The sequence below is a fragment of the Flexivirga sp. genome, from assembly GCF_035551235.1.
Taxonomy (GTDB): domain Bacteria; phylum Actinomycetota; class Actinomycetes; order Actinomycetales; family Dermatophilaceae; genus Flexivirga.
The window spans coordinates 228277-313313 of record NZ_DASZNO010000038.1; the positions used below are offsets into that span (position 1 = coordinate 228277).

Below are 85037 nucleotides of genomic sequence, written 5' to 3' on the forward strand. Positions count from 1 at the left end.
CGAGCGCCGTGAGCAGCGCGAGCCGGGTGCGGTAATAGACCGAGCAGGTGCCTTCCGGCATACCCGCCTCCCGATCGACTGCACGATGGGTCAGGCCGCGCATCCCGGTCCGGCCGACGACGGTGATCGCGCTGCGCAGCAGCAACTCCTGACGGGCGACGGTCCCCTCGGGGCCGCTGCCGGCCCGGCGTCTCGCAGCACGTCTCCTGGCGGTCACGCTTCACCTTCTCACGGTCGGCGCCGTGGCGTGACGAAGGCCACGTCATCCGGATTTGGCACCTACTCTCTACAGCTGTAGTGTCTTAGTTACTACAAACGTAGTGAATGACCTACAGGAGTAACCATGATCAACATCAACGCCTTCTTCATCGGCTTCGTGATCATCACCGCGATCGCGCTCGCGCTCCTTGTCGGCTTCGCCGCCGTGGAGCTGACCGGCTTCTTCGCCCGTAACCGCAAGCAGCGCATCGCTCGCCACGAGCCCTTCACCCGCTACTACACGCAGTTGGCCTTCAGCCACTGATGAAGACCGCGCGCACGGTCGCGCGGAAGCACACGCCGAGCGGCGCCCCCTCGTTCACCCCTTACGAGGCGGCGCCGCTTCGTCGTACCCGGACGGCCCCGTAGATTGGTGTCCTGTGACCGGGCTCGTGAAATTCGTCATCCTGACCATCGTCGTCATCGGCGTGATCGTCGGGCTGCGCACCCTTCGGCCGAAGCTGCGCGAGCAGCGCTACCGCCGCTGGGAGAAGGAGGGCCTGCTGCCGCACCAGGTCGATCCGTACGCTCCCCGGGAGCCGAACGACGACAACCACACCGAGAACGGTGAGACCCGGCGCTAACCAGCAACCGTTGTCACTTGTGCACGCGAATCCCGGCGGAACCCGACCCTAACCAGCAACCGTTGTCACTTGTGCACGCGGCGCGCGACACCGAGCCTGGGGGTTTCAGATCTCCGCTTCGTGCAGCCGGCGGGCGGCCTCGGCGATCGAACCGGTCATCGACGGGTAGACCGAGAACGTGCTGGCGACCTGGTCGACGGTGAGGCGGTTCTGGACGGCGAGACCGATCGGGTAGATGAGCTCCGACGCCTGCGGTGCGACGACGACGCCGCCGATGATGGTGGTGCTGCCCGGGCGGACGAAGAGCTTCACGAATCCGTCGGTGATGTTGCGCATCTTGGCCCGCGGGTTCGTCGACAGCGGCAACGTCACGACGCGCGCCTCGATCCGGCCCTCCTCGACGTCGGCCTGCGAGTAGCCCACCGTCGCGATCTCCGGGTCGGTGAAGATGTTCGCGCACACACCGCGCAGGTTGAGCGGTGCGACCGCGTCACCGAGCGAGTGCGCCATGGCGATCCGGCCCTGCATCGCGGCGACCGATGCCAGCGGCAGCACGCCAGTGCAGTCGCCGGCGGCATACACGCCCTGCGCCGAGGTGCGTGACACCCGGTCAACGGGGATGTGACCGGACCTGGTGACCTCGACGCCCGCCTTGTCCAGCCCGATGTCGTCGGTCAGCGGGACCGAACCGACGGCCAGCAGCACGTGCGACCCGCGCACCTCGCGGCCGTCCTCCAGCGTGACGACCACCTCGTCGCCCTCGCGGCGAGCCGCCGCCATACGGGAGCGGTTGAGCACCTTCATGCCGCGACGTCGGAAGACGTTCTCGATCACGGTGGCGGCGTCGGCGTCCTCACCCGGCAGCACCCGGTCACGGGACGACACGAGTGTCACGTCGCAGCCGAGCCCCAGGTAGGCGTGCGCGAGTTCGGCACCGGTGACACCGGACCCCACGACGATCAGCTTCTCGGGCAGCTCGGTGAGGTCGTAGATCTGCTGCCACGTCAGGATCCGCTCGCCGTCGGGTATGGCGGTGTCCATGACACGTGGCGTGCAGCCGACGGCCAGCAGGATGACGTCAGCGATCAGTTCCTCGGTGCCGCCGCCGGTGAGTTCGGCGGTGACACGGCCCGGTCCGGCGATGCGCCCGCGGCCGTTCTTGATCCGAACGCCGACGCTCTCCAGCTGTGCGCGGATGTCGCGGCTCTGCGCCTCGGCGAGCCCGAGGATGCGCTCGTTGACCTGCTTCGCGTGCGCCTGTGCGTGCTGGTCCTCGTCGGTGCCCTCGAAGCCGACTCCGAGGCGACCCGCGGACGCGAATCGGGACATGAAGTCCGAGGTGGCGATGAGCGTCTTGCTCGGCACGCAGTCGGTGAGCACGGCGGCCCCACCGAGGCCCGTCTGCTCGATGACGGTGACCTGGGCGCCGAGCTGTGCCGCGACCAGCGCGGACTCGTAACCGCCGGGACCGCCGCCGATGATGACCACGTTCTTCTGGCGTCCATTCACAAGGTGGCATCTTTCCATGTCGCCCGCCGGTTGCCGAATACGCGTGTGCGGTGTGCGCGCGGCCCGCACGTCATACGCTGGCGCCCGTGACTGCTTCGAACCCGCTGACCGACCCGGCGACCGACCCCTTCGAGATCGCCAAGGCGGCGGCCTCCACCATCGCCGAACGCACCGGCGCACCACGGCACGACATCGCCCTGGTGCTCGGCTCCGGCTGGGGCCAGGCCGCCGACCGGATCGGCGACACCCTCGCGACCGTCGACAACGCCGACGTGCCCGGGTTCGCCGCGGCCGCGGTCGCGGGCCACTCCAGCGCGATGCGCTCGATCGCCATCGGCGACACCGGTGCTCGCGCGCTGGTCTTCGGCACCCGAACACATTTCTACGAGGGCAAGGGCGTGCGGTCGGTGGTGCACGGGGTCCGTACCGCGGCCGCCGCGGGCTGTCACACGATCGTGCTCACCAACGGCTGCGGCGGGCTCAACCGCTCGTGGGGTCCGGGCACGCCGGTGCTGATCCGCGACCAGATCAACCTCACCGCCCACTCCCCCATCGAGGGCGCGAACTTCATCGACGTGACCGATCTCTACACGCCGCGGCTGCGCGACATCGCGCACTCGGTCGATCCGTCTCTGGACGAGGGCGTCTACGCGCAGTTCCGCGGACCGCAGTACGAAACGCCGGCCGAGGTGAAGATGGCCGGCATCCTCGGCGCCGATCTGGTCGGTATGTCGACCGCACTCGAAGCGATCGCCGCACGCCAGGCCGGCCTGGACGTCCTCGGCGTCAGCCTTGTGACCAACCTCGCGGCCGGGATCAGCGATCAGCCGCTGTCGCACCAGGAGGTCCTCGACGCGGGGCAGGCCGCGGCCGAGCGTTGCGGCAAGCTGCTGGCCGAGGTCGTGGGTCGGATCGCGAGCGAGGGGCGGCAGGCATGAGGGAACTCGTCGCAACGGCGCGCGACTGGATCGCGGACGACCCCGACCAGCAGACCCGCAAGGAGCTCGAATCCGTCGTCGCCGCAGCCGAATCCGGCGATGCGGCTGCGCTCGAGGACCTGCAGGACCGTTTCTCCGGACTCCTCGAGTTCGGCACCGCCGGGCTGCGCGGCGCACTGGGCGCCGGGCCGGCGCGAATGAACCGCGTGGTCGTCATCCGAGCGGCGGCGGGCTTGGCGGCATACCTGCAGGAGAAGCTCGGCAAGCGCGACGTCACCGTGGTGATCGGGTATGACGCCCGGCACAACTCCGACGTCTTCGCGCGCGACACCGCGGCGGTCTTCCTCGGTGTGGGCGGCCGGGCGATGGTCCTGCCGCATCCGTTGCCGACACCGGTGCTGGCGTTCCTGATCCGACGCCTCGGCGCCGACGCCGGCGTCATGGTCACGGCCAGTCACAACCCGCCACAGGACAACGGCTACAAGGTCTACCTCGGCGACGGCAGCCAGATCGTGGCGCCCGCGGACGCCGAGATAGCCGACGCGATCAGCCGGTTCCCCCGCGCTGCCGATGTGCCGCTGGCCGAGGACGGCTGGCAGACGCTGTCCGACGAGGTGGTCGACGACTACCTGGAGTCGGTGACGAAGGTCGTCCGCCCGGACGGCCCGCGGGACCTGAAGATCGTGCACACGGCACTGCACGGCGTCGGATCCGCAGTGTTCCGAGCGGCTTTCGACCGTGCCGGCTTCCCGGCACCCTCCTCGGTCGCGGACCAGGCCGAGCCCGACCCGGCGTTCCCGACCGTCGCCTTCCCGAACCCGGAGGAGCCGGGTGCGATCGACCACGCACTGGCCCTCGCCGCCGAGACCGGCGCCGATCTGGTGATCGCGAACGACCCGGACGCCGACCGGTGCGCCGTCGCCGTGCCCCGCGCCGACGGTTGGGCGATGCTGCGCGGTGACGAGGTCGGTGCGCTGCTCGGCGCCTACCTGCTGCAACGCGGTGTGGCACCGAACACGGTCTTCGCCAACTCGATCGTCTCGTCGCGCCTGTTGGCGGCCATGGCGAAGAAGGCGGGCGTGCCCCATGCGGAGACGCTGACCGGGTTCAAGTGGATCAGCCGGGTCCCGTCCCTCGCGTTCGGCTACGAGGAGGCGCTCGGTTATTGCGTCGACCCGGCCGCAGTCCGTGACAAGGACGGCATCAGTGCGGCGCTCCTGATCGCGGAGTTCGCTGCCCAGTGCAAGGCCGAGGGGACGTCGCTCGACGGGGTGCTGGCCGACCTTGCCGCCATACACGGAACGCATGCGACCGACAGCTTCGCGGTGCGCGTCGCCGACCTCGCGATCATCGACCGGATCATGGCCCGTCTTCGCGCGCAGCCTCCGGAAAGCGTTGCCGGACAGAAGGTTTCGAAGATCGACGATCTCGCGCGGGGCGCGGGCGGGCTGCCGCCCACCGAAGGCTTGCGCTACTTCCTGGCCGACGACACCCGGGTGATCGTCCGGCCGAGCGGCACCGAGCCGAAGCTGAAGATCTACCTGGAGACGGTCGACGCCGACCCGGCTGTGGCCGCCCGCAAGCTGGCCGACGTACGCACCGACTTCGAGCGGCTCACCGCCGCCGACTGACCAGTCAGCTGAGGACGGCCACCACGACGAAGATCACGGCGAGCGCGAGGGCGATGATCGCCGGCCACGCCGGCACGACGACGAACTCCTCCTTCGCCCGCACCGATGGGTCCCGCTGGACCGCGTTGGCGTAGTCGAGCTGCCCGGCACGAATCTGCTCGGCGACCCCGGCTGCAGAGCCGGGTCGCGCCTCCATGACGTCCGCGGGGTTCTCCGGCTCGATCCGGCCACGACCCAGCACGGCATCCATGCCGCTGCGCCGGTTGGTCCGGCGGGGCCGCTGGGCGGTGATCGCCCAGGATCCGAAGCTCTTGCCGGCTGCGTCGTAAACTCGCAGGTTCCAACGCTGTTCGATCAGATCGATCGACGGCCAACCGCAGCGCACGTCCCGCACGATGTTCTGCAACAGCACACCGGCCTGCGTCATCCGGACGCACGGACGCAGGAAGAGCACCCACACCACGAGCAGTCCCGCCAGCGGCCACAGCAGGTTGGCCAGGTGTCCGGAGCCGAGCAGGATCAGCACGATGAAGGCCACACATGCGACGGCGAGGACGGCCCCGGGCACCAGCATGGCGGGTTGCCGAAAGGTGCGGCTGGGACCGGACGCGGAGTTGCCGCGCGGGGGAAGATTCAGGGGCATGAAAGGTACGCTGCACCAGTGAGCCCCTCATCTGCAACGTCGCGGGCCCGGGACATGCTCGGCGTCGCCTCCTTGACCACCAAAGCCCTGCGCACCTGGCTGCACGGGCTGCCCGGAGTGGACCAGGTCGGCATCGAGGCCCGGGCCGCTGCGCTGGCCACCCGATCGATCAAAACCACCAGCAAGGCGTGGGCGATCGACACCGCGATCGGCATGATCGACCTGACCACTCTCGAGGGGGCGGACACCCCCGGCAAGGTCCGCAGCCTGTGCGCGAAGGCGCAACTGCCCGACCCCTCCGACCTCGACACCCCGCAGGTCGCCGCTGTCTGTGTGTATGGCGACATGGTCGGCATCGCCAAGGAGGCGCTCGGCGACAGCGGCATCCACGTAGCGGCCGTCGCGACGGCCTTCCCGTCCGGCCGCGCGAGCCTCGCGGTGAAGCTCGCCGACACCAAGGACGCGGTCCGGGCCGGCGCCGACGAGATCGACATGGTGATCGACCGCGGCGCGTTCCTCGCCGGCGACTACCGCCTGGTCTTCGACCAGATCGCGGCGGTCAAGGAGGCGTGCGCCCGCCCCGGCGATGCACCCGATGCGCACCTGAAGGTCATCCTGGAGACCGGCGAGCTCGCGACATACGACAACGTCCGTCGCGCCTCGTGGCTGGCCATGCTCGCCGGCGCCGACTTCATCAAGACGTCCACCGGCAAGGTCCAGCCGGCGGCGACGATGCCGGTGACGCTGCTGATGCTCGAAGCGGTGCGCGACTGGCGTGAGCTGACCGGCGAGATCGTCGGGGTCAAGCCCGCCGGCGGTATCCGCACCAGCAAGGACGCACTGCGTTACCTCGTCATGGTCAGTGAGATCGCCGGTGACGATTGGCTGTCGCCGGAGTGGTTCCGCTTCGGCGCTTCGAGCCTGCTGACCGACCTCCTGCTGCAACGCCAGAAGCTGCGCACCGGGGCCTACTCCGGCGCCGACTACGTCACGATCGACTGAGGTTTCGATACGGCTCCCCCGCTTCGCTCCTCCGCTACTCAACCCGCCTGTTCCGAAAGCTTAGAGATGACACCGAAATTCGAGTACGCACCCGCACCGGAGTCGCGTTCCGTCGTCGACATCGCCTCGTCATACGGCCTGTTCATCGGTGGCGAGTTCGTCGACCCGGTGGACGGCACCTCCTTCAAGACGGTCAACCCCGCCACCGAGGAGAAGCTCGCCGACGTCGCGGAGGCGGGCGCCGCCGATGTCGACAAGGCCGTGCGCGCCGCCCGGCGTGCCTACGACCGCACCTGGAGCCGGCTGTCCGGTGCCGAGCGCGGCAAGTACCTCTTCCGGATCGCCCGGATCATGGCCGAGCGAGCCCGTGAGTTCGCGGTGCTCGAGACGCTCGACAACGGCAAGCCGATCAAGGAGTCGCGCGACGTCGACGTGCCGACCGCGGCAGCGCATTTCTTCTATCACGCGGGCTGGGCCGACAAGCTGGATTACGCGGGCCTGGGGTCGGATCCGCGGCCGCTGGGCGTCGTCGGCCAGGTCATCCCCTGGAACTTCCCGCTGCTCATGCTGGCCTGGAAGATCGCGCCCGCTCTGGCGACCGGCAACACCGTGGTGCTCAAGCCGGCCGAGACCACGCCGCTGACCGCGCTGCTCTTCGCCGATGTATGCCGGCAGGCGGAGCTGCCCCCCGGCGTCGTCAACATCATCACCGGCGCCGGCGCCACCGGGCAGGCCCTGATCGAGCATCCCGACGTCGACAAGATCGCCTTCACCGGATCGACCGGCGTCGGCAAGTCGATCGCACGGACCATCGCGGGCACCCGCAAGCGGCTCTCCCTCGAGCTCGGCGGCAAGGCCGCCAACATCGTCTTCGACGACGCTCCCATCGACCAGGCCGTCGAGGGCATCGTCAACGGCATCTTCTTCAACCAGGGGCACGTCTGCTGTGCCGGCAGCCGGTTGCTGGTGCAGGAGTCGATCGCGGAGGACGTCATACACCGCTTGCAGCGTCGGTTGCAGACGCTGCGTGTCGGCGACCCGATGGACAAGAACACCGACGTGGGCGCCATCAACTCGGCCGCACAGCTGGCGCGCATCGTCGAGCTCGTGAATGCCGGTGAGGCCGAGGGCGCGCAGCGCTGGAGCCCGGAGTGCACGCTGCCGGAACGCGGATACTGGTTCCCACCAACGGTTTTCACCGGTGTCTCGCAGGCGCACCGCATCGCGCAGGAAGAGATCTTCGGCCCGGTGCTGTCAGTGCTGACCTTCCGGACACCCGACGAGGCGGTCGCGAAGGCCAACAACACGCCCTACGGGCTGTCGGCCGGCATCTGGACGGACAAGGGCTCGCGCATCCTGGCGATCGCCGACCGGCTGCGCGCCGGTGTGGTCTGGGCCAACACGTTCAATCGCTTCGACCCGACGTCACCGTTCGGTGGCTACAAGGAGAGCGGCTACGGCCGTGAGGGCGGCCGGCAGGGACTCGCCGCCTATCTGGACACGGAAGGAACGCACTGATGGCACGCCTCGAGGTGCGCAAGACCTACAAGCTCTACATCGGCGGGAAGTTCCCCCGCTCGGAGTCCGGCAGGTCCTACGAGGTCGTCTCGTCCGGCCGCTCGCCCAAGTTCCTCGCCAACGCCGCACACGGTTCGCGCAAGGACATCCGCGACGCCGTGGTCGCCGCGCGGGGCGCCGTGAAGGGCTGGTCGGCCGCCACGGCATACAACCGCGGTCAGGTGCTCTACCGCGTCGGCGAGATCCTCGAGGGCCGCCGTGAGCAGTTCATCGCGGAGGTCTCCGCGAGCGAGGGCGTGACCAAGCCGCAGGCGACCAAGATCGTCGACGCCGCCATTGACCGATGGGTCTGGTATGCCGGGTGGCCCGACAAGCTGCCGCAGGTGCTGGGCAACCTCAATCCGGTGGCCGGGCCGTACTTCGACATCTCCGCTCCGGAGCCGACCGGTGTCGTGGGCATCCTTGCGCCGCAAGCAAGTTCGCTGCTGGGGCTGGTGTCGGTGATCGCGCCGGCCATCGTCTCGGGCAACACCGTGGTCGTCGTCGCGAGTGAGGAGCGCCCGCTGCCGGCGATCTCGCTCGGCGAGGTGCTGGCGACCTCCGACGTCCCGGGTGGTGTGGTCAACATCGTGACGGGCCGCACCGCTGAGCTGGCACCGTGGCTCGCCTCGCACGCCGACGTCAACGCGATCGACCTGGCCGGTGCGACCGAGCTCGCCTGGGGTGAGCTCGAGGCGTCCGCGGCCGACACGGTCAAACGCGTCGTGCGTCCGGCAGGCGCCGGCGCGGACGCTGTCGAGCCGGATTGGCTGGAGGCACCGGACCTGTCGCGGATGACGGCGTTCCTGGAGACCAAGACCGTCTGGCACCCCAAGGGAATGTGAGCGCCCCGCAGAACCCGGCCCGCGTCCTCGTGCTCGGTGGCCCCAGCGGCTCCGGCAAGTCCCGCTGGGCCGCGCAGCTCTCCCGCGAACACGGCTGGCCGATCGTCCGGTTGGACGACTACTACAAGGACGCCGGTGACCCGACGTTGCCGATGTCCTCTCTGGGCATCGCTGACTGGGACGACGTGCAGTCCTGGCGGTGCGACGACGCCGTCGATGCGCTCGAATTGCTGTGCCGCACAGGCGAACTCGTTGCGCCGGTCTATGACATCTCGACGTCCGCAGCGACCGGCAGCCAGGAAATGCGCCTCGACGGGGCGGACATCGTGATCGCGGAGGGGATCTTCGCGCCATACATCATCGGGCCGTTGCGTGCCCGCGGGCTGCTCGCCGGCGCCTACTGCGTGCATCACAACCGGTGGGTGACCTTCGCGCGCCGCCTGGCACGGGACCTGTCAGAGCGACGCAAGCCGCCGCTGGTGCTCGTACGACGTGGCCTGCGGCTCGCCCGGGCCGAACCACACATCGTCCGCGAGCAGCTGCGGCTGGGTGCGGAACCGATCCGGCCGAAGGACCTTGCGCGGCGGCTGTCGCACCAGCCGTGAGAACACGCCACCGCCACGGTCGATCCTGAGCCGTCGCCGTTGCCGATGCTTCAGTGGGCTGACGCGTGTGGGATCAGTAGTGGACGCGTGCTTGCAGGACGACGATGTGCTCGTCGGTGACGTAGTACACGAGACGATTCGCGTCGTCGATGCGGCGAGACCATGCCCCGTTCAGGATGTGCTTGAGCGGCTCGGGCTTGCCGATACCAGCGAACGGGTCTCGCAGCACCTCGGCGATGAGCTGGTTGATCCGCTTGAGCGTTTTTGCGGTCCTGGGATTGCCAGTCGAGATAGTCCTCCCAACCGTTGCGGTCGAAAGGCCGCAACGGGATCCTGTTGTGGCACGCTCCGCGTGACGATCCCTATGCGGATGGGGTGCGCGTCCTTGGTTACCTGTGAGCAGCAGCAATGTTGATGGACAGCGCTGCGTCAACTCAGAAGCTACCGCCAATCACCTGGGGCGGCATCCTGTCGTAGCCATCGGGACCGTTCTTGCTGCTGCCCTCGAACTTTCCGCACCGTTTACATACCCGATACGGCCGCCGCGCATCCAACTGCACTGGTCCCCACTGGTGTCGACGCAACATGCAGAGAAGTCTCCCCATGACGATCCCCTTCCTCGCGCAAACCTCGGTGGCTCCGAGCGTAGACCGATCGATAGAACCTGGGGCGCGTCCTGCGGCACGCGCGTGCACCTGTCGGAAGCGTCCTCGACGTCTAACCAGAACAACCTTTGCCGGTCGGGCGCGCAGCAACAGCCAAGCAACCTGGAACGCACCGCACTAGGGTCGACCCATGAGCAATGGATGGACGAGCCCCGGGGGTGACTCGCCCGGCAGCGACAACGGATCGCCGCCGCAACAGCCGCGGTACGGCCAGTACGGTCCGCCACCGCAGTACGGCCAGCAGGCACCGCCGCCGCAGTACGGCCAGTACGGTCCGCCGCCTCCGCCATACGGGCAGCAACCGCAGTACGGCGCCGGTCCGCAGGGTTACGGACCGCCGCCGATGTTCCAGCTCGCGCCCAAGCCCGGCGTCATACCGCTGCGGCCGCTGAACCTCGGCGACATCTTCAGCGGCACGTTCGGCACTATCCGCGGCAACCCGGGCGCCAGCATCGGCCTGTCGGCGCTGGTCGCGCTGGTGGTCGCCATACCCGCCGTCCTCACCACGCTCGCACTCTCCGGCGCCGACCTCACCACCACCGACAGCTCCGGCTCGACGGTCAATCTCGGCGGTCAGCTGAGCACCAGCATCACCAGCATCTACACCGCGATCGCGGGTGTGTTCCTGGCCGGCATGCTGACGGCGGTCGTAGCGGAGGCCGTGCTGGGGCGGCGCATCTCGATAGGCCAGACCTGGACCAAGGTCCGCGGCCGGCTGCTGCCGCTGCTCGGTATGACGCTGCTGCTCGCCCTCGCGGTGATCGTCGCGGCCGGCATCTACATCGGTCTGATCGTGCTGCTGGCGCTGGGTGGCAACGAGGCGATCACCGTGATGATCGCGATCGTGCTCGGCATCATCCTGTTCGTCGCCATCGTCTGGGCTGCCATCAAGGTCTCCCTGGCGGCCCCTGCTGTCGTCCTCGAGCGGGCCGGCCCGGTGACCGCCATACGACGGTCCTGGGGGCTGTCGGGTGGGCAGTGGTGGCGCATCTTCGGCATCACCCTGCTCGCGCAGCTCATCGTCGGCACGATCAGCAATGTCGTGCAGCTACCCGGCGCCGCCGTGCTCATCGGCACCAGCGACGGCGCCGGCAACCCCAACGTCCTGGCGGTCATCGTCGTGCAACTCGTCGCGGTCGCGATCAGCGCGCTGACCACGCCGTTCACCGCCGGGGTCACGGCCCTGCTCTACCTGGACCAGCGGATCCGCAAGGAAGCCCTCGACGTCACCCTGATGGAGGCTGCCGCCAAGGACGGTGCCGGTGCCCGGTGACGATGCACCGCCGCTGGACCCGAGTGGCGGCGCCGCGCACGCCTGGTTGCAACGCGAGCTGGCCAAGCCGGCATACGCCGACCAGCGCAGCTGGCTGCAGCGGCTCTGGGACTGGGCCCGGGACAGACTCGACGACCTGCTGCAGGGAGTGGGCGGTGCGCTGCCGCTCTACGTGCTGATCCCGCTGCTGCTCGTCATCCTCGGCATCGTCGTGTTCGCGCTGTCCCGTCTCAGCGGCGGCTCCGCTCGCAAGCAGGACGCGGCGGAGGACGGTGTCCTGACCGAGGTCGACCTGACGGCCCGGCAACTGCGCGAACGGGCCGGCCGATCGTCCGCCGCGGGTGCCCATTCCGCGGCCTTCGTCGACTACTTCCGGGCGCTCGCCCGCCGTGCCGAGGAGCGCGCACTGCTGTTGCCGCAACCCGGCCGGACCGCGCACGAGGTGGGCACCGAGCTCGAGCCCTACTTCCCGGGCCACACCGCCGCAATCCGTTCAGCCGCAACGTTCTTCGATCAGGTCCGGTATGGCGGGACCGACGCGACCGCAGCCGACGTCAGCCGGATCGAAGCACTCGACCGCGAGCTGGACGACACCCGACCGCAGCACGCCGCACCCCAGCAGGTGACGGCATGATCACCCGCGGCCGGGTGATCATCACCGCCGTCGTCGTGAGCCTGCTCGCCCTCCTGATCGGAGCGGTCCTGCTGACCCCGCGCACCTCCAGCGAGCCGCTCGACCCGGCATCGGCGGCGCCCGACGGCAGCCGTGCCGTGGCGCAGGTGCTCGGCCAGCACGGCGTCGATGTGCAGATCGCGCACCGGGTCAGGGAGTTCGACACCAGCGACGTGCAGGGCGCGACCCTCGTGCTCACCCGGCCGCAGCTCCTGTCGCCGAACACCCTGCAGCGCACGATGGCGCTGGCTGCGAACGCCCGCCGCGTCGTGATCGTGGACGCCGACCCGTCAACCATCAAGGCACTCGGCCTGCCCGTGCCACAGGCGGATCCGCTGGAATCCCAGCCGGTTTCACGCTGCACGGTGCCCTGGCTCGACAGCCTGCGGTTGAGCTATGCCGACATCTCCTACCGGCCCTCCGACGCCGGCCGGACCTGCTTCGGCGAAGGCGGCGAAGGTGCCGTGGTCGTGCTTCCCGCGCAGGGACACGCACCGGAAACCGTGCTCCTCGGCAGCCACGCCGTCCTCTCGAACAAGAGCGTGGTCGACGCCGACAATGCTGCAATCATCCTGCGGACGCTCGGCGCCACCGACCGGCTCGTGTGGTTCGCGCCGTCGCTCGCGACGGGCGACAGCGACGTCGCGCAGGGGCCGAAGTGGCCGGCGTGGTTCCACCCGGCGATCTGGCTCGCCGGTGCCGTCATACTCATCGTGATCGTATGGCGCGGAAGGCGTTTCGGCCGCTTGGTGCCGGAGCCATTGCCGGTCGTGGTGCCCGCCGGTGAGACGACCCGCAGCCGCGGTCAGCTCTATCGCAAGGCGCACGACCACACGCGCGCATCGGCGGTGTTGCGGCTCGCGACCCGCACCCGATTGGCGCGTTATCTCGGTCTCGCGCCGAACGGCCGGCCGGAGACCCTCATCGAGCGCACCGCCCGCGCCGCCGAGCACGACCCGCACCAGGTGGCCGAGCTGCTCTACGGCGCCGACCCACCTGATGACGAGGCCATGACCGCGCTCGCACAACACTTGCAACAGCTGGAAAGGCAGGTACGACGATGACGACGCAGACATCGCTCTCCCCCGAAGAGGCCGAAGCGGCACAGCGCGCCCGGACCGCTCTGAGCGCGGTGCGCGGCGAGGTCGCGAAGGCCGTGGTGGGTCAGGATGCCGCCGTGACCGCCCTGGTGATCGCGCTGCTCGCCCGCGGTCACGTGCTGCTGGAAGGGGTGCCGGGGGTCGCCAAGACCTTGCTGGTGCGTTCCCTGGCCGCCGCGCTGTCCATCGAGACCAAGCGGGTGCAGTTCACGCCCGACCTGATGCCGGGTGACATCACCGGATCGCTCGTATTCGACTCGCGCACTTCGGAATTCACCTTTCGTCCCGGGCCCGTCTTCACCAACCTGCTGCTCGCGGACGAGATCAACCGCACTCCCCCGAAGACCCAGTCGTCGCTGCTCGAGGCGATGGAGGAACGTCAGGTCTCGGTAGACGGAGCGGCACGGCCGCTGCCGGCGCCGTTCATGGTCGCCGCCACCCAGAACCCGGTCGAGTACGAAGGCACCTATCCGCTGCCCGAGGCACAACTCGACCGCTTCCTGATGAAGGTCAGCATGCCGCTGCCCGATCGTGACGCCGAGCTCGAGGTGCTGCGCCGCCACGCGGCCGACTTCGACCCGCGGGACCTGGCCGCCGCGGGCATCCGACCGGTCGCGGGTCCGGACGACCTCGCCGCCGGTGCTGCGGCGGTCCGACGGGTCCAGGTCGGCGCGGACGTCGCGTCATACATCGTGGACCTGGTGCGCGGCACGCGGTCCGCGCCGTCACTCTCGCTCGGCGCGAGTCCGCGCGCAGCGACCGCGCTGCTGGCCACCAGCCGCGCGTGGGCGTGGCTCAGTGGCCGTGACTTCGTGACGCCGGACGACGTCAAGACGATGACCCGCACCACGCTGGCCCACCGCCTCCAGTTGCGCCCGGAGGCCGAGCTGGAGGGTGTCGGCACCACGGCGGTGCTCGACTCGGTGATCGGCGCGGTGCCGGTCCCACGATGAGGATGCTCGCATGTCGCTGACCGGCCGCACGGCGCTGCTCGCAGCCCTCGGCATTGTCGTCGTGCTGGTGCACCCGGGCATCGCGACGGTCTTCTGGTGGTTGCTCGTCGTCGCGGCGCTGGTGGGCGTTGACCTCTGGTTGGCCCCGTCGACGAATTCCCTTGCCACGGAACGACTTCCAATCCCGCCCGTGCGGCTGGGCGAGACCGTCACGAGCACGCTCACGCTGCGCAACACCGGGTCGCGCGCCATACGAGGTGCCGTGCGCGACGCGTGGCAGCCGTCCGCCGGAGCACGGGGCGAACGTATGCCGTTACGCCTGCGCGCCGGCGAGCAGATCCGGCTGGTCGTCGAGCTGACTCCGACCCGCCGCGGCGACCGGCGCGCCGATCGATTGACGACACGGGCCGCCGGGCCGCTCGGCCTGGCGCTGCGACAACGCTCGGTTGAGGTGCCGGGCGCGGTGCGAGCGCTGCCCGCCTTCCCCTCCCGCCGGCACCTGCCCAGCCGGCTGGCGCAGCTGCGCCAGATCGACGGACGCTCCGCAGTTCGGATCCGTGGCCAGGGCACCGAATTCGACTCCCTGCGCGACTACGTCGACGGCGACGACGTCCGCAGCATCGACTGGCGCGCCACCGCCCGCCGGCAGCACCCGGTGGTGCGCACCTGGCAGCCCGAGCGCGACCGTCGGGTGGCGATCGTGCTCGACACCTCGCGCACGTCGGCGGCTCGCATCGGCGACAGCACCCGGCTGGACGCCGGCATGGACGCCACCCTGCTGCTGACCGCCCTGGCCTCCCGCGCCGGCGACCGTGTGAGCTTCGTCGCCGGCGACCGCACGATCCGCAGCCGCGTCGCCGGGATCAGTGATCGCGCCGAGCTGATGCACACCGTCATCAACGCGATGGCCCCAGTGGAACCCGCACTGGTGGAAGCGAATTGGCGCACGCTGCTGGGTGCGGGCGGCGCTCTGCCCAAGCAGCGCTCGCTGCTGGTCCTGGTGACGCCGTTGGAGCCGGCCGCCATACAGGAGGGATTGCTGCCGGTGCTCGCCAACGTCGCGCTGCGGCACCGCGTGGTGGTCGCCTCGGTCGCCGACCCCGGCGTGCGTGCCATGGCGACCGAGCGCGCCACCGTCGAGCAGGTGTATGACGCCAGCGCAGCCGAGCGCACCGAGCTGCTGCGGACCGACACACGGGTCGCGCTGGAACGCCTCGGAGTGACCGTCCTGGACGAGGAGCCGGAGGCCCTGCCGCTGGCCCTCGTGGACCACTATCTGCTGCTGAAGAGCCGCGGCCTGCTCTGACGGGACAGCATCACGCACTGACCGGACGCGCCGCGCTCTGGTCCAGCTCGGCGACATCACCGGTGACGCCCGCGGCAACGGCGCGCCGACCGAGCACGAACACGTAGGCCAGGAAGGCGATCTCGGCGAGCACGCCGATCCCGAGCCGTGCCCACGTCGGCAACGGCGACGGCGTCACGAACGCCTCGATCGCCCCACTGACCAGCAGCACCCCCACCAGACCGATCGCGACGACCACGATGGACCGGCCCTCGTGCGCCATCGCGTCGGCGCGAGTCCGGGCACCCGGCTCGACCCAGGACCAGAAGAGTCGCATCCCACATCCGGCAGCGACGAAAACCGCTGTCAGCTCGAGAATCCCGTGCGGCAGGATCAGCCCGAAGAAGTCGCCGCCGTGGCCGTAGGACACCATGATCCCGCCCTGCACGCCGACATTGAGCACGTTGTTCCACAGCATCCAGATGATCGGGAACCCGAGCACGCCCAGCGCGATGCACATCGCGGCCACCCAGGCGTTGTTGGTCCACACGCGGGTCGCGAAGTCGGCACCGCCATACTCCGAGTAATAGTCCCGGAAGTCGTGATTGACCAGCTGTTGCGCGGCCTGCGGCGAGATGAACGACGCCTGGACATCGGGATTGCGTGCCACCCACACGCCGAGGACGACCGCGACCACGACATTCGCCAGCGCCGTGCCGATCCACCACCACCGGGTGCGATAGAGCACCGCCGGGAAGTCACGGATCACGAAGTCCGCCAACCGCGACCAGGTCATCGTGCGACGCCGCAGCGATGCGGTGCGCGCCCTGGCCAGCACGGTGGACAGGTATTGCACGACGGTCGGGTCCGGCGCCGCCGAGCGGATGAGCGACAGGTGCGTCGCCGCCCGCTGGTAGAGATCGAGCAACTCGTCGGCCTCGGCGCCGCTCAGCGTCCGGCGTCCGCTCAGCGCGCGCAGCTGCTCCCACTCGGGGTAGTGCGCGGTGACGAACGCATCGAGGTCCACGCGCAGCAACTATAGGCTGGTGACCATGCCGAGCGAAGGTGTCGCCACGCAGCCCGTGCGTCGCCTGCGCGGTGCGGACAGCGACCTGATGATCACGGGCGAGGCAGTGCTCATCGACGTCCCGTCGGCGCCGCTGCCCACCCGGCTGCTCGCCGCCCTGATCGACTGGGTCGGCTACATCCTGCTGCTCGTCGGCCTGGTGTTCCTGGTGACCTTCGCCTCCGTCGGCGGCAGCGACGCCACCGTCAACACGCTCCTGCTGCTCAGCCTGATCTGCTGCTTCCTGGTCGTGCCGGTCACCGTCGAGACGCTCACCCGTGGCCGGTCGCTCGGCAAGCTCATCGTCAAGCTGCGCGTCGTGCGCGACGACGGCGGACCGATCGTCTTCCGGCACGCCTTCGTGCGCGGACTGATCGGTGTCATCGAGTTGCCGTTCCTCAGCGGGGTCCCGGCGGTCATCGCGTCGGTCTCCAACTTCCGTGGCAAGCGCCTGGGTGACTTGGCCGCCGGCACGTATGTCGTGCGCGAGCAGACCGGGCTGAAGCTGAGCCCGCCGCCACCGCCCCCGCCATACCTGCGGGCCTGGGTGACCGGGGCGGACCTGGCACCCCTGCCGGACGGTCTGGCGCTGGCGATCCGGCAGTTCCTGATCCGTCGCGCGTCGCTGACGCCGGCGGCACGCAGCGCGCTGACCACCAACCTCCTGCAGCAGGTGATGCCGCTCGTCTCGCCGCCCCCGCCCGCGCATACCCATCCGGAGGATGTGCTGTCGGCGGTGCTGACCGCACGCAGCGACCGTGAGGCGGCCCGGCTGGCGCGCGAGCAGGCGACGCGCTCCCGCCTGCTCCCGCCTGACCTCATGAGACAGCAGCGTCCCTAACCAGCAACCGTTTTCACTTACGCACGGGTTTCCGCCCGATCAGCGTCCCCAACCAGCAACCGTTGTCACTTACTTACGCACGGGCTCAGGCGCCGAGGGCCCCGTCATACCCCGGTTTGATGACGTCGTCGATGATCGCCAGCCGCTCGTCGAAGGGCAGGAAGGCCGACTTCATCGCATTGATCGTCACCCAGCGCAGGTCGTCCACGGTCCAGCCGGCCTCGTCGACCAGCAACTGCATCTCGCGCGACATGGAGGTGCCGCTCATCAACCGGTTGTCGGTGTTGACGGTGACCCGGAAACGCAGGTCCTTCAACCGCGTGATCGGGTGTTCGGCGATCGAATCGGCCGCTCCCGTCTGCAGATTGGACGACGGGCACATCTCCAACGGGATCCGCCGGTCACGCACGTATGCCGCAAGCAGCCCCAGCTTCTCCGTCGGCTTCCCGAAGTCGGTGATGTCGTCGACGATGCGCACGCCGTGCCCCAGCCGCTCGGCGCCGCACCACTGGATCGCCTCCCAGATGCTCGGCAGGCCGAACGCTTCACCGGCGTGGATGGTGAAGTGCGCGCTCTCCCGCTGCAGGTATTCGAACGCGTCCAGATGCCGCGTCGGCGGGAAGCCGGCCTCGGCACCGGCGATGTCGAAACCGGCGACACCCTCGTCGCGATAGCGCACCGCGAGCTGGGCGATCTCGGTGGACTTCGCCGCGTGGCGCATCGCCGTCAGCAGCGCACGCACGACGATCCGGCCGCCACTGGCGCGCTCACCGTCGCGGAAGCCGGCGTTGACCGCCTCGACAACCTCCTCGAGCGTGAGCCCGGCCTCGAGGTGCTGCTCGGGCGCATACCGCACCTCCGCGTAGACCACACCGTCCTCGACAAGGTCCTGCGCACACTCGGACGCCACCCGTCGCAGCTGCTCAGCCGTCTGCATCACCGCGACCGAGTGCTCGAACGTCTCCAGGTAACGCTCGAGCGAGCCGGAGTCCGCGGCCTCCCGGAACCACCGGCCGAGCGACTCGGCGGCGGGCGCGGGCAGTGCGTCATACCCGCTCTGCTGCGCGAGCTCCACGATCGTCGCCGGGCGCAGGCCACCGTCGAGATGGTCGTGCAACAGCACCTTGGGCAACGCCTTGATGTCGGGGCGGATGTCGTCACTCATCACGGTGCACCGTGTCCGGTGAGAAGGCCGGCAGGCAGACGGCGATGTAGTCCGCGCCCTCCGGCCCCGTGGAATACCGAATGCGTTCTCCCGCAGTTGTTTTCAGCGACTCACCGGCATTGACCGTGGTGGTCTCCCCATCGCCATGCTCCACGATCACAGCGCCGCGCAACACGACGGTGAACTCGTCGAACTCGGGCGTCTGGAACGGCTCGGACCACTCGCCCGGCGCCTGCATGTGGGCGACGCTCACCTGCTGCTCACCGGTGCTCGCAGCGCCGATGTGCTCGTCGATGATCTTCCCTCCGGGCACCGGGATGCGCACGGGATCTACGTAATGATCAACCATCCCGACACTCTAGTGAGTACCGCGAGGGTCATGGGTCGAATATCGCGGTCACGCGATGCGGTCGATCACCAAAGGCGTTGTCCCTGCTTCGGATTCACCGATCGACCAGGCGCCCTGCAGCGCTTCGGCCGCCCGGGCGAACCGGTCGGGAGTGTCGGTGTGCAGCGTGAGCAGCGGCTGCCCGGCGGTGACGCGGTCCCCGGGCTTGGCATGTATGACGACACCGGCCCCTGCCTGCACCGGATCCTCCTTGCGTGCCCGGCCGGCACCGAGCCGCCAGGCAGCGACCCCGACCGCGAGCGCGTCGAGCCGTTGCAGCACCCCGCTGCTGTCGGCGGTCACGACCTCGGAATTCGTGGCGACCGGGAGCGTCGCGCCCGGGTCACCACCTTGGGCGGAGATCATCCGGCGCCATACGTCCATCGCCCGGCCGTCACGCAGCGCCTCGGCGGGGTCGACGTCGGATTTGCCTGCGGCCGTGAGCATTTCGCGCGCCAGCGCCACTGTCAGCTCGACCACGTCGGCCGGCCCGCCACCGGCGAGCACGTCGACCGACTCCTGCACCTCCAGCGCGTTGCCGGCGGTCAGCCCGAGCGGTGTCGACATGTCGGTCAGCAGCGCGACCGTCCTGACCCCCGCATCGGTGCCCAGGTCGACCATCGTGCGAGCGAGCTCGCGAGCCTGCTCGGCGGTCTTCATGAAGGCACCGCTGCCGACCTTGACGTCGAGCACCAGGGAACCGGTGCCCTCGGCGATCTTCTTGCTCATGATCGAGCTGGCGATCAGCGGGATCGCCTCGACGGTGCTGGTCACGTCGCGCAGTGCGTAGAGCTTCTTGTCCGCAGGTGCCAGTCCGGCGCCGGCCGCGCAGATGACGGCACCGATCTCGTCCAGCTGCCGCAGCATCGCGTCGTTGGACAGTTCCGCCTGCCAGCCGGGGATCGACTCCAGCTTGTCGAGCGTGCCGCCGGTGTGCCCGAGGCCGCGGCCGGACAGCTGCGGCACCGCCACGCCATACACGGCGACCAGCGGCGCCAGCGGCAGGGTGATCTTGTCCCCCACTCCCCCGGTCGAGTGCTTGTCGGAGGTCGGCCGCGACAGCGAGCCGAAGTCCATCCGCTCGCCCGACGCGATCATGGCCGCGGTCCAGTGCTTGATCTCCTCGCGACTCATGCCGTTGAGGAAGATCGCCATGGCCAGCGCCGACATCTGCTCGTCGGCGACGACGCCGCGCGTGTAGGCGTCGATGACCCAGTCGATCTGTTCCTTGCCCAGTGGCTGCTTGTCCCGCTTGCGGGCAATCACATCGACGGCATCAAAGTTCTCGGTCATACGCGCGATCCTGCCAGGCAACGCCCAATGCCCGAAACGGGCCACGAATAGGGCACAGTGGTGTCCGGTCCCGGCCGGGAGGACGCCGGGAACCATCACGCACATCGGTGCGTCCATGTACCGGTCATGAACGCACTTCACACCCTACGAACTCGTCACACGGAGGACCCCATGAAGCTCATTTCCCGCACCGCGGCCGCTGCCCTGGTGATCAGCCTGCCGATGGCGCTCGGCGCCTGCGGCGGCGACAGCAAGCCCGCCAAGGCCGACGTCAAGGCCGGCTACATCAAGGCCATCAAGAAGAACGTCGGCGCCTCGGGCACCAAGGTCCCCGACTCGCTCTACAAGAAGATGGCCGACTGCATCGTCGACAAGTCGTATGACGACCTGAGCTCGGACACGCTCAACAAGCTCAAGGACGGCAACGCCACCGCCGAGACCAAGGTCAAGTCCGACGACAAGGACACCCTGGACAAGGCCAGCAAGGAGTGCCAGACCAAGGTTGCCGCCGATATGAAGAACGTCGGCTGACGCTCCTCCTGACAATCCGCGAACGACGCCCCGGCCGGTGAAACCGACCGGGGCGTCGTTGCGTCATACCTTCGACAGTTGACCCTCCGGAGAGGACATCATGCGTTCGCTTCCCGCCAAGCAGGCTGCCGCTGCGGCGCTCCTGCTCACCCTTCCGTTGAGCCTGGCCGCATGCAGTTCGGGCTCGTCGGACAAGTCCGGCAAGGCGACCACTCCGGCGTCGCCGGCCGCCACGTCGAGCAACGCACCGGCGACGAGCGGCGACACCGATGGCGGTTCATCTGCCGATGCCGGCAAGCCCAGCAGGGCGCAGGTCGCGGACGGTATGACGAAGTACTTCGTCGGCAAGGGCGTTCCGCGCTCACTGGTCGACGATGTGGCCAATTGTGTGGCGGACAAAGGCTATTCGCAGTTCTCGGACGACACGCTGCGCGCGCTGAAGAGCGGCAAGGTCAACCAGCTGAACCCGCTCGACTCCGGCAAGCTCGCGAAGGTCACCACAACCTGCCTGGCCGCGGGTAAGGGCGGCGGCTCACTGCCCAGCAGCGTCGGCTGATCAGCCGACCGAACCCTTCGGGGCATCGGCGACGTGCTGCAGGTCCGCGAGCCCGAAGGCCTGCGGCAGCACCTGCTCCATCGACTGAACACCTTGCGGGGTGAGCAGCTCGCAGTCGGCGCCGCCGTGCTCCCAGAGCAACTGTCGGCACCGGCCGCACGGCATCAGCGGCTCGCCGAGCGCGTTGACACAGGAGACCGCGACCAGCCTGCCGCCCCCGGACCGCACCAATTCGCTGACCATGCCGCACTCCGCGCACAGCGTGACGCCGTACGCGGCGTTCTCGACGTTGCAGCCGGAGACGACCCGCCCGTCGTCGACCAGGCCGGCCACACCGACCGGGAACCTGCTGTAGGGCACGTAGGCGTGCCGGGCTGCCTCCACCGCCTCGGTGGTGAGGGCGTCCCAATCGACGTCCGGCATGGAGTCACTCGCCCTTGACATACGGCTCACCGTCGGCCGCGGGTGCGCGCACCCGGCCGACCAGACCGGCGACCGCGAAGATCGTCGCCAGGTACGGCAGCATCTGCAGGAGGTTGGAGTCGATCTTCACCGGCGTGGCCAGCAGCGACAGGGCGACCTGTAGCGCACTGGCGAAGCCGAAGAACAAGGACGCACCCAGCGCACCGCGCGGCGTCCAGCGACCGAAGATCAGCGCGGCCAGTGCGATGAAGCCCTGACCGGAGGTCATGTTCTTGTTGAACTGGCCGACCGAGCCGATGGTCAGCGCGGCACCGGCCAGGCCGGCGATGCCGCCGCCGATGATGACGTTCTGGTAGCGCAATCGCAGCACGTTGATGCCGACGGTGTCGGCCGCCTTCGGGTGCTCGCCGACGGCGCGGGTGCGCAGCCCCCAGCGGGATCGCAGCAGCATCACGTCGATGATGATGACGATCGCGTACATGAGGTAGGTGATGATCGTCTGGTTGAACAGCAGCGAACCCACCACGGGGATGTCGCCGAGCACCGGGATCTTGATCGGTGAGAAAACCGCCGGCTGGTTGGTGCCGTTGCCGTTGTTGGCCATCACGGCGTCATACAGGTAGCCGGTCAGACCCAGCGCGAAGGCGTTGATCACGACGCCGAGGATCACCTGGTTGACGGTGAACTTGATCGCGAACACTGCCAGCAGGGCACCGACCACGCCACCGATGAGAACGGCGGCCACCAGGCCGATCCAGCTGCTGGCGATCGTGCCGAACAGCGCACCCGCGAACGCGCCGAAGAGCATCTGGCCCTCGATCGCGACGTTGATGACGCCGGTCTTCTCGCACATCACGCCGGCCATCGAGCCGAGGATCAGCGGTGTGGCCAGGAACAGCGTCTGGTAGAGCAGCGAGCCGACCTGCACCGACTGCTTGCCCTCGGTGCCGGCCCAGGTGAGGAACGCGACCAGGAAGAGGACCCCTGCGCAGATGCCGACCCAGCGCAGCGTGCGCTTGCTGAAACCACGCACCAGCTGTGCCGCGCCGAGCAGCATGATGATCACGCCGCAGGCGACGATCACGCCCACACCGGGCACCGAGAACTTCGGCACCGAGATGCCGGGGTCGTTGCCGTTCAGGTCGAAGGTCGTGGAGGACGAGCCCGCGGACAGGCCGAGCACGACCGCGGCGACGAGGCCCAGGCCGACGATCGCGGCGCCGGTGCCGATCCGTCGCGCTGTGGTCTGCTTCAGCTCGACGACGTGTTGCTCGATGACCGTGCCGGGCGCGACCTCGACGGTCTCGACCGCAGAGTCCACCACCCCGGTGGAGTCCTTGTTCAGCTCGGGGCTCATCCGTTCCATCCCTTCGCCAGGACTGCCGACCCGGCGGACTTGCTGCGCCGCAGGCGGAAGACCAATCGGATCAGGCCGGGTGCGGCGATGAAGATCACCACGAGGGCCTGCAGGACCTGCACGAGGTCCGGTGGGGTGGGCGTGGACGCCTGCAACTGTCCGCTGCCCGCGGTCAGCGCGCCGAACAGCAGCCCGGCGGCGAACGTGCCCCATGCCGTGCCCCGTCCGAGCAGCGCGACGGTGATCGCGGTGAAGCCGACGCCGCCGTCGACGCTGGCGGTGATCTGGTAGTTGTTCGCGTCACCCAGCACCTGGGACGCTCCCGCCAGACCACACAGCGCGCCGACGACGACCATGACGCCGATGTAAGTGGCCGAGATGCTCATGCCGGCCGTGCGCGCGGCGTCCTGGTTGGCGCCGACCGCGCGGACGCGGAATCCGAACGTGCCGTACTTCAGCAGCCACCACACGAACGCGGTCGCGACGATCGCCAGGATGAACGAGAAGTTGACCCGCAGGTCCGAGCCGAACAGGTGCCAGAACTGCGCGTTCCCGTCGACGGTGCGCGACACCGCCTGGCTGTATGGCGGTGCCTGGAACCACGTCTGGGTGAGCAGCCAGTTGATGAAGAAGATCGCGATGTAGTTGAGCATGATCGTGGTGATCACCTCGTGGGCACCGGTCTTGGCCTTGAGCAGACCCGCAAGCGCGGCCCAGATCGCACCTCCGATGATGCCGCCGAGGATCGCCACGACGATGTGCACCACGGCCGGCAGATCCCACGCGAAACCGATGTAGCCGGCCAGTGCCGCCGACATCAGGATCTGGCCCTGCGCGCCGATGTTGAACAGACCGGCGCGGAAGGCGAGCGTGACCGACAGGCCCGCCAGGATCAGCGGTGTCGCGTAGACCAGCGTCTCGGAGATCGGCGACAGCGCCTGTCCGCCGTTCGGGTTGTAGATCGCGCCCTGGAAGAGCGCCACATAGGCGTTCTTGACGGCGCTCCAGCCGGCGCTGAGCGTGTCGCCGGGAGCCGCGGTGAAGTACTTCGCGGTGTTGCGGGTCGTCTCGTCCGAAGCGACGATCAGGATCGCGCCGACGATCATCGCGCAGATGACCGCGAGCACGGTGACCACCGCGGGATGGTCACTGCGCAGGATCTGCGAGATCGTCTCGTGGGTGTCGTCCTCGTCGGACCGGGCCGTCGCGACGTCGGGCGTCACCGGCTCCTTCCCGGGCTCGGGAGTGCTCTCCTCCCCCGCGTCCTTCTTCCCGAGGTCGGGCCCGTCCCCGTTCATGCTGTCTCCTTGGTTTCGGAGGTCTGGCCGGCCATCAGCAGGCCGAACTCCTCCGCTGTCGCGGTCGGCGGCAACTCGCCGATGATCTTTCCGGCATACATGACGCCGACCCGGTCGGCGAGGCCGATGACCTCGTCGAGCTCGGTGCTGACCAGCAGCACGGCGGTGCCGCGGTCGCGCTCCTCGACGATGCGCTTGTGCACGAATTCCTGGGATCCGACGTCGACGCCACGTGTCGGCTGCGAGACGACCAGCAGCCGCAGCGGGCGACTCATCTCGCGCGCCAGCACGACCTTCTGCTGGTTGCCGCCGGACAACGTCGACGCCGCGGCCTCGGCGCTCTGGGTGCGCACGTCGAACTCGTCGACCCGCTCGCGGGCGTTGCGCGAGATCGCGGCCAGGTTGAGCGACACGGAGTTGCCGAAGGGCGCCTCGTCATACGTGTCGAGCACGAGGTTCTCGGCGATGCTGAAGCTGCCCACCAGGCCGTCGTGCATACGGTCCTCGGGCACGTAGCCGACGCCGCGGCCGAGGATCTTGTCGGTCGACTCGTCGGTGACATCGGCCCCCTCCAACCGGATGCGGCCCGCGGTCGGCTCGATGAGCCCGACGATCGCCTCGGTGAGCTCGGACTGGCCGTTGCCCTGCACGCCGGCGATGGCGTAGATCTCCCCGCCGCGAACCTCCAGGGACACGTCGTCGACGAGCACCTGGCCGGTCGGGCCGGTCACGCTCAGGCCCTCGATGTCGAGGATGACGTCGCCCGCCTTGGCGGGCTCCTTGTCGACCTTCAGCTGCACCGGTCGGCCGACCATCATCGCGGCGAGCTCCGAGGGGCTGGCGCTCGGCTCGGCCTGGCCGACGACCTTGCCACGACGAATGACGGTGATCGTGTCGGCGATCGCGCGGACCTCGCGCAACTTGTGGCTGATGAAGACGATCGACGTGCCGTCGTCCTTCAGCGAGCGCATGACGTCCATCAGGTGGTCGGTCTCCTGCGGTGTCAGCACTGCCGTCGGCTCGTCGAGGATCAGCACCTTGGCGTGCCGTGCGAGGGCCTTGAGGATCTCGACACGTTGCTGGATGCCGACCGGCAGGTCGCCGACCAGCACGTCGGGGTTGACCTCGAGGTGGTAGTCCTTGGACAGGTTGCGCACGACCTCGCGCGCCTTCTTCTGGTCCAGGATGCCCGCCGAGCGGGTGTATTCGTCGCCCAGCATGACGTTCTCGGCGACGCTCAGCACCGGCACCAGCATGAAGTGCTGGTGGACCATGCCGATCCCGGCGCGCATCGCGTCGCCGGGACCGTTGAACTTCTGCGGCTCACCGTCGACGACGATCTCGCCGTCGGTGGGTTCGTAGAGCCCGTAGAGCACATTCATCAGCGTCGACTTGCCGGCGCCGTTCTCACCCAGCAGGGCGTGGATCTGCCCCGGCTCGACCACCAGGTCGATGTGATCGTTCGCCGTGAACGACCCGAACTTCTTGGTGATGCCACGCAGTTCGAGTTTCACTCGTGCTCCTTGTCCACTTCACTGGCGGGGCGCCGTGGATCGCACCGCTCCCCCGCCATACTCCCCACACGCAGGCCGTGGGTGGTCGGCAGCATAGTTGCCGACCACCCACGAACTGGTCATTCTTACTTCGGCTGGCTCGGCGAGGTGATCTTGATCTTGCCGGAGGTGATGTCCGCCTTGACCTGGGTGATCTGCTTCTTGAGGTCAGCGGGAACCTTGGAGTCGAACTGGTGGTACGGCGACAGGCCGACGCCGTTGTCCTTCAGTGTGCCGACGTAGTTGCCGGTCGGGAACGTGCCGTCAGCCGACTTCTTCAAGTAGGTCTCCACACCACCGGAGAGGTTCTTGGTCGCGCTGGAGATGAAGTACTTGCAGTAGTTGGCGGCGCTCTCGCAACCGTCGGTGTCGACCCAGATCAGGTTGAGCTTGCCGCCGGAGGCCTGCGCGGCCGCGCCGGCGCCGAGGCCCGACGCCCCGGCGACCGGGAAGACGATGTCGGCGCCCTGGCTGACCATCGCCTGGGTGATCGACTTGCCCTTGTTCTGGTCGGTGAACGAACCGGAGAAGGTGCCGCCCTTCTGGTTCTTCTCGTTCCAGCCGAGGACCTTGACCGACTTCTTCTTGGTCTTGTTGAAGTACTGGACGCCCTCCCAGTAGCCGTCCATGTAGATCGTCACCGGCGGGATGGACAGGCCGCCCCAGGTGCCGACGGTGCCGGTCTTCGTCATACCCGCTGCCAGGTAGCCGGCGAGGAAGCCGGCCTGCGCGGTGTTGTACTCGATGCCGTAGATGTTGGCGGCGCTCTGGTTGCCGTTGTCGATCTCGGCGAAGTGGACCTTCGGGAACTGCTTGGCGACCTTCTTCAGCGCATCGCCCATCAGACCGCCGACGGCGATCACCGAGTCACAGCCGCCCTGGGCGTACTTGGTGAGGTTCGGCGTGTAGTCGCTGCCGGAGTTCGAGGGGACGTACTTGACCTTGATGTTGGGGTTGGCCTTGGCGGCAGCCTGCATGCCCGCCCACGAGTTCTCGTTGAACGACTTGTCGTCCACACCACCGGTGTCCAGCACCATGCAGGCGCTGAGCTTGTTGCCGGAGGCGGTGCCGGGCGCGGCGGCCCCCGACCCCTTGGCGCCGCCGCTGGCGGAGTTGTTGTCTGCCGGTTTGCTGCCACAGCCGGCCAGGGCCATCGCGGCGATGGCCGAGACGGCCGCAATCTTCATCACCGAACGCACGGTGTCTCCTTTTGTTGGTGCACTTCTACTGAAGGTGGCTCCGCGGTTGCGGGTGCCGAAGGCGTGGACGTTTCCCCCAAGGTCAGTCACCCGCGGTGGGGCAAGTCGGCAGCCTAGCGGGCGGATCGTGACCGGGCCCACAGATCGGGCTTCTGCGACCGAACTGTTATCCGCCCGCGGCGTCATACCTCGCTGAGGGCTGCTACGGCGAGCAGGCGCGCGCCGACTCCGATCGCGGTCTCGTCGATGACCAGGTCGCCCTGGTGCAACTCGTAGGTCGGCCCGCCGGGCGCGCGGGTGCCGAGCCGGGCGAGCGCTCCGGGCGTCGCCTGCAGGAGCCAGGAGAAGTCCTCGCCGCCGAGCGACTGACGCGTCGGCACCACGCTGTGCTCCCCCTCGGTCGCCTGCGCCGCGGCTGCGAGCGCGGCAATCGCCTTGGTGTCGTTGACGACCGGCGGCACACCCCGGATGTGTTGCACCTGCGCGGCCACCTTGTATGGCGCAATGACCTCCTGCACCACCTGCGCGACGAGCCCGTCCACGCGCTTCCACTCGTCGGCGTCGAGCATCCGCAACGTGCCGACGATGCGTCCGGTGGCGGGTATGACGTTCGCGGCATTGCCGGCGTCGACCTGCCCCCAGACCAGCGCGACGCCGGACCTCGGGTCGAGGCGACGGCTCAGCACCGCGGGAACCTCGGTGAGGACCTTGCCGAGCGCGAAGGTGAGGTCTGCGGACAGGTGGGGCCGGGAGGTGTGGCCACCGGGTCCGGTCAGGGTGATGTCGATCGCGTCGCAGGCCGCGGTGATCGGTCCGGCGGTGAGGCCGATCGTGCCGACGTCGATGCTGGGGTCGCAGTGCACGGCCAGCGCGCGGTCCACGGTGTCCATCGCACCGGACGCGAGCACGTCGTGCGCCCCGCCGGGCATGACCTCTTCGGCGGGCTGGAAGATGCACCGGATCGCGAGACTTCGCGCGATCAGGGAGGACTCGATCGACTTCAGCGCCAGCGCAGCTCCGAGGACAACGGTGGTGTGCACGTCGTGCCCGCAGGCGTGGCACACGCCGTCGACCGTGGACCGGAACGGCAGACCGCTACGCTCGGGGACGGGGAGCGCATCGAGGTCCGCACGCAGCGCGACGCGGCGGGACGGGTCGGTCGCACCGAGGTCGGCGATGAGTCCGGTGCCCGGGAGCGCGGTGACCTCCATGCCGGCGGCGGTCAGGGTCTCGCGCAGGAACGTCGTGGTGCGGGTTTCGCGGCGGGCGACCTCCGGGTGGGCGTGCAGGTCGCGGCGCCAGGTGATCAACTGCGGGAGCAGCCGCTCGATCTCGACGACAGCGGCCGCAGCAGGGTCCACCGTCGTGCACGAAGAGGCAAGGTCACTCACAAGTCGTTCATGGTACGTCCGGTGTTCGCCTGACCTGCGACCAGCACCAGGAAAGCGCTCAGTCCGCGGCTCTGCGCCAGCCCCGCGCGCTCGGCGAAGATCTCCGCCGCCGTCTCGCGCACCGGCGCCTCGAGCGTGCCCGCTCCGCGCCACAGCACCAGGGTGCCCGGGGTGTCGTTGACGTCCGTCAGGCTGTCCGCGAGTGCGTCCCAGTTGTTGCCGAACCAGTCCGGCAGGTCGAAGGCCTTGCGGCATACATCGAGGAAGTGCGCCTTGTCGGTGCCTTGCGAAGTGTTGAGTTCGACCGTGCGCCAGCCCTTTTCGCTGGCAGCGGCACGCGCACCGTCGGTGTCGTCGGTCGGGTGCAGGCCGGACGCGCCCTGCTCGATGAGATCAGCTGGTGTGGTCACTCGCTACGCTCGCATTCTCTCTGTCGCGCCTCTGCCCTCGCCTGCGTGCTCGGCTCGGTCGGCGCTCATTGCACGATCCTCATGAAACTCTCGTAGTGGTCGGAGGTGTAGTAGAGCGTCCCGTCGCGGGCCTTGATGATCCGGCGCGCGCCACGGTCGGATGAGCCCGGGGTCTCGACCGTGTATTCGTGGTAGTAGCCGGAGGATTCGCGCGGCAGCAGGCGCTCGCGGTTCTGGAACACCACGCCGTCCTGGTGGTAGGGGAACGGCCCGCCCGACTTGATCAGCGCCAGCGTCGTGCGCGCCTCGTCGGGCAGCTGCGCGACGGCCACCGTCGGCATACCGTCATCGCGGTTGTTCTGCTGGGCGCCGCTCGTCGCACCCGGCGTCACGCCCGTGGCGGGGCTCGCTCCCGAGCTGGTCGCGCAACTCGCCAGCACGCAGATGAGTGCGATGAGCGCGAGCAGACCGAAGACACCGGGTATGAAGAGTTCCCGAATTCGCTTGACCCGATGCAGCATTCGGCCAGGTTACCGGTGACGCGCCCCGACTCGGCGCAACAAACCGCCTCCCCCACACACCGACAGGCGCACCCACCGACCGAGAGGAGTACGAAATCTCCCCAATTTCGTAGTCCCCTCGGTCGTTCGGCACTCCTCTCGGCCAGTGGCTGTGGACAACTTCTGCGCCGAATCCCGTCCCCGCGCCACGCTGTCACAGCATGAACGCCATTCAGCCCTTGATGTCGTCCCCCGAGCCGAGGTTCGATGCCGCGTCGCTCGCCGCACATGTCGCACAGCGGGCGGCCGACGTACGACGGCTGCGCGGGCTCTTTGCGCCCACTTCCTTTGGAAAGCTCGGCCTGATCACCAATATCGACCCGTATGCCGAGCCCGCCTCCGGGTCATGGTCCCGGTTGCGTCAGGGGGCGTTCATGGCAGGAGACCCTGCCGGCCTCAGTGCACAGGAACGCCTCATCATGATGGCGATCGCCATACGCCAGGCCGCGCAGCAACCGCCGATCTTCACCCACAGCACGGCCAGGGCGATCCTGGACCTGCCGTCCATCGGTCGGGATTCGCACCTGATCGAGCTTGCGAAGCCTCCTGGCAGAGCCGGTAGGTCGCCCCAGGCTCGTCGACGGCGGACGTCCATCGAGCCGACTTGTCTGAAGATCGACGAACTGCTGGTGACCACCATCGATCGGACGATCATCGACAGCGCTCGCGAACGAAGCCTCGAGTCCGCCATCACCACCGCCGATGCCGCGCTGCAGCGGGAGATCGCAGACACCGGGTCACTTCTTGCCCAGGCACGTGCGCTGCCGAAAGGATCACGCGGTTGCAAGATGGCGGAGCTGGCACTCTGTCTCGCCGACGGTCGGGCCGAATCTCCCTTGGAGTCGCTGAGCCGGACCCGGATGTTCCAACTCGGTCTGCCGAAACCTGAGCTCCAGGTCAACTTCTTCGACGCATCGGGATTCATCGGGCGAGTGGACTTCTTCTGGCGCCGGCTCGGCATCATCGGAGAGGCGGACGGCCGAATGAAGTTCCGCGTCGCCGAAGGTCTGACAGGCGCCGAAGCGGAGGAACGGGTATGGCGAGCAAAGCGCCGTGACGACCGGCTGCTCCGTCACCCCGATGTGGCGAAGATCGGTCACTGGGACTGGGGCGAAGCGCTCGACTCGCCCGTGTTCGCCCGGATGATGGCCGAGCTCGGTGTCCGCCCGGTGAGAGATGGCGGCTGGCCGGTGCCCGATGGCCCGCTGCCTCGCAAGTCTCGGGCGGTGTGTCTCTGACCGAGAGGCGTAGCAAGCGATCGAGAGGAGTACGAAATCACCCGGATTTCCTACTCCTCTCGGTCCTTCGGTGCGCCGCTCGATCAGGACGATGCCAGCGCGCGGTTCAGGTCGGCGACGAGCGCCGGGCCGTGGTAGATGAAGCCGCTGTAGACCTGCACCAGCGACGCGCCGGCGTCGATCAGCGCGCGACCGTCGTCGGCGGTCATCACTCCCCCGACCCCGATGACCGGCAGTTGCGAGCGGGAGGCGATGCGCTCCACGACATACCGGGCACGGCGCGTCAGGGGTGCGCCGCTCAGTCCGCCGGCCTCTTCCGCGAGCGGCAGGTCGGCCTGGGCCAGGCCCTCCCGCGACAACGTCGTGTTCGTCGCGATCACGCCACTGGCATCCGCCCGCTGCGCGACCTCGAGCACGTCGTCGATCGCGCCGTCGGTCAGGTCCGGGGCGATCTTGACGAAGATCGGAGTGCGCGAGCGCGCTGCTGTCGCGGTCACCAGCTCGGCCAGCAACTCCGCCAGCGGCTCCTTGTCCTGCAGCGACCGCAGCCCCGGGGTGTTGGGGCTGGAGACGTTGACCGCGAAGTAGTTGGCGTGCTCGTCGAGTGCGGCGAGGCTGGCCAGGTAGTCCTCGATGGCGTCCTCGACAGGGGTCACCTTGGTCTTGCCGATGCTCACACCGATGGGTATGCCGATCGGCCCCACCTCGGCAAGGCGGTCCGCGAGCGCCTGGGCGCCGTTGTTGTTGAAGCCCATCCGGTTGATGATCGCGTCGCTGCCGCGCAGTCGGAAGAGTCGCGGCTGCGGGTTGCCGGGCTGTGCGTGCGCGGTCACCGTACCGAGCTCGATGTGACCGAACCCCAAGTGTTTCCAGACCTTGACGCCGACACCGTCCTTGTCGACGCCGGCCGCGAGCCCGACTCGTCCGGGGAACCGCACACCCGCCACCTCGACAGGCGACGCTGGTTGCGGCATACCCAACCCCAATGCCCGTATGGCGGAAGGCTTCTCGCCGAGCTGCGCCATCCGACGCAGGGTGAGGTGGTGCGCGGCTTCGGCGTCGCCGCCCCCGACCCTGAACAGTGCGGGCCGCACGGCGGCGCGGTATCCGGCGCCGAGAGCCCAGGTCGGCAATGCCATCAGATGAGTTCTCCGCGACCGCCGGATTTCAGCCGTTGCACCACGCTCTTGACGTCCTGCGCCCGTTCCCGGGTGGTGACCAGCAAGGCGTCGGGGGTGTCGACGACGATGATGTCCTTGACCCCGAGCGTCACGACGACGCGCCCGGAGCGCGGTGCGATGACGCCAGTCGTGTCCTCGGCGACCACATCCTCGGCGTTGCCGAGCACCTTGACCCCGTCGATCGAGTCGCTCAGCAACGAGCCCAACGAGTCGAAGTCACCGACATCGTCCCAATCGAAATGCCCTGGGATCACTGCAACTCGACCATCGGCCGCCGCGGGCTCCGCGAGCGCCTTGTCGATCGCGATCTCGGTCAGCCGCGGCCACAGCTCGGTGAGTCGCAGCGGATTGTCCGCGATCGCACGCAGGTCGCCGGCCAGGCCGGGCTGGTAGTGGTCGAGCATGTCAAGGAGCATGCTCGCACGGAAGACGAACATGCCTGCGTTCCAACGGTATTCGCCGCTCGCGAGATAAGAACGCGCGGTCTCGACATCGGGCTTCTCAACGAATGAGTCGACCCCGTGCGCGCTCGGCGCACCCTCGACGTCGAGCGGCTTGCCGAGCTTGATGTAGCCGAAACCCGTTGCCGGGCCTTTGGGTTCGATGCCGATCGTCACCAGTCGGCCGGTGCGCGCGACGGCGATGGCCTCGCGAACGCTGACCCGGAACGACGCATCGTCACGGATGACGTGATCCGCAGCGAACGATCCGATGATCGCGTCCGGGTCACGCTGCTCGAGAATGGCCGCTGCGAGGCCGATGGCCGGCATCGATTCCCGCGGGGACGGCTCGACCAGCAGCGAGTCGATGCCGAGCTCGGGCAATTGCTGGCGCACCTCGGGGGCGTGCCGCAGACCGGTCGCGATCAGCAGCCGGTCCTCCGACAGCGGCGCCAGGCGGTCGACGGTGCCCTGCAACAGGGACCAACCCGACCCGGTGAGATCGTGCAGGAACTTCGGTGAACCCGAGCGCGAGAGCGGCCACAACCGGGTGCCCGAACCACCGGCGGGTATAACTGTCCAGAAGCCCTCGATGGGTCCGGTTTGCTCGGTCGACATGACCAACAAGCTAATGCACGTTCTTCACTCCTCGCTCACGGCATTCGCCTGCCCCGGCTTTGCCGGTCGCAAGCGCCCTGCAACGCCGGCGCAGCGTATGCCCGCGACCCTGTGTTGATCGGAACTTCACGGGCTCGGACACGGGCCATTCACCTGGCGGCCACCTTCGGCGCGCAATCTGAGCAGCGTGCGGATAGCAATCGTCACCGATTCCTTCATTCCGGCGTTCACCGGAGTGACCACCAGCGTGTGCCAGGTGCTGGACCGGCTGGCCACCACCGGGCACGAGGCGATCGTGCTGTGCCCCGGTCCCGCGCCCTCGTCATACCGCGGATTCCCGGTGCGGGCCGTGCGCGGCGTGACTGTCGGAGGCCTGCGGCTGCGCGGGCGGACCGCCGAATTGGAGCGCCACCTGGCCGATTTCGCCCCGGACGTCGTGCACGTCGCCTCCCTGCAGGGGCTGGGCACCCGCGGCCTGAACGCCGCCGACCACCTGGGCATCCCGAGCGTCGCGATCTTCCAGACCGACCTGCCCGGCCGCCTGGCGCACCCGGCGTCGAAGTCGTTGCGCCGCTCACTGTCCGTCGCCGGTATGACGCTGGCCCCCAGCACCGCTGCGATGCAACTGCTCTCCGACCACGACGTCCCCCGTGTCGGTCACTGGGCCCGCGGGGTCGACACGACCGTCTTCCACCCCAGCCGGCGTACCAGTGAACTGACGCGCGAGCTGCGCCAGTGCCTGGCACCGAACGGCCAGACGATCGTCGGGTATGTCGGCCGGCTCGCGCCGGAGAAGGAGTTGCACCGGCTCGCCGAACTGGCCGACCTGCCCGGCGTTTCGCTGGCGATCGTCGGCGACGGCCGCGAACGGGACCGGTTGGAGCAGCTGATGCCCCGCGCGTCGTTCCTCGGGCACCGTCAGGGCATGGAGCTGGCCGGGACCTACGCGGCGTTCGACCTCTTCGTCCACCCCGGCCGCCACGCGACCTTCGGGCAGACCCTGCAGGAGGCGATGGCCTCGGGGCTGCCCGTCGTCGCACCCGCTGCCGGTGGTCCGCTGGACATCGTCCGGCCGGGTGTCACCGGCCTGCTCTTCGACCCCGATCGCTGCGGTGCCTTGCGGGAGACCGTCGGTGGCCTGGTCGCCGACTCGGACATGCGGGCGCGGATGGGTCGCAGCTCCCGGACAAAGATCGAGCTGCGCAACTGGCCGGCCGCCGTCGACGAGCTGGTCGGCATCTACCAGCGGGTCACCACCCGACGGCGGCTCCGGGTCGCCTGAGCCGGCGCCCCATTCCTCACGGCAACACCACCGGGCGCCGAAGTTCGCTAGCGTCGGGCGTGTCAACTGGCCCGGGCGTCCCACCGGGCCGGCCTGAGGAAGGGACTCCCGGTGACCGCTCCCACGCCCCGTACCCGCCGTCGACCCGCTTCGCGTCATACCTCCGGCCGCAGCGCAGTCGCGCTCGGCACCGCCGTCACCGTCGCCTTCGGCCTCTCCGGCGCGAGCGTCGTTCCGGCCCGTGCGACAGGCGAAAACGCCGCAGCGACAACCACTTCCGCGCTGCCCACCGTCTTCCCCGTCCCGCAGCAGATGCACGCGGCAGGTGATCAGGTGCCGCTCAGCGGCAAGGTCCTCATCATCACCGGGGACGATCCGGACGCGGCCACCGTCGCCCTCGTGCGCCGCATCGTCACGGCGGCCGGCGGCGACCCCGTCGTCAGCAGGACCGCGACCGGCGGCGGCAAGCGCATCTATCTCGGCACGGTCGCGAACAACCCGGCCATCGCCGACGCCGTCGACGGTCTCGGTGCGAAGAACGCCACCGGTTTGGAGGCGGACGGCTACGTCCTGGCCAGCGGTGCGTATGACGGCCACCCGACCATCGCGCTCAATGGCGTCGACCAGCGCGGCACCTATTACGCCGCGCAGACGCTGCGGCAGCTGGTCACGAACAACAAGGTCCCCGGTGTCAGCATCCGCGACTGGCCGCTGATGCCGATCCGCGGCGCGATCGAAGGGTTCTACGGCATCCCGTGGTCACACCGGGCCCGCCTCGACCAGCTGAAGTTCTACGGCGAGCACAAGATGAACACCTACATCTACACGCCGAAGGACGACCAGCTGCTGCGCGCGAAATGGCGCACGCCATACAGCGGCTCGGACCTGGACCGGATGAAGGAACTGGTCAAGACGGCGAACGACAACCACGTCGACTTCACGTTCGCGCTGTCGCCGGGCAACGACATCTGCTACTCCTCCGATGCCGACCTGAAGGCGACCGAGGCGAAGTTCGATCAGTTGCGCGAGCTCGGCGTGCGCTCCTTCTACATCGCGCTGGATGACATCCCACTGAAGTTCCACTGCGATGCGGACAAGGCGAAGTACCCCGACAACGGTGACTGGCACTGGCTGGCCGACGCGCAGGCCGACTACCTCAACCGGATCAACCACGACTACATCAAGCCGAACGGCCTCGAGCCGCTGCAGACCGTGCCCACCAACTACAACGGATCCGGACCCGACCCCTACAAGGGCGAGTTCGGCAAGCGGCTGGACGACGACGTGCTGGTCCAGTGGACCGGCGAAGGTGTCTTCTCCGACACGATCACCGCCGAGTCGGTGCAGCGCGCGAGCACGTCATACAACACCGACCACCTCTACATCTGGGACAACTTCCCGGTGAACGACGGCAAGCGGGGGCGTCTCTTCCTCAACCCGCTGACCGGGCGCGCGCCCGACCTCTACAAGTACATCGACGGGTTCACCTCGAACCCGATGATCGAGCCGTACGCGTCGATGCCGGCACTGGCCAACTACGGCGACTACACCTGGAACGGCCCGAAGTATGACGCCACGGCGTCGATGTCGGCGGTGCTGGACGAGCTGGCCGGGCCCGATGCCGGCACGCGCGAAGCGCTGCGGACCTTCGCCGACCTCAATCAGGACTGGCCCTACCGGCCGACCACGCAGAAGGCGCCCGCGCTGAGCAAGGACATCGCGGCGTTCTGGAAGTCACGTTCGGACGGTCATGCGACCGGCGCCGCCGCGCTGACCAAGCGGCTCACCGCGATCGTCGCGTTGCCGGACAATCTCAGCGGTATGGCGCAGCCCGGCTTCACCGGTGACACCGGGCCGTGGATCAACGCTGCCGCGAAGTGGGCGACCGCGTTGCAGCACGAGATCGCGATGCTGCAGGCTCTCGACGCCGGGGACGGCTCGACGGCGGCACGCGAATACTTCGCCGCCCAGGACGCGATCACCGCTGCGAAGCAGCCCACGGTCCCCGACCAGGGTTCGGACGGCAAGCCCAACCCGAACTCCATCGTCCCCACGGTCGGCGACGGGGCGTTCGAGGCGTTCACTGCCATGGCGAACAAGGAGTTCATCAACTGGCTCGGCGCGAAACCTCTTGACACCAAAGGATATCCGAGCACTCCCAGCAGCTCGATGGGCACTTATTCCTCGTATGCCGTCAGCCGGATGACCGACGGCGATCTGTCGACTTACTACTGGTCGAACGCCGCACCGTCGGTCGGCAGCAACGTGAAGGTCGACCTCGGTTCGGTGCAGCAGGTGGGCAACGTCGTCGTGCGCCAGTCCGACAGCGACAGCGAGACCGGCGACATGATCTACCACGCGGCGCTGGACTACTCGAGCGACGGCGAGAACTGGACGACGGCCGCGGACTTCGAGACCCAGCCGGTGGTTCGTCATACCTTCGCCACCCCGGTCCAGGCCCGCTACGTCCGGCTGCGCGCGACGGCCCTGAACCCCGGTGGCAAGTGGGTGAAGATCCGCGATTTCGCAGTGTCCGCCACCTCCCCGGTCTCCTCGAACCTGCCGGCGGCGAACGGCAGCGGGCCCGCGGACGCGTTCGACGCCGACCTGGGCACGGCATACCGGGCGGGTTCGGAGCCGGTCGACGGGTCCTATCTCGCGCGCACGTATGACGAGCCGGTCTCGCTGCACGAGGTGGCTGTCGTCGGCACCGGCGCCGGCGCGTTGCAGGTGCAGCACGACGGCGAGTGGTCGACTGTCGGGCAGCTGTCGGCGTCCTCGTCATACGCACGAGGCGACGTGGACCCCGCGTGGCAGGTCACCGGCGTACGGATCCGCTTCACGGCGGGTTCGGCAGCGCCCGTGATCAGCGAGCTGGTCGCGCGGTAGGGCGTCATACAGCAGAAGGGCCGGTCGGGAAATCTCCCGACCGGCCCTTCTGCTGTCGTATGACGAACCTCAGCCCTTGGCCTTCATGAAGTCGTGGTTCAGCTGGCTGATGACGTCCAGCGGGATCTCCTTGGGGCACGCCGCCGAGCACTCGCCGAGGTTCTGGCAGCCGCCGAAGTCCTCCGCGTCGTGCTGGTTGAGCATCTTGACCACCCGCGAGTCGCGCTCGGCCTGGCCCTGCGGCAGCTCACCCAGGTGGGTGATCTTGGCGCCGAGGAACAGCATCCCCGACGCGTTCGGACACGCGGCCACGCACGCACCGCAACCGATGCAGGTCGCCGTGTCGAAGGCGCGGTCGGCCTTGTGCTTCTGCACCTGCAGGTTGTTGGCCTCGACGGCTGCCCCGGTGTTGACCGAGATGTAGCCGCCGGCCTGGATGATCCGGTCGAACGCCGAACGGTCGACGATCAGGTCGCGCACGAGCGGGAACGCCTGCGCGCGCCACGGCTCGATGGTGATCGTGTCGCCGTCGGAGAACGAGCGCATGTGCAGCTGGCAGGTCGTCGTGACCTCCGGACCGTGCGCCTCGCCGTTGATCATCAGCGAGCACATGCCGCAGATGCCTTCGCGACAGTCGGAGTCGAAGGCGACCGGCTCCTCGTCCTTCTCGGTCAGCTGCTCGTTGAGCACGTCGAGCATCTCCAGGAACGACATGTCCTGCGAGATGTCGGTGACCGGGTAGGTCACCAGCTCGCCCTGCGCATCGGGGCCGGCCTGGCGCCAGATCTTCAGTGTCAGATTCATTACTTGTAGCTCCGCTGCTTCAACGCGATGTTCTTGTAGACGAGGTCTTCCTTGTGCAACACGGGTGGCTCGAAGCCGCCCTGGTCACCTCCGGCGAACTCCCAGGCAGCGACGTAGGCGAACTTCTCGTCGTCGCGCAGCGCCTCGCCGTCCTCGGTCTGCGACTCGGATCGGAAGTGACAACCGCACGATTCGGTGCGGTGCAGCGCGTCGATGAACATCAGCTCGGCGAGCTCGAAGAAGTCGGCCACCCGGCCGGCCTTCTCCAGCGACTGGTTGAGCGTCGCGGCCGAACCGGGCACCTTCAGGTTGCGCCAGAACTCCTGCCGCAGCGACCGGACCAACTCGATGCCCTTGCGCAGCCCGGCATCGTTGCGCTCCATGCCGCAGTACTCCCAGACGATGTTGCCGAGCTCCTTGTGGAAGGAGTCGACCGTCCGGTCGCCGTTGATCGACAGGAACTTCTCGATCCGGTCCTCGACCGACTTGCGGGCTTCGAGCACCTCCGGCGCGTCCTCGGCCACCGGCTCGAACGGGCCGTTCGCGAGATAGTCGCGGATGGTGTTCGGCAACACGAAGTAACCGTCGGACAGGCACTGCATCAGCGACGACGCACCGAGGCGGTTGGCGCCGTGGTCGGAGAAGTTGGCCTCACCGGCGGCGAACAGGCCCGGGATGGTGGTCTCCAGGCTGTAGTCGACCCACAGGCCACCCATCGTGTAATGCACTGCGGGGTAGATGCGCATCGGCACCTTGTAGGGGTTCTCCCCGGTGATCCGCTGGTACATGTCGAAGAGGTTGCCGTACTTGGTCCGCACCGCGTCCTCGCCCATCCGCTCGATGGCGGCGGCGAAGTCGAGGTAGACACCGCGCCGGAAGTCGCCGACCTTGGGGCCGACACCGCGGCCCTCGTCGCAGACGACCTTCGCCTGCCGGCTACCGATGTCACGCGGCACCAGGTTGCCGAACGCGGGGTACTTGCGCTCGAGGTAGTAGTCGCGGTCCTCCTCGGGTATGTCGCGCGGGTCCTTCTCGCAGTCCTCGGCGCGCTTGGGCACCCAGATCCGACCGTCGTTGCGCAGCGACTCGCTCATCAGGGTCAGCTTCGACTGGTAGTCGCCGGCGACCGGGATGCAGGTCGGGTGAATCTGCGTGTAGCACGGGTTCGCGAAGTAGGCACCCTTGCGGTGCGCCCGCCAGGTGGCCGTGACGTTGCAGCCCATCGCGTTGGTCGACAGGTAGAAGACGTTGCCGTAGCCGCCGCTGGCCAGCACGACCACGTCGGCGAGGTGTGTCTCGATCTCGCCGGTGACCATGTCGCGGGCGATGATCCCGCGGGCCTTGCCGTCCACGATGACGAGTTCGAGCATCTCGTGGCGGGTGAACTGCTCCACCGTGCCGGCCGCGACCTGACGCTCCATCGCCTGGTAGGCGCCGATCAGCAGCTGCTGACCCGTTTGGCCACGCGCGTAGAAGGTGCGAGCCACCTGCACACCGCCGAAGGAACGGTTGTCGAGCAGACCGCCGTAGTCGCGGGCGAACGGCACACCCTGTGCGACACACTGGTCGATGATGTTCGCGCTGACCTCGGCCAGCCGGTAGGAGTTGGACTCCCGCGAGCGGTAGTCGCCGCCCTTCACGGTGTCGTAGAAGAGGCGGTAGACCGAGTCGCCGTCGTCGTTGTAGTTCTTGGCGGCGTTGATGCCACCCTGGGCGGCCACCGAGTGCGCCCGACGCGGGCTGTCCTGGTAGCAGAACGACTTCACGTGGTAGCCGGCCTCGCCGAGCGTCGCGGCGGCGGCGCCACCGGCCAGCCCGGTGCCGACGATGATCACCGACAGCTTGCGCCGGTTGGTCGGGTTGACGAGCTTGTTCTCGAACTTGGCCTTCGTCCACATCTGCTCGATGGGGGCCTCGGGAGCCTTGCTGTCCTCGATCTTGTCGCCGAGTTGGTAGAGGTCATCGATGAGTTCTGGCATCGGCAATTCCTTACTTGATTCCGCCGAAGGCGATGGCGAGCGGCGGGATGACGAAGCCGACGGCGACGATCAACGCGACCACGACGGCGACGATGTTGGCGGTGGTGCGGGCGCGGACGGTGGAGGTGAAGCCCAGCGTCTGCGCGGCACTCCAGATGCCGTGCCGCAGGTGCATGCCGAGCGCGATCATCGCCAGCACGTAGATCACGGTCAGCCACCACACGTTGAAGCTGTGCACGACCAGCATGTAGGGGTCGTTCTTGATGGCCGCGCTGTTGCCACCGTCACCGACGTTGATCTTCGGGTTGGTGAACTCCAGCAGGTGCCAGATCACGAAGAGCAGCAGGAAGGTGCCACCCCAGCGCATCCACCTGCTCGAGAACGTCTGCGCCACGGACTTCTTCACGACGTAGCGCTGCGGCCGGGCGGCCTTCGCCCTCGCCCACAGGGAATAGGCGGCGTAGGCGTGCAGCACGACGCTGACACCGAGCACGATTTCCATGATGGTCAGGAAGCCGTGCCGCGGCAGCATCGGCTCGCCGATGGTGCGCAGGTGCTCGGAGTATTCGTTGAAGGCCAGATGGCCGTCGAAAAGCTTGTAGAGATTGCCGTACATGTGGGCAATCACGAAAAGCACGAAGATGATGCCTGTCACTGCCATCAGCACCTTGAGGAAGACGGTGCTTCCTGTCTTACCGGTGCGGGCTCGAGGCGGCTTGGAGACGGTTGAGGTTGCCACGGGCTTCAGGTTACGCCGCAAAGTACCTTGACATCGAAATAAGGTTCACCTAAGCCGCAGCGAGCGGCCAGGTGCGCACCGAGCGCCATACCTGATCGTCTCCGTGCTCGTACAGATCGAAGCCGGTCACCACGAAACTGCGTTCGTATGACGCCAGCGCCGCGAACGCGCCGTCGAGCGCTTCCTCGGAGACGCTGTGGGCGATCGTGACGTGCGGGTGGTAGGGAAACTCCAGCTTCCGCTCGACCGGACCGCTGCGCACCGCGCGCTCCAACTGCTCGCAGCCGACAATGCCCTCGGCGACGGCGACGAACACGACCGGCGACGTGGGGCGGAACGTGCCGGTCCCCCGCAGCGTCATCCGGAACGGCTCCACCATGTCGGCGACGGCCGCCAGGTGGGAGCGCAACGCGTCCTCCCCGTCCGGCTCGACCGGCGTCGGGGGCATCAGCGTCACGTGCGGGGGTACGGCGTCGGCCAGCGGGTCACCGGCCTCCAGTCGCGCATGCTGCAACTCCTCCGCGAACGGAGTCGGGATCGGAATCGAAACGCCGATCGTCTTCATCAGCGAGTAGCCCCCGAGGGGATGAATCCGACTGCGGCATAAGCGCGTTCGAGCACCGCAGACGCAACGGAGCGAGCACGCTCCGCGCCACGTGCGAGGATGCGGTCCAGCTCGGCCGGGTCGGCCAGGAGTTCCTCGACACTCTTCTTGAACGGTGCCTGCACGTCGGCGACGAGGGCCGCGACATCGGTCTTGAGGGCGCCGTACTTGTTCTCGCCGGCGTAGCGCTCGACGAGCGCCTCGATCGAGTCGTTGGACAGTGCCGAGTGGATGCGCAACAGGTTGGCGATGCCGGGCTTGGCCTCGACGTCGTAGCGCACCTCGTTGTCGGTGTCGGTCACCGCGGACTTGATCTTCTTGGTGTTGACCTTCACCTCATCGAGCATCATCAGGTTGCCGTTCTGGTTGTCCGCCGACTTGCTCATCTTCGCGGTCGGCTCCTGCAGCGACATGATCTTCGCGGTGCCGGACGGGATGTGCCCGTTCGGCACGACGAACGTCTCGCCATAGCGGGAGTTGAAGCGCTGGGCCAGGTCCCGGGTGAGCTCCAGATGCTGGCGCTGGTCCTCGCCGACGGGGACGGAGGTGGCGTCATACAGGAGGATGTCGGCGGCCATCAGCATCGGGTAGGTGAACAGCCCGACGTTGGTGCCGTCGGAGCCGCGCTTGGCGGACTTGTCCTTGAACTGCGTCATACGCGCCGCTTCGCCATACCCGGTGATGCAGTTGAGGACCCACGCGAGCTGCGAGTGCTCGGGCACATGCGATTGGACGAACACCGTCGACACGTCCGGGTCGACGCCACCCGCGAGGTACTGCGCGGCCGTGACCCGGGTGCGACGTCGTAGCTCCTCCGGCTCCGGGTTGACCGTCAGCGCGTGCTGGTCGACGACGCAGAAGAACGCGTCGAAATCCTGTTGCATGCGCACCCAGTTGACCTGGGCTCCCAGGTAATTGCCCAGATGCAGCGAGTCGTGCGTGGGCTGCATACCGGACAGGATCCGCGGCGTGGGACGGCTGGGCGATGTGTCGCTCATGGAAGGTACGTGCTCGCTTTCAGTGCACTGGAACCGGATCGCGAGCAAGTCTCTCACTCCCGTACCAGCGAAACGGCGGTCGGCCACCCCCGACTGCACGCAGCACACATTGTTTGATCGTGTTTAGATGTGAACGAAACCGTGTTCGCCGAAGGGAGATCGTGATGTTGGCCCGTCAACGCCAGGAGCTCATCGCCCGCGCCGTCGACGAGCACGGCGGGATCCGCGTGTCGGAGTTGGTGGCCGAGCTGAACGTCAGCGACATGACGATCCGGCGCGACATCGAGACGCTCGCCCGCAAGGGTGTCGTGCGCAAGGTCCACGGCGGCGCCACCCGCGCCGACCGCAGCGCGGACGAGCCCGGCTTCACCGCGAAGTCGGACATGAACCCCCTGCAGAAGTCAGCGATCGCGCGGACCACGGCGAGCCTGATCTCCCCCGGCTCCTCGGTCGCCATCTCGGCGGGCACCACCGCGTATGCCGTGGCCCAGGAGTTGCGCGACATCAAGAGACTCACGGTCGTGACGAACTCCCCGCCGGTCGCCGAGTTGCTCTTCGACCCGGAGGAGAGCTCCCGCCTGGTCGTGCTGACCGGCGGCGTCCGCACACCGTCCGACGCCCTGGTCGGCCCGGTCGCGAACGAAATGCTGGCGACGGTGCACGTCGACACGCTGATCCTCGGCGTTCACGGCATCGACCTCAGCGCCGGACTGACGACGCCCAATCTGCAAGAGGCACAGACCAATCGAGCGCTGATCCGAACAGCCAAGCGTGTCATCGTGGTCGCCGACCACACCAAGTGGGGCATCGTCGGCCTCCTGACGATCGCCACCCTGGACATGGTCGACACCCTGGTGACCGACGCCGACCTCGACGAGGAGGCACGACGCGAGCTCAGCAAGCGCGACATCAACCTGGTGATCGCGTCGCGCGACGAGGCCTCGCCGACCGACGGCTGACGGATCGGGTCAGCGGTGGGCCGGGGTCTTCACCCGCCAGATCTCGAAGATGTGCTTGCTCTGCTGCTCTCCGGTGTAGGTCGCGTAGGTGACGTTGATCCGGGGATTACGTGCGGCCACCGCGCGCTGGGCCGCCGGATCGGTCACGAGCATCACGAACCCGACCTGATCGGGGCCCAGGTAGCTGTCCTCGAAGATCAGGTCGCCGGGTCGCTCATCGCCGGGGCGAACGCGTATGCCGTGCCCGGCCGCCAGCCAATCACGTTGCTGTCTCACGGATCTCGGGATATTGACACCGGCCTTGGCATAGGCCGACTGCACGAATGCCGAGCTGTCCCAGGCGTCGGGCCCATCGGCACCGAAGCGGAATCCGTGGCCGACCTTGCTCGCCGCCCAGGCGACGGCGTCCGCGGCCTGTGGTGAAGCGGCGCTCGCGGACCCGTCGGTGCATGCCACACCGCCGGTCCGCCCGCCATACTCGGTTGCGTAGTGGAGGACGTCGTTGACGTACCAGTCCGCGTGGTTGTAGGCGTAGAGCGCCTTTCGGACACCGGCGGCCCCGTCGGCCACGCCCCACGCACGCAGGGCGTTGGCCGCGGAGTAGACACTGTCGGCCGTGTTGAGGATGTCGACCCGGCCGTCGCGGTCGCCGTCGACGCCGTATCGCGCGAAGGTGCTGGGCAGGAACTGCATCACGCCCTTCGCCCCGGCGGTCGATGTGTGGTTGACACGCCCTTGTGCCGTCTCCTCCATGCCGACCCCGGCGAGGATCGGCCAGGGCACGCCATACTTCTGCGCGGCTCCGAGGTAGAGGTTCATCAGGTCGGCGGGCACGGGCAGCGCGCTCTGTGTGAGGGTCTGCTTCCGTGGCGAATCCGCAGCAGGCACAGCGAATCCCGACGAAGTGGCCGGCGCCGGAGCGGAGCCATTGAGCGGTGCGCCGTTCTGCTGCATGAACGGCACGGGGTTGATCGGCTTGCCGTTCAGGTGCACCTCGAAGTGCAGGTGGGGTCCTGTGCTCGCTCCTGTCGATCCCTCCTGACCGAGCACCTGGCCCGCCTGGACGCGGGTCCCGGGCCTGAGGTCGTCGGCGATGCGTGACATGTGGCCGTAGAGCGTCTGCACGCCGTTGCCGTGGTCGAGCGTGACCTCATTGCCGAGTCCGCCATACGGCCCCAGCCGCACCACGGTGCCGGCGGCGGCTGCGACGACCGGGCCCGGGCCGGGCAACATCGCAAGATCGACTCCGGCATGGAGTCGGTAGGCATGCGAGATCGGGTCGGTGCGGTCACCGAAGGGTGAGGTGATGACGTAACGCTGCTGGACCGGTGCACGCCAACCCGCCTGTCCCACAACGCAACTCCCGGTCGAGGAGCCGGTGGCCGCGTCCGCTGGTGCGGTGGGTAGAACGGCGATCATGGCGAGCGCGGGTAGCATCGCAATTCGCCGTAACCACCGATTCGTAATGACCGCCCCAGCATTCATGCGATGCCCCTTCTCTCCAGAGTCATGGTAGGAGGGGGCCTGGTAGGCGGGCTATATCTTGCACAGATTGGATGTTGTCCAAAACTGGCTGACCTAGCATCGATTCCGTGAACAATGAGTCGAGCACCCCGCCGTCGGAAAACGCTGGTTCCACGCCGATCCCGACCGACACCACGGTGCGCCGGTCACACACGTTGAGCACGCCGTCGGGTTCGATCAGTTACACCAGCGAGTCCGGCACCGTCGTCCTGCGCACCGACGAGGTGAAGGACGGAGTGTGGCAGGGCCGTAAAGCGGTGGCGGAGGTTGCGATCACTGCCTACACACTGGATGACGCGGACCCGCACGAGCGGCCGGTGACGTTCGCATTCAACGGCGGTCCGGGCAGCTCCAGCCTCTGGTTGCACATGGGCCTGCTCGGTCCACGGCGGGTGGAGATGGGGGATGCGGGCGCCCTGGTCCCGCCCCCGTATGGGCTGGTCGACAACCCCGAGACGCTGCTTCTGGTCAGCGACCTGGTCTTCATCGATCCGGTGTCCACCGGCCTGTCGCGTGTGCTGTCCGGGGAGAAGCCCAAGGACTTCCACGGCTTCACGGCCGATGTCGAGTCGGTCGCAGAGGTGATCCGCAACTGGGTCACCCGTGAAAATCGTTGGCTGTCACCGAAGTTCGTCGCGGGCGAGTCCTACGGCACCACTCGGTCTGCTGCCCTGGCACAGCATCTCCAGGAGAAGCTGGGCATGTATCTCAACGGGTTGATGATGATCAGTAGCGTGCTCGACTTCGGCACCGCCAATTTCGAGCACGGCAACGACAGGGCGCATGCGCTGTACCTGCCGTTCTATGCGGCGACCGCCCATTTCCACGGCAAGCACGGAGGCCGGCGACTGCGTGATGTGCTCGACGAGGCGGAGGACTACGCGTCACGGGACTACCCATGGGTGCTGTCACGTGGCAACCGCCTGATCGAAACCGAGCGAACAGAGGCAGTTTCGCGGCTCGCAAGCCTGACCGGCCTGACGGAGGACTACATCGACCGGGCGGACCTGCGGATCGAGCACTGGCGCTTCTTCGGCGAACTGCTCCGTGACCGAGGTATGACGGTGGGACGTCTCGACTCCCGCTTCACCGGCCTCGCCGCGAGCCGGATCGCCGAGAACATGGACGCGGACCCGGCGATGGACGCGATCACCGGGCCCTATTCGGCGGCCTTCCAGCACTACCTTGGCACCGAGCTCGGTGTCACCAGCGAGCAGGTCTACCACGCGATCAGCGAGGACGTCGGGCGCGACTGGAGCTACAAGGAATTCGAGAACTCCGCGGTCTACGTGATCGACCGCTTGGCGCGTGCGATGCGCCAGAACCCCCATCTGGCAGTGCATTTCGCCTACGGCTACTACGACGGCGCGACGCCGTACTTCTGCGCGATGGACGACGTCGCACGCCTCGCGCCGACGCTGCTCCCCCGGCTCGAACACCACTTCTACGAGTCCGGTCACATGACGTACGTGCACGAGCCGACCCGGACGCAGCAGAGCGCCGATCTGGCCGAGTTCGTGCGCCGGCACTCCGGGCGCTGAAGGGTTCGTCAGCCTTTCGGTCGGAGCATCGAATGGCGACGTGGCTCCTCTTGGTCGAGCAGCCCCCGCCATACCTGCCGCATCGCGTCGGCGGATCTGTCGATGGAGTACGTCGCGACGATCTCCGGCTGCACACGGGTCGCCAACTGCTGCGCCGACGCCGGATCGTCCAGCACACGCATCAGCGCGTCCCGCAGACCAGCGACATCGCCCGGGTCCACCAGTTGCCCGCGTCGTCGGTTAGTCGACGGCTCGACGATCTCGGTCGCGCCTCCCCCACGCGTGGCGATGATCGGCACGCACCTGGCCATCGCCTCGGTGATCACCTGACCGAAGGGTTCGGGCACCGTCGCGGCATGGACCGCCACCGTCATCGCGTCCAGCTCCGGTCGGGTGTCGCGCTGGAACTCGACCCAGCTGATCGCGTGATCGACACCGAGCCGCTGCGCCTCGGCCCGCGCCTTCAGCTCGTACTCCCCCTCGCCGAACATCGCCGCACCGATGATCCGGACGCGTGCCTCCGGGTGCCGCCGCAACACCTCCGGCAGCGCCCGAATCAGCACGACCTGCCCCTTGGTCGGGCTGATCCGGCCGATCATGCCGATGACCGGCGGACCCACCGGCAGCTCGGAGCGCAGCTGCACCTTCTCGGGGATGAGACCCGGATGGACGACAGCCGGCGTCGACCTGCAGCCCGCCGTGTCCGCCGTCGCCCGGGAGTTGGCGACGACGGCGTCCGGCACGCGCCGGAAGGCAGCACGCATGGGCCGCACGAGCCGGTGCGGGAGGTAGTCGTCCGCGACCCTGTCGTGCAGGTGCCACAGCACCGGTATGCCGAGCAGCTTGGCAGCGGGCGTGGCGATCGCCATGGCCTTGAAGGTGTTCGCCCACAGCAGGTCGACACGCTGCTGTCGCAACCACTGCAGCAGCGCGCCGGTGAACGCTGCCGTCGCCGGCCCGGCGAGTGTGGCTGCCCGCAGGCCCGCCGCCGCGTGCCGGTCGGTGTGCACGACCTCAGTCCGCAGTCGCCGGATGTGCACCTCGACACCGTGCTCGCGCAGCACTCGTCCCAGATCGCCATCCTCGAAAAGCAGTGCCTCGACGTCGAATTTGTCCATCAACAGCGGGATGAGACGCGCGACACCGAGCTCGTTGCCGCCGAGTCGCGCAGTGTGATTGACCAGCAGGACACGTGGCCGGGTGCCGTCAGCCATGGGCCACTCGGTCGTAGATCGCCAGGTATCGATCGGCAACGCCGGCCCATGACAAGGACTCGGCGTGTTGACGAACGCGACGCGGCTCCACCGGATGCCTGTCGGCCTCGATCAGCGCCGCGGCGAGCGCGCGCTCATCGCTGGGATCGACGCCCCAACCGATGCCGCCGGTCGCGTCCGCGAGCCCGCCGTGGGTGCTCCAGACCACCGACCGGCCGGCCGCCATCGCTTCCAGCGCCACGATGCCGAACGGCTCGAGCCGGCTCGGCACGACGGCGACTCGACTGCTGTGGAGCAGGCACTGCACACCGGATCGATCGAGCGACCCGGTGAATTCCACTCCCGCACCTGCCATTTCGTGCAGGCGCACAGTTTCCGGACCGTCGCCACCGATCCGCAGCACCGCGTTCGGCAGCTTCTCGCGGACCCTCGCGAACGCTGCGATGAGCAGGTCGAGGCCCTTCTGTGGGACGTGTCGGCCCCAGGCGGCATACACCGGTGCCTCGGGCAGGTCGGTCACGGTCCATTGGCTCGGGTCCACACCGTTGGGAACCACCTCGCAGCCGGCGAACCGGGGTGCGACCGTGGCAGCGTCGTCGCCGGCGCGGCGTGAGCATGCGGTCAGGGCGGCGGCACGCCGAGAGCCCGCGCGCAGGACGGTCCGCAGCTGCGCGCTGCGCTGATAGACCTGCGCGGCATCCATGGTGACCTCGCCCTGGGTCGTGATGACGAGCGGAACCCGGTGCAACGCCGTGTATGCCGCGAGCGGCGCTACCTGGTTCGCGGCGCACTGCACGTGCACCACGTCCGGCACGGGACCGAGCCGGCGCAGTGCCGCCAGCTGACGGCCGAGCTCGACCGGGTATGTCGCAAGGCGTTGCGGCCGACGACCGGGCAGTTCGAACGGGATTCGCGCGACGGGCACGCCCTCGATGTCGTCCCGCGCAGGCAGGTCAGCGGGGTGGCGGTGCACCACGACCAGCACGTCGTGTCCGCGCCGCTGATAGTCACGCGCGAGTTGCAGGGTGAGCTCTTCCACCCCGCCCTTGGCCGGGAAGAACGCGCTCGGCGCCAGCCAGATCCTCACTCGTCTACTAAACAGCATCCGCAGGGAGGACACGGGCACTCTTCGGATCTGGCGCCATCGCCGGCATGGCCAGCCGGGCGGCGACAAGCAGAAGCACGACTTGGGCAACCGCAGCCACGGAGGAAGCGAGCGAATCATCCGCAATCAGAGCCGAACCCGCCGGCAGGAACAGCAGGACCGCCGCAACGACACCAGCCGAGACGGTCACGAGTGTCCTACCCGTGGTCGCGAGTACGGCGCAGAGAATGACCGACACGAGGCCGTAGTGGGGCTCATCCACACGTGACACCAGGAAGAGACAAATTGTCGGGGCGATGGCGACGATGCCGGTCGCCACGAGATCGGTCCGCCGCCAGCACCACCACAGTGCGAGCAGCACGATCAGCACGATGCTTGCCTGCACGGCGAAAATGAGCGCGGGCGCGGCATGCAGACTCGTCCCGCGAGCCCACAACGAGGCGTTGGCCTGCAATGGCAACAGTGATCCTGCGGCCAGTTTCCGAGCGCTTTCCATCAGCAGCGACCAGTCGCTCACCAAGGCCAAGCCGACGATGTTGAGCACCGCGGGAATCAGGAGCGCACCGCAAACCGCTCGCCACCTGCGCGAAGCGACCAGGACGAGAAGAAGCAGAATCGCGAGCGGCTTGATGCTCAACGAGAGCCCTATCAAACACGCGGCCGTTGCCCACCGATGAGACTCGACACAGACCAGCGCCCACGCACTGAGAGCAGCCACCAGGACTGTCGCGTTGCCGAAGGTGATCGTTCCTCGTCCCAGTGGACTGAGCATCAGGGCGGCGGTGAGGAGCGTGGACATCCAGCGAGGAACTCTCATGAGCCGACCGCACGCCACACCGATTCCGACGAGCGCAAGGATGTTCACCACGAGCATGCCTGCGACGAAGGCCCTGTTCGTCATGAGCGCCGAGGGTGCGGCCAGTACCGCACATGACGGCGGGTAGACGAACGGATTGTGACCGGGGACAGGGTGGTAGGGATCTCGAAATTTCACCAGTCCCCGCGCGCCGTACCAGATGGACTCACTGTCCATTCCGTACGTCGCATGGGTCCTCGCAAGAACCGCCACGAACCCACCGACAAGTCCCAGCGAGACGATCTGTGCGAGTACAGGGCGGGTGCAGCGGCCGCGACTCCACTGGTAGGAACCCGCCCACATGGCGAAAGGATCGCATGCCGACCGGTACGGCGAACGCGAATGCCAAAAGATCCGGCGCGTGGTTCGATGAGGCGGGCTGCGGGAACAGCAGATCCATTGTCGGACGAAGGGTCAACGTGTCGTGACTGATCGACGGGTACTCGTGACCGGTGGCGCCGGTTTCATCGGATCGCACCTGGTGGAGCGACTGCTCGAGCGAGGCGACGAGGTGCTGGTCGCCGACAACTTCTACTCCGGCATGCGCTCGAACGTGCACCACCTGCTGGACAACCCTGCGTTCGAGCTGATCCGGCACGACGTGACGTTCCCGCTGTATGTCGAGGTGGACGAGATCTTCCACCTCGCGTGCCCCGCGAGTCCGGTTTATTACCAACGTGATCCGGTCCAGACCACCAAGACGAGCGTGCACGGGTCGATCAACATGCTCGGTCTGGCAAAGCGCACCGGCGCCAAGATCCTGCTGACCTCCACGTCCGAGGTGTATGGCGACCCGGAGGTGCACCCGCAGCGCGAGGACTACTGGGGTCACGTCAACCCGACCGGGATCCGTTCCTGTTATGACGAGGGCAAGCGGTGCGCGGAGACGCTCTTCTTCGACTACCGCCGTCAGCACGACCTGCCGATCAAGGTCGCTCGTCTCTTCAACACCTACGGCCCGCGGATGAGGCCCAATGACGGACGCGTCGTCTCCAACTTCATCGTGCTCGCGTTGCGCGGTGAACCGATCACGATCTACGGCGACGGCCTGCAGACTCGGTCGTTCTGCTTCGTCGACGACATGATCGCGGGTCTGCTGACCCTGATGGATTCCGATCCGTCGTTCACCGGCCCGGTCAACCTGGGCAACACCGGTGAATTCACCATGCTCGAGCTGGCGGAGCTGGTCGTGAAGCTCACCGGCAGCAGGTCACAGATCGTGCACCGGCCGCTGCCGCAGGACGACCCCACCCGCCGGCGGCCGGACATCGCACTGGCGAAGTCGGCGCTCGGCTGGGAGCCGCGGACCGCGCTGGAGGAAGGCCTCGCGCGCACGGTGGAGCACTTCCGAGCGACCATCGATACCTGAGAGAAGAGCCCTCAGCGGGCGCTTCGTCTCGCGAGGACGTCTTTGTAGGCAGCAAGAGTCTCGGTCGCAGTATCCGCCCACGTGTAGTGCTGGTGTATGCGTGTGGCCAATGCCGGCGACGGCCCTGCGTTCACCGCGTCGAGCACGGCCCGGCGGACCGATGCCGGGTCCGCCGGGTCGCAGAACCACGCATCGTCCTGCAGATACTCCCGGGCGTGCCCCCGTGAGGTGCTCACCACAGCGCAACCGCACAGGGCAGCTTCCAGCGACACCAACCCGGTCGTCTCGAACCAGGTCGGCAGCACATGGACCGCGGCCGCGCTGTAGTGGGCGGCGAGCTGATCGTGCGGCACCGACCCGACGAACTCGACCTGGCGGCCGCTCGCCGCGGCACGGCACGCGCGGACATATTCATCGTGATGCGGGTGCGGCGGGCCGACGATGGACAGACTGATGTCGGTGCCCGCCAGTGCCTTGATCAACCCGAGCTGGTTCTTGTGCGGCTCGATCCTGCCGACGAAGAGCGCCGAACGACGCACTCGCTCGACGCCCGGCACGGGCGCAAAGCTGCCCGGGTCCACCGCGTTCGGAACGACTCGGGTGTCGGTCTGCACCCCGAGATCGGCAATGAGCTCATCGCGCTCACCCCCTGCGTTGACCAGCAGCATGTCCGCGGCGGACCAGGCACGGATTCGGTCCAGCTCGCGATCGGTCTCAGCGAGCGCGCGCCGGATGAGCGGCTCTCGGCCGCGAAGGCCAGCCGCGCCGATCCGCACGGCGCGCGACAGCCGTCCCAATGCCTGGCGAGCGCCGATCCGTTCCTCGGGACCACGTGAGTCGTACCTGATGCCGACATACACCGGCGATATGACCACCGGAAGACCACGTCGTCTCCCCGACTCGACGTGTCGCGCGTGAACGCCCATGCCGAACCCGTGGACGAGGTCGAGCTCCTCGTCGGGCAGTTCCGGATCGGTCGTCTCCACAACCTCGACCCCGAGTAGCCGGAGCGCCGCAGCCGTACGTTGCATCTGTATGACGTGGCCGCCGGGGATCTCGCTCGCTCGCGGCATCCAGAGGGCGACCTTCACCGCGCCACCCGAACGGATTTCCTGACGCGTTTTCTGGCCCGCCAGACCCACGCCCGCACGTTCGAGGACCGAGCGCGCTCGAGCTGCTTCTCGACTCGGTCGGAATGGGACCACGCGCCCCACAGCAGCGCTTCGACGGTCGCAGGGTCGTTGTTGGCGACGATCCGTTCTCGGGTGACCCGCTCGGCATACGCGAGATCGCCGCCGTGGAACCTGGAGTCCGGGCGAATCCGGTAGTGCAGAACTGCGGTGGGCATCGGTTGGGCACGTCCGCCGCACCGGCCGAGCAGCCTGATCCACCATTCGTGGTCCTCGTGCCCGGAGCGCATGGCCGGGTCCTCGTCATACCCGCCGGCCTTCTCCCAGTCCGTCCGACGGAACGCTGACGCGACAGCAACCGGCGACCGATTGCCGAAGTCGGGCAGCGTGAACGACTTGCCGCTGTCGGCCCATCTGCCGGATCCCGCACCGAAGCGCTGGACGGCGGGGCTCGCGATCGTGACCTGCGGGTCGACCAAGACGTCCACGGCTTCAGCCGCGAAGTTGGCAGACAGCCGGTCGTCACCGTCGAGGCAGATGACGAACTCGCCTGTGCCGGAACGGATCCCGCTGTTCCTAGCTGCGGATACGCCGGCGTTCTGCTGTCGGATCACGCGAACCCCATCCACCTGGACCGGCACATCGGACCCGTCATCGACGACGATGAGCTCTACGTGCGGGTAGCTCTGCACATGCACCGATGCGATCGCCTCGGCCAGGTGGTGCGGGGCGTCGTTGTACGTCGGGATCACGATCGTCACCAGCGGTTCCGGCATGGCCGGACTGTAGCCCCATTGTGTGGTCGCTCAACCCCGAAACGGCAGAGTCCGATGGGGTTGCCGGATAGACTCGCCCAGGGCCGTGGCGCGCGGATCGGCGAGCGGATAAGGGGTGGGGGGACATGCCGAAACGTGTGACATGGCTGACGCTGGCGACGAAAGTACCGATGGGCCAGCAGACCTACGAGGTCGCCATCCAGGAGGCCGTTCGGGCAATCGCCGGCCCACAGTGGGCATTCGATGCGAACACCGTGGGTTCGTGGCGTACGGATGCAACGACGCGCATCCCGGCGAAGCTGCTCAAGCTGCCGGCAACCGCTGCCGCCGTGGGCCGCTGGGCGGGGCGCGGCGCCGATCTGGTGCACCGCTTCGACCTGCGCATCCCGGGGCCCGGGCGAGCGCACGTCGTGACCGCGCACGACCTCCCACCGATGCGCTTTCCGGACGAGGGCAGCATGCCGTCCTGGGCACAACGCCCGCTCGGCGACGTGAAAGTCATCTGCCCCTCCGAGTTCGCCGCGAGCGAACTCGCCGACCTCCTCGGCGCGCGAGACATCACGGTCGTCCCCTACGGGGTGCGAGCCTCCTTCCAGCACCCGGAAGCGCAAACCCCCGATGAACTGCGAACTCTCGGCATCCGGCAGCCGTTCTTCGTCCACGCCGCCGGTGCCACGCAGCGCAAGAACCTCACTGGACTCGCCGAGGCATGGCGCTCCGCCGTCGGCGCACTTCCCGATCACCAGTTGGTCCTGCTCGGCCCACCGCATCCGCGACGCGACGAACTCTTCGCCGGACTGCCGAACACCGTGCTGCCCGGCCGGATCCCGCTGGACTCGGTAGGTCGGGTGATGGCCGCCGCCGAAGCGGTCGTCGTCCCTTCCATCTACGAGGGTTTCGGGCTTCCGGCACTGGAAGGTATGGCGGTCGGCACCCCCGTGATCGCGGTCGACCGCGGCGCGCTGCCCGAGGTGTGTCTGGACGCCGCGCTGATGGTGGAGCCCGACGGAGCCGGCATCGCAGCCGCCATACTGGCCGTCGGCCGACACGAGGTCGATCGGGACGCGTTGATCGATGCCGGCCTGCGGCGCGCCGCGACCTTCAGCTGGGAGAAGGCGGCGCGAGAGCATTTACGGGTCTACGAGTCGGTCGTGAACGACTGACCGGGCGACTGACCGGGCGACGACCTCACGTGGCGTCGTGCGTCGTGACGAGCGCCAGCACGAGACGCGTTCGACGCTGCCCCACCGCGGGAACCACCCGCACCAACGCGGAGACATCACTGTCGGACAACCCCGCGCGCGTGACCCGGACCAACAGTGCCCAGGCGACCGTGGATGCGGCCGACGCCACGATCGCCGCGACCGGGGCCGGCAGGTCGAGCGCTTGCAGCACGAACCAGGCGAGGACAGACGTCCCGAACGCTATGAAGAGCGCTCGGGCGACCGCGAGAAGCTGTCGCCAGGACAGCCCCAACGCACGCACCTCGCTGTTGACCAACAGGCCCAGCAGCGTGAGCGCCCCGCTCATGTTCGCGACGACTGCGCCCCACCCGCCCATGACCGGGATCAGCGTCACGGCGAGCACCACGTCCACGACCAGCGCGATGAGGTCGACGACGAGAATGGTGCGCGCCGCGAGCCGGCCCAGGACGAACGCACCCACCGGAGCGCCGGCGACGAGGATTCCCGCAGAGATGCTCAGGGCGACGAACATGCCCGCGGACCTGCTGAAGGCCGAGCCGTAGAGCGCAGGGATCAACAGCGCCAGCGCGGGCACGCCGACAACGGAGAGCGCCCCGACCAGAATGACCGAGGTCCGCAGGGTGCGGAAGAACGCCGGCACGATCGCGGCCGTGTCGACCTCCCGCAGCCCGGAGATCGCCGGGATCAGCGGACCGACCAGTGCCTGCGCCGGCGAGAAGATGTGCGAGGCGAGCCCGAAAGCGAGTGCGAAGAGTCCGACGGCTGCGGTGTCCGAGAACCATTGCAGGAAGAACACCTCGGTGCGGGACAGGGCCAACGTGGAGATCAGGGTGGCGATCGCGGTCGGCACGACGAACTTCCAGAAACCGAGCGGCATGTGACGCGGCAACCGCGGCCGGAGGACCGCGGCACGGTATGAGTGGTCGACGACGAGCAACGCCAGCCCGATGCCGATACTGCCCAGGGCGAGACGGGCCGCCCAGACGACGTCAGCGGAGCCGCCCAACAGCAACGCGGTGACGACACCTACCTGACGCAGCAGGTTGACGATCATCGCGTTCTTGGCACCCGTCGCCGTCTTGTTCTCGATCGCCAGGCAGGTCGTCGCCCCATCGAAGAAGCCGGGCACCCAGACCCCGAAGACCAGGGCGAGGATGAGTATGGGCAGGTCGACATGTGCAACCAGGACGACGACGACCGTGAGTACCGGTGCGGCGAAGACCAGCCGGAAACCCTGTGCCTTGGAAAGCAGCTCACGGACTTGGTCACGATGGCCGGATGCGTGTGCCTTCGCACCGAACTGCAGCGTGCCGGTCGTCACGCCGAGAGCGACAATGCCGCTGACGATGTCCATCAAGGTCATCAAGAACGCCAGGCGGCCGTAGTCGGCGACGCCGAGGATGCGCGCGAGCAGGATGTTGACCACGAACGCGATGGGCACGCTGGTGACGGTGTGGATCATCGTCCAACCCGCACCGCGAATCGCCCGATCCTGCAACTCTCGTCGGTCGAGGGCGTTGGCTTCACCGGACCCGATCGTGGCCTTCGCCGGCGCCTGCCCGTCGTCGTCCGAATCGCTCAAGAGCCCACCTCCCGGCGACTGACGATGACACCCATCGATGATTGCGAACGGATGGCGCGCACCGGTCAGAACCTCCACAGGACCGGGTCGGCCGGCATACCCGCGACGGCGACGAGCAGCCAGGCGTCCAGGACACAGAACGCGGCGATCAGCGTCCCGAGCAGTGTCGTCAGCAGTGCTCGCACCGACGGGCTGCCGACGAGCCTGGCGAGGAACGCCATACCGATCGGCGCTGCAACGAACACCAACCGCGGCGCGATCGCCTGCATCGTCCACGCGGCGACCGCGTAGCCGACGACCGTGATGATCACCGTGGACACGGCGAAGACGACCGGCGGATCGGGGACACTCCACGTCACGCGGAGCCGGCGGATGAGCAGCAACGCCAGGACACCCACGGCATACAGGAAGACGACGACGGCGAGGAGACGAACAGCCGTGGGAGCGTGAAATGCGTTGCGGTAGTACTCCGTCGGCGCGAAACCGTACGAGATCAGCGACCGGATCCACGCGGTGACCGAGCCGAGACCGGTGAACGCCAGCGGCGGGAAACTCACGCCGGTGCGATGGACTGCGGAGCTCCCGGTCGGGTCGCCATACTCGATCACGTTCCGGACGAACCACCAGCCGCTGACGAGCACGGTGCCGAACACCGCAGCACCGGCACGAGCGCATCGCCTCCCCCACCCGCTCCGACGATCTGCCAGCGCCGCGACGACGAAGGCGATCAGCAGAGCCGCCGCGGTGACCTTGGTGAGCACGGCCAGGCCGACGAGTATGCCGGCAGCCGTGGCAATCTGCGTGCCGGCGGCCGGCCGCAACGCCCGGCAACCGACGAGACCGGCACAGCAGGCGAGGACGATGCACAGGTAGTCGTTCTGCACGCTGGCCGCGATCGCGAGCATCGTCGGGTTGAGCGCTACCGCACCGGCAGCCAGCGCCGCCGCCCAGGTCGGGGCACGCAGTTCCTGTGCCAGCCGAAAGGTGAGGAACCCCAGCAGTGGGACGAGCACGAGCCAGCCGAAACGCAGCGCGTAGAGGACGTGCAGGTGGCGATCGCCGTCGCCCACCAACTGCGCCGGAAGAGCAGAGACCGCGTAGTAGACCGGACCCATCTGCGCTTCGTATGTCACTCCCGGGTCGCCGAGCACCGGCAGCGGATGACCGTGCGCGTACTGCAGCACGGTGCCCAGGTGCGACGGTTCGTCATACGGCTGCCCCTGCGGGACGAGCCGGGCAAGGAGAGCACCCACCACGCATGCCAGCCCGACCAGCCCGGTCCCGAGCACCGCGGGTGCCCTCCCACCCCACGTCATGGCTCGCTCACTCCGTGACCGGTTGCTCGCTCGGGACAAGCCCCGCCTCGGCCAGCTGCTCGGAGATCTCCTCGAGCAGGTTGCTGATGTCGTCGAACCCGGTCTCCGGACCGCCGGCCAGCATCCCGTCGACGCCGAGCAGCACCGCGGCCGGATAGGTCACCCCGAACGTGCGGGCCAGCGTCGTGCGCGGATCGTCCATCCAGGTGACCGCGGCACCCAGATCCGGCACCTCCTCGATGCCGCTGCCGGGCGGAACCGCGACGGTGCGCACGACCGGATGGCGCTCCGCCCACGCCGGCAGAATCTCCATCGTGCGGGCACACGCACCGCAACTCGTCTTCAGGAAGACCAGCAGCAGGGGCTGCTGACCGCCGATCGCGGCCAGTTCCCGCGGCTCACCGGTCGCCCGGTCGACCAGTGCGCCATACGGGATCGGTTGCCGTTGGTAGTCCCTCGGCTCATCGTCGAAAATTGTTGCCCTTGTTGCTGATTCGCCGGCCCTACCGACGACCAACCAGGTCAGGAAGACCGCCACGGCAACCCCGAGCAGCCACGTCCACTCAGCGGCACCGAACGACGTCAGGCGCTGTATGACGCTCCGACCGGCCACCGCATCGCCGACCGCGACCAGCGCCAGCACCACCAGCAGGCCGTTGCGCACCGCCGTCCGCCGATCGACCTCACCCAGCCCGAGCCGTCCGAAACACCCGCACTCCACCCGTTCCGCGAAGCCGAGCGCGCGCACGATCACGACGAGATAAGCGACGAAGAGCAGCGCCACGACAACCGTCACCGCCACGTATGCCGGCGCGGGTATGACGACAAGCGCGACCGCCAGCACCAGCTCGGCATACGGCAGCAGGACCGGGCCGTTCATCGTGCGGAGCCACGTCGGCAGCCGCAGGGAGGCGAAAGCGTCCGCCGTCGTTGACGGTTCGCGCAATTTGAACACCGCACTGACGATCAGCACGAGCGCCAGCAGCACCGCCGGAAGGATGAAAGGAGCAGCCACTGCCACAGGTTACGGACGCCGGAACGACCCTGGTGCCGGAACCGATCAAAGTGCCCCCGGCCGCGCGGGCGGTTCTGCGAGAATCAGCCCCGATGGAGGAGTCAGAGGTCGCCGAGCACGAGGTGGCGCAGGTGCGCATCGAGCTCGCGCACGGCGTGGTGCAACTCCTGTGCAACAGCAGCGGTGTCGACGCTCTGCACCTCAAGGGGCTGGCCCTCGATCCCGAGCTGCGTTATCCCGACCGGACCGGCCGGGATGTCGACCTGCTGGTGCGTCCGTCCCACATCGACGCGTTGCGCGCGGCGCTGCGCTCGCACGGCTGGCTGCAGCTCGGGCGCTTCGCGACCGGCTCCCCTTTCGAGCACGCGGAGAACTGGCACCACGAGACGCTCGGCTACCTCGACCTGCACCGGCTGATCCCCGGCATCGGGCTGACACCCGACGACGCGTTCGCGTCCCTGTGGGCGAATCGCACGAGCACCCTGCTCGCCGACGTCGAGTGCGCCGTGCCCGACCGGGACGCGCAGGCGCTGGTCGTGCTGCTGCACGCGGCGCGTTCCCGCGGCGATCACAGGGGCGCACTCGACGTCGATCATGTATGGCGCAACGCCGACGCCACCAGCCGGCAGCGCATCGTCGACCTGGTCGACGACCTGCGCGCCGAGGTGGCTTTCGCCGCTGCGGTCGGCGGGTTGGAAAAGTTCCGCGATCGACCGGATTACCTTCTCTGGAAAGTCAATTCGAGCCCTAATGCTCCGCGGACGACCGAGTGGTGGGCACGCATTCGGGCCGCTTCGGGTCCCCGCCGCAAGGCGTCCCTGGCCGTGCGCTCATTGCTGGTCAACCGGGATCACCTGCGGACCATGGGCGCCCGGGAACCATCCCGGGCCGACCTGGCCCGGGAGTTCGTGCGCCGGGCGAGGCTGGCCGCCCGGGAGCTCCTGGACGGGCGGCACTCGCGATGATCCGTTGTCGCCGCGCTGCCCGGGTCGCGGTCGTCCGCCGGGACGACCGCACCTTCGTCGCGTCACTGCACGGTGAGGTCCTCTTGCTGCGTGACAACGCCGTCGTGATCTGGGAGTGCGTCGACACCGGCTATTGCGAGATCACGGACATCGTCGACCGGGTGGCGGCGCGCGCCGGACTGCCGGCGACCGATGTCGCTGCGGAGACACGCGCGTTCCTGGACTCATTGCGCGAGTCCGGGCTGATCATCGCCGAGTGAGCTGCCGGCTCGCCTTCTTGTGGCTCTTCTGGGCCGCTACGGTCCGGCGCGTGGCCGGAGCGCCGGCCGAATGCTGCGAGGCGACCGTGCCCTTCTCCGGGCGGTAGGAGTAGCGGTAGTAGCTCGGGCCGGAGCGGCGGCGGCCAGACAGGTTGAGCACGAAACCGCTGATCTCGACCTCGGAGTTCTGGAAGAACTTCGCTGCCTGGTGCAGGTCCCGCTTGCGGGTGCGACCCGCGGCCACGACGAGCACGAGGCCGGACGCCAGCTTGTTCAACAGCATCGCATCGACCACCGGCAGCACCGGCGGGCTGTCGATCAGCACGAAGTCGTAGCGGTCCTGCAGCGTCGCCATCAGCCCGGCCATCCGCTCCGAACCGATGAGCTCGCTCGGGTTGGGCGGAATCTCACCGGCCGTCAGCACATCGAGCTCGGTGTTGCCGAACGGCTGAATGGCGTCCTGCACGTCGGCGCCGCCGAGCAGCACCGTCGTCAGTCCGACGCTGCCCTCCAGCCCCAGCATCTTCGCCACCGTCGGCCGACGCAGGTCGCCGTCGATGAGCAGCGTGCGCGAGCCCGACTCTGCCAGCGCCCGCGCGAGGTTGGCGGTCGTGGTCGTCTTGCCCTCGCCGGGAGCGGCCGAGGTAACGACGAAGGTGTGGCCGCTCGTGGTGACGTCGACGAACATCAGACCGGTCCGCAGGCGCCGAATCGCTTCCAGGTAATGGTGATGGGAGCTGGCGACCGACCAGTCACGCAGCACACCGTCGGAGGCCAGCTGCTTCTCGACGGGGAGCTCGGCGAGCAACGGCGCCTTCGCCGCGGCGTGCAGGTCGGCCTCGTCCCGGACCTTGGTGTCGACGGTGTTCCGGATGAGCGTGACGCCGATGCCGAGCAGCAGCCCGGTCAGTAGCGCGAGGATCACATTGCGCTTCACGTCCGGCGACGACGGCGCGTCGGGCGTCGTTGCCGGGGACACCGGGATCGACTGCACTTCCTGCCCGCTCGAGCGCAACAGTGTGGAGAACGTCGCCGCGCTGTCGGCGAGCTGGGGGCCGACGGCGTTCGCGATGCGCGCCGCTCGGGCCGGATCGGAGTCCTTGACGACGACGGTGAGGATGTTCGCCTTCGAGCCGACGGATGCCGACACGTCGATCGGATAACCCGCCGGCAGGTCCGCTCGCTTGCGCAGCGGCTTGACGACCGCCGGTGAGTGCAGCACCGCGATGTAGGTGTCCAGATCCGTCGAGTTGATGACCACGGCGCCGGCGTTCTGCTTGGTGGGCGCAGCGGTCTGCAGGTAGACGGAGGCACTCGCCGTGTAGACCTTCGGTTGCAGCAGCGTGACACCGGCAGCAACGGCGACGACGGCGAGCATGCAGGCCACCAGGATGAGCCACTGGCGACGCAGGATGCCGAAGAACTCCCGAACTGTCACGCGCCGCCCTCCCTGCAGTCGGATCGGGCCGAAGCCCCGGATTCCAACGGTACTCGGCGGATATCCTGCTTGTCCCCCAGTTGCGAAGGAGTGGATCCGGATGCGCTCATTACGTATCTCCCACTCCGCGGTCGTCCGATCGTGGCGGCAACGGGAGCAGTCCATTCGCGAATCGGGCGTCGACGTGCGACTGCTCGCGGCGCGACGGTGGAACGAAGCCGGTCGGGCGCTCGACCTCAGTCCACTACCCGGCGAGCCCGTCATACCGGTGCGGACCTTCGGCACGCACCCCGCGCTGTTCCTGTACGACCCGCTCCCCTTGTGGCGCGCGTTGCGCTCCGAGATGGATGTCCTGGACATCCACGAGGAGCCCTTCGCACTCGCAACCGCGCAGATCCTGTTGCTGCGCAAGCTCGCCCGGCAGCGAGCGCCATACACGCTGTATTCGGCGCAGAACCTCCAGAAGCGCTATCCCCCTCCGTTCCGCTGGCTCGAGCGCCTCGCCCTGCGCCATGCCGCCGGACTGCAGGTGTGCAACGACGCGGCCGGCCGCATCTGCTCGGGCAAGGGGTTCCCCGGCAGGCCGGTCACGATCGGACTCGGCGTCGAGCACGCCGTCTTCCACCCGGGCGCGACCATCACCGAAGCGTCCCCGTCGGTGACGGTCGGCTTCGCCGGTCGCCTCGAGCGCCGCAAGGGCGTCTTCGTCCTGCTCGATGCCGTCGCCGCTGCACCCGAGCTCACGCTGTATGTCGCGGGCGCGGGGCCGGCCGAGGACGAGCTGCGCGCGGCGATCACCGAGCGCGGACTGCGCGAACGCGTCCAGCTGCTCGGCGCGCTCGGCAGCGACGACCTGGCCGCCTTCTATCGCCGGATCGACGTGCTCGCGGTGCCCTCGCTGACCACCGCGAGCTGGGTGGAGCAGTTCGGGCGGGTGGCGGTCGAGGCGATGGCGTGCGGCACACCGGTCGTCTCGAGCGATTCCGGGGCACTCCCGGAGGTGGTCGGCGACGCCGGTCTCGTCGTACCCGAGGGCGATGTCGCCGCACTGTCGTCGGCGCTGCGCGAGGCCGCCGGTCCGGGCCGCGCGACGTTGCGCGCCGCCGGGCTGCAGCGAGCGGTTCGGTACGACTGGCGTGCGATCGGCGCACAGTTCACCGAGCTCTATCGGACCGTCACCCACACACCGTTGCCGACACCGCGCCCCATCCACATCATCGTTGTCGCGTATGGCGCCCCCGACGACCTCGCACGCTGCCTCGCCCCGTTGCGACCCGACCGAGTTCTGGTGGTGGACAACAGTTCTCGGGCCGATGTGGCGGCCGTCTGTGCTGCGGCGGGAGTGCGCTACCTCGACGCCGGACACAACGGCGGCTTCGGCGCCGGGGTGAACATCGGCCTGGCGCAGCGCCCCGGCCCGGGCAGCGACGTCCTGCTGCTGAACCCGGACGCGGTCATCACCGATGCCGACATCGACCGCCTGCAACACCACCTGCTCGCCGCACCCGACCTGGCATCCGTCGGCCCGGCGCAGGTCGACGGGACATGTCGCCCGGCGCGGGTCGGCTGGCCGCTGCCCAGCCCCGCCCGCGTATGGCGGGAGGCACTCGGTCTCGACCGGCTCCACCCGCCGCCCGACGAATACGTGATCGGCTCGGTGCTGCTGCTGCGCGCCGAGGCCCTCGCCCAGGTCGGAGGCTTCGACGAGCGCTTCTTCCTGTATGCCGAGGAGACCGACTGGGCCAAGCGGGCAGCCATGCTGGGGTGGCGTCATACGGTCGTGCCCGAGGTCGCGGCGGTCCACCTGGGCGGCGCAACGAGCACCGACACCACGGTGCGCGACGCGCACTTCCACGCGGCGCAGGAGACCTTCCACCGCAAGCATTTCGGCGCTGCCGGATGGGCCGTGGCACGTGCCGCAAACGTCTCTGGCGCTGCCCTGAGATCTGTCATACTCCGAGATGACAGGGGGGCCGACGCGCGTGCGCGCATGATTCGCTACCTGCGGGGGCCCAGCACTGTCAGAGACCAACACTTGCGTGCCACCCGGTCGCCGGAGCGCATCGAGTAGGGAGGCGACCACGTGACCACGGACCGCGTGCACGAGCTCCTCGGTCACCTGCGCGTGGTGTCGCTCGTCGTTCTCGTCCTGGTCACAGCGGTCGCCGTCGGCTACCTCCTGCCGCACCACCCGCTGTATGCCGTGCTCATCGCCGCCGCGGCCGCCTTCCTCGGCCTGTCCGCGGTCGAGCCCGCCCTCATCCCGGTGGCCCTTCTCCCGGCGATGCTCGTCGCGGCACGTGCCAGCGGAATCGGCTCCAACGGAGTCACTTTCGCCGACCTGGCTCTCGCGCTGGCGCTCGTGCCCGGGCTGCTCCTGGCACCGCGCCCGTTCAGCCCGACACTGCGCAGCCTGCTGTGGCTGGCTGCGGCATACCTGGCTGCCTTTGCGGTTGCGGTTGCGGCAAATCCGTTCCGCGACAACGTGATCGAGTGGTTCCACGAACTCGTGCTGGTGATGGGCTCGCTGATCGTCGGGTGGACCATCGGCCGTCGCGGCTTCGCCCGGCTCGCGCTGCTCATCCTGGTGACCTGCGCCGCGGTCGTCGCGGCAATCGTCGTGGTCGACGGACTGCTGCGCTACGCCACCGGGAGGTTCTCGCCGGTCGACCCGTCATTCTTCTTCAGCGGCGGCAAGAACTACCTCGGCACGACCATCGGCTTCATCGCCGTCGTGTGCGCGGTCCACCCGCCGTGGATGCGGCTCGGTCGCTGGGCGACGCCGCTGCTCGTGCTCTGCGGCGTCGCGATCGCGATGACGCAGTCCCGGCAGGCGATCGTCGGCCTCGCCGCCGCGATCCTGGTCGCCATGGTTCGCAGGGGCGAACGGCGCCGCTCGGCACTGCTACCCCTGGTCGCTGTGCCCGCTGTCATCGTCTCAGCGCTGACCCTGCGGGAGCAGTTGAAGTCGGACAACAGCCACAACTCCGCGCACGTTCGCCTGCAGTGGTTCGGCGACGCCCTCGATGTATGGCGCCACGACCCACTCTTCGGCGCGGGCCAACGCTGGTGGTACTCCGACCGTTTCGCCGTCAACTTCCAGCCGCCCAATGCCGAGCTCGAAGTGCTGAGCACCACCGGCCTGCTCGGTCTGGCCGCTTTCCTCCTCTTGCTCATCGGCTCGCTCGTGGTGACCTCCCGCCTGAAATCCAGCTACGGCACGCTCGCTCTCGCAGTGCTCGTCGACCGCGCGGTCCAGGGCCAGCTCGACATCTTCTGGCTGTCGGTCACCGCTTCTCTCCCACTGCTCATCGCCGGCACCGCCCTCGGCGCGCACGAGCACGAGCACGAGGAGACACGCGATGTGGTCGCCGAGCGCACTACCCATCACGAGGCCCTGCCCGTATGACGATCTCGGTCGTCCACGTCACGGCATCGGACCGCTTTGCCGGCGTCGAGGCACACGTACGAACGCTCGCCTGTGCCCAGGCCGATGCAGGTCTGCAGGTGACGGTGTTCGGTGGCGATCCGGTGCGTATGGCGCCCGAATTGGCAGCGCACGCAGTGCGATTCGCTCCCGCGCGGGCACCATGGGACCTCGTACGCGCGTTGCGACACGTTCGCCCCGACGTGATCCATTCGCACCTGACCGCGGCCGACGTCGCGGCATACCTCGCCACGCGTCTTTCACACACCCCGGTGGTCGCGACGCGCCATACGCCACAGCCGAGAGGTGCCACCCCACTGCGCCGGCGGATCCTGCGGCATACCGTCTCGCGGGTGGTGGCGGCCGAGACCGCGGTGAGCTGCTACGCGGCATCGTTCGTCGACGGACCGTGCACCGTGATCCACGCCGGGGTGCCGATGCAGGATCTGGTGCCCGCATCCGATCGCGACCGCACGATCCTGATCGCGCAGCGACTCGAGCCGGAGAAGGCCACTGCCGACGCGGTCGAGATCGTGGCCGGGTCGGGTCTGCTCGATACCGGCTGGCGACTGCTGATCGCGGGGGACGGCGCATTGCGCGCCGACATCGAGGCACGCGTCCGGCACCTCGGCATCGCGGACCGAACCAACCTGCTCGGGCACGTCCCGGATGCCCGCGAACTGATGCGATCCGCGTCCGTTCTCATCGCACCCTGCCCCGCCGAGGCCTACGGGCTCAGCGTCGTCGAAGCGATGGCCAGTGGCCTGCCGGTCGTCGCGAGCTCATCCGGCGGTCATCTTGAGACCGTTGGATCGGTAACGCCGAGAACACTTTTCGCGCCCGGTGACGTGGCCGCCGGCGCCCGAGTGCTGACCGAGCTGGCGAACGACCCCGCACTGCGTGATCGGCTGGGACACGAGCTGCACAACGCGCAGCGTGAGCGATTCACCATCGAGGCCCAGGTCGAGCGGACCTCGCAGGTCTACCGGAGCGTGCTGTGACGGCACGACAGGTCGTGTTCATCTCGCTGGAACGCTGGGACGAGGTGTGGCGACGCAACCAGCACCTCCTCACCCGCTTGCGCGCGAAGGGCATCATCGGTGACGTCCTGTATGTCGAACCTTCGGTGGACCCGTTGCACGCACTGCTGCGCCGGCACCGCCCGCGCATCGGGCGAGGGCTGCGACCGCTCGGCGGCCAGGCCGGCGTCACGGTTCTCGAGGGGACGAAACTACTGCCCCGCCGGCTCGATCGACGGCAGGACGACCGCTGGGCCGACTCCGTGCGGACCACCGCGCAACGGATCGGTCTGGACTCCCCGTTGCTGTGGGTCAATGATCCACGCGGTGCCGTGCTGCTGGATCGGGTCGCCTGGCCGGCGGTCTACGACATCACCGACGACTGGCTGCTGGCCACGCGACCGGAAGCGGAACTGAACCGGCTGCGGTCCTGGGAGAGCAGCCTGCTCGAACGCTGCGCCGAGGTCGTCGTGTGTTCGCCTGCGCTCCAGCGGTCCAAGTCACGCGCGAGGCCCGTCACGTTGATCCCCAATGCGGTCGACATCGATCTCTTCCGCTCGGCGCAACCACGGCCCGCAGACCTGCCCTCCGGCCCCCTCGCCCTGTATGTCGGGACGCTGCACAGCGACCGGCTCGACGTCGGCCTGTGCTGCACCACCGCCGAGTCACTCCGGGCGCGGGGCGTCCGCCTCGTGCTAGTCGGGCCGGATGCGCTCGACGATGCCGAGCGTGCGCGCCTGGACGCGTCCGGCGTCATACGCCTCGGCGCACGACCGTCGCACGCGGTCCCGGCATACCTGCAGCATGCCGACGTGCTGGTGGTGCCACACCTGGTCACACCGTTCACCGAGAGCCTGGATCCGATCAAGGCGTACGAGTATGCCGCCTCCGGCCGACCGACCGTAAGCACTCCGGTTGCCGGTTTCCGTGAGTTGCCGGACTGCGTCATCGCCGCGGCATCCGCCTTCCCGGCAGCACTCGAAAGGGTCCTGGCGAGTCGGGTGTCAAGCACCCGTGAAAGCACACCTATTCCGACCTGGGAACAGCGCGCCGAGCAGTTCTCGCGGGTTCTCAATACGGTGCCTGAGAAACCCTGAATCCCAGCAGCAGTCACCATCACCCATTGCTCCCTCCGCCAAAACCATCCAAAATCTGGTAAAGGGATCCGCGGAACGGCAGTAACTGGCATACTCGGTCCGTCAGAGTCGTCCGTCTTGTCATGTGCCTTGTGATCATGGCGCGTCCATGACGACCTTTGGCGTCCTTTTACGTACTTATCCACAGCTCACATGGGGGGCATCATGGAGAACAACCAGCCGCACGGGGTGTCCCGCCGGTCTGTGGCGAAAGGCGCGGCCTGGGCGGTGCCGGCCGTCGTGGCCCTGGGCGCCGCACCGAAGGCGGCGGCGTCGGTGCCGTGCGTCCCGACCTTCAGCTTCGGCGGCGCGAGTTGCAAGTGCCCGGGCCAGTCGACGAACCAGTCGTGGGGCTACTACCTGCAGATCTGCGTCAACCTCGCCAATGGTTGCCCCACACCCTCCGACGGGAACCTCTACGTCTGGGAAGTGCAGAACAACAGCGGTAAGAACCTCACCGGTCCGGCCTTCCCGATCGTGATTCCGGTCGGCTCGTGCGACAACGCCTACCGGCTGTTCAACAGCACGAGCAGCGCACACTCACTCACCTTCCTCTACAGCTACGACGCGGCCGGCACGAACAAGACATGGAGCACCCCCGCCATACCTGCGCCCGTCCAGGACTGCAGCAGCAACAGCGCGGGCGACTGCCTTCCCCCCGGCTCAGCGGCGGCGAAGCCGGCAACGGCGACCACTTCCTCGTCATCGAGCACTTCGTCCGCCAGCTCGACGACGAGCCGTTCATCGGCTTCGAGCACGTCGAGCGCGCCGGCCCCGTCCAGCACGGCGCCCCGCAGCACGTCCGCGCCGACGTCCACCACACCGGCGGGCTGAGGCCCCGACCGATTCGCAACACGAGGCCGCCCCCGGTGAGTCACCGGGGGCGGCTTCGTGTGGGGTTCGACGCTAGGCGCCGGACCGGGCGCGCGCCGCCGGGCGACACCCAGATGCGGCCAGCTCGGCGACCGCAGCCCGGATCTGCTCGATGAAACTCGCCTCGCTGAACCGCGCCGCGTGGTCACTCACCCGCAGGCGGGACAAGGGCTGATCACGGTGTCGCAGCACGGCATTCGCAATGTCCGCCGCCACCGATTCCTCGAAGAAGTACCCGGTTCGGCCCTCGACGATCGACTCGAGATAACCGCCGGCCCGCAGGGCGAGCGTCGGCGTCCCGAAGGCGGCCGCCTCGATCACGGTGAGCCCGAAATCCTCGTGGCTCGCGCCGATCAGCGCGGTTGCGTTCGCGTAGAGCCACCGCAGCTCGGCGTCCGGGACACCGTCGAGCATCACGGCATTCGGCGGCGCCTGCCGACGCAACTCGTCCGCCAATGGACCGGTGCCGACGACGACCAGGTGCTCGCTCGGAAGGTTGCGCCACGCGGCGAGCACCTGGTCGACGTGCTTGTAGGGCAGCAGCCGGGACACCACGAGGTGGAAGTCGCTCCAGCCGCGACGACGCAACGCCTCGGGCTGCACCCTGTCGCCCTTGACGTCAACCCGGTATGGCGGAGCCAGCACCGTCGCGTCGATGCCGTAGCAATCGCGGACCCGCCCCTGGGCGACCGCGGAGTTGGCGAGGTAGCGATCGGCCCGCCCGGCGGCTCGCCGATCCCAGCGACGCAGGGCCGGGCTCAACATCCGCAGCGCCCCCGCAGCGATCGGGCTGGGCCGGTCACCGAGGAAGTCGTCCGTCACATAGAGCCACCGTGCGGGCGTGTGGCAGTAGACCAGCCTCTTCGCGTCCGTGCTGAAGCCGTGCGCCCAGCCGGATGAGGACGCAATGACGATGTCCGCATCGATGCGCATCGATCGCGCGGCGAACGGCAGGAGCGGCAGGGCCGCGCGATAGTGCTTGCGCAGTGGTGCGACCCGATCGAGCGGCGAGGCCCGGACATCCATCTGACGGAACTCGGGAAAGGTCGAGCCGGGATCATAGAGCGTCGTGTAGATCGGAGCAGTCGGGAAAGCCCGCGCGAGCGAGAGCACGACTCGCTCGGCGCCACCCATCTGCGTCAGGTAATCGTGCGCTATCGCGATTCGTGGCGCGACGTGCTGTTCTCGACCAACCCGGTGTGCCGCCGGCACGGCCACCGGCCGCGGCATCAACGGCGGGACGGGCGGATCCGCGGTCAGTTCGTGGGGCAAGAAGACATGAGGCATTAGCCCCTCCCCTAGGTGTAAAGCCTTCGTCTTATGAAGGTAAAGAGAGCGTAAAGCACACTTAGGGGCTGGTACTACGTATTCAGATTAAATTGCACGAAATAAAATTCCTGCAAGACAGTCGTACTGGTCAGACGTCAGACGATGCGTATGCGCGAAACAAGGGAATCACGCGGAGATCACGAAGGAGAATGACACGTAGAGCGTGACCCATGAGGCTGAACGACTGTCCTGTGGCGCCTTGGCTTCACTCCGAACACAGCGGTCCCACGGATGGCGCTCCCGGCGTGCCGGTAACACGTCAGGGGGCGCGGTGACGCGTCAGGGGCCACCGAGAGGTGGCGCGTCAGTCCTGCGGGACGAACTCGTCGACGAGCGGTACGACGTCCGCGATGGAGTCGACGACCCGGGTCGGCACGAACGGGTGCCGGGCGACCTGTTCGGGCTTCGTCGAACCGGTGAGGACCAGGATCGTGCGCAGGCCCGCCTCCAGGCCGCTGACGACGTCGGTGTCCATGCGGTCGCCGATCATGACCGTCGTCTCGGAATGCGCCTCGATCCGGTTGAGCGCGCTGCGCATCATCAACGGATTCGGCTTGCCGACGTAGTAGGGCTCGACACCGGTCGCGCGGGTGATGAGCGCAGCGATCGCACCCGTCGCCGGCAGCAGGCCATCGGCCGACGGGCCGCTCGGGTCGGGATTGGTGGCGATGAAGCGTGCGCCACCGGCGACCAGCCGGATGGCGCGGGTGATCGCCTCGAACGAGTAGGTGCGCGTCTCCCCAAGCACGACGTAGTCGGGCTCGCGGGAGGTCATGATGTAGCCGACGTCGTGCAGCGCCGTCGTCAGGCCGGACTCCCCGACGACATACGCCGAGCCGTTGGGCCGTTGGTCGTCGAGGAACTGTGCGGTGGCCATGGCGGAGGTCCAGATCGCCTGCTCCGGGATGTCGATCCCGGACGCGTGCAGGCGCGCCCGCAGGTCGCGCGGCGTGTAGATCGAGTTGTTGGTGAGGACCAGGAACCGCAGGCCGAGCGCCTGCAGCCGGCCGAGGAATTCCGCCGCACCCGGTATGGCACGCTCCTCGTGCACCAGGACGCCGTCCATGTCGGTCAGCCAGCTGCGGACCTCACGCTTGTCGGTCATGCCCCAAGTATGTCGAAGAGGCGCGCCGTCGTGAGGACAGTCCGCACGGGGAGACGACCGACACGAAGCGGCGCCTGCCACGAACGAATTCGTGACAGGCGCCGCTTCGTATTGCCGGAGGTCGTCGGCGAACGACCCGCGTCGACTCAGGCCATGGCCTTCTGCAGGTTCTCGTCGATCGCGGCGAGGAACTCCTCGGTGGTCAGGTAGCCCTGGTCCGGGCCGACCAGCAGCGCGAGGTCCTTGGTCATCTTGCCGCCCTCGACGGTCTCGATGCAGACGCGCTCGAGCGTCTCGGCGAACTGGGTGACCTCGGGGGTCTCGTCGATCTTGCCGCGGTGGGCGATGCCCCGGGTCCAGGCGAAGATCGACGCGATCGGGTTGGTCGAGGTCGCCTTGCCCTGCTGGTGCTGGCGGTAGTGCCGGGTCACCGTGCCGTGAGCGGCCTCGGCTTCGACGGTCTTGCCGTCGGGGGTCATCAGCACCGAGGTCATCAGGCCGAGCGAGCCGAATCCCTGTGCGACGGTGTCGGACTGGACGTCACCGTCGTAGTTCTTGCACGCCCACAGGTAGCCGCCCTCCCACTTCAGCGAGGCCGCGACCATGTCGTCGATCAGCCGGTGCTCGTAGGTGATGCCCACGGCGTCGTACTGCTCCTTGAACTCTTCCTCGTAGATGCGGGCGAAGATGTCCTTGAACTGGCCGTCATACGCCTTGAGGATGGTGTTCTTGGTCGAGAGGTAGCAGGGCACCTTGCGCTGCAACGCGTAGTTGAGGGATGCGCGGGCGAAGTCCTCGATCGACTTGTTGTAGTTGTACATACCCATGGCGACGCCACCGTCGTCGCCGTACTCCGCGACCTCGTGGACCTCGGGCTCGCCGCCGTCGGCCGGCGTGTAGGTGATGGTCACCTTGCCGGCGCCGGGCACCTTGAAGTTCTGAGCTTTGTACTGGTCGGCGTGCGCGTGACGGCCGATGATGATCGGCTTGGTCCAGCCCGGCACCAGGCGCGGCACGTTGGAGATGATGATCGGCTCACGGAAGATCACGCCGCCGAGGATGTTGCGGATCGTGCCGTTGGGGCTCTTCCACATCTCCTTCAGGCCGAACTCCTCGACACGCGCCTCGTCCGGAGTGATGGTCGCGCACTTGACGCCGACCCCGTGCTCCTTGATCGCGTTGGCCGCGTCGATCGTGATCTGGTCGTCGGTGGCGTCGCGGCTCTCGATCCCGAGGTCGAAGTACTTCAGGTCGACATCGAGGTAGGGGTGGATCAGCCGGTCCTTGATGAACTGCCAGATGATGCGTGTCATCTCGTCACCGTCGAGTTCGACGATCGGGTTCGTGACCTTGATCTTCTCCATGACCTGCTGGGGCTCCTTGCTGGGGTGTTGCCGGCGTGCTGTGGGCCGGGTGGTCGTGGCGCTGTCGCGCCATACCAGGCTAGCCGGGGGGCGACAAGACCTCGGTGCCAGGCCTGTCGTGGGCGCTGCTAGCGTCATACGGGAAAGATCATTCTCGCCCTATCAGGAGTTCTCGTGAGCGCTTCGCCCGTCAAGGTCGCCGTTACCGGCGCCGCCGGCAACATCGGTTACAGCCTGCTTTTCCGCATCGCCGCAGGTGACCTCTTCGGCCCGGACACCCCGGTCGAACTCCGTCTGCTGGAGGTCACTCCGGCGCTCAAGGCGCTCGAGGGCGTCGTCATGGAGCTGGACGACAGCGCCTTCCCGCTGCTGGCCGGTGTCGAGATCGGCGACGACGCCGAGAAGGTCTTCGACGGCGTCAACCACGCCCTGCTCGTCGGCGCGAAGCCGCGCGGCCCGGGCATGGAGCGCGGCGACCTGCTCAAGGACAACGGCGGCATCTTCGGCCCGCAGGGCAAGGCGCTCAACAAGGTCGCGGCTGACGACATCAAGGTGACCGTCACCGGCAACCCCGCCAACACCAACGCGCTCATCGCGATGAGCAACGCCCCTGACATCCCGAACGAGCGCTTCACCGCTCTCACCCGTCTGGACCACAACCGCGCCCTCGCGCAGCTGGCCGCCAAGCTGGGCGTGAAAACCACTGAGATCACTCAGATGTCGATCTGGGGCAACCACTCCGCGACCCAGTACCCCGACCTGTTCCACGCCCAGGTCGGTGGCAAGTCCGCAGCCGAGGCCATCGGCGACCAGGACTGGATCGAGAACACCTACATCCCGACCGTCGCCAAGCGCGGCGCCGCGATCATCGAGGCACGTGGCGCGTCGTCGGCTGCTTCGGCAGCCTCAGCGACCATCGACCACGCCCGTGACTGGCAGCTGGGCACGAACGGCGGCTGGGTGTCGATGTCGGTTCCGTCCGACGGTTCCTATGGCGTCGCCGAGGGCATCATCAGCTCGTTCCCGGTGACCGTCGCCGACGGCAAGTGGAGCATCGTCCAGGGCCTGGAGATCGACGACTTCTCCCGCAGCCGCATCGACGCCTCCGTCAAGGAGCTCGAGGGCGAGCGCGACACCGTCAAGGAGCTCGGCCTCATCTGAGGTTCGATCGCTGACAAGCGAAGCGGGCGCCGGTCACTCGACCGGCGCCCGCTTTCGTATGTCGGGAGGTCTCAGCCGCTCGTCCCGCGCGACACTTTCCAGCAACCGTTGCCGGAAAAACACGCGCAACCCGCCAGAACACGCAACTTTCCAGCGACCGTTGCCAGAAAAGCACGCGCAACCGGCCCCGCTGGTCAGCCCCCTGTGGATAACTTCTGCGGAGCGCTCAGTTCCGCTGCCATCGTGACGCATGACCTCCCCCGAGCCGATCTACCGAATGAGTACGAGCTCGTTGCCCGACCTGTTCACCACCCAAGAGGGGTTTGCCGCCGGTCTCTGCAGGCGCGACCTCGCCGGCGATGACTACCGGCAGCTCTTCCGAGGCGGTTACGCACGAGTCGGTGCCAGGCCGCCATACCTCCAGCTGCTGAAGTTCGGCCTACGAGCGGTGCCGAGCGCCCACTTCGTCAACGAGCACAGCGCCGGACGGCTCTACGGCGGCATCACACCGGCGGCATCCGACCTGCACTTCGGCACCCGCGTCCGGCACAAGAGCAATCTGCGGGGCATCTGCTTGCGCTTCTACAAGAATGACCCGGATCTGGTGATGCACCAGGGTGTGCTCGCGACAACGCCCGGTCAGACGTTCCTCGACATGGCAAGGCCCCTGGAATTCATAGACCTGCTGGTCTTTGGTGACTCGCTCGTCCGCAACGCCCCGTGCAGCCCGGTGTACCTCCGCCAGTTCGTCGCGGACAAGTCCGCGCACGGTGCTCAGCTCGCTCGGGAAGTTGCCGCGATGGTCCGCTCCAACGTCCGATCGCCGAACAAAAGCCGTCTGCGCCTGCTCATCGTCAGCGGTGGGCTGCCGGAGCCGGAGATCAACCATGTGGTCACGGACAACCGCACGAGCAAATGGCGCGAGATCGACCTCGCGTATCCCGAGTGGAAGGTCGCCGTCGAGTTCGACGGAAGTCACCACTTCGAGCGCCGCCAGCGGGACAAGGACATCCTCCGGCAGGAGGAGTTGGAGGCATTGGGCTGGAAAACTGTGGTCATCACATCGACCGCGATGTATGGCGAGCCGCTGCGCGTCCTGGTCCGCATCACCGACAAGATCGTCGCGGCCGACGGGCCTCGGATCCGCATCCAGGACGGGTGGCAGCGGCACTTCGGGTGAGCCTTCCAGCAACCGTTGCCAGAAAGGTATGCCGACCCCGCTCAAACACCGCAGCTTTCGGCAACCGTTGTCAGAAAGGCACGCCGAACGCGCAGAAACACGCAACTTTCCAGCAACCGTTGCCGGTTATGCACGCGGCGCCTCGGCGGCGGATCAGCCGGCGAGCGGGGTGAGCTTCACGATGCTGAAAATGACGCCGACGAGCAGCGCGAGGAGCAGGAACGCGGCACCGTCCACAGCCCGCGAGCGTATGACGAGGGCGCCGACCACGCTCTCCGGCAGCGCCATCCGGCCCAGGCCCGCGATGGCCAGCACCGCCGCCAGCAGGTAACCGCCCCCGCGGACCGGTCCGGTCGACAGCACGATGAGCGCGATGATGCTGCCGAGGATCACGAACCACCACAGTGGTCCGAGCCGGAATTTGTTCACGCGTGCTCCGCGAGCTGCGCCTGCCGCTCGGCCGCGGCCACGACGTTGGTCAGCAGCATCGCGCGGGTCATCGGTCCGACGCCGCCGGGGTTGGGCGTCAGATGACCGGCGACGGAAGCAACCTCGGGGTCGATGTCGCCGGCGATCTTGCCGTCCACCCGGGAAACGCCGACGTCGAGAACCGCCGCGCCCGGCTTGACCATGTCTGCGGTGATCAGCCCCGGCACGCCGGCAGCGGCGATGATGACGTCAGCGGATCGCGTGTGCGCGGCCAGGTCACGGGTTCCGGTGTGGCACAACGTGGTCGTCGAATTCTCCGACCGCCGGGTGAGCAGCAAGCCGAGCGGACGACCCACGGTCAGGCCACGACCGACCACGACCACCTCGGCGCCGTTCAGGTTCACGTCATACCGGCGCAGCAGCTCGATGACCCCGATCGGAGTGCACGGCAGCGGGCCGGTCTCCCCGAGCACCAGCTTGCCGAGGTTGACCGGATGCAGTCCGTCGACATCCTTGTCGGGCGAAACCCTTGACAGCAATGCGAATTCGTCGAGACCGGTCGGCTGCTGCACCAGGAATCCGGTGCACGCCGGGTCGGCGTTGAGCTCGTCGACGACCGCCTCGGCCTCGGCCTGGGTGGCCGACGCGGGCAGGTCGCGACGGATCGAGGTGATCCCGATGCTCGCGCAGTCCTTGTGCTTGGCGCCGACATACCACTGCGAGGCGGGGTCGTCGCCGATCAGCACCGTGCCGAGCCCGGGCACGACCCCGCGCTCGGCGAGCGCCGCGACGCGGGCGCGCAGCTCGTTCTTGATGGTCGCGAGGGTGGCCTTGCCGTCCAGGAGAGTTGCCGTCACGCCTGGCATCTTTTCACGCAACCGCGCGGGGTTGTCGGACGCCGTCGGTCAACCGGGGATCAGCGAGAAGCGGACGGATCGGTCCGGATTGTCGACATTGAGGTCGACCAGGCAGATGCTCTGCCAGGTGCCCAGCGCCAGCTCGCCGCCGATCACCGGCACCGTGGCGTATGGCGGGACGATCGCCGGCATCACGTGCGACCGGCCGTGACCGCGGCTGCCGTGTGCGTGTCGCCACCGGTCGTCAGCGGGCAACAGGTCGCCGAGAGCCGCCAGCAGGTCGTCATCACTGCCGGCTCCGGTCTCGATGACCGCGATGCCGGCCGTCGCATGTGGCACGAAGATGTGCAGCAGGCCGTCCGGACCGGCGGCGGCGAACTGCTCGCAGTCGCGGGTGATGTCGAGCACGACTTCCGTTGAGCCCGTGTGGAATCGGTGAGTTTCGGTGCGCATGTCAGTCATCCTCTCTTGTCGGGACCTCGAGACGCGCTCCCCGCCTGCTCCTCCGCCCTCCTCGGCCACCTCAGGGACGTAGTTTCTCGGCGGCACTCAACCAGTCGTCGACGTGGTCGGCCATGATCTGAGTTCCCTTGCGTCGGTACGCTTTTCGGGCACGTTCGGCGGCAGCTTCGGCTCCGGACGTGTCCCCCACCAGCAGCAATGCGACCGCCTCGTCCACCGCCTGCTCGGCGAGCGTGATCGGCATCGACATACCCGCAGTGGCCTCCCGGGCCTGTCGCACGCGCGACAGCGCCAGCTCGGTGTTGCCGGTCGCCGCGAGCAACTGGGCGGCAACCGACTCGCGCAGCCCGGGCGCGTAGCCGTCGTCCTCGAGGGTCGGGGACTCCGGATCGCCGTCGAACGCCTCGAGTGCGGCATCCAGATCACCGGTGCGCAGCAGCATCCGCGTGATCCACATGCTGTTGTCGAGTTGCGCGATCGGGGCGACGTGCGGCAGCGCTTGCTGCAGCGCATCGGCCGCAGCCGCGGCATCGCCGAAGCTGTAGAGCGCCATCGCCCACCGGTCGGTCTCGCGAGCCAGGTAGTCCGGGCCGCTGGACAGCTCCTCGACCCGCTCCCAGTCGGCGGTCGCCCCGGCACGGTCGCCCTGCATGGCGCGCAGCCACACGCGCAGCGGCAGCAGGCTCAGGACGCGGTCGTGCTGCGCCGCGCCGGCTGCGATGGCCTGGTCGACATCCTCCAGGACCAGGCTCACCGACTCGTCGCTCCACATGCCGTATTCGACCCGCGCGGACGTCAGCCGCCGCCGCACCGGACGGTCCTCGAGCTGCTCCGCAAGCGCGGTGAGACGGCTGACCTCGCCGAGCCCCTCCGTCATACGACCGGCCAGGCCGTAGGCGATCACCCGCGCCCAGCCGACGTCGAGGGAAACCGACGGTATGTCGAAACCCGTTGCTGCGCCGACGAGTTCGGTGGCTACGGCGATTCCCTCCAACGGAAGGGTCGCGGCGGTCTGCAGCCGCCCGGCCAGCAGCATGCCCTCGCGGTGCACCAGCCAGGCCGGTGCCTCATCGAGCTTCTTGTCGAACCGCTGCACGACCTCCTCCACCTGGTGGAAGTTCATGTGATCGGAGCGCATGAACGCGCGGTGCGCGACGTCGTGCAGTCGCGTATCGCCGTCGGCATACAACGGGACGAGGTCGAGGTATGCCGCGCGGGCACCGGGTTCGCCGCGCAGGTCGAGTTCTTCGGCAGCGTCGAATGATGCCTGTGCCGCCCGGTCCCGCACGCTTTCGATGAGTGCGGTGTCGGACGACACGACGGAGATCTCGGCATACGCCTGGCGCACGTGCTCGGCGATGGCGCGCCGCTGGGAGCCCTGCAGCTCCTCGGCGTGGGCGGTGATCCAATCGGCTGCGCGCAGGTGCCGCTCGGAGCGGACCTGCCGTGCCTGCGTGCGGTAGGCCGTCTCCATCAGCATCGACTGCGCGAACTGATAGCGGGTGAAGCCTGAGTTGTCCTGGTCGCCCAGCTCCAGGATGTTCAGCTGGCGCAGCCGGTGGGCGACATCGTTGCCGTCGTCGTCCGGGTCGGGGTGCGCGGTGCGCACCGGCCCGACGGCTTCGGCGTAGAACTCGCGGCCGAGGATCGAGCCGACCTCGCAGAAGGCGCGTTCCATCGGGGTCAGGCGGTCCAGCGTCGCCTCGAAGAGGGTGTGCACCGAGACCGGCAGCTCCTCGCCGTCGCACATCGAGTCGACGAGCACCTCGAAGACCTGCGGGTTGCCGTCACTGCGGCGGATCAGTGCGTCGAGGGTGACCTCGACCGACCGGCCGGATTCGGCTGCGACTGTTTCGAGTTCGGGCATGCGCTCGGCTGCCATCTCGCGCAGCTCGTCAGCGCTCAGCGGGTCGACCGGCTCGACGCGCGACTGTTGTCCGCCGCCCCACATCGGCCGGCGCTCGAAGAGCTCGGGCCGGGTGGTGCAGATGGTCACCACCGGATAGGTCAGCAGGGGCTCGACGAGCTGTTCGATGAGGTCGAGCATCGGCTCGCTCGCCCAGTGAATGTCCTTCCACCACACCGCGATCGGGCCGCCGAGCGCGAGCCGGGACAGCACCTTGCGGACCGCCCACACGATGTCGTCGGTCGAGGTGCTCTCCTCCGAGCGCGCGGTCGCCGACTCCAGCCGGCGGATGATCGCGGTGGCGGTGCGCTCGTCGAACATCTTGGTGACGGTCTCGGCCCAGTCCTCGCCGATGCTCGACAACAGCTTGTTGAGCGGACCGTAGTTGCCGTCGGTGCCCAGCGGTTGTGCCGTGCCGCGCAGGACACGCAGGCCGTCGCGTTCTTCGAGCAGGTGGGCGACCATGCGGTTCTTGCCGATGCCGGGTTCACCGACATACGTCACGAACCAGCCCTGCCCGAGCCGCCGTGACCGATCCGCGATGGCGCCCAGGTCGCGCAGCTCGACCTCGCGGCCGACGAACGGCGTACGCCGGATGTCCCCGGAGCGGTGGTCGCGGTCGGCCACCTTGTAGACGTCCTGCGGCTCGGTCTTGCCGCGGTGCGTGATGGGTCCGACGAAGTCCAGCGACACCTCCGCGCCGACCAGGGCCGCGACGGTGTCACCGACATACGTCTCGTCGGGGCCGGCCGCTGCCTCCAGCCGCGCGGCAACGTTGACCGCGTCACCGGTCACCGAGAACTGCCCGTCCGGCTGGTGGGTCACGAAGACCTCACCGGAGTTGATGCCGACCCGCACCCGCAGCCGCTGGCCGAGGCGGGCCTGCATCCGCTTGGACAGCTCCCGCATCGCCAGGTGTATGTCGGTGGCGGCCGACACGGCGCGTAGCGCGTCGTCCTCGCGGGTGGCCGGGACCCCGAAGATCGCCATGACCGCGTCACCGATGAACTTCTCGACGGTGCCGCCGTACTTCCAGACGACACGGGAGACCGCGTCGAAGTAACGGGCCAGGCTCGCCCGCAACGCCTCGGGATCGAGCGACTCACCGAGGCTGGTGGATCCGACGATGTCGACGAAGAGGATCACCACGTGCTTGCGCACCGGCGCCTGCAGACCGCCCTGCGCGAGCGCCGCGCCGCAGTTGGGACAGAACTTCGTCCCGACCGGCGACTCGAATCCGCAACGCCAACAAGTGATCACGATGGGTCATTCTTCCAGACACCCGGTATGCCGAACGACGCTTCAGCACCGCAGCTTGTCGGCGTTGCCCACCCACGTGTCGACCTGGTCGCGCAGGGCCACCGCTCCCTTCCGGTCGAAGGCGTCCTTGGCCGCAACAGCGGCCGCCCGAGAGGCTGTTTCGTCGCCCAAAAGGTGCTCCACGATGGCGGTGACGGTGTGGACGATCCCGGCGGTGTCCAGGCTCTCCTCTGGGCGGTCGACGCGTGATCCGATCTCGATCTGTTCGAAGGCAGCCGCCCGGTTGCCTGCGTGGGCGTGCTCGATCGCGACGGTGAAGGCCTGCACGTCGGCGCGATGCCAGTCCAACGTCTTCGGCAGATCGACTGCCAACGCGTCGTCGACGTGGGCGCGAGCAGCCTGCGCGTCACCGTCGAACAGCGCCCACCGGGCGGCCGCACCGAGAAGCGAGGTTGCGAATGAGACGAACATCGCGTCATCCGCTCGCCGACTGAGCTGCACCGCGAATTCCGCGGCCGCAGCAAGCTTTCCCTCAGCGGCCAGGGTCCGCTGGTAGTGCTGCAGGTCGTAGAGCGTCTCGCGCCGGTCCACACCATCGAGCGCTCGACTGTGCTGTTCCCACTGCCGCCGTGCCTCCTCGAACCGTCCGCTGCTCGCGAGCGCCGCCGCCAACACAGCGGTCGTGGTACCCCACAGCCCACGATGCCCTGCGACCGACGCCTGGAGTCGTTGCGCGGTTGCGATCACCTCCGGCAACGGCGTGTTGCCGCCATAGGAGATCTGCAGGTCGAAGTTGAGCCACACCCGCTCGACGATCGATCGCGCACCGTCGCCGGCGATCCCTGCCTGAACGACACACAACTCGTGACAGGCACCCAGGTTGCCGAGATCGGCCTCGACCTGCGCGAGGTAGATCGCCGCGAGGTCGGCCGCGTAGGCATCGACCCCGTCGATGTCCCGCAATCGACGCACCATTTCCACGGCCTCGTCGCGCGCCGCCGCGAGCGTGAGTCCGCCCCTGCGTATCTCGACGAGGTGGCGTGGCGCGAGGCGCACGACCTGCCAGGTCGGATCCTGTGCCATCGCCGTATCAAGAAGGTCGAGCCACGCCTCCCATTGCTGCTCCGCGGTGCCGGCGTTACGTGCCAGGGCCACCGCGTAGGTGACCTCGAAATGGCGGACGTCGCCCAGTGCCAGGAGGCTGAGGACAACGTCGATCGAGGCCGGCATGGCCGGGTCGCCTCGAAGTTCTTGCGCACGCAACATCTCCAACGCCGACTGCGCTGCCCGTTCCTGCAGCGCTTGCCGCTCCGCCACCGCACCGTCGATCTCCTGCAGCAACTCGTACGCACGCCGGCGGTGCGAGGCGACGAGTGCGACCGGGTCGGTGGAGATGTCGTCCCGATGCGCCCCGATCCAGTCGGCGAGCGCCGAATGCCGAGTGATGCGAGTGCGTTTCGGCATGGTGCGATAGGTGGTCTGCAGAAACACCGCTTGTGCGAAGCGGTAGTCGCCGTCGCCGGCCACCTCGAGCACATTCCGCGCCCGCAGCCGTGCCACGACCGGCGCCGGGTCGGACAGCTCGGCGGTCTCCGCCACGGGCGCGATCGGGAAACGCCGCCCGTAGACGGCCGCGACCTCGACCAGCGAGCGTTCGTCGGCGGTCAGCCGATCCAGTGCCGCCTCGTAGAGCTGGGTCACCGACGCCGGCAGACCCTCACCGGCCGCAGCCGATTGGGCAAGCAACTGCACGACCTGCGGGTTGCCGTCGGCCCGGGTGACAAGATCGTCGGCGCTGACCTCAATCTCCTTGGCCTGCAACGAGATCGCCTCCACCGCGATGGCAAGCAGGTCCTCGTCGTCCAGCGGCACGACGTCCTCGACGCGCGACTTGCGGCCACCGCCCCAGCGCGCATCGACGTCGAAGAGCTCGGGGCGACCCAGGCAGGTCGTCAGCACCGGCAGCCCGCGGCTCGCCTCCGCCGTGCGGCCGATGAAGTCCAGCTGCGCGGGCGTCGCCCAGTGCAGGTCGTCCCACACCGACAGCACCGGTGCGGTCTCGCACAAGGCGGCGAGCACCTCCTGCACGGCCCACACGACGTCCTCGACCGAGGTCTGCGCGTCGGAGCGACCGACCGCGGACCGAAGGCGCTGCAGCACCGCCGCAGACTCGTCACCGAGCAACTGCCCGACATACGCCTCCCAATCGCCCTCAAGACTGCCGAGCCAGCTCGAAAGCGGTGCGAACGCACCGGTGTTCATCGCATCGCAACCGCCGGCCACGACCCGCAGCCGGTCGCCGCGGCCCGCCGCGAAGTGACGGATCAAACGCGACTTGCCGATGCCGGCGTCGCCGACATACGTGAGCAACCAGCCCTCCTTGCGCGCGTCGGAACGATCGGCGAGCGCGGTCAGGTCGGCCAGCTCGCCGGCCCGACCGACGAACTCCGGCTCGCGCACCGCGAGCTCGCGACCCTGGTCGGCCGCGACCCGAAACACTTGCTGCGGAACGGTTTTGCCCTTGTGCAGGATTTCGCCGACGTCGTCGAGCACGATGTCGCCCGAGACCAGCTCGGCGACGGTGTCGCCGACATACGTCTCGTCCGTGCCCGCCGCCGCCTCGAGGCGCTGCGCCGCGTTGACCGCGTCCCCGGTGACCGAGAACTGCCCATCGGGCTGATGGGTGACGAACACCTCCCCGGAGTTGACGCCGATCCGGACATGCAACCCGACGCCGATCTCCTGCTCGAACTGCGCGGACAACCCGGCAACCGCCTCGTGTATGCCGCTCGCGGCACGCACCGCTCGGGCCGCGTCGTCCTCCAGAGTGCTCGGGACACCGAAGACCGCCATGACGGCGTCCCCGATGAACTTCTCGACCGTGCCGCCCTGCTCCCAGATCGCCTTCGACACCACGTCGAAGTAACGAGCAAGCCTCTCCCGCAACGATTCCGGGTCAGCCGCCTCCCCGAGCGTCGTCGACCCCACGATGTCGCAGAACAGGATCACTACGTGCTTGCGCACCGGAGCCTGCAAGCCTCCCTGCGCCACCGCGGCGCCGCACGACAGGCAGAAGCGGGCCTCCCCGGGCAGTTCCGCCCCACACCGAGCACACGTTGTCACGTGGCCCCCTTCCCCTGATCACGCTGCGACAGAACGCAGCTGCTCTGCATTGCCCACCCACCTGTCGACCTGCGACACCAGAGCGGTCGCGCCCTTCTCCGTCAATGCTGCTCGTGCCCGGTCGGCGGCCGTGGCCGCACCATCCTCGTCACCGAGCAGGCGCTCGACGATCGCAGTCATCGTGTGCATGAATGCCGCGTCGAGCGGGCTCTCCTCGGGGCGCTCGATGCGAGCGTTGAGCTCGATCTGACGGAATGCGCCGACGCGGTCACCGCGCAGCGCGCACTGCACGGCGATCATGAACGCGGAGTTGACGTCCTCGAGGAACGCGAGGGTGGAAGGCAGCTCGACCATGACCAGCCGCCGACAACATTCCACGGCGAATGCGAGATCACCGGCGAAGATAGCGTCCCGCGCGGCGGTGCCGAGCAGGCTCGCGACGAAGCTTGGCATCGAGGCGGCGGCGGCCAGCTCCGCCGCGTAGTGCGCGGAGTCCCGGGGGCGCCCCTCCGCGAGCAACAACGGCGGGTAGTGCTGCAGGTGGAAAGCGCGCTCTGCCGGGGTCTCATCGGCATGTGCGGCTTCCACCGCCGCCCACTGCGACCGTGCCCCGTCGAGATCGCCGACGCCCGCCAGCGCCCCCGCAAGCACGGAGGACGTGGTGCACCACAACTGTCGTTGACCGGACACCATGTCCTGCAAGGTCCGCGCATCGGCGATCACCTCGGGCAACGGAGTGACTCCGATATAGGCGGCCTGTATGTCGAAGCTGCGCCACATCCGCTCTATGTAGACCCGGCCGCCTCGCTGCGCGCGGGCGATGCCGGCGAGGCAGATCCGGTGGCACGCCCCGAAATTGCCGAGATCCGCTTCGGCCTGCGCCAGCAGGTTCGAGACGATGTCGACGGCGAGCGGGGTCACGTCCTCGTCGTCGCCGAGCTGCTCCAGCATCTGCAGCGTCTCGGCACGAGTCTGCTCCAGGCTCACGTCACCGCCGCGCGCCCCCGCGAGGGTGCGGGGTGCCCGACGAATGATCTGCCACGTCCGGTCGTCGGCCAGCTCCACGTCAAGACGGTCCAGCCAGCCGAGCCAGCGCTCGGGCTCGACCCTGTTGCGCAGGAACCACGCAGCGTGTGCGGCTTCGAAATGCCGGACATCTCCGGTGGGTGCGACGTCGAGCAGCCGCTCGACGGCATCGGGCAGACCCGGATCGCCGCGCAGTTGCATCGCCAGCAACGACTCCAGGGCGGCATCGACCGCCATACCCCGCAGCGCGGTGCGCTCGGCCGGGGAGCCCTCGATCTCCTCCAGCAGGTCGAACGCGCGCTTGCGGTGCGACGCGATGAGCGCGACCGTGTCGGTGTGCAGCGCGTCGCGGTGCTCGGCAACCCAGTCGGCCAGCGCCGAATGTCGTGTGATGCGAGTGCGTTTGGACATGGTGCGGTAGGCGGTCTGCATGAAGACGGTCTGGGCGAAGCGGTAGTCGCGGTCGCCCGCGACCTCGAGGACGTTGCGCTCGCGCAGCCGGTCGAGCACCGCGACCGGGTCGGACACCTCGGCGACCGCACCCACCGGCGCGGCAGGGAACCGCCGGCCGTAAACGGCAGCAGCCTCCACCATCGCGCGCTCGTCGGGACTCAGCCGGTCGAGCGCGGCCTCGTAGAGCTGGGTGACCGAGGCCGGGAGGGCGCCGCCCGCGGCTGCCGACTGGGCGAGGAGCTGCACGACCTGCGGGTTGCCGTCGGCGCGGTCGACAAGGTCCTCGGCCGTGATGGCGACGTCGCCGGCCTGCAATGCGATCCGCTCGGCGGCCACGGCCAGCATCTCGTTGTAGTCCAGCGGCTCGACGTCCTCGACCCGTGCCTTGCGGCCGCCGCCCCAGTCGGGGTCGACATCGAAGAGCTCCGGCCGGGCCAGGCAGATCGTGAGCACCGGCAGCGTCCGGCTGGACGCCGCGAGCCGGCCGATGAAGTCCAGTTGAGCAGCGGTCGCCCAGTGCAGGTCGTCCCACACCGATGCGACCGGCGAGGTCTCGCACATCGCCGCGAGAATGGCGTGCACTGCCCAGACGACGTCCTCGGTCGAGGTCTGCGCGTCCGACATACCCACCGCCGAACGCAGCCGTTGCAGCACCGGCGTCGCGTCGTCGGCGAGCAACTCTCCGACATACGCCTGCCAGTCGTCGGCGAGGTTGCTCAGCCAGCCGGCGAGCGGCGCGAACGCGCCGGTGCTCATCGCGTCGCAGCCGCCGGCCACCACGCGCAGGCGGTCGCGGCGCTCGGTGACGAACTGCCGGACGAGTCGTGATTTCCCGATGCCGGCGTCACCGACGTAGGTCAGCAGCCAACCCTGCTTGCGCGCGGCCGATCGGTCGGCGAGGGTCGCGAGGTCGGCGAGTTCGACCTCGCGGCCGACGAATGCCGGCTCGCGGACGGCGAGCTCGCGGTTCTGGTCGGCGGCGACCTGGAAGACCCGCTGTGGCACGGTGCGTCCCTTGTGCAGGATCTCGCCGACCTCGTCGAGCACGATCTCGCCCCGGACGAGCTCGGCGACGGTGTCGCCGACATACGTCTGGTCGGTGCCCGCCGCGGCTTCCAGCCGCTGCGCGGTGTTGACGGCGTCACCGGTCACCGAGAACTGCCCGTCCGGCTGGTGCGCGACGAAGACCTCGCCGGAGTTGACGCCGATGCGGACGTGCAGCTCCTTGCCGGGCCCGTCGTGGGCGGACAATCCCGCAACCGCCTCGTGTATGGCGCTCGCGGACCGGACCGCCCGGATCGCGTCGTCCTCACGGGAACTCGGAACACCGAAGACCGCCATGACCGCATCGCCGATGAACTTCTCGACGGTTCCGCCGTGCTGCCAGATGACCTGCGAGACAGCCTGGAAATAGCGGCCCAGCCGCTCCCGCAGCGCCTCCGGGTCGGCGAACTCCCCCAGCGTCGTCGAGCCGACGATGTCGCAGAACAGGATGACCACGTGCTTGCGCACCGGAGCCTGGAGCGCACCCTGCGCCGCCGCAGCCCCGCACGAGGAGCAGAACCGCGCCCCGGCGGCCAGCTCCGCACCACACCGAGCACACGTCCTCACGTTGCGAACCTACCCCGGACCACCGACGAATTCCGGAAAGATCACGGTCGGCGAATCTCACCGGCGAAGCCCGCGCTGCGCTGCTACGTTGGCTCGGTTACCGCACGGGTGTGCATATTCATTTCACGGTTCATTTCAAGGGGTTCATTCCATGGCAAGTGCCCAGTTGAAGCAGATCCTCGCGGGCATCGACCTGTTCGCCGGGCTCAGTCCGGCCGCGATCGCGCAGATCGCCGAGAGCGGGTCCAACTTCCGCAGCGGTCCGGGGTCCAACGTGATCACCGAAGGTGCGAAGGACAGCGGCCTGCGCGTCGTGCTCCAGGGTTCCGCGAGCGTCGTCATCGGCGGCGAGGAGCGCGGTCAGATCGGTGTCGGTGACTACGTCGGCGAGCTGTCGATGATCGACGGCGCCCCGCGATCGGCAACGATCACCGCCGGCCCGGACGGCGTCGAGACCTTCGCCCTCTCCCCCATGGCGTTCATGCCGCTGGTCCGGGGCGACGGCGACATCGCCGCGGCCCTGCTCAAGACGCTCGTCGCCCGCCTGCGCAAGGTCGAGGCCGCGCAGCACAGCTAGGAGGCGAAAGAACACCGTGCATTGAGAAGGAAGGGCGGGAGCTTGCTCCCGCCCTTCCTTCTCACCGCGTCCGCGACGATGCCGGTCGACCGAGCCTGCGAGGTCGGGCGGAGGAGGAGCGGCGCGAAAGAACACAGTGCATTGAGTGTTGTCCGCGAGC

General features: G+C 68.3%; 75 protein-coding genes (1 of these 75 running past the window's edge). 33 read left to right on the forward strand and 42 right to left on the reverse strand.

Annotated features, from left to right (window positions below):
- On the reverse strand, window positions 1-217 hold the 5' end (the start) of the coding sequence (locus VG502_RS13870) for a TetR/AcrR family transcriptional regulator (RefSeq protein WP_325550653.1). Its footprint begins 425 nt before the window's first position; the window shows 217 of its 642 coding nt (coding positions 1-217); the start codon lies at window positions 215-217; its stop codon lies off the left edge, out of view.
- A 126-nt stretch (window positions 218-343) separates the two neighbouring features.
- Between VG502_RS13870 and VG502_RS13875 the strand changes: the two genes are divergently transcribed.
- A complete protein-coding gene (locus VG502_RS13875) occupies window positions 344-523 on the forward strand; it encodes a hypothetical protein (RefSeq protein ID WP_325550654.1) in 180 nt (59 codons plus the stop codon).
- A 115-nt stretch (window positions 524-638) separates the two neighbouring features.
- Window positions 639-842 (forward strand): hypothetical protein, encoded by a 204-nt coding sequence (locus VG502_RS13880; RefSeq protein ID WP_325550655.1) that lies wholly within the window; start codon window positions 639-641, stop codon window positions 840-842.
- A gap of 105 nt (window positions 843-947) precedes the next feature.
- Here the strand turns inward: VG502_RS13880 and VG502_RS13885 are convergent, their stop codons facing one another.
- Complete coding sequence (locus tag VG502_RS13885; RefSeq protein WP_414655743.1) at window positions 948-2369, reverse strand: NAD(P)H-quinone dehydrogenase; 1422 nt, start codon at window positions 2367-2369, stop codon at window positions 948-950.
- Between the two features lie 68 nt (window positions 2370-2437).
- On the opposite strand from VG502_RS13885, the gene VG502_RS13890 reads away from it, so the two are divergent.
- Both VG502_RS13890 and VG502_RS13895 read left to right on the forward strand, forming a co-directional pair.
- The gene (locus VG502_RS13890) at window positions 2438-3289 is read left to right on the forward strand and encodes a purine-nucleoside phosphorylase (RefSeq protein WP_414655744.1); all 852 of its coding nucleotides are present in this window, start codon (window positions 2438-2440) and stop codon (window positions 3287-3289) included.
- Window positions 3286-4920: a phospho-sugar mutase gene (locus VG502_RS13895; protein ID WP_325550657.1), complete on the forward strand. Its 1635-nt coding sequence runs from the start codon at window positions 3286-3288 to the stop codon at window positions 4918-4920. The genes VG502_RS13890 and VG502_RS13895 overlap by 4 nt, the downstream gene beginning before the upstream one ends.
- A 4-nt stretch (window positions 4921-4924) precedes the next feature.
- Here VG502_RS13895 and VG502_RS13900 read toward each other — a convergent pair whose 3' ends face one another.
- On the reverse strand, window positions 4925-5563 hold the full coding sequence (locus VG502_RS13900) for a hypothetical protein (protein ID WP_325550658.1): 639 nt from the start codon (window positions 5561-5563) through the stop codon (window positions 4925-4927).
- A 54-nt stretch (window positions 5564-5617) separates the two neighbouring features.
- On the opposite strand from VG502_RS13900, the gene deoC reads away from it, so the two are divergent.
- The 4 genes from deoC (at window position 5618) to VG502_RS13920 (ending at window position 9572) form a co-directional block, all read left to right on the forward strand.
- A complete protein-coding gene (gene deoC / locus VG502_RS13905) occupies window positions 5618-6565 on the forward strand; it encodes a deoxyribose-phosphate aldolase (RefSeq protein ID WP_325550733.1) in 948 nt (315 codons plus the stop codon).
- Between the two features lie 66 nt (window positions 6566-6631).
- Window positions 6632-8083: an aldehyde dehydrogenase family protein gene (locus VG502_RS13910; protein WP_325550659.1), complete on the forward strand. Its 1452-nt coding sequence runs from the start codon at window positions 6632-6634 to the stop codon at window positions 8081-8083.
- Window positions 8083-8967: an aldehyde dehydrogenase family protein gene (locus tag VG502_RS13915; RefSeq protein ID WP_325550660.1), complete on the forward strand. Its 885-nt coding sequence runs from the start codon at window positions 8083-8085 to the stop codon at window positions 8965-8967. The genes VG502_RS13910 and VG502_RS13915 overlap by 1 nt, the downstream gene beginning before the upstream one ends.
- On the forward strand, window positions 8964-9572 hold the full coding sequence (locus VG502_RS13920) for a uridine kinase family protein (RefSeq protein WP_325550661.1): 609 nt from the start codon (window positions 8964-8966) through the stop codon (window positions 9570-9572). The genes VG502_RS13915 and VG502_RS13920 overlap by 4 nt, the downstream gene beginning before the upstream one ends.
- A 73-nt stretch (window positions 9573-9645) precedes the next feature.
- On the opposite strand, the gene VG502_RS13925 is transcribed toward VG502_RS13920, so the two are convergent.
- Window positions 9646-9981 (reverse strand): Txe/YoeB family addiction module toxin, encoded by a 336-nt coding sequence (locus VG502_RS13925; protein WP_473964771.1) that lies wholly within the window; start codon window positions 9979-9981, stop codon window positions 9646-9648.
- 386 nt (window positions 9982-10367) lie between these two features.
- On the opposite strand from VG502_RS13925, the gene VG502_RS13930 reads away from it, so the two are divergent.
- Genes VG502_RS13930 through VG502_RS13950 form a run of 5 tightly spaced genes read left to right on the forward strand, consistent with a single transcriptional unit; the run spans window position 10368 to window position 15542 of the window.
- Window positions 10368-11510 (forward strand): DUF7847 domain-containing protein, encoded by a 1143-nt coding sequence (locus tag VG502_RS13930; RefSeq protein WP_325550662.1) that lies wholly within the window; start codon window positions 10368-10370, stop codon window positions 11508-11510.
- On the forward strand, window positions 11500-12144 hold the full coding sequence (locus VG502_RS13935; protein WP_325550663.1) for a DUF4129 domain-containing protein: 645 nt from the start codon (window positions 11500-11502) through the stop codon (window positions 12142-12144). Before VG502_RS13930 ends, VG502_RS13935 begins: the two co-directional genes overlap by 11 nt.
- On the forward strand, window positions 12141-13247 hold the full coding sequence (locus VG502_RS13940; RefSeq protein WP_325550664.1) for a DUF4350 domain-containing protein: 1107 nt from the start codon (window positions 12141-12143) through the stop codon (window positions 13245-13247). The genes VG502_RS13935 and VG502_RS13940 overlap by 4 nt, the downstream gene beginning before the upstream one ends.
- Window positions 13244-14236 (forward strand): AAA family ATPase, encoded by a 993-nt coding sequence (locus VG502_RS13945; protein ID WP_325550665.1) that lies wholly within the window; start codon window positions 13244-13246, stop codon window positions 14234-14236. The genes VG502_RS13940 and VG502_RS13945 overlap by 4 nt, the downstream gene beginning before the upstream one ends.
- A gap of 10 nt (window positions 14237-14246) precedes the next feature.
- Complete coding sequence (locus tag VG502_RS13950; RefSeq protein WP_325550666.1) at window positions 14247-15542, forward strand: DUF58 domain-containing protein; 1296 nt, start codon at window positions 14247-14249, stop codon at window positions 15540-15542.
- Window positions 15543-15552: 10 nt separating this feature from the next.
- Here VG502_RS13950 and VG502_RS13955 read toward each other — a convergent pair whose 3' ends face one another.
- Window positions 15553-16548 carry a stage II sporulation protein M gene (locus VG502_RS13955; protein ID WP_325550667.1) on the reverse strand — a complete coding sequence of 332 codons (996 nt, stop codon included), beginning with the start codon at window positions 16546-16548 and terminating at the stop codon, window positions 15553-15555.
- Between the two features lie 25 nt (window positions 16549-16573).
- Here VG502_RS13955 and VG502_RS13960 point away from each other — a divergent pair, with 25 nt between their 5' ends.
- On the forward strand, window positions 16574-17428 hold the full coding sequence (locus tag VG502_RS13960) for an RDD family protein (RefSeq protein ID WP_325550668.1): 855 nt from the start codon (window positions 16574-16576) through the stop codon (window positions 17426-17428).
- A gap of 85 nt (window positions 17429-17513) precedes the next feature.
- Here VG502_RS13960 and VG502_RS13965 read toward each other — a convergent pair whose 3' ends face one another.
- The 3 genes from VG502_RS13965 to VG502_RS13975 are packed head-to-tail and all read right to left on the reverse strand — an operon-like array spanning window position 17514 to window position 20274.
- Window positions 17514-18593 carry an adenosine deaminase gene (locus VG502_RS13965; protein ID WP_325550669.1) on the reverse strand — a complete coding sequence of 360 codons (1080 nt, stop codon included), beginning with the start codon at window positions 18591-18593 and terminating at the stop codon, window positions 17514-17516.
- Complete coding sequence (locus VG502_RS13970) at window positions 18586-18942, reverse strand: cupin domain-containing protein (RefSeq protein ID WP_325550670.1); 357 nt, start codon at window positions 18940-18942, stop codon at window positions 18586-18588. The genes VG502_RS13965 and VG502_RS13970 overlap by 8 nt, the downstream gene beginning before the upstream one ends.
- Window positions 18943-18990: 48 nt before the next feature.
- Entirely contained in the window at window positions 18991-20274 is a 1284-nt protein-coding gene (locus VG502_RS13975; RefSeq protein WP_325550671.1) for a thymidine phosphorylase, read from the reverse strand.
- 171 nt (window positions 20275-20445) lie between these two features.
- On the opposite strand from VG502_RS13975, the gene VG502_RS13980 reads away from it, so the two are divergent.
- Both VG502_RS13980 and VG502_RS13985 read left to right on the forward strand, forming a co-directional pair.
- Window positions 20446-20805: a hypothetical protein gene (locus VG502_RS13980; protein ID WP_325550672.1), complete on the forward strand. Its 360-nt coding sequence runs from the start codon at window positions 20446-20448 to the stop codon at window positions 20803-20805.
- Window positions 20806-20905: 100 nt separating this feature from the next.
- Window positions 20906-21361, forward strand: coding sequence for a hypothetical protein (locus VG502_RS13985; RefSeq protein ID WP_325550673.1), 456 nt, complete (start codon window positions 20906-20908; stop codon window positions 21359-21361).
- On the opposite strand, the gene VG502_RS13990 is transcribed toward VG502_RS13985, so the two are convergent.
- The 8 genes from VG502_RS13990 to VG502_RS14025 form a co-directional block, all read right to left on the reverse strand.
- The gene (locus tag VG502_RS13990) at window positions 21362-21784 is read right to left on the reverse strand and encodes a cytidine deaminase (protein ID WP_325550674.1); all 423 of its coding nucleotides are present in this window, start codon (window positions 21782-21784) and stop codon (window positions 21362-21364) included. It abuts the gene before it with no gap.
- Between the two features lie 4 nt (window positions 21785-21788).
- Window positions 21789-23141, reverse strand: coding sequence for an ABC transporter permease (locus VG502_RS13995; protein ID WP_325550675.1), 1353 nt, complete (start codon window positions 23139-23141; stop codon window positions 21789-21791).
- The gene (locus VG502_RS14000; protein WP_325550676.1) at window positions 23138-24439 is read right to left on the reverse strand and encodes an ABC transporter permease; all 1302 of its coding nucleotides are present in this window, start codon (window positions 24437-24439) and stop codon (window positions 23138-23140) included. Before VG502_RS14000 ends, VG502_RS13995 begins: the two co-directional genes overlap by 4 nt.
- Window positions 24436-25953 (reverse strand): ABC transporter ATP-binding protein, encoded by a 1518-nt coding sequence (locus VG502_RS14005; RefSeq protein WP_325550677.1) that lies wholly within the window; start codon window positions 25951-25953, stop codon window positions 24436-24438. The genes VG502_RS14000 and VG502_RS14005 overlap by 4 nt, the downstream gene beginning before the upstream one ends.
- A gap of 125 nt (window positions 25954-26078) precedes the next feature.
- On the reverse strand, window positions 26079-27191 hold the full coding sequence (locus tag VG502_RS14010) for a BMP family lipoprotein (RefSeq protein ID WP_325550678.1): 1113 nt from the start codon (window positions 27189-27191) through the stop codon (window positions 26079-26081).
- 182 nt (window positions 27192-27373) lie between these two features.
- Complete coding sequence (locus VG502_RS14015; protein WP_325550679.1) at window positions 27374-28582, reverse strand: amidohydrolase; 1209 nt, start codon at window positions 28580-28582, stop codon at window positions 27374-27376.
- Complete coding sequence (locus tag VG502_RS14020) at window positions 28579-28992, reverse strand: barstar family protein (protein ID WP_325550680.1); 414 nt, start codon at window positions 28990-28992, stop codon at window positions 28579-28581. The genes VG502_RS14015 and VG502_RS14020 overlap by 4 nt, the downstream gene beginning before the upstream one ends.
- Before the next feature lie 65 nt (window positions 28993-29057).
- Window positions 29058-29513, reverse strand: coding sequence for a guanyl-specific ribonuclease (locus VG502_RS14025; protein WP_325550681.1), 456 nt, complete (start codon window positions 29511-29513; stop codon window positions 29058-29060).
- Window positions 29514-29713: 200 nt separating this feature from the next.
- Between VG502_RS14025 and VG502_RS14030 the strand changes: the two genes are divergently transcribed.
- A complete protein-coding gene (locus VG502_RS14030) occupies window positions 29714-30790 on the forward strand; it encodes a hypothetical protein (protein WP_325550682.1) in 1077 nt (358 codons plus the stop codon).
- Window positions 30791-30873: 83 nt separating this feature from the next.
- On the opposite strand, the gene VG502_RS14035 is transcribed toward VG502_RS14030, so the two are convergent.
- Entirely contained in the window at window positions 30874-31929 is a 1056-nt protein-coding gene (locus VG502_RS14035; RefSeq protein WP_325550683.1) for a quinone-dependent dihydroorotate dehydrogenase, read from the reverse strand.
- Window positions 31929-33029 (reverse strand): mannose-1-phosphate guanylyltransferase, encoded by a 1101-nt coding sequence (locus tag VG502_RS14040; RefSeq protein WP_325550684.1) that lies wholly within the window; start codon window positions 33027-33029, stop codon window positions 31929-31931. Before VG502_RS14040 ends, VG502_RS14035 begins: the two co-directional genes overlap by 1 nt.
- A 187-nt stretch (window positions 33030-33216) precedes the next feature.
- Between VG502_RS14040 and VG502_RS14045 the strand changes: the two genes are divergently transcribed.
- Together VG502_RS14045 and VG502_RS14050 are read left to right on the forward strand one after the other, a co-directional pair.
- Window positions 33217-34311, forward strand: coding sequence for a glycosyltransferase family 4 protein (locus VG502_RS14045; RefSeq protein ID WP_325550685.1), 1095 nt, complete (start codon window positions 33217-33219; stop codon window positions 34309-34311).
- 111 nt (window positions 34312-34422) lie between these two features.
- Window positions 34423-37200: a glycoside hydrolase family 84 protein gene (locus tag VG502_RS14050; RefSeq protein WP_325550686.1), complete on the forward strand. Its 2778-nt coding sequence runs from the start codon at window positions 34423-34425 to the stop codon at window positions 37198-37200.
- 69 nt (window positions 37201-37269) lie between these two features.
- Here the strand turns inward: VG502_RS14050 and VG502_RS14055 are convergent, their stop codons facing one another.
- From VG502_RS14055 to trpS, 5 genes are read right to left on the reverse strand one after another with little or no spacing between them, the layout of a single operon-like run.
- A complete protein-coding gene (locus VG502_RS14055; RefSeq protein WP_325550687.1) occupies window positions 37270-38004 on the reverse strand; it encodes a succinate dehydrogenase/fumarate reductase iron-sulfur subunit in 735 nt (244 codons plus the stop codon).
- Entirely contained in the window at window positions 38004-39983 is a 1980-nt protein-coding gene (locus tag VG502_RS14060; protein WP_325550688.1) for a fumarate reductase/succinate dehydrogenase flavoprotein subunit, read from the reverse strand. The genes VG502_RS14055 and VG502_RS14060 overlap by 1 nt, the downstream gene beginning before the upstream one ends.
- A gap of 10 nt (window positions 39984-39993) precedes the next feature.
- Window positions 39994-40722, reverse strand: coding sequence for a succinate dehydrogenase cytochrome b subunit (locus VG502_RS14065; protein ID WP_325550689.1), 729 nt, complete (start codon window positions 40720-40722; stop codon window positions 39994-39996).
- Window positions 40723-40771: 49 nt separating this feature from the next.
- Window positions 40772-41287 carry a 2'-5' RNA ligase family protein gene (locus tag VG502_RS14070; protein WP_325550690.1) on the reverse strand — a complete coding sequence of 172 codons (516 nt, stop codon included), beginning with the start codon at window positions 41285-41287 and terminating at the stop codon, window positions 40772-40774.
- Window positions 41287-42324: a tryptophan--tRNA ligase gene (gene trpS / locus VG502_RS14075; protein ID WP_325550691.1), complete on the reverse strand. Its 1038-nt coding sequence runs from the start codon at window positions 42322-42324 to the stop codon at window positions 41287-41289. The genes VG502_RS14070 and trpS overlap by 1 nt, the downstream gene beginning before the upstream one ends.
- 164 nt (window positions 42325-42488) lie before the next feature.
- On the opposite strand from trpS, the gene VG502_RS14080 reads away from it, so the two are divergent.
- Window positions 42489-43283, forward strand: coding sequence for a DeoR/GlpR family DNA-binding transcription regulator (locus VG502_RS14080; RefSeq protein ID WP_325550692.1), 795 nt, complete (start codon window positions 42489-42491; stop codon window positions 43281-43283).
- A 9-nt stretch (window positions 43284-43292) separates the two neighbouring features.
- Here the strand turns inward: VG502_RS14080 and VG502_RS14085 are convergent, their stop codons facing one another.
- Complete coding sequence (locus tag VG502_RS14085) at window positions 43293-44636, reverse strand: peptidoglycan DD-metalloendopeptidase family protein (RefSeq protein WP_325550693.1); 1344 nt, start codon at window positions 44634-44636, stop codon at window positions 43293-43295.
- A gap of 239 nt (window positions 44637-44875) precedes the next feature.
- On the opposite strand from VG502_RS14085, the gene VG502_RS14090 reads away from it, so the two are divergent.
- Entirely contained in the window at window positions 44876-46348 is a 1473-nt protein-coding gene (locus VG502_RS14090; RefSeq protein WP_325550694.1) for a S10 family peptidase, read from the forward strand.
- 8 nt (window positions 46349-46356) lie between these two features.
- On the opposite strand, the gene VG502_RS14095 is transcribed toward VG502_RS14090, so the two are convergent.
- Genes VG502_RS14095 through VG502_RS14105 form a run of 3 tightly spaced genes read right to left on the reverse strand, consistent with a single transcriptional unit; the run spans window position 46357 to window position 49826 of the window.
- Window positions 46357-47562, reverse strand: a complete 1206-nt coding sequence (locus VG502_RS14095; RefSeq protein WP_325550695.1) for a glycosyltransferase family 4 protein — start codon at window positions 47560-47562, stop codon at window positions 46357-46359.
- The gene (locus VG502_RS14100) at window positions 47555-48649 is read right to left on the reverse strand and encodes a glycosyltransferase family 4 protein (protein WP_325550696.1); all 1095 of its coding nucleotides are present in this window, start codon (window positions 48647-48649) and stop codon (window positions 47555-47557) included. Before VG502_RS14100 ends, VG502_RS14095 begins: the two co-directional genes overlap by 8 nt.
- Window positions 48650-48656: 7 nt before the next feature.
- Window positions 48657-49826, reverse strand: a complete 1170-nt coding sequence (locus VG502_RS14105) for a glycosyltransferase family 87 protein (protein WP_325550697.1) — start codon at window positions 49824-49826, stop codon at window positions 48657-48659.
- A 121-nt stretch (window positions 49827-49947) separates the two neighbouring features.
- On the opposite strand from VG502_RS14105, the gene VG502_RS14110 reads away from it, so the two are divergent.
- Window positions 49948-50892: a UDP-glucuronic acid decarboxylase family protein gene (locus VG502_RS14110; protein ID WP_325550698.1), complete on the forward strand. Its 945-nt coding sequence runs from the start codon at window positions 49948-49950 to the stop codon at window positions 50890-50892.
- 11 nt (window positions 50893-50903) lie between these two features.
- On the opposite strand, the gene VG502_RS14115 is transcribed toward VG502_RS14110, so the two are convergent.
- A complete protein-coding gene (locus VG502_RS14115; RefSeq protein WP_325550699.1) occupies window positions 50904-51983 on the reverse strand; it encodes a glycosyltransferase family 4 protein in 1080 nt (359 codons plus the stop codon).
- Entirely contained in the window at window positions 51980-52798 is an 819-nt protein-coding gene (locus tag VG502_RS14120) for a glycosyltransferase family 2 protein (RefSeq protein WP_325550700.1), read from the reverse strand. The genes VG502_RS14115 and VG502_RS14120 overlap by 4 nt, the downstream gene beginning before the upstream one ends.
- Before the next feature lie 125 nt (window positions 52799-52923).
- On the opposite strand from VG502_RS14120, the gene VG502_RS14125 reads away from it, so the two are divergent.
- On the forward strand, window positions 52924-53961 hold the full coding sequence (locus VG502_RS14125) for a glycosyltransferase (protein ID WP_325550701.1): 1038 nt from the start codon (window positions 52924-52926) through the stop codon (window positions 53959-53961).
- 25 nt (window positions 53962-53986) lie between these two features.
- Here the strand turns inward: VG502_RS14125 and VG502_RS14130 are convergent, their stop codons facing one another.
- From VG502_RS14130 to VG502_RS14140, 3 genes are all read right to left on the reverse strand, one after another.
- Window positions 53987-55585 carry an oligosaccharide flippase family protein gene (locus VG502_RS14130; protein ID WP_325550702.1) on the reverse strand — a complete coding sequence of 533 codons (1599 nt, stop codon included), beginning with the start codon at window positions 55583-55585 and terminating at the stop codon, window positions 53987-53989.
- A 65-nt stretch (window positions 55586-55650) separates the two neighbouring features.
- Window positions 55651-56901 (reverse strand): glycosyltransferase family 39 protein, encoded by a 1251-nt coding sequence (locus VG502_RS14135; protein ID WP_325550703.1) that lies wholly within the window; start codon window positions 56899-56901, stop codon window positions 55651-55653.
- Between the two features lie 7 nt (window positions 56902-56908).
- The gene (locus VG502_RS14140; RefSeq protein WP_325550704.1) at window positions 56909-57916 is read right to left on the reverse strand and encodes a TlpA family protein disulfide reductase; all 1008 of its coding nucleotides are present in this window, start codon (window positions 57914-57916) and stop codon (window positions 56909-56911) included.
- Between the two features lie 92 nt (window positions 57917-58008).
- Between VG502_RS14140 and VG502_RS14145 the strand changes: the two genes are divergently transcribed.
- Window positions 58009-58881 (forward strand): nucleotidyltransferase family protein, encoded by an 873-nt coding sequence (locus VG502_RS14145; protein WP_325550705.1) that lies wholly within the window; start codon window positions 58009-58011, stop codon window positions 58879-58881.
- Window positions 58878-59141: a PqqD family protein gene (locus VG502_RS14150; protein ID WP_325550706.1), complete on the forward strand. Its 264-nt coding sequence runs from the start codon at window positions 58878-58880 to the stop codon at window positions 59139-59141. The genes VG502_RS14145 and VG502_RS14150 overlap by 4 nt, the downstream gene beginning before the upstream one ends.
- On the opposite strand, the gene VG502_RS14155 is transcribed toward VG502_RS14150, so the two are convergent.
- On the reverse strand, window positions 59128-60579 hold the full coding sequence (locus VG502_RS14155) for a tyrosine-protein kinase domain-containing protein (RefSeq protein ID WP_325550707.1): 1452 nt from the start codon (window positions 60577-60579) through the stop codon (window positions 59128-59130). The genes VG502_RS14150 and VG502_RS14155 overlap by 14 nt on opposite strands.
- 100 nt (window positions 60580-60679) lie before the next feature.
- On the opposite strand from VG502_RS14155, the gene VG502_RS14160 reads away from it, so the two are divergent.
- The 5 genes from VG502_RS14160 (at window position 60680) to VG502_RS14180 (ending at window position 66995) form a co-directional block, all read left to right on the forward strand.
- The gene (locus VG502_RS14160; RefSeq protein ID WP_325550708.1) at window positions 60680-62650 is read left to right on the forward strand and encodes a glycosyltransferase; all 1971 of its coding nucleotides are present in this window, start codon (window positions 60680-60682) and stop codon (window positions 62648-62650) included.
- Between the two features lie 12 nt (window positions 62651-62662).
- Window positions 62663-63988, forward strand: coding sequence for an O-antigen ligase family protein (locus tag VG502_RS14165; RefSeq protein WP_325550709.1), 1326 nt, complete (start codon window positions 62663-62665; stop codon window positions 63986-63988).
- Window positions 63985-65007 carry a glycosyltransferase family 4 protein gene (locus VG502_RS14170; RefSeq protein WP_325550710.1) on the forward strand — a complete coding sequence of 341 codons (1023 nt, stop codon included), beginning with the start codon at window positions 63985-63987 and terminating at the stop codon, window positions 65005-65007. Before VG502_RS14165 ends, VG502_RS14170 begins: the two co-directional genes overlap by 4 nt.
- Window positions 65004-66122 (forward strand): glycosyltransferase, encoded by a 1119-nt coding sequence (locus VG502_RS14175; RefSeq protein WP_325550711.1) that lies wholly within the window; start codon window positions 65004-65006, stop codon window positions 66120-66122. The genes VG502_RS14170 and VG502_RS14175 overlap by 4 nt, the downstream gene beginning before the upstream one ends.
- Before the next feature lie 192 nt (window positions 66123-66314).
- Window positions 66315-66995: a hypothetical protein gene (locus VG502_RS14180; protein WP_325550712.1), complete on the forward strand. Its 681-nt coding sequence runs from the start codon at window positions 66315-66317 to the stop codon at window positions 66993-66995.
- A gap of 72 nt (window positions 66996-67067) precedes the next feature.
- Here VG502_RS14180 and VG502_RS14185 read toward each other — a convergent pair whose 3' ends face one another.
- The 3 genes from VG502_RS14185 to VG502_RS14195 all read right to left on the reverse strand — a co-directional run bounded on the left by VG502_RS14185 (window position 67068) and on the right by VG502_RS14195 (window position 70832).
- The gene (locus VG502_RS14185) at window positions 67068-68321 is read right to left on the reverse strand and encodes a glycosyltransferase (RefSeq protein WP_325550713.1); all 1254 of its coding nucleotides are present in this window, start codon (window positions 68319-68321) and stop codon (window positions 67068-67070) included.
- 346 nt (window positions 68322-68667) lie between these two features.
- Window positions 68668-69468 (reverse strand): HAD-IIA family hydrolase, encoded by an 801-nt coding sequence (locus tag VG502_RS14190; protein WP_325550714.1) that lies wholly within the window; start codon window positions 69466-69468, stop codon window positions 68668-68670.
- A gap of 146 nt (window positions 69469-69614) precedes the next feature.
- Window positions 69615-70832, reverse strand: coding sequence for an NADP-dependent isocitrate dehydrogenase (locus VG502_RS14195; protein WP_325550715.1), 1218 nt, complete (start codon window positions 70830-70832; stop codon window positions 69615-69617).
- Between the two features lie 174 nt (window positions 70833-71006).
- Between VG502_RS14195 and VG502_RS14200 the strand changes: the two genes are divergently transcribed.
- Both VG502_RS14200 and VG502_RS14205 read left to right on the forward strand, forming a co-directional pair.
- A complete protein-coding gene (locus tag VG502_RS14200) occupies window positions 71007-71993 on the forward strand; it encodes a malate dehydrogenase (protein WP_325550716.1) in 987 nt (328 codons plus the stop codon).
- A 250-nt stretch (window positions 71994-72243) separates the two neighbouring features.
- Window positions 72244-73173, forward strand: a complete 930-nt coding sequence (locus VG502_RS14205) for an endonuclease domain-containing protein (protein WP_325550717.1) — start codon at window positions 72244-72246, stop codon at window positions 73171-73173.
- A 153-nt stretch (window positions 73174-73326) separates the two neighbouring features.
- On the opposite strand, the gene VG502_RS14210 is transcribed toward VG502_RS14205, so the two are convergent.
- The 6 genes from VG502_RS14210 to VG502_RS14235 all read right to left on the reverse strand — a co-directional run bounded on the left by VG502_RS14210 (window position 73327) and on the right by VG502_RS14235 (window position 84300).
- Window positions 73327-73602, reverse strand: coding sequence for a DUF3017 domain-containing protein (locus VG502_RS14210; RefSeq protein WP_325550718.1), 276 nt, complete (start codon window positions 73600-73602; stop codon window positions 73327-73329).
- Window positions 73599-74459, reverse strand: coding sequence for a bifunctional methylenetetrahydrofolate dehydrogenase/methenyltetrahydrofolate cyclohydrolase (locus VG502_RS14215; RefSeq protein WP_325550719.1), 861 nt, complete (start codon window positions 74457-74459; stop codon window positions 73599-73601). Before VG502_RS14215 ends, VG502_RS14210 begins: the two co-directional genes overlap by 4 nt.
- A 48-nt stretch (window positions 74460-74507) precedes the next feature.
- Window positions 74508-74912, reverse strand: coding sequence for a YjbQ family protein (locus VG502_RS14220; RefSeq protein ID WP_325550720.1), 405 nt, complete (start codon window positions 74910-74912; stop codon window positions 74508-74510).
- A gap of 70 nt (window positions 74913-74982) precedes the next feature.
- Window positions 74983-78087, reverse strand: a complete 3105-nt coding sequence (locus tag VG502_RS14225; RefSeq protein WP_325550721.1) for an adenylate/guanylate cyclase domain-containing protein — start codon at window positions 78085-78087, stop codon at window positions 74983-74985.
- Between the two features lie 42 nt (window positions 78088-78129).
- A complete protein-coding gene (locus tag VG502_RS14230) occupies window positions 78130-81210 on the reverse strand; it encodes an adenylate/guanylate cyclase domain-containing protein (RefSeq protein ID WP_325550722.1) in 3081 nt (1026 codons plus the stop codon).
- 18 nt (window positions 81211-81228) lie between these two features.
- Entirely contained in the window at window positions 81229-84300 is a 3072-nt protein-coding gene (locus VG502_RS14235; protein ID WP_325550723.1) for an adenylate/guanylate cyclase domain-containing protein, read from the reverse strand.
- 151 nt (window positions 84301-84451) lie between these two features.
- Between VG502_RS14235 and VG502_RS14240 the strand changes: the two genes are divergently transcribed.
- The gene (locus tag VG502_RS14240; RefSeq protein ID WP_325550724.1) at window positions 84452-84877 is read left to right on the forward strand and encodes a cyclic nucleotide-binding domain-containing protein; all 426 of its coding nucleotides are present in this window, start codon (window positions 84452-84454) and stop codon (window positions 84875-84877) included.
- Window positions 84878-85037 lie beyond the last annotated feature (160 nt).

Coding starts and splice junctions, on each gene's coding strand:
- VG502_RS13980 (WP_325550672.1), top strand. CDS start 20,446: ATGAAGCTCATTTCCCGCACCGCGGCCGCTGCCCTGGTGATCAGCCTG.
- VG502_RS13875 (WP_325550654.1), top strand. CDS start 344: ATGATCAACATCAACGCCTTCTTCATCGGCTTCGTGATCATCACCGCG.
- VG502_RS13910 (WP_325550659.1), top strand. CDS start 6,632: ATGACACCGAAATTCGAGTACGCACCCGCACCGGAGTCGCGTTCCGTC.
- VG502_RS14145 (WP_325550705.1), top strand. CDS start 58,009: ATGGAGGAGTCAGAGGTCGCCGAGCACGAGGTGGCGCAGGTGCGCATC.
- VG502_RS14170 (WP_325550710.1), top strand. CDS start 63,985: ATGACGATCTCGGTCGTCCACGTCACGGCATCGGACCGCTTTGCCGGC.
- VG502_RS14070 (WP_325550690.1), bottom strand. CDS start 41,287: ATGAAGACGATCGGCGTTTCGATTCCGATCCCGACTCCGTTCGCGGAG.
- deoC (WP_325550733.1), top strand. CDS start 5,618: ATGCTCGGCGTCGCCTCCTTGACCACCAAAGCCCTGCGCACCTGGCTG.
- VG502_RS14150 (WP_325550706.1), top strand. CDS start 58,878: ATGATCCGTTGTCGCCGCGCTGCCCGGGTCGCGGTCGTCCGCCGGGAC.
- VG502_RS13940 (WP_325550664.1), top strand. CDS start 12,141: ATGATCACCCGCGGCCGGGTGATCATCACCGCCGTCGTCGTGAGCCTG.
- VG502_RS14125 (WP_325550701.1), top strand. CDS start 52,924: ATGCCGAAACGTGTGACATGGCTGACGCTGGCGACGAAAGTACCGATG.
- VG502_RS14105 (WP_325550697.1), bottom strand. CDS start 49,826: ATGTGGGCGGGTTCCTACCAGTGGAGTCGCGGCCGCTGCACCCGCCCT.
- VG502_RS14220 (WP_325550720.1), bottom strand. CDS start 74,912: ATGCGCACCGAAACTCACCGATTCCACACGGGCTCAACGGAAGTCGTG.
- VG502_RS13895 (WP_325550657.1), top strand. CDS start 3,286: ATGAGGGAACTCGTCGCAACGGCGCGCGACTGGATCGCGGACGACCCC.
- VG502_RS14080 (WP_325550692.1), top strand. CDS start 42,489: ATGTTGGCCCGTCAACGCCAGGAGCTCATCGCCCGCGCCGTCGACGAG.
- VG502_RS13965 (WP_325550669.1), bottom strand. CDS start 18,593: ATGAGTGACGACATCCGCCCCGACATCAAGGCGTTGCCCAAGGTGCTG.
- VG502_RS13995 (WP_325550675.1), bottom strand. CDS start 23,141: ATGAGCCCCGAGCTGAACAAGGACTCCACCGGGGTGGTGGACTCTGCG.
- VG502_RS14180 (WP_325550712.1), top strand. CDS start 66,315: ATGGGGGGCATCATGGAGAACAACCAGCCGCACGGGGTGTCCCGCCGG.
- VG502_RS13900 (WP_325550658.1), bottom strand. CDS start 5,563: ATGCCCCTGAATCTTCCCCCGCGCGGCAACTCCGCGTCCGGTCCCAGC.
- VG502_RS13930 (WP_325550662.1), top strand. CDS start 10,368: ATGAGCAATGGATGGACGAGCCCCGGGGGTGACTCGCCCGGCAGCGAC.
- VG502_RS14135 (WP_325550703.1), bottom strand. CDS start 56,901: ATGACGTGGGGTGGGAGGGCACCCGCGGTGCTCGGGACCGGGCTGGTC.
- trpS (WP_325550691.1), bottom strand. CDS start 42,324: ATGAGCGACACATCGCCCAGCCGTCCCACGCCGCGGATCCTGTCCGGT.
- VG502_RS14055 (WP_325550687.1), bottom strand. CDS start 38,004: ATGAATCTGACACTGAAGATCTGGCGCCAGGCCGGCCCCGATGCGCAG.
- VG502_RS13945 (WP_325550665.1), top strand. CDS start 13,244: ATGACGACGCAGACATCGCTCTCCCCCGAAGAGGCCGAAGCGGCACAG.
- VG502_RS14035 (WP_325550683.1), bottom strand. CDS start 31,929: ATGGCATTGCCGACCTGGGCTCTCGGCGCCGGATACCGCGCCGCCGTG.
- VG502_RS14205 (WP_325550717.1), top strand. CDS start 72,244: ATGACCTCCCCCGAGCCGATCTACCGAATGAGTACGAGCTCGTTGCCC.
- VG502_RS13885 (WP_414655743.1), bottom strand. CDS start 2,369: ATGGAAAGATGCCACCTTGTGAATGGACGCCAGAAGAACGTGGTCATC.
- VG502_RS14160 (WP_325550708.1), top strand. CDS start 60,680: ATGCGCTCATTACGTATCTCCCACTCCGCGGTCGTCCGATCGTGGCGG.
- VG502_RS13970 (WP_325550670.1), bottom strand. CDS start 18,942: ATGGTTGATCATTACGTAGATCCCGTGCGCATCCCGGTGCCCGGAGGG.
- VG502_RS13915 (WP_325550660.1), top strand. CDS start 8,083: ATGGCACGCCTCGAGGTGCGCAAGACCTACAAGCTCTACATCGGCGGG.
- VG502_RS14095 (WP_325550695.1), bottom strand. CDS start 47,562: ATGGCTGACGGCACCCGGCCACGTGTCCTGCTGGTCAATCACACTGCG.
- VG502_RS13990 (WP_325550674.1), bottom strand. CDS start 21,784: ATGCCGGACGTCGATTGGGACGCCCTCACCACCGAGGCGGTGGAGGCA.
- VG502_RS14040 (WP_325550684.1), bottom strand. CDS start 33,029: ATGTCGACCGAGCAAACCGGACCCATCGAGGGCTTCTGGACAGTTATA.
- VG502_RS14000 (WP_325550676.1), bottom strand. CDS start 24,439: ATGAACGGGGACGGGCCCGACCTCGGGAAGAAGGACGCGGGGGAGGAG.
- VG502_RS14030 (WP_325550682.1), top strand. CDS start 29,714: ATGAACGCCATTCAGCCCTTGATGTCGTCCCCCGAGCCGAGGTTCGAT.
- VG502_RS14120 (WP_325550700.1), bottom strand. CDS start 52,798: ATGCCGGAACCGCTGGTGACGATCGTGATCCCGACGTACAACGACGCC.
- VG502_RS14195 (WP_325550715.1), bottom strand. CDS start 70,832: ATGGAGAAGATCAAGGTCACGAACCCGATCGTCGAACTCGACGGTGAC.
- VG502_RS13975 (WP_325550671.1), bottom strand. CDS start 20,274: ATGACCGAGAACTTTGATGCCGTCGATGTGATTGCCCGCAAGCGGGAC.
- VG502_RS14240 (WP_325550724.1), top strand. CDS start 84,452: ATGGCAAGTGCCCAGTTGAAGCAGATCCTCGCGGGCATCGACCTGTTC.
- VG502_RS14060 (WP_325550688.1), bottom strand. CDS start 39,983: ATGCCAGAACTCATCGATGACCTCTACCAACTCGGCGACAAGATCGAG.
- VG502_RS14025 (WP_325550681.1), bottom strand. CDS start 29,513: ATGCTGCATCGGGTCAAGCGAATTCGGGAACTCTTCATACCCGGTGTC.
- VG502_RS13950 (WP_325550666.1), top strand. CDS start 14,247: ATGTCGCTGACCGGCCGCACGGCGCTGCTCGCAGCCCTCGGCATTGTC.
- VG502_RS14185 (WP_325550713.1), bottom strand. CDS start 68,321: ATGCCTCATGTCTTCTTGCCCCACGAACTGACCGCGGATCCGCCCGTC.
- VG502_RS13960 (WP_325550668.1), top strand. CDS start 16,574: ATGCCGAGCGAAGGTGTCGCCACGCAGCCCGTGCGTCGCCTGCGCGGT.
- VG502_RS13985 (WP_325550673.1), top strand. CDS start 20,906: ATGCGTTCGCTTCCCGCCAAGCAGGCTGCCGCTGCGGCGCTCCTGCTC.
- VG502_RS14190 (WP_325550714.1), bottom strand. CDS start 69,468: ATGACCGACAAGCGTGAGGTCCGCAGCTGGCTGACCGACATGGACGGC.